This window comes from Lawsonibacter faecis (genome assembly GCF_014287675.1).
Classification (GTDB): domain Bacteria; phylum Bacillota; class Clostridia; order Oscillospirales; family Oscillospiraceae; genus Pseudoflavonifractor; species Pseudoflavonifractor faecis.
Window position 1 is genome coordinate 1 of record NZ_JACOPQ010000013.1, and the last position, 111,374, is coordinate 111,374.

The following is a 111,374-nucleotide window of genomic DNA, read 5'->3' on the forward strand; positions in this document are numbered from 1 at the left end:
GTCGATCCGAAGGATGATAAACTGCCCCGGCAGCGCCTTCTTCGCTATCTTCGCCGCCTCTACCTCCAGCAGCGTCACGCTGCTGTTCAGCTCCGCTTTCCGTAGTACCTTTGCCAACGAGCCCCTCCACCTTTCTTTTTGTCGGCTTTCATAACTTTTTGTTAGGTTTGCTCAATTATTGTAAGGATAGCACTTCCCATAGAGCTTGTCAACTGAAAAAGGGGGACGCGGCGCGTCGGTGGGTTTACACTTCTATTTGAACAGGGCCGACCTGTATCAAAAAAAATATTTAGGAGTGTAAAAGAATGAGAATTAAAGTAATTGGTAAGGCCCATTTGGAGGGTACAAGCAAGAAGTCCGGCCGGGACTACAATTTCAATCAGGTGCACTATAACAGTGCGGCCCGTGGCGTTGAGGGCCTGGCGGCTCAGACGCTTGCACTGGACCCTGCACAGGTCCCCTTTGCTGATATCAAAGTGGGCGAAGACTACAACGTGGAATTCGACAATCGCGGTTATCCGGTGAGTTTCGAGCTTATTCAGCCCCGGCGGTAATGCCCTATGACTGTATGGGAATTTTCTGAGTCTGTTGCAAGCGCCTTATGTTCTTTTTTTAGTTCCTTCTGGGCGTGGTTTTGCGGCTTGGATATCCTGGCGGTTTTGTGTATTTATGCGGTGCTCTTTGCCGTTGGCGTGGTGCTTCGGTTAACGTTGATGTGTGAGAGGTGATTTTGATGGGTCTCTCACATCTGGAAGACCCCAATCCATGTGCTAACTATGGCAAGAAGTGCGCCAAGTGCTATTTACGGCATTGGTGCATCCTTTTCCGTACCCGGCCCCCACCTATGCATCCCCGCGCGTAGCGCGGGGGTCGGGAAGGCCAGTATTACCCTTCCCGACTTTTGTATGTTTGTATGCTGTATGACAAGGGGGCTTCGCTTTGCCACAATCTCGAAAATGGCAATTGACGTTCAACAACCCGGAGGAACACGGTTTCACCCATGGGGCTATCGTGGAAGCCATTGAAAACCTCGCCGCCGTGGTTTACTGGTGTATGTGTAATGAGGTTGGTTCCGAAGGGACGTACCATACGCACTTGTACATCGTGTTCCAGAATCCCAAGGCCCATACCGTTCTTGCCAATGCATTCCCTGGCGCTCACCGCGAGAACGTCAAGGGCACGTCTCAACAGAACCGGGATTATGTGCTCAAGGATGGCGAGAAATACAACAAGCAGTCTGACGGCTCTTACGATTATGTGGATAGCTCTGGCAAGCGTCACGTCGGCGTGAATCACTCTGATACCTTCCAGGAATGGGGTGAACTCCCCCGCGAACAACAGGGCAAGAGCAAGGACGTAGAAAAGATTTTGGCGCTCCTGAAAGATGGGGCGGATAACCTGGAAATCGTGGAAGCCGTCCCTTCTGCCATGCTGAGCATCGACAAGGTAGAGCGTACCCGCTCCCTGCTCCGCGACAAGGAATTTGCTAACTCCTGGCGTGACCTGACGGTTACATACATCTTCGGCAAAACTGGCATGGGCAAGACTCGTTCTGTCATGGACAAGTTCGGCTACTCCAACTGCTATCGCGTTACCGATTACAAGCATCCCTTTGATACCTATGACGGGCAGGACGTGCTTATCTTTGAAGAGTTCCGGGGCGGCTTAAAGCATGGCGATATGCTCAACTACCTGGACGGCTATCCGCTCTTGCTTCCCTGCCGTTACTTCAATCGGCAAGCCTGTTATACCCAAGTCTTCATTATCACTAACATTCCCCCGGATGACCAGTATCTGAACGTCGATTCTGAAAGCCGCAAGGCGTTTCACCGTCGTATCCATCATGTGGTTGAGTATCGGGATAACGGTCGTGTGGCTGAGTATGAGAGTGTCCAGGCGTATCTGGACCGTCACAGATGGATTGACGATGCAGATGAACCTGACCCCGAACAAATTGGTATGGAGGCGTGAAATGAGCCAAAAAATTTCAATTGTTGGTAATGGTGCCGACGTGTATACCACCGTTGAAAACTGCTCCCCGTATGATGTACTCCAGCTTTATATGACCAGTATTCGCGGTTTGGTTATGAGTGGCGCGGTTCCACCGTCTCTGGTCTGCTCCGCTCTGGACAAGCTCTCCGCTGACCTCTGATTTTTTCTCCATTCTTCTCTCTCGTATCCCCTCCCGGTTCCTAGCCGGGAGGGGATACAAAAAAACTTCCTCTTGAAAGTGTGCTTTCAACATTGTTTTTGAAAGTGTAGTTTCAAGCGAAGGTTCAAAGGGGATAGCGCTTCTCCCGGTTCACATTGTTGGCTATTGGTCTTCTGCTTCCTGTGCGGCTCTTGGCGGCCTCTAGCGGCTCGAATATCTGGGGTATATCCCTGTATCCCCCATGCCTCATTCCCCTTCGTTTTTGCCCGTGGAAAAAAGAATAGGACCGTGATTACTCGCGGCCCTGCTCCTGTCCTTTAGCGGCTATCGATGCAATTTGGATTAGCTTCTCCTCTGGTGTTCCGTACTCAATTCCAAGTTGTTTGGCGAGTAGGTCTATCTGATTTTGAATATTTTTGCTGGTGTCATTTTTTTGATTGTTTTTCAGGATTTTATTTGTAAGTGGGATAATTGCTAATGTTATAAGTGCTACTACCAGTCCGATTGGGGTCATGTAAAGTATCATTAGGGTTGAAGAGATGGACCAGCATATCCAATAGGTTTTTCCCATGTTATCTCCCTTCTAAAGGTTGGTGTGTTATGTGTAAACGGATTATAGCATTAATTCTGTCGTTTGTCATTGTTTTTAGTTCTGTTGTTACGGTTTCATTCGCTACCATTGGTGATGCTGGTGAATATGTTGTGACCAACTTTTGGAAGATGTTAACTTTTCAAGGTGGGGACGGTGATGCTTTTTCGTGGCTGAAAGGTTTTATTTCTGCGTTCCTTGCCCCTGAAGTCACCCCCGAAACCGCAACAGAATCTGACTGGCAGGATGCCTATGGGCGTTACACAATCAACATACAAAACAATTTTGGTTCATCTGTAATTACTTCGGACGGTTGTCTTTACCTTGCGGTTCCTCACTCTTATCTGTCGTTCTCCCGCTCAAGTCCGCGGATTTATCTTCGTTGCTCTCATCACCCTGACGGCCCTTATTCTAATGATGAGGTAGGAACGCTAACTGCTGATTGTGCCGCTTCACGTTCCAGTTTGTCCTTTGTGTTTCAATGGCCTTCATATGGTGCTCGTTCTGGTAGCGTGACCTACGCTTTCGAGTATCCTATCGACGGTTATTATACCGTTATTGGTTGTACTGGCACCAGGACATATTTAACGTCTCCTACGGCGGCGCCCATTGTTTCTATGTATTCGTTTGGTGGTTCAGGCGTTAGTGAGTTTCATGAGGCGGGCACTCCTTATTCGTCTACGTGTAGCCTTTTCAATGTTACTCAACCCGCTGGATGCATTGCTACTGTTCAGCTATCTGATTACATACTAAAGGTTTTACCTGCCTCTGGCGCTCTTGATGTTCAGGGTGAAGGTGAGGTTGGGCGAGATTCCCGCCCCGGTTCCCTGACTGGCATTACATACGGCTACCAGAATGATACTGGCGAAATCATTGTCTACGTGGCTAAGGATAGCGGCATGTTCAACGAAGAGGGCGGCTATCTCTACAACCCCATTACGGGTAAAACCCTTCAAGCTGATTCTTGGTATTATGACTACGAAAACCGCCGTTATGATATCGCCCTTGCAAACAATCAGGGCCGGGCAACTCTGGAGTACGGAGACGATGGCGCACGGATAACCATTATTGACTCTGGCAATGTGACTAACGTCTACAACTATTATTATATGACTCCGAAGGATGAACCTGTGGACCCGCCTCCTGTGGACCCTACTCCCACGCCTACTCCTAGGCCCTGTACTCACTCCTATACCTCCGCTGTGACGGAGCTTCCCACCTGCCTTATCCCCGGTGTGCGCAGCTACATCTGTATGCTGTGCGGCGATACCTACACTGAGCCTGTGGCCGCTATTGGTCATATATGGGTTGTCCGCGAGACAGTGAATGCCAGCTACGACGATAACGGGAACTTGCTCCAGGCGGGTTATACCATCTATAAGTGCTCCAAGTGCGGCACGGAGCATAAGGACACGGCTGATGTAGGTCCGCCCGGTAACGGTGGCGGCGGCGGTGGTAGCGGTGGCTTCCCCGGTGATACGGACTTGCCAGATATCCCCGGCTCCTCTGATGAGGAAGATGGATTCAACATTTTTGATATCGTCGGCAGTATCGTCAATGCTCTTTGGTCGCTCATCTCTGGCCTGTTCAGTACGATATTCGGCGGCGTGGTTGGTTTCTTTACCAGTCTTGGTTCTGGTATCAGCGGCTTCTTTTCGGCGTTCAGCGGACAGGATGGCGTTTTCGGCTTTGCAACCTATGGAGGTGCGGACATATGGGATTGATAGCTGAGACTGTGGGTGTCTTCTCCTTTTTGAGCACCTTGTTTAACTCGCTCCCGATGGCGGTTCAACTTCTGATTGTCAGTACGTTCGGTACGTTCCTGCTTCTGGGTCTCCTGCAAGCCGTGAAGGGGTGATTTTGTGTTTTACATCGGTATGTTGTTTGGCTGGATGCCATTGCCGCTTTCTATGCTCTGCTCCGGTGTGGTATTCATTTTCTCTCTCATTGGTATCATCCGTGTCATAACGCTTATCAAAAATATGATTCCGTTTCTCTAAGGGGGTGTTGTCGTGGAGCTTATATCCTGTATCAGTTTTTTCTTGTCGGCTTCTTGGAAGTTTTTTACTCAGGTCCAGGTTCCCGGCATGGGTGGTATTACCTTCGCGGCGCTCTTCGTCGGCCTCTTCCTGGCGGCGCTCTCCCTGCGGCTCCTGGCGTATATGTTCGGTTTTGGCTCTATCGGTTCTGATACACTTACTGATTTGCGTGATGCTGGAAAGGATAGAAGATGAAAGATGTAATTCTTGCAATTTTTGGAGCTTATGAGCCTGTAACCACTACGGTAATAGATGCCGCTGGCGAGACCGTCACCGCCGTGGCCTCTGGTCTGGCTGGTGTGGACTGGCCCTATATCGCTGGCGTGTTCCTCTTTGGCGTGGTGCTCTACTGTTTTTTTCGTCTGGTGGGGGTGCTTCTGAGTAAATGACACCCATGATTGATTTCTCCGTGGCGATGCTCACGGCCCTGTCGGATTTCCTGCTTTCTGAGCCTGTCTTTTACCTGTTCGGGTTGATTTGCTTTTGCTTCGTGGTAAAGGCTTTCAAGATAATGATTACCCCGGGAAAGGGGGTGAAATGAAATGGAAGAGCCTGTGCTGACTGGTATCCCTCTGCTCCTGTCCAATGTCGGTAATGTCGTAACTGCCGCTTTCGGCTGGGTTGCCAAGGTTGGCGAAGCTATCGTTGGCAATCCTGTGCTCCTGCTCTTCGCCGTTGGCGTCCCCCTTTGCGGCCTTGGCGTTGGTATGTTCAAGCGTCTGCTTTCTACTCGCGGCTAACCCTATTTGAAAAATACACTTCAAAAATGAAAGGATGAAATTAAATGGATGCTCTGCTTACTGCTGTGACTTCGGTCTTCACTTCTGCCATTGGCTGGGTTGCCACTGTCGGAACCACTATCACCAGTACCCCCGTGCTCCTGCTCTTCGCCGTTGGCGTTCCCCTCTGCGGCCTGGGTGTGGGTATGTTCAAGCGTCTGCTGTCTACCCGCGGTTAAACAAACGGAGCGGCCCCGCCCACGGCTCTGCCGGGCGGGCCGCTCCCATTCTTTATGGAGGTGTGATGTGTGCCCCTACTTATTTGTATTCTTGCTTTCTTTGTCGGTATGTTTGTCTTTGACCGTGTTACCCGCCGTTATATCAATCCTTATCGCCTGTATCTGGTTTTTGGTAAAAAGGGTAGTGGCAAGAGCACATACCTCGTCAAGCTTGCCCTACGCTACGTAAAGAAGGGTTGGACGGTCTATACCAATATGACTGATCTGAATATCCCCGGTGTTCGTATCTTCAATATTGATGACCTGGGCGATTTCGTCCCCTGCTCCGATTCCGTGCTTCTCCTGGATGAAGTGGGTATGGTGTGGGATGCCCGGAACTTCAAAAACTTCAAGCCCTCCGTCCGTGACTTCTTCAAGCTCCAGCGCCATTATCACTGTATCGTCTATATGGCCTCCCAGACCTTCGACGTTGACAAGAAGCTCCGTGACCTCTGTGACGGTATGTTCCTTCATGCCAATGTTGCCCGTGTCTTCTCCATGGGAAAACGCATCTCTAAGAACATCACTCTTACTGAACCTTCCGCCGATGCCGAATCCCGCATTGCTGAAACCCTGGCCTTCAAACCGTTTTGGAACTGGACTCTCACACTCATCCCCAGATACTCCAAATACTTCGACAGTCATATCATTCCTGACCTCCCGGAACTCCCTTACATGGAAGTCCCTGCCGCTGATGCTCTCCCGCCCTCTGATGCCTCTCCTGCGGCCCTCTGACGGCCTTTCCCGCCTGGGGATACCCGTATATACCCCCTGCCCCGTTCTTCCGACTTTTTACCCGTGGAAAAACTCTTGCATGTGCACTTTCAAAATCGCCTTGCCCGTAAAATAACCCCCGACAGAATCATCTGCCGGGGGTCTCGCTATGTATCAGCTTGCCGTGTACCCGTTCCGCCTGAGCCACGCCTCGACTTGATGTTCCTGGGCAAACGTCCTGCTCTTGGTCTTCTGCCTGTCCCGGCCCCGGATGGTCTGCCCTGATGCCGCCTGGACGACATACCGCACCTTGTCGTGCTTGGTGACCACGTTGTAATAAATTTCCTCCCCCTTGGGGTTAATCATCTTCATTGCGTCGGCTCCTCCTTGTAGTACGGACACGGATACAGAACCCCAGTGTAGGCCGCTGGACATGACCCTAGTTCCTTACATGTCCTGCATCTACTCTCCTCCTTGACGGGGCGCAGCTTGTTTTTTATGGCGTTGATAATCTTCATTGCGTTGCCCTCCCTCCGCGCCTGAATGTCCAGTTGGTGATATGGTTCTCAGGTATGAATGTCATAGTCCATCTGATGGCTTCCATCAAGACTCTTAAATTTTGGCTTTCCAAAATCTCTTCTGTAACGTGGTTGTGTGCTTTCCATGTTCTGTGCATGCTCTGTTCCTTTCTCCCCGTATAGCCGATAGGCCAGCTTGAATGTGCACTTTCAAACTTCTTGCATCTGCTCCATGCAGTCTCCGCAGATAATGTTGACCGTCTTTGTTGCCCGGATGCTCTGCCCGCACTTGGGACAAACATACTTGCGTGTGCTGGATTTCTTCGGCGGTGTCGTGTCGGCTCCCTTGCCTCCTGCGCCTGCCTTGCCTCCTGCGCTTGGTGGAGGTGTCCAGCCGTAGCCCCGGTTCATGGCTATCTCTGTCCATCCCTGGTCGATGATGTAGTCAATCAGGCGTTCACTTGGCTCTGTCGTGCTCCAGCCGTATTTTTCATGATGGCTGATGACCAACCCCCGCCGTTCTGCCTCGTCCCGAAACCGTTTGTTGTGGTACAGTCCGCCCCGGCTACAGTCTTGTACTTCGTGGGCGATGTTGTACAGATGTACCATTTCATGTACCATTGTGGCCGTGATGGCCTCTATGGGTCTCTCCAGTGTCTCAGCGCCTAAATTTAGTTCGTGCCTCCAATCGTCCTTGCGCTTCCACGTCTTGCCCACTGTGACGTGTCCGTAGGCCCTGGGGGTGCTCTGGATTGTGATAATAGGTTCTTCAAGCTCCCCGTTAAAGAAGTCTTGGTTAAGCGCCCGGAACATCTTCTCCAGGTACCCTGCCGTCCTGCTGGTTTTGACTGTCTCTTTCATGCCCGGTCCTCCTCCCGTTCCCCAAGATAAAGAATTGGTGTAACAAAGCTCGCTCGCGAGCTTTGTTGAACACTGCGACGCACGAATACTGTTTGCTGTCAAGGCTGGGCCGTCCCCCGCAAGGCCCACTTGCGGAAAAAATTTCGCTCCCCCGCGAGAGCGAAAATTTTTTTGGCCTTGACGGAAAACCGTTTTCGTGCACAGCCGTCCCGCAGGGACACCCTGTACCCTTCGTCCCGCCCGTGGCGGCTGTAGCGATAACCGCTGGCCTCCTGTAGAAAGCTGTAACGATTACCTCCCGCTAACTGTAGGACACGGGTTTACTCCGGTATAATTTTTGGGCGTCACGGGACCCTGGGTGACTTGTCTCCCGACAACATATTCTATTGATTAATTTTTCCACTTGACGAATAGTGTCGAAATGTGATATTTTCCAATTAACCAAAAAAGTGAGCGCCAAGGTAGTTTTTAGCTACCCTGGCGCTCAATCTGCTTTTTGGAGTTCTTGAATATTCACTTTCAATATTTTGGAGGGGTTTTCATGGAGCGGGAGAAAAAGTATAAGCGCATTACCTGGACCTATCGCTTGAAGATAGAGGCTCTTTATAATGCTGGCCATAGCTACCGTTTTATTTCCCATGAATTGGGTTTCTCTCCGTCTGCTATTCACTATGAGGTCAAGCATGGCCTGTATGAGCATATGGGCGCTGAAACGGCGAAGCGGCCTGTACGCTACTCTGCTCAACTGGGCCAGGACTATGCCGATAATCAGGCCACTGTTAAGGGTGTCCCGATTAAGCTGGGCCATAGATATGACTATGCCGCCGAAGTTGCAAATGCAATTCTCAGCGGCATGTCTCCAGATGTTGTTGTGGGCCGTATGCGGCGTGAAGGCAAGTGGACCGTCTCAACGGCTACCCTCTATCGCTATATTGACCAGGGCTATATCCCAGGTGTGACTAACAAGAATTTGCAGGAGAAGCCAAAGCGTAAACGCAAGAAGGACCATGTCCAGCCTGCGGCCCGGCCTCCGCGTGGAAAGTCTATTGAGGACCGCCCCCGCGAGATTCAGAATCGTGATACCTTTGGTCATTGGGAGCTTGACAGCGTTATTGGTAAATCTGCGGGCCGTAGTGAATCTATTCTGACTTTCATTGAGCGCCTCACACGTTATACTGTCTGCGTTCGTGTGCGCTCCAAAGAGGCGGCTTCCACCGTAAAGGCTCTTGACAGTGCACTTTCAAAATTCCCAAGAGGTACGTTTAAAAGCCTGACGGTAGACAACGGCTGTGAGTTCTCCGACTGCTATGGCATGGAGCACGACAGGCATGGTAATAAGCGTCTGGATGTGTACTATTGCCACCCCTACACCTCATGCGAACGTGGTAGCGGTGAGAACGTGAACCGCCTCTATCGCCGCTACTTCCCCAAGGGCAAGTCATTGCGCCGGGCCACGCAAAGGGACTGCACCCGTGCCGCCGCCGCTATCAACGCCATGCCCCGCAGAATCTTGAATTACGCTACCGCCGCTGAGTTATTCGCCCTGCATCTTGCCACCCTCCAAAATTCTGTCTGCCCACCACAAAAATAATTTTTTGTTCAAATGGACTTGACAATTGGCGGGGACGCGGCGCGTCCCCCTTTGGTGTAAATCCGCCCGAACCCCGGGCGGCGTATCATCTGGCTATTTTCCAGCGGACCGAGATGGAGAACAGGCCCCCTCTCAGCCCGGCCTCCGCCCTGCACCCCATCTGCCCGGCCAGCGCTTTCACGATGGCGAGGCCCAGGCCGGTATTTTGGCTGGTGCGGTTCCTGTCCGAGGTGAAGGAGCGGTCAAACACGTGCGCCACGTCCTCCTGGGTGAGGCCCCCTGAGCCGTTCTCAAACACGCTGACCACCTCGTCCCCCTCCCGGCAAAGCCGGATGGCGAGGCTTCCCACCCCGTGGTCCAGGGCGTTGCGGATGAGGTTTGAGAACACCCGCAGGGCCGCCGAGGCGTCCCCCCATACCTGGGGCAGCCCCTCGTCCAGCTCCACCGACACATCCAGACCGGAGCCGGTCAGGTCGTTGTAGAAGGCCGCCACCAGCCCGCCGAGAACCGTGTAGAGGTCCACCCTCTCCCGCACGATGGGGTACTCCCCCCCGTCCAGGCGGCTCAGGTCGTAAAAGCTGGTGATGAGGCTTTGAAGGGCTTTGGCCCGGCTCTCGATGATGCCCAGATACTCCCGCCGCTCGTCGGGCGCCAGGTCGTCCCCCTCCAGGAGCTGGAGGTACCCCAGAATGGAGGTGAGCGGGGTGCGCAGGTCGTGGGACACGTTGGAGATTTGCTGCCGCAGGGCCTTCTCCCGGCGGGCATAGTCGGCCTCGTCGGCCTGGCGCAGCTCCAGCAGGCCGTTGACGGCGGCCAGCAGCGCCTCCGCCGACGAGTTGGGCGCGGCCAGGAGGAGCCGGGCGCTGCTTCCCTCCTGCTCCCGCTCCCGGAGCTGGCGCGCCGCCCTCCGCAGGGCGCGCTCCACCGTGTAGGCCCGGAGCAGGAGGACGAGGCACAGAACGGCCAGAATTACAATCAGAATGATCTTCACCGCCGTTCCCCCTCCTCATCATCTGAAAACACGGCTTGTGATACCGGCCCGAGGGCCGGTATCACAAGTGTTTCGTCCCTATTTCACTTCCCGCCGCTGAAACACCGCCAGCCCCACGGCCGCAGTCACGGCGACCCAGCCCAGGCCGATGGCCCAGTTTCTCACCATCAGATCCCAGGTGAGCGCATCCTGATACTGCCCAAACTGGGACGAAGGCAGAATGCTCAGCACCAGCGAGGCGATGCTCCTGATAGGCTCCAGCTGAATCATGGACAGCAGCGCCAGCACCCCAGTCCCCACCGTGATGGTGAGGAAGACCATAATCACCGCCAGCATCTCGCTGCGCAGCGTCATCAGCAGCGCCACGGCCAGTCCCAGCGTCCCCATCCAGAGGGGCAGTGACGCGGCGGCCACAAAAGCCAGGATGCCCAGGTTGGCGCGGATCATCTCCGGATTGCTGTGGCCCGTCAGGAGCCAGCATCCGGCCAGGTAGTGGGAAAAGAGAACTGCGCAGAACAGCAGCGACACTACGACGGCGGAGCAGAGCTTCCCCAGGTAGACGCGCTTTCTGGGAATTCCGAATGAGATTTCATTTTTCAGCGTCCCCGATTTATAGGGGTCGGAGATCACCAGGTCCGCCAGAATTACCGCCAGATAGCTGCCCACGGGCATCGTAGTGGTCATCAGGGCCACCATGTCGGAAAACTCCCATGATCCCGTCCACACCAGGGCGAACAGGCTCTCCAGCACCAGCATAACGGCAAAGAAAATCCAGGTATACTTCCGACGGCAGACCTTATAGAGCTCCGCTTTGATATAATTGAGCACCGCCGCCACCTTCGTTTCGCTAATTGATCTCTCTCTTCCGGAAGATTACCACTCCGATTGCCGTGCTCATCAGGAACCAGCCCGCGCCCACGGCGCAGGCAAACCCGACCAGCCGCCAATCCCCCACCATGTTGGGCGCCGCGTCCAGCACAGGGGTGAGCATGACGTTGTAGGCGTATCGGAACACAGGATGGACCATCGCCCCCAACAGCTTGAGCACCTGGGGCACGGCCATAATGACGCCCACGATCAGGAAGGAGGCCACCGTATTGCTGCGCAGCAGGAAGAAGAACATCATCACCAGCGCCTGGCAGCCCAGCCAGACGGGCAGGGCCACCAGCAGGCAGAAGCCTAGGTTGGACAGGGTCTGCCCCGCCGTCGCCATGTCGTGGGGCAGCACCAGCCAGCACATGCCCACATAGGTCGCGATAATGACCGCGCACAGCACCAGGGCGGTGATACAGGAGACCAGCAGCTTGCCCAGGTAGATACGAAGGCGGGAGAGGCCGTAGGACACCTCGTTCTTAAGGGTGTTGAACTTGTACTGGTCGGAGAACACCAGGTCTCCGGTGAGAACGGTGCAGTAGAGCCCCACCGAGAGCATCATCGCCAAGACCCCGGCCCCAAAGTCGAAGCCCACGTCGTTGCCGTTGGCGTTGGTAAAGGCCCAGCCCGCCACCAGCAGCCCCTCGCAGGCCAGGAGGACCAGGAGGAAAATATAGGTGTACCGGCGATGAAAAACCTTGTAAAATTCCGCGCGCATATAGTTAACCATGGCGGACACCCCCGATCAGGCCGAGGTAGTAATCCTCCAGGTTGGCGCCCTTCTGTTCAATGGAGCGGAGGGCCACGCCCCCCTCCACCAAAGTCTGGGTGACCCGGGCGGGCTCGTCCAGATGGCAGTAGAGCCGGATGACCTGACCCGGCAGCACCTCGTAGTCCCGCACGCCCATGGCCTGCTCCAGCACCTGGGCGGCCTTGGCCGCGTCGTCCACACTCAGCTCAATGCAGGCCCGGCACTTCTCGGCCAGGACCTTGGCGGAGATCTGCTCCAGCATGTGGCCGCCGTCGATGAAGCCGTAGTGGGTCGCCAGATTGGCAAGCTCGGAGAGAATGTGGCTGGAGATGAGGATGGTGGTGCCCTGCTCCCGGTTCAGGTCCAGCAGGATGTTGCGAAACTCCACGATCCCCTCCGGGTCCAGGCCGTTGATGGGCTCGTCCAGCAGCAGCAGATCGGGGTGGTCCATCAGAGCCAGGGCCAGGCCCAGCCGCTGCTTCATGCCCAGGGAGAAGTTCTTGAACTTCTTCTTCCCCGTCTTCGCCAGGTCCACGAAGTTCAGCACCTCGTCCACGCAGCCCCTGCCGGGGATGCCCCGCTGGATGCGATAGTACTCCAGATTCTCCCGGGCGGTCAGATAGGGGTAGAAGCTGGGGGTCTCCACCATGGCGCCCGTCCGGGCGCGCATCCTGGAGAGGTCGGCGGGCGCGGTGGCCCCGAAGAGCTCCACCTCCCCGCCGGTGGGAACGGTCTGGGCGGTGACCATGCGGATGATGGTGGTCTTGCCCGCGCCGTTGCGGCCCACCAGGCCGTAAATCTGGCCCTTTTCAATATTCAGGTTCACATTGTCCACCGCGGTAAACGGACCATATCGCTTGGTCAGGTTCCGGGTGACAAGAACGCCTTCTGCCATGTGGCATCAACCTTTCTTTCTGAACTTGATGCCAGTATAACGGCAAGTCAACAATCCGTGCTAAAGGAAAAGTGAAGAATCTCTAAAGCTCGTTCATCTTGAACCCGATACCCCAAACAGTCTTGATGTACTCCGCGTCGCTGGCCTTGGCCAGCTTGGCCCGGAGGTTGGAGATATGGACGTTGACGGTGTTGTCGTCGCCGAAGAACTCCCCGCCCCAGACCTGCTCGTAGAGCTGCTCACGGGTGTAAACCTTCTTGGGGTGGGCCATGAGGAGGGAGAGGATCTCAAACTCCCGCGCGGTGACCTGGACCGGCTTTCCCCCCGCCGTCACCGTGACGCTCTCCCGGTCCAGCACCAGGTTCCCGCAGGTGTAGACGCTCTTCCCCTCCCCGTCGGGCCGGGAAAACTGCTTGTACCGCCGCAGCTGGGCCTCCACCCGGGCCAGCACCTCGGCGTTGTCGAAGGGCTTGGGAATAAAATCGTCCGCCCCCAGCTTGAGGACGTTCACCCGGCTCTCCAGCCCCGCCTTGGCGGAGAGGACGATGATGGGCATGGTCTTTTTCCTGCGCATCTGCTCGATGAACTCCTCCCCTGTGAGGCCGGGGAGCATCAGATCCAGCAGGATAAGGTCGTAGTCGTACTGTTCCGCCCAGAGGACGGCCTCGCTGCCCGAAAAGGCCGGGCGGCAGCAGTACCCGCCCCCCTCCAGAATTTTGCAGAGAAGGCGGTTGATGTCCTGGTCGTCCTCCACTACGAGGATGTTGTAGCTGTCCATTTGATTTCACCTCAAGCCTTGTCTTCTATCGATGGGGATTCTTCACCAGTCTTCGGACTGGTGAAGAATCCCCTATTCAGCGGCTGATTTTCTCAGCCCGACGGCTTTGAAATTCCCCCATCAACTCCGCCTTTTGGAGGAGATGTCCCTCCATCCACGCCAGCAGCTCCCGCTTTCCCGCGCTGGGCGGCAGATCGCAGGGCGCGTCCAGCACAAACGCGGTGAATCGGTAGTTGTGTATGGTCCGCAGCGGCGGCTTCGGCCCCTTGTAGCGGTGCCTGCCGTATGCGGCGCCCTGGACAGCGCCGTCCAGGGCGGCCACCCGCTCGCCCGCCGGGATTCCGCCCGGAATCTCCTCCGTTACGGGGAGGTTCCAGATGACCCAGTGGGGAAAATCCGGGAAGATGGGGTGGGAGGCATCCTCCAGCATCAGGGCCAGGCTTTCCGCCCCGGGTACAATCCCCTCCAGCCTGAACGAGGGCGAGCGGTCCTCCCCCCGCGCCGTGAAGCGCCTGGGAATCCATCCCCCCGCCTCAAAGTCGGGACTCGTGAGTCTCAATGTCTCCATGCTTATCTCACCCTCAGCCTCTTCGCCAGCTCCGGGTCCGGGTCCGCCCCGCAAACGCCGGCGTTTGCGGGGACCTTATCGTCCAAATCTGCCCGGGCGGAGTAAATCCGCCCGGCATCAAGGTTTTGCCACGGCAAAACGCTTGTACGCGCCAAAGGGCGCGACCTGTGTGGACCCGTCCGAGTGCAGTTGTTCTTTTCCGGCGGCGATTTTACTTCACCCTCAGCCTCTTCGCCAGCTCCGGGTCCGGGTCCACATAGGCGGTCTGATAGGTGGTGTATACCACCATCCCTGGCCGGGCCCCGGCGGGCTTTTTCACAAATTTCACGCTTGTATAGTCCACAGGCACTTTCCTGCTGTCCCCCGCCTGGGAGAAGGTGGCGGCCAGTACGGCCGCCTCGGTGAGGCTGCGGGTGTCCGCCTCGCCCCCCTCGGCCCAGAGTATGACGTGGGAGCCGTGAATTTTCTGGGTGTGGAGCCAGATGTCGCTCTTATAGGCCATCTTGGTGGTGAGCGCGTCGTTCTGGCTGTTGTTTTTGCCCACGGAGATGCGCAGTCCGGCGGAGGAGCGGAACTCCATGGGCTTCCCCGCCACTTTCTTCTCCCGGCCCCTGGCCTTGGAGGAGCGGCGGAGGTAGCCCGTCTCGGTCAGCTCCTGGCGGATCTCCTGCAGGTCCTTCTCCCCCTCGGCCAGGGTGATGTTCTCCAGGACGCTGTTCAGGTACTCCAGCTCCGCCTCGTTCTTCTCAATCTGGATGGCGAGCATCTTCTCCGCCGTCTTGGCCCTGTTGTAGTCCTTGTAGTACTTGGCCGCGTTCTGCTGGGGGGTGAGCAGGGGGTCCAGCTTGATCTCCACCTGGCGGCATTCGCTGTCGTAGAAGTCCGCCGCCCGCAGGACGGCCATCCCCTTCTCCATGACATGGAAGCTGGAGGTGATAATATCCCCCAGCTCCCGCAGGCGCTCCCGGTCGCGGGTCGCCTCCAGCTCCCTGCGCTGGTTGCCCAGCTTCCGGGCGGTGCGGTCCCGGGCGCTGGTGACCGACTTGATGAGGTCCTGCCCCCGCTGGCGCACCCGCTCGGCGTTCTCCCGGGCGGCGTAGAACTCGTCCAGCATGGCGGAGAAGCTCTCCATCCGCCGCAGCTCCACATCCATGCCGTATTGCAGTATGGGCTGGAAGGAGAAGTCGAAGGGCCTGCCCTCCTTCAGCAGCATATAGGGCGTAAAGTCGTTATCCCTCACTCGTTCCAAAAACCCGGCCATCCGGGCGGCAAGCCGCTCCCGGCCCTCCCCGCCCAGCTCCAGGAAGCGGGCGGCGGGGTCTCCCCCGGCCTGGAAGGCCAGCTCCCGGCACACCAGAGGCGAGAGGCCGTTGAAGGTATCCAGCAGCCACTTGTCCGCCGCCTTCTCCCCGTCCGCGTCCAGGATCAGCTCCCGCAGCCCGTCCCCACCCATGGCCAGCGGGTCCCGCTTCTCCACGGGGACGGGCGGGTGGTAGAACATGCCCGGCAGAACCTGCCGCCGGGCAGACATATCGGCGTCTACCCGGCGCATACAGTCAGTTATGCGCCCTTCCCCGTCCAGCAGAATGAGGTTTGACCGGCGGCCCAGGGCCTCCAGCACCAGAGTGCGGCTTACCCGGTCCCCCAGCTCGTCCAGACACTCCAGCTCGAACTGCAATACCCGCTCCAGATGGGGCTGGGTGACCGCCAGGATGCGCGAGGCGGTCAGGTGCTTTCGCAGGAGCATGCAGAACATGGGCGGCTCCGCAGGGTTCTCCCGGCTGATTGACGTGAACTGGACCCGGGGATGGCTGGGGTTGGCGGACAGGAGGAGCTTCACATTCTCCCCCGCGCCCCGCACCGCCATCACGATCTCATCCCGGCCCGGCTGGTAGATTTTATCGATTTTGCCGCCGGTGAGGGTCTTCTTCAGCTCCTCCGCCACGGCGGTCAGGCAAATTGCGTCTAAAGGCATCTTATTCCTCCATCATAACGGAAAACAGCTCGTTGAGCCGCTGTGTGCGCCCCTGGAGGTAGAGCCACCCGAACAGGGCCTCTACCGCCGTGGCGGTCTGGTAATCGCTGCGGCTGGCGGCCTTGGGAACCGAGTGGGGGCTGGTGTTGCGCCCCCGGCGGAAAACGTCGGCCTCCTCCTCGCTCAAAAGCGGGAGGAGGCGCTCCGCCGCCGCCGCCTGGGCGGGCGCGGCCACGTAGCGCACCGTGGCCCTGTGCAGGCCCTTGTTGGTGGCCTTGCCGTGGAGGCAGAGCCAGGAGCGGACCATGAGCTCAAAGACCCCGTCCCCCAGATGGGCCAGACCCAGACTGCTGATCGCCCGAATTTCGTCGGGCGCGGCGTTTAAATGAAAATAATCCGTCATCTGTATGTTACCTCAATAAACTCCAAATAATATCATATGCACAGACAGTATAGCGCAAAAAACAATTTCGTACAACCGGAAAGGAAGATATCTATGGACTTATGCTACCCCTATCAGCTTCCGCCCCTGCCCTACAGCTACGAGGCGCTGGCCCCCAAAATCGGGGATGAGACCCTCCATTTTCACCACGACAAGCACTTTCAGACCTACGTGGACAATCTGAATACCGCCCTGTCCGACTGCCCCGAGTGCCAGTCCAGGCCCCTCTCCCAGCTACTGACGGAGCTGGACCGCATCCCCGAGGCCAAGCGAACCGCCATCCGCAACAACGGCGGCGGCATCTACAACCACGTCCTCTACTTCGCGGCCCTCTCCCCCCAGGGCGGCGGACGTCCCTCCGGCGAGCTGGCCCAGGCGATGGAGCGTGCCTTCGGCCCCTACGACGCCTTCAGGAAGCAGATGAAGGACGCGGCCCTGAGTCAGTTCGGCTCCGGGTACGCCTTCCTGGTCTCCGACCGGAGCGGCGCCCTCTCCATCCAGAAGACCGCCAACCAGGACAGCCCCCTTACCTGCGGCCTCTTCCCCCTCCTCTGCGTGGACGTGTGGGAGCATGCCTACTATCTGGACTATCAGAACCGCCGGGCCGAGTACGTGGAGAAGTGGTTCGACGTCATCAACTGGCCCTTCGTGGAGCAGCGCTATACCGACTGCCGCTAAGGCCACCCGCCCTGTATCAAACCGCCCGGCCGCCGCATAGGCTGACAGGAACTCTTTATCAACCGGGGAGGTCCTGCCATGGAACCCAAAGCCGCCCAGCGCCTGGCCATGCGCGTGTCCTGGGTCAGCATCGTCTGGAATCTTCTGCTCTCCGCCTTCAAGCTCTTCGCCGGCGTATTCGCCCGCTCCGGAGCCATGATCTCCGACGCGGTCCACTCCGCCTCCGACGTGTTCAGCACCCTGATTGTCATCGCCGGTGTCAGACTTGCCGGACGGGCCTCAGACCGGGAGCACCCCTACGGGCATGAGCGCTTCGAGTGCGTCGCCGCCCTGCTGCTGGCGGCCGTCCTCTTCGTCACCGGCCTGGGCATCGGCTGGGCCGGCGTGCGCAAAATCTTGAATCCCGGCGTCCATCCGGGCGTCCCCGGCGTCCTGGCGCTGATAGCGGCGGTCGTCTCCATCGCCGTCAAAGAGGCCATGTACTGGTATACCCGCTCCGCAGCCCGGCGCATCCGCTCCAGCGTCCTCATCGCCGACGCCTGGCATCACCGCTCCGACGCCCTGTCCTCGGTGGGCAGCTTCGCCGGCATCCTGGGCGCCCGCCTGGGCCTCCCCATCCTGGACCCCATCGCCAGCGTGATTATCTGCCTGTTCATCCTCAAAGCCGCCGTGGATATCTGCCGGGACGCCGTCAGCAAGCTGACCGACCACGCCTGCGACGCAGAAACCGCCGCCGCCCTCCGCGCCCTGATTCTTGAGCAGGAGGGGGTCCTGGGCATCGACCAGCTCAAAACCCGGCTCTTCGGCGAGCGCATCTACGTGGACGTGGAGATCCGCGCCGACGCCCTCGTGTCCCTCCGACGCGCCCATGCCGCCGCCCAGCGGGTCCACGACGCCATTGAGACCCGCTTCCCCCAGGTCAAGCACTGCATGGTCCACGTCAATCCCGTCGAGCCCCCCGCATAGCATCAGGCTGTGAAAGCGGTCCGCCGGACCGCTTTCACAGCCTGATGTCACGTAATCAGCCCCACCTGCCTGGAGAGCCTGGTCAGCACCTTCCGGCAGGGCGCGAAGAGCACCAGCGCCATGACGAAATTCCCCGCGCAGTGGAGCGCGTCATAGGGGATTCCCATGACCCACCAGCTCACGGCGAAGGCCCAGCCCCCCGCGGCCCAGTAGACCAGGGCGTTGAGCGCGCCGAAGCAGAGCCCGAAGGCCCCCGACAGGACGGCCCAGCCCACACCGGACTCCATCCCCCGCAGCAGCCACGCCAGCAGGGCCAGGACGGCCCAGACGTACAGGTAGCTGATGGTCCAGTAGTTGAAGCCCCAAACCATGCACTCCAGCGCCACGTATATGTAGATGGGGTACAGCGCCCGCCGCCCGAAGACCACGGTATACACCATCACCAGCAGCGACACCGGCTCGATGTTGGGCAGCCACGCCATCGCCATCTTGGCCACAAAGAGCACCGCGCCCAGCAGGGCCAGCACCACGACGCCCCTGACGTCAAGCCGGCCGCTTCCGCCGGGCAGACCGCCCTGGTGCGGATCAGACGTCGAAATCATAGCCCACCGTGAATGTAAGCTCGTAGTGCTCCCCGTCGGCGATGGGCTGCTGATCCGCGCCCAGCATAACCGTCTCGCCGCCCTTGGTGACGCACCACCACTCCTGTTTGCCCTCGTCCGCGGTCTCGCCGTCGGCGGTGAGGATGTAGAGCCCGTAGTCGCCCTGGTTGTCCTCCACCACCTTGCCCTCCACCAGGGCGCCGCCCAGGTATTCGGCCTCGGTGGAGAGCTTGAATTCCCTGCTGGTCCCGTCGCCGTGGACCACCTCGACCACGATGCTCTTGCCCCCGGCCTGGGGCGCGGGCTTCATGGCAAAATAGAGCGCCAGGCAGCCGATCAGCACTGCGGCCAGCACCGCCAGGGCGATGAGCGTGCCTTTTTTGCTTTTCTTCGCTTCCATCTTCTTTCCTCCTTAGGTCTGTGTCAAAACAGTGCGGATATTGTAACACAATCCGCGTCCGGAAACAATATCCACCCGCTAAAAAGGCCGGGATAAAAACCGTACAGAGGGCCCCGGCAATCCGAAAGGATCTGCCGGGGCCCTCTGCGCGGCTTCAAGCCGGATTCTTCGGGGCGAAAGCGCAATTCTGTCCAGCCGGGCGGCGGGCCGCACGACTGGACAGCGCGTTTACTGGGGCTTCTGGTTGGAGAACTTCTGGTAGGCGGTGCTGACCTTGCTCTCGGGGGCCTGCTCCACCTGGTACCAGCCCTTCTGCTGGGCGGCCTTGAAGAGGTCGGTCTGGGTCTGGTGGCCCTGGTTGAAAATCTTCAGATACTCGTCCCGCAGCTGGACGTTCACGCACTCGGAGGCAAAGGTGTCGTAGTTGGAGCTCATCTTCTTCTCCGACAGAATGAGGTCTGTAATCCGTTCCTGGTCGTTCATGTTCCTTTTCCTCCCTTTTTACTTCAGGTAGTTCAGCAGGCAGTCGTAGTTCTGCTTGTGCTGGTCGGCGTACTGCTGGAAGCAGGGCTTCAGATCGGCGTCGGTGCACTCCTGAACGGCGGCCTGATACTTGCAGCACAGTACCTTTTCGAAGTTCAGCTGGTCGGAAATGCCGGCCAGCTCTTTGCTGGTAAGGTTAGCCATGGTACTCACTCCTTTAAAAGTTTTGCATGGCTAGTATGTCCCCCGCCATTGCCTTTATTCGCCATTTGAAAAAGAATCGTGTTTCAATCCCGCTCCTGCCTGGGACACCCCTTCTGGTTAAAGCGAAACACCGCGTACACCCGCCCGTTTATCTCCTCCAGGCGGGCGAAGCAGAAGAGGGGCGTCAGCGGAAACGGCCTGTTGAACTCGTAGGCCAGCGCCAGGTCGAAGCCGCCCTCCCGCCGCCGCACCAGCGCCCCGGTCAGTCCGGCGGCGGACTGGACCAGCAGCCGGTCCCCCAGCAGCCGCCCCGGCGCGCTCTCCAGGCGCCAGCCCTGGGGGGCGTGCTGCCGGGACGGCGGCGTCTGGGGCTGTCCGTCTCCCTGCCGGAAGGCGAAGGCCAGTTCCGCCGTGCCCCCCGTAACCGGCCAGAGTCCCCGCCTGCTCAGCTCATTCACCGTCAGTGTCCGCCGCAGCCGCAGCATACCGCCCTCAGGCATGAAGGTGCCCAGCAGAAACTTTTCGCCCGCGCCGGTGAGATAGGCCTTATAGAGGCCCCGGCCGTCCTCGGGCCGCTCGGCCTCAAACGCAACCCGGCCGCCCTCCTCCCGCATGAGAAGGCGGCCCCCCGCCTGCCCCAGTTGAAAACGCTCCTCCATACCGTTCACCCCTCGTCTCTTCCATCCTATGCGCCGCCGCCCCGGCACATACAGGGACTGGTAAATTTGCTATATTTAATGCCATAATTCGCTTTTTTTCGTTTTTTTGCTGTTACTCCTTGCGCGTGGGGATTGGAGTTAGTATAATGAGAAAATGAGAATTGACCATTTTCGGTTAGGAGGCAGCCATGGATCAGCTTGTCCCGTCCATTTCATCCGAGGAAGCGGCCTGGAAAGCGCTCACAGAGCAGCTTCCAGGCATTTTAAACGTGGAATTCGTCGTCTCTTCCGGCGTCATCCGTGAGGTCCATGTGCTCTCCGACCACTCCCGGACCCCCAAGCAGATTGTCCGTGACATCCAGTCCGCCCTGCTGGCCCGGTTCCAGCTCACCCTGGACCACCGCATCATCAGCGTGGCCCAGATTCCCGGACTGCCCGGGCTGGACAGCCGCAGGCTCATCTGCGACCATCTGGAGCTCTCCACCGGCCGGACCGAGCTTCAGGCCTCGGTCACTCTCCGGCTGGAGGACCGGCTCCGCACCGGCGTCGCCTGCTCCGACCTCTCCGCCTCCGGCCGTTCCCGGGCCATCGCCCAGGCGGCTGTGGAGGCCATCAACCAATTTCTCGCCTCCGGCTGCCGCTTCCGTGTGGAGGAGGCCCGGCAGCTCCCCATGAACAGCCAAACGGCCGTCCTGGTTGGCCTGCGGCTGGAGACCGCCGGCCGCCCCGAGTCCCTGCTGGGGGCCTGCTACCAGGGGGAGGACCCCAACCTCTCGGTGGCCCTGGCGGCGCTGGACGCCGTCAACCGGCGGATTCTGGCGCTCCCCTTTGCGGACGGGGAGGCCGTCTAGCACACCCCTTATCTTTGTTAGCGAAGCGGATATGGCCTGTCTCAAGCGAGTGACAGAGTACTCACAAGGAGGCCGTATTCCATGAATAAGGCGAAGTTTTTTGCCGCGATTACATCCCTGGCATCCCTGCTCCTGGCCGGCGGCGCGTTCTTCACCCTCCGCTGACCCCCGCGCCCCGAAACGCCCAGCGGCGTTTCGGGGCTCACTACTCCGCTCTATGGATGATTTTTTCACGTCAAATGAAGCGACTCCATCCGGCGTTCCCCGCCGTCTGCCGTCATACCCAGGCAGCGCGGCAGCGGGTGGAGACCGGCGCACGCTGCATTCGACTTGACGTAATACCCATGATTTGTTTGGAGGCTTCTATGCGCCCTGTTTCAAAGTGCTATACAATGCTGACCGGTCTGCTGGGCCTGGGCATCACCGTCTGGGCCGTTTGGGCCCTCTTTATCGACGGACCCATCGCCTGGTCGGCCCAGAATATCGGCACCTTCCTGCTTCTGCTCTTTCTCTGCTGGCTGTGCTGCTGCCTCCCCATCTATATCCGGCAGGACTGTACAGTGGACCTCTCTTTCATCAGCATTCTGGCCTCCGCCCTTCTGCTGGGGCCGGAGGCGGCCGTGCTGATCAGTGTCGTCTCCTTCCCCCTCGTGGTGGTCCCCGCCCCGGACGGCGGCGGCTATCAGCATATTTTCAACACCAGCCCCCTTAAAACCCTCTTCAACATCGGCTGTCACGCCCTCTCCTACTGGGCGGGCGGCCTGGCCTACTACCTGGTGGGCGGCGTCCCCGGGGACATCACCCTCCCCGGCATGCTCCTGCCCGCCGCCCTCTTCATTCTGGCGGCCATGGCGGTTAATGCGGTCCTGATGCTCCTCTTTTTCTCGCTGGAGTATCACACCAAATTCTATCCCGCCATCTTCCAGATGTTTCTCAGCCTCCTGCCCAGCGTGGCCTGCGCCGCGCCCATCGGCTATTTTCTCTCCCTCCTCCTCCAGACCTCCGCCGGTATCTGGGTGGCTCTGCTCTTTATGCTGCCTCTGCTGCTGGCCCGGTACTCCTTCAAGCTCTTCCTCTCGGCCAAGCAGCAGCAGTACAGCATGGTGAAGGCCTTCACCGCCGCGCTGGAGGCCAAGGACACCTACACCAAGGGCCACTCCAGCCGGGTGGGCGTCTACGCGGTGCGCATCGCGGAGGAGATGAAGCTCTCCCCCAAGCTGGTCCAGCGGCTCCAGACCGGGGCCATCTTCCACGATATCGGCAAGATCGGCATCCCCGACGCCATCCTCCAGAAGCCCGCCGCCCTCACGGCTGAGGAGCGGGCGGTCATCCAGACCCATCCCGCCACCGGCGTGGAGATTCTCCGCAACATCGACCTCTTCCAGGACATCATCGAGCTGGTCCGCCACCACCACGAGCGCTACGACGGCGGCGGCTATCCCGACGGGACCGCGGGCGGTGAGCTCCCTCTGGAGGTCTATATTCTCGGCGCGGCCGACGCCTACGACGCCATCACCAGCGAGCGGCCCTACTGCCACGGCCGTTCCCCCCAGGTTGCCGCCCAGATTCTCCGGGAAGAGGCGGGCAGGCAGTTCCACCCCGAGGTGGCCGAGGTGGCCGCCACCCTGGCCGAGTCCGGCGCACTGGCCCGCTGTGTGGAGGAACCGTCCGAGGTGGCCCTATGCTGATACTGGGCGGGCTTCTCGCCCTCGCCGTGGGTTGGTATGCCGGCGGGCGGCTCTCCCGGTTCGAGGGGGCCGGGCTGCGTCTCCTGCTCCTGCCCGTCCTGGCCCTGGCGCTCCAGCGGGCGGCGGCCCTCTTTTCGCCCGAGCCTTACAGCATCTGGGGCTGGACCCTTCTCCCCGCTTCCTATCTGCTGCTCTTCGCCTTTCTCTGGTTTAACCGGCATCTGCGCAAGACCGCCCTCCTGATGGGGCTGGGGAGCCTGTGCAATCTGGCGGTCATCGCCGTCAACGGCTGGCGGATGCCCGTCGCCCGCAGCGCTCTGGCCGTCCTCTCTCCGGAGGGCGCCGCCTCTCTGCTGGCGGGCCGGGTGCCCATGTACTGCGCGGCGGGCGGCAGGACCCGCCTGCTCTTCCTGGGCGATATCTTCTACTGCCCCATCCCCTTCTTCCAAGGCTTCGCCAGCGTGGGGGATATTCTGCTGGCTCTGGGCCTCTTTTTCGGCCTGATGGCCGTCATGAACCCGGAACGGCTGCCCCGCTGGCTGAAAGCCGGTTGACAAACCCGCCGGATTTGGTTATACTGTCCTCAGATATCATGAGATTGGAGTTGGGAAGATGCGCAAATAAGCTCACTGTTTTGTGAATACGCCAAGCGCGGCCTCACCGGGGCCGTTGGTTTGTCGTGTATTCCGGCAGGAGGGCATATTTGCAATTCTTCCCTACTTTTATACCCTTTTCATGTCTGCAGGGTCTTTCTGAACCGTTTGGGGCAGCCACCGGTTCAGAGTCCCCTCTTCAGGCTGCTGAAACCGGGGCGTAGGGAGCTGTCTTCCTGCGCTCCGGTTTTTTTTGTACCCTTTTTCACATCCAAAGGCGCTTTGCGGGGCTGTCCCCCCTCCATCCCACACATTGAGGTGATTCCCATGTCTCTTATCAACGTCTCCAATCTCACATTTGCCTATGAGGGCAGCTACGACAACGTCTTTGAAAACGTCTCCTTCCAGCTGGACACCGACTGGCGCCTCGGCCTGGTGGGCCGCAACGGCCGGGGCAAGACCACCCTTCTCAACCTCCTCCAGGGGAAGTACGAGTACGCGGGCGCCATCTCCGCCTCCCTCCGCTTCGACTACTTCCCCTTCCCGGTAGAGGATAAGTCACGTCTCACCATGGAAATCCTGGAAGCCCTGGACCCGGACCTGGAGAGCTGGCGCATCTACAGGGAGCTCTCCGCATTGGAGGTGGACGAGGGCGTGCTCTGCCGCCCCTATTCCACCCTATCCGGCGGCGAGCAGACCAAGGTCCTCCTCGCCGCCCTCTTCCTGCGCCCCGGCAATTTCCTCCTCATCGACGAGCCCACCAACCACCTGGACCTGGAGGGCCGGCGGGTGGTGAGCGCCTATCTGCGCAAAAAGAACGGCTTTATCCTGGTCTCCCACGACCGCGCCTTCCTGGACGGCTGCGTGGACCATATCCTCTCCATCAACAAGCTGGACATCCAGGTCCGCCAGGGGAACTTCTCCACCTGGTGGCGGGAGAAGGAGCGCCGGGACGACTGGGAGCGCGCCGAGAACGAGAAGCTCAAGCGTGACATCTCCCGGCTGGACGCCGCCGCCCGCCGCACCGCCGGCTGGTCCGACGCGGTGGAGGCCACCAAGTATGGCTCCCGCAACTCCGGCCTCCGCCCGGACCGGGGCTTCATCGGTCACAAGTCCGCCAAGATGATGAAGCGGTCCAAGGCGGTGGAGGCCCGGCGGCAGGAGGCGGCGGAGGAAAAGCGGGATCTTTTGAAGAATATCGAGCTCACCGAGGAGCTGAAGCTCCACCCCCTCGCCCACCCCAAGGCCCGGCTGGTGGAGGCCGCAGACCTGGCCCCAGCCTACGGCGGCGTTCAGAGCTGCAAGGGTGTTTCCTTTACAGTGATGCAGGGTGACCGGGTGGCCCTCACGGGGCGGAACGGAACCGGCAAGTCCAGCCTGCTCAGGCTCTGCCAGGGCGAGGACGTCCCCCACACTGGGACCATCTCCCTTGCCTCCGGCCTCATTCTCTCCGTGGTGCCCCAGGACTCCTCCTTTCTCCGCGGAAGCCTCTCCGATTTCGCCGCCGGGAGCGGCATCGACGAGAGCCTCTTCAAAACCATCCTGCGCAAGCTGGACTTCTCCCGGGTCCAGTTCGAGAAGGACATGGCGGACTACAGCGCGGGCCAGAAAAAGAAGGTCCTCCTGGCCCGGAGCCTCTGCCAGTCCGCCCACCTGTATATCTGGGACGAACCGCTGAACTATATTGACATCTTCTCCCGGATGCAGCTTGAGACCCTCCTGCGGGAGTACCGGCCCACTATGCTGCTGGTGGAACACGACAGGGATTTTCTGGAGCGCCTGGCCACCAAAACCGTCCTGTTGGAGCGGAGGGCGACGTATGAGTGAAACGCTGGAGGAAATGGCCTCCTTTTTTGACGCGCGCTGCGAGTGTTACGACAAGGTCCACACCGCCGGCATCGACGGCGGCGCGGAGAGCAAGCGGGTGCCAGCCCTCTGCCTGCCGCCGCACACCCGTACCCTTCTGGATCTGGGCGTCGGTACCGGCCTGGAACTGGAGGCCGTCTTCACCCGCTTCCCCGACGTCCGGGTGACCGGGCTGGATATCTCGTCCCATATGCTGCACAAGCTGCTGGAGAAGTATCCCGGCAGGTCCATTGAGCTTCATCAGGTCAGCTATCTGGACTGTGACCTGGGGAGCGCACGGTACGACGCTGCCCTGTCCGTCATGTCCTTCCACCACTATGACCACGCCGTCAAACGCGCCCTCTACCGCCGGATTCGCCGGGCGCTGAAGCCGGGCGGCGTCTATGTGGAGTGCGACTATATGATCTCCGCCCATGAGTGCCCGGACCCCCAGGCCGTGGAGGATGAGCTCTTTGCCGCATACCGGCGGATCAGGCGGCAGCAGGGCCTGGACGACGCGCGGGAGTACCATTTCGACACCCCCTGCACCGTTGCAAACCAAATCCGCCTGCTGCGCTCGGCGGGCTTCTCCCAGGTGAGGGAGGTCTGGCGGCGGAAGAACACGGTCCTTCTGACCGCGGCGATATAAGGAGTGAGATCATGAGCTATTTTCAGTGTGAACACAGAAGCGTTTATTACGAGGAGACCGGCGCCGGCGCGCCCCTGCTGCTGCTCCACGGAAACGCCGCCTCATCCAATATGTTCTATGAGATTGCAAAGCGGTACGAGGGTCAGCGCCGCGTGATTCTGATCGATTTCCTGGGCCACGGCCGGTCCGACCGGCTTGCCGCCCTCCCCAGCGACCTCTGGTTTTATGAGGCGGAGCAGGTCCTCGCCCTCCTGCGGGAAAAGCAGTATGGAAAGGTCGATATCGTCGGGACCAGCGGCGGCGCGCTGGTGGCCGTCAATGTGGCGCTGGAGGCCCCGGAGCTGGTGGGCCGGCTGATCGCCGACAGCTTTGAGGGGGAACGGGCGGTCAGGGCTTTTACCGAAAACCTGAAGCTGGACAGAGAGCGCTCCAAGCGGGATGAGAACGCAAGGCTGTTCTACCGCTATATGCACGGCGAGGACTGGGAGCGCGTGGTGGACAGCGATACCGACGCCATTCTCAGGCATGAGCGGGAGATCGGCGCGTTCTTTCACAGGAGTCTGCGCTCACTCCGGCCGGAAATCCTGCTGACGGGCAGCGCCGAGGACGAATACGCCTGCGCCGGGGACCCCGCCTATTTCGAGAAGGTCTACGGCAGGATGCTCTCCGAGATGGGGCACGGTGAAATGCACCTCTTCCCGTCGGGCGGGCATCCGGCCATGCTCTCGAACCAAGAGGCCTTTTACCGGCTCAGTACGGCGTTTTTTGCGTCATAACCGGCACCGGGTCGGCTGAAACGAAAAAGGCGGTGCATTCCGATGGAATGCACCGCCTTTTTCAGTCTAAACTCAGAATTTCGCTGACAGTCGGGTGGGGAAACACGGTTCTCTCGATCTGCGCCTCGGTGAGACCGCCCACGATGGCTGCGGTGAGGCCGCCGATCATCTCGGCAGCGTGGGGACACATGAGCTGCGCGCCCACCAGAACGCCGGACGCCCTGTCGAAGACCAGCTTGGCAAAGCCCCGCTCCGCCCCCTCCACCACGGACTTTCCGTTGGCGGAGGTGAGGGACTTGCGCACGATGACCTCCCTGTCCGCGGCCTTGGCCTCGTCGGCCGTGATACCCACGGCGGCGATCTCCGGATCGGTGAAGACGCAGGCGGGGATCAGGCTCAGGTCCTTGAGCCGCGGCGCGCCGAACATGGCGCGGACGGCGTTTTTCGCCTGATTTTCCGCCGCGTGGGCCAGCTGGATGCCGCCGAGCACCACGTCTCCCACGGCGTAAACCCCGGACAGCCCGGTCTCAAAGTCACTGTTGACCCGCAGGAACCCCCGCTCCGAGGGGACCTCGGCACCGGGGGCGAAGAGCTGCTCCGTCTCCGGCTTCCGGCCGGTGCAGACCAGCACACAGTCTGCGAAAACCCGAGCCTCCTGCTCCTTTTCCGTATAAAAACAGGTCAGACCGCCCTCATCCGCCTCTATTCTGCTCACACCGGCCCCAGTATGGACGCTGACGCCCCGTTTTTTCAGAATCATGGTGAGGTTCTGGCTGATTTCCCGGTCCATATTGTTTAAAATTCGGGGCAAAGCCTCCAAAATGGTGATTTCACGGCCCAAATCGCTGAATACCTGGGCAAATTCCACGCCGATGACGCCGCCGCCGATAATGACCAGCCGCCTCGCGTCCGCCCCCCGGCCCGCCAGCAGCTCGTCGCTGGTCACCACGCCGGGTAAATCCAGCCCGGGGATGGGGGGGCGGGCCGGGCGGGAGCCCGCGGCGATCAGAATACGGTCGGCGGTATACTCCCCGCCGTCCACACTCACCCGGCCGGGGCCCTCAACGCGGGCCGTCCCGCGGAGCAGCTCCACTTTCCCCCGCTTGAACAGGGCCTCGATGCCGCCCCGGAGACTGTCGGTCACCTCCCGTGTCCGGCGGTACATAGCCGCCGTGTCGCAGGATGCGCCGTCGGCGTGAATCCCCAGCTCCTGGCTGTGGGTGGCCAGGCGGTAGGTCCGGGCCGCCCGGAGCAGGGCCTTGGTGGGGATGCAGCCCCGGTTGAGGCAGGTGCCCCCCACCTCCCGGCGCTCGGCCACCGCCACGGTCTTGCCCAGCTTCGCCGCCTCCAGTGCGGCCACATAGCCGCCGGGACCCGCGCCGATAATAAAAAGGTCAAAATGAGTCAATGAACTGCCCTCCCGTTACAGAATTTAAGCCCGCGCCCTGTACAGACGCGCCCAACAGTCCGGTCAGGAGAACTCACAGCGCAGCTTGGGGCTGCGGGCGGCGGCCACCTCGTCGGGGCGGCCGATGGGTGTATTGTGTGGGGTGGACCGCACCGCCGCCGGGTCTGTCTTGGCCCGCTCCAGAATGGCGATGATGGCGTCGCAGGCGGCGTCCAGCGTCTCTTTGCTCTCGGTCTCGGTTGGCTCCACCATCAATGCCTCCTCCACAATCAGGGGGAAGTACATCGTGGGCGGGTGCATCCCCTCATCCAGCATGGCCTTGGCCACGTCCTTGGCGGTGACGCCGGTCTCCTTTTTCAGCTCGGAGAGGGTCATGACGAACTCGTGCATACACACCCCGTCGGTGGCAATCCTGCAGTGGGGGGCAATCCTCACCCGCATATAGTTGCTGTTCAGCACGGCCATCTGGCTGGCCTCCCGCATGCCGGCCTCTCCCAGGGTGCGCATATAGCACAGGGCCCGGAGGATCACCAGGAAATTGCCGTAGAACTCCTTCACGCTGCCGATGGACTGGGGGGCGTCCTCAAAGACATACCCCTCCGCCGACGCCGCCGCGTGGAATCTGGGCAGGAAGGGGGCGAGGATGTCCTTCGCGCCCACCGCGCCGGAGCCGGGGCCGCCGCCGCCGTGGGGAGTGGAGAAGGTCTTGTGGAGGTTGAGGTGGACCACATCGAAGCCCATATCGCCCGGGCGGGCCACCTCCATGACGGCGTTCAGGTTGGCACCGTCGTAATAGTTCAGGCCGCCCGCGTCGTGGACGATTTTCGTAATCTCCAGAATGTTCTTGTCAAAGAGGCCCACGGTGTTGGGGTTGGTGAGCATCAGGCCCGCCGTATCGGGGCCGACGGCGGCGCGCAGGGCGTCCAGATCCACACAGCCGTCCGGGCCGGAGGGCACGTTGACCACGGAGAAGCCGCACATGGCCGCCGAGGCGGGGTTGGTGCCGTGGGCGGAGTCGGGGACGATAATCCTGGTCCGGCCGGTATCCCCCCGGGACTTGTGATAGGCCTTGATGAGGAGCAGGCCGGTGAACTCCCCGTGGGCGCCGGCGGCAGGCTGGAAGGTCATAACGTCCATGCCGGTGACCTGGCAGAGGAGCTTCTCCGCCGTGACCAGCGCCTCCAGGCAGCCCTGGACGGTGTGGATGGGCTGAAGAGGGTGGACGCCGGTGAAGCCGGGCAGGGCGGCAATCTCCTCGTTGACCGCCGGGTTATACTTCATGGTGCAGGAGCCCAGGGGATAGAAGCCGTCGTTCACGCCGAAGACCTGACCGGCCAGCTCGGTATAGTGGCGGGAGAGGTCGATCTCGGCCACCTCGGGCAAATGCAGCGCCTGTCTTCTGGCAAAGTCCTCCGGCATGGGGCATTCGGGCACGTCGCACGCCGGGAGCAGGGCGCTGGAGCGTCCGGGGACGCTCCGCTCAAAAATCAATTTCATACCTGCGCCACCTCCCTGGCAATGGCCGCCACACGGTCCATGTCGGCCCTGGTGTTCTTCTCCGTGGCGCACCACAAAACGCCGCCCTCCACGCTCAGGCCGCCCAGAATGTCGGCCGCCTCCAGCCGGGCGAGCAGCTCCTCCGGCGGCACGGGGCAGGCCATCACAAACTCGTGGAAGAAGGGCGCTTCGGGATAGGCAAGTGTAAATCCGGGCACCTTGCCAAGCTCTGCGGCCAGATAGTGGGCCTTGGCATAGCACTGCGAAGCCGCCTCGCGCAGTCCCCCGGGCCCCATGGCGGAGAGGTAGACGGCGGCGGTCATGGCGCAGAGCGCCTGGTTGGAGCAGACGTTAGAGGAGGCCTTCTCCCGGCGGATGTGCTGCTCACGGGCCTGGAGGGTCAGGACGAAGGCGCGGTTCCCCGCATCGTCGGTCGTCTCGCCCACGATGCGGCCGGGCAGCTTGCGGAAGAGGTCGTGGGTGGCGGCCATAAAGCCCAGGTAGGGCCCGCCGAAGCCCAGGGGCATTCCCAGGGGCTGCCCCTCCCCCACCGCGATATCCGCGCCGCACTCCCGGGGCGTCTTCAGCACCGCGGCGGCAATGGGGTTCACCCCCATGACGTACCTGGCCCCGGCGGCGTGGACCAGCCCGCCGGCTGCGGCGGCGTCCTCAATCACGCCGAAGTAGTTGGGCTGCTGGAGGTAGAAGCAGGCGTCGGTATCCTTCAGCGCCGCCTTGAGGGCATCCAGATCGGTGGCGCCGTCCCTGACGGGGATCACCTCCGCCGGCACGTCCGCGCCCTCGCAGTAGGTGCGGATGGTCTGGATGACCATGGGATGGGCCGCGCCCGAAATGAGCACCCGCCGCCGCTTGCGGTCCCGGCACATGGCGGCGGCCTCGGCGGCGGCGGACGCGCCGTCGTAGAGGGACGCGTTGGACACATCCATACCGGTGAGCTCGCAGATCATGGTCTGGTACTCGAAGATGGACTGGAGCACGCCCTGACTGATCTCCGCCTGGTAGGGCGTGTAGGCCGTGACGAACTCCTCCTTGGCGGTCACCCGCTTAACGATGGAGGGGATATAGTGGTCATAGGCCCCGGCGCCCCGGAAAACGGCGCCGAACACATGGTTTTTCGCGGCCATGGCGCGCAGCTCCCCGGCCGCCTCCAGCTCACTCACGCCGGGCGCGGCGTTTTCCCCGGTGAGGAGCATGTCGCGGGGGACGTCGCGGTACAGATCGTCCAGCGTGCTCACGCCCACCGCGGCGAGCATCTCGGCGCGCTGGGCGGGGGTGGATGGGACGTAGCTACCCATTGCAATCTCTTCCCTTCTCAGTCAGATATTGGTCGCTTGGGGGATAGGCCCCGGCAAGGGACCGGCGTCCTGCCGCATCAATGCCCCTGGGCGCAGAAGACCTCATAGGCGGCGGCGTCCATCAGCTCGCCGAACTCGGACACGTCCTCCACCGCCACCAGCCAGGCCTCGTAGGGGGACTCGTTGATAAGCTGGGGCGCGTCCAGCAGCTCCTCGTTCACGGCGGAGACGGTGCCGGACAGAGGGCTGTAGACGTCGGAGACCGCCTTGACGCTCTCCACATCGCAGAAGCTGTCGCCAATCTCCATGGAGTCGCCCGCCTCGGGCAGATTCACGAAGACCAGGTCGCCCAGTTCACTCTGGGCAAAGTCGGTCAGGCCCACCCTCACGGTGCCGTCGGGCAGCTTCTGGACCCACTCATGGGACTCGGAATAGCTCAGCTCTTTCGGGAAATTCATCATAATACCTCCATAATTTGTGATTTGTCTCAGGCCTTGTTTGATAAATGGCAATAAGCCCAACGCCGCGGGACCGCCCGACGCCCTCGCCGGACGGGGCGCTTTTATTTGGGCGCCTTATAAAACGGCAGGGGGACCAGCTCGGCGGCCACCCGGCGTGAACGGACCTCCACCTCCACGGCGGTGCCGGGGGCGGACACGTCCCGCTCCACATAGGCCATGGCGCAGCCCACGCCCAGGGTGGGGCAGTGGGTGCCGGAGGTGGTCTCCCCCACGAGGCGATCGCCGATGAAGACGCTCTCATGCTCCCGGACGATGCCGCGGCCCGTGACCTTCAGGCCCACGCGGACCCTGGCGGGCTCCCCCGCCTCCAGCAGGGCGGTCTTGCCGATGAAATCCTCCTTATCCAGCTTCACCGCGAAGCCCAGCCCGGCGGTGATGGGGTCGATCTCCGCCGAGAGCTCGTGCCCATAGAGCGGCATGGCCGCCTCCAGCCGGAGGGTGTCCCGGCAGCCCAGGCCGCAGGGCTGGGCCCCGGCGGAGAGCAGGGTGTCCCACACCCGCTCCGCGTCGTCGGGCAGCATATACAGCTCATAGCCGAACTCGCCGGTATACCCCGTGCGGGAGATCAGGCTGTGGGTGTTCTCAAAGCCCACATACTCGGAGAAGGTATAGTACTTATCCGGCAGCAGCTCGGGGTGGACCAGGCGCTCCATGATGGCCCGCGCGCCCGGCCCCTGGAGGGCAATCTGGGCCACCTTGTCGGAGATGTCGCTCAGGCGCACGTCCCCCGTCAGGTGCTCCTGTATCCAGGCCACGTCCTTATCCTTGTTGGCGGCGTTGAGGACCAGCATGAATTTGTCCGTGTCCCGGCGGTAGACGATCAGATCGTCCACCGTGCCGCCGTTGTCGTAGAGCATCAGAGCGTACCGGCAGGAGCCCAGCTTCAAATCGGCAAAGCGGTTGGTGAGCAGATGCTCCAGGTTCCTGACCGCGTCGGGCCCCTCCAGCAGGACCTCGCCCATGTGGGACACGTCGAATATGCCGGCGCGCTCCCGGACGGCCCTGTGCTCGGCGATGACCCCGGCGGGGTACTGCACCGGCAGCAGATAACCGGCAAAGGGGACCATCTTCCCCCCAAGGGCAACATGCTTTTCGTAGAGGGGTGTTTTCTTCTCCATCAAAATCTTTCCTCCCTTTCATCCCGGCGGGCGGCCTGACCGCTCCCGGCTGCGCGTCTATGATTGCCGTGGGGCATTGTGAAAAAAGAGACAATAAAACGGGGCGTGCAGACGAACTCTGCACGCCCCGTCATAGACCTGAAAGATTCTCCCGCAAGCGCGGGATTGCTTCTTCGGTGCCGCGCGGACCGCGCGGCTCTTCGGAGTTTTGTCCAATACCGGTCCTTTTGCCTGAGAGATTTCGCGCTCCCCTTCGGCTCCACGATTTTTCGCGCTACGGCGGCTGTGCGGCGAACCCTGACTCCTCTGCACGCCTTCGCGCTTTTTCGCAGCATCTCCCGGTACCATCATCCAAGTATTCACTTTTCTAAGTCCAGTATATGGGCTTCCCCACCAGAAGTCAACCTTTTTTCAGATAGTTTGAAATTGTTTCAAATTACCCTTGACACTGACGTTCTATCGCAGTAGAATGACCGTAGATTCTATTGCAATAGAACGAGCCGTCCCGGGCAGGGGGCCCCCTGCCCGCGGCCGGCGAAAAAGGAGCGTTGCCAATATGGAAATCAAGCTGTTTGACTCCGAGCGCAAGGTGATGGAGCAGCTCTGGGACAAGGGCGACCGCACGGCCAAGGAGCTGGCCGACAACCTGGGCGCCCTGGTGGGCTGGAGTAAGACCACCACCTATACCGTCATCAAGAAATGCATCGACAAGGGGGCAATCTCCCGCAGCGACCCCGGCTTCCTCTGCAGGGCGCTGGTGAGCCGGGAAGAGGTCCGGGAGCAGGAGACCAACGAGCTCATCGACAAGATGTACGGCGGCTCCGCCGACCGGCTGGTGGCCTCCCTGCTGGGGAGCAAGAAGCTCTCGGTTGACGAGATCTCCCACTTAAAAAAGCTGATTGAGGAATTGGAGTGAGATTGATATGCTGTCTCTCCTGGAAATGAGCGTGACCGGCGGCATCCTCATCGCCGTCATCGTCATAGCACGGGCGCTGGGAATCAACAAGCTGCCCAAAAAGGCGTTTCTCGTCCTCTGGGCGGTGGCGCTGTGCCGGCTCATCCTCCCCTTCTCGCTCCCCTCCCCCGCCAGCGTCTACTCCGTGGCGGAGCAGGCCGGGGTCACGGTGCGCCGGCCCGGCGTGCTTCTCTCCCAGGCCGCGCCCGCCGGAGGACAGGGCGGCGCGGAGGTCCCCGCCGCCCTGATCGTCTGGGGCGCGGTGGCCCTGCTGTTCGCCGCGCTGTTTCTCATCGTCCATCTGCGCGCCCGCAGGAATTACCGCGTCTCCCTCCCCGTGGAAGACCCCTTTGTGGCCGGCTGGCTGGAACAGCACCGCCTCCGCCGCCCGGTGCAGGTGCGCTACTCCGACCAGACCACCGCCCCCTTCACCTACGGGGTGCTCTGGCCCGTTATTCTGCTGCCCAAGAGCATGGACCGGAGCGACGAGACCCGGCTGGGCTTCATCCTCTCCCATGAGATGGCCCACATCCGCCGGTTCGACGCCTTTTGGAAATGGGTGCTGGCCGCCGTGCTGTGCCTGCACTGGTTCAACCCCCTGGTGTGGGTGATGTATGTGCTGGCCAACCGGGACCTGGAGCTCTCCTGCGACGAGAGCGTGCTGCGGGAGAGCGGCCGGGACGCCCGCGCCCCTTACGCCCTCACCCTGGTGGGGCTGGAGGAGAAGCGCACCCACTTTATGCCCCTGGCCAGCAGCTTCTCCAAAAACGCCCTGGAAGAAAGGATCACTGCGATTATGAAAATTAAAAAAACCACCATTGCGGGCATTGCCGCCGCCCTGGCGCTGGTGGTGGCGGTGACCACCGTGTTTGCCACCAACGCCGCGCCCAAAAGCACCGGCGGCATCCCCGCCCCCAGTCCCAGCGCCAGCGTCTCCCCCTCGCCCAGCCCCTCTGCAGCGCCCGGCGGCCCGCTCGCCAAGGTGCCGGGCGGCGTGGCCGAGATCAAGGACAGGCCGGGCCCCGTCGTGACCAACGGCACCGGAGAGGGCGGGGATGACAACTACCCCACCGCCTATACCAAGGCCCAGTACGACCTGGTGATCTCCACCCTCAAGTTCGAGGGCTATGAGAAGATGTCCATTGCCGAGTTCAACCGCAAGATCAACGCCGCGTTCAACAGCGACGGGTATTGGGACGAGGGCGGCGTCGGCCGCGCCTACGAGACGGTCATGATGTTCCTGGAGAGCACGGACCCCAACGCCCCCTTCCTGCTCAACACCGTCCAGGCCTCCCAGGACGAGTACAACGCCAGGACCGAGGAGGTCTACAGCGACAAACGGGTGGACCCGGATTTCCGGGGCACCGCAGAGGTCTACCGCGAGGACGACATCTACGGCGACACCGTCCGCAGGCAAATCGCCACCGCCAACTATACCTTCACCTACCGCATCCTGGACCAGGATAAGCTGACCGTGGAGGCCCGGGACCAGTTCCTCCAGAACGTGATGCAGGGCGCACAGGATTATCTCAACGGCAAAACCCCCGGCGAGCTGCTGGACGACAAGGACGGCGAGGCCCACTTCAAGACCGCCCTGGAGGCCGCCGGAAAGGCCGCGGCCACCAGCTATATCGAGTTCACCGGCTGCGAGGTGGACTACTACGACGCCTTTGATTCCTATTGGTAAAAAGGAGAAATCATGAAACGTAAAAACTGGATACTGGCGGGGGTCCTGCTGGTCGTGCTGGTCTCCCTGGCCACCGTCGCGGCCTACGCCGCCGCGGGCACGCCCGCCCCGGCGCCAGCCGTCTCAACGGCGCCGGGGACCACCGAAACCGCCGCCCCAAAGGCCCCCTCCCCCTCCCCTGCGCAGACGCGCCTCACCGCCCCCGCGGGGGCGTCCGCCAGGGTCATCGAGAGCAGCCGCGACTGGGACGACGCCGATTACAAGACCAGAATGCAGTATACCCAGGCGGACTACGAACTGCTGGCCTCCCTCCGGCCGGAGGGCTATCTGGACATGAGCGTGGAGGCGTTCAACCGCGCCGTCTTCGACTGGACCAACGAGGAGGGCTACCACGCCCTGGACGAACCCCTGATGCGGCTCTCCTGCACACTGAAGGAGGACGATCCCCTCTATTCGTTCCTGAATACCACCCTCTCCTACTCCAGGCACGAGTGCAGCCTCAAGCACTACAATGCCTGCGCACAGAAGGAGTACCCTTCAAACGACGGCACGGCCAAGTATGAGAAGTACGGGGATATCTACGGCGACAAGGTGCTGGTAGCCGGCGGCTACGCCGAGTATTCCTACCACTACCGCATCAAGGACGAGAGCGGGCTCACCGTCCGGGAGCGGGACGCATTCTTCCAGTCCATCGACGACGGTGTGCAGTCCTTCCTGGACCGGCAGACCGAGGAGGCCCTCAAGAACGAGAAGGCCATGGACACCGCCCTGGCCGACGAGATGGACGCCCTGGTGAAGTCCCTGGCCACTGACCGCATCGAGGTCGTCAGCGGCAGCACCTACTACTACTGGGAGCGTATGTGGTAATCAACACCGGCTGCTTTTGTGCCGCCCCCAGCTTTGGCTCATCAGACAAGGAGAGCCGGAAAACCTTGACTTAACAAGGTTTTCCGGCTCTCCAATCTGTTTTCTGCCGGGGTGGCGGACATACCCGCGCCATGGACATAGTATTTCAGCGCACGGCCACAGAGTGGCCGTATGCGCGTAAAAAATAGCGTTTCATACTATTTTTTATGACACCGTGTACTCGCCGCGGACCATAACCTTCACCGCGTCCTGGGCGGTGAAGCCGCGCCCGGCGATGGTGGCCATGTAGAGATGATTTTTTACCAGGGCCTGTCCGTTTTCCAGGGTGCCGCCGCCGGTCATGTCGATAAAGCCGGGCGGGGTGTCGGTAAAGCAGACCGCGCTGCCCACCCGCAGCATGATCTCGCAGCCGATCCCGGCGGTGAGCTTCTGCCCGGCGGCCACGTCCACCACGGAAAAGGCCGCGGACTGGGCATCCCCGCCGGCGGCGGCGTTGAGCTTGTCCTCCATCTGCCCGGTGTAGGACTTGATGAGGTCGTTGAACTGGTTGGTCAGGGTCTGGCTCTGCTCGGTAACCTTGGCGTTCACCTGCTCCAGAATGGACGGGGTGGCCTTCTGATTGAGGTAGCTCAGCGACACCAGGGGGTCGTTCTGGGTTCCCTGCTGGCCCGCCGCCAGGGCCACGCCCAGCAGCGCGGCGGTCACCAGCGTGCCCGCCGCCAGGCGGGGCAGCCATTTGCCTTGTTTCATGGGGTTCCTCCTATGTATGTATCGATAGGTCGCTTCGGACTCGGAACACGCGGAAGCGGGACGGCTGCATATTACTATGTAGCCGCTCCCGGCTCCGCGCTGCCATTCTTGTTGCGCTAGACCAGCTGCTGCGTGTGGAGGCCGAAGCTCACCGCAATGGCGCTGTCTACCTTCTGCATCTGCTGGTCGTCCAGTCTTCCCATATGCTCTCTCAGCCGCTTTTTGTCCAGGGTGCGGATCTGTTCCAGCAGCACCACGGAATCCTTGGGCAGTCCGTAGTTCTTGGCAGAGAGCTCAATGTGGGTGGGAAGCCGGGCCTTGCCCGTCTGGGAGGTGATGGCCGCGGCGATCACAGTGGGGCTGTGCCGGTTGCCGGTGTCGTTTTGTACGATGAGGACCGGCCGGACCCCTCCCTGCTCGCTGCCCACCACGGGGCTCAGGTCGGCATAGAAAATGTCTCCACGTTTCACGCTGTTATCCACAAAAGCTCACACTCCGCGGTCAGATAGTCACCGGCGTCACGGCCCTTGGCGGGCCGTATCGCGGTCACTATGATTCTCCCACGGGGCGGCGGGATTTATACACAGCTCTGCAAAAAACCGGCAGACCTGCGGAGGCCCGCCGCCCGCCCGGACGGTTCTCCCCCGAACCAGTTTATGCAGGAAGCGCGCAGGCCGTGAGCAGGGGAGATAAGTTTGGAGCGGATGGGCGAAGCCTCGGACCGCCTCACGCCGGGCGGAGCGGGGCTTTGCCCGCAGCCGGAAAACTTATCGACCCGGCCGCGAGCGTGCCGGAGCGTGACAGGGAGAAGCGCGCAGGCCGTGAGCAGGGGAGATATGTCTGGAGCGGATGGGCGAAGCTCCGGGCCGCTCCACGCCGGGCGGAACGGGGCTTTGCCCGCAGCCGGGAAACTTATCGACCCGGCCGCGAGCGTGCCGGAGCGTGATAGGGAGAAGCGCGCAGACCCGGGCTCCGGCGATTCGGCTTACTCCAGGTACACCCGGGGGACGCGCTCGGAGATGGCGCAGAGCAGTTCGTACTGGATGGTGCCCGCACGGGCTGCGGCCTCCTCAATGGGCATGAGCGCCCCGCCCTCGTGACCGAAGACGGTGGCCACGTCCCCGGCCTTCACGCCGGGAATGTCGGTGACGTCCAGCATGCACATATCCATGCACACCCGGCCCACAACGCAGGCCCGTCTGCCGTGGACCAGCACCTCCAGGCCGTTGGAGCACAGCCGGGGCAGGCCGTCGGCATAGCCCACGGGGATTACGGCCAGCAGGCTGTCCCGTGCCAGGGCGCAGGTGCGGCCATAGCTGACGCAGGCCCCGGCGGGCATGGCCCGCACGGCGGCAATGCGGCTTTTGAGCTCCATCACGGGCCGGAGGCCGGGGCCGTCCAGCCCCGCGCAGGAGGGGGCGGGGTAGTGTCCGTAGAGGGCGAGGCCCGGGCGCACCATGTCCAGGTGGGTACAGGGATAGTTTAACACGGCGCCGCTGTTGGCGCAATGGCGGATCGCAAAGGTTACGCCCCGCTCCGCGAGCTGTTCCACCGCGGCCAGGAACCGGGTGAACTGGAGCATGGTGTACTCCTCGCTGCCGTCGGAGTCGGCGAAGTGGGTGAAAATTCCCTCATGGTCCAGGCCGGGCAGGGCGCAGGCCCGGGCCATCCGGGCAACGGAGTCCGCCATATGGGCCTCGTCGCACAGGAAGCCCAGACGGGACATGCCGGTATCGGCCTTAATGTGGATTTTCAGGGTCTTCCCCGCGGCCACCGCCGCCGCCGACAGGGCCTTCGCGGTCTCCAGGTCGGGGACGGTCTGGGTCAGGTTCAGGTCCAGCAGGTCGCCGGAGCGTTCGGCGGGCGTGTCGCCCAGAATGAGGATGGGGATTTTGACCCCGGCGGCCCGGAGCTCCGCCCCCTCGTCCACGCAGGCCACGGCCAGGTATTCCGCGCCCAGCCTCTCCAGGTGCCTCGCCACCCACACGGACCCGTTTCCGTAGGCGTTGGCCTTGACCACGCCCAAAAAGCGGCACCCCGGGGGCAGCATGGCCCGGAGGGCGCGGTAATTGTGTTCCAGATTGGAGAGGCTGATCTCTCTCCAGGTGCGGCTTTGAGCTGTCTCCATTGCGTTACCCTCTTAGAAATGAAATCAAATACAGGGTAGATTATATCATTAACCTGTTATAAAGGAAAGATTAATCTGTCGTTCATAATTTAGCAAAGATAATTGAAGGGAATGCCGTTATAATATGGATAGTCAAAGCGAGAAACAAATGATAATCCAAATAAGAATTGATTGACACGACTATTAATAGGAGGTATAAACTATGTTGGAAGAACTGGGTAAGGACCTGTGGAACGTGGCCCTGGCCGGCATCGGCGCCGTCGCCATCGTAGGCGAGAAGGCCTATGAATTCGGCAAGGTCTGCACCGCCAAGGGCGGCGAAACCCTGGAGAAGGGCAAGGCCGTCAGCGAGGATCTCAGGCGCAAGGGCGAGCAGATCGCTCAGGAGCGCCGCGAGAAGTACCGCCAGGAGGCTCTGGAGCGCCTGACCGCCGAGGAGCGCGACGCGCTTCGCGCCAAGCTGGCTGAGCTGGACGCCAAAGAGGCCGCCGACAGGGCCGCTCAGGCCGAGGCGGAGCGCATTGCGGCGGAGATGGCGGCGGAGGAGAAGAAGGTCATCGACTTCGAGCCCAAGGACGACCACTTCGAGGAGTAAGCCGTCCCCCCGCCGGGTAAGGTTTCAAGCGGACAGAGGCGGAGCGCCGCGGTTCCGGGAGAGTTTTTCCTCCCCCGGAGTCCCGGGCTCCGCCTCTGTCCGCGCGTTTGGGGGCCGAGGCGGAAGCCCGCCCGCTTTTCCGCCTTTATCTTTCAATTCTGACTGGAGGAATATCATGCGCCGTCTGATGAGCCTGCCGCTGGTGCGAAGCGTCCTGGCGGAGTATCCGGGTGGCGAGCTGGAGCGCTCCTGCCGCGCCCACGGCTGCGACGGCCTGGAGGTGGTCTGGGGCGGCGAGGATCTGCCCACGGACATCCCACCCGCCCTCCATGTGGGTTACCACCTTACCTTCTGGCCGGACTGGCTGGACTTCTGGCGGGGAGACGCCGCCGCCCTCGTCCGGAAGTTCGGCAGCAAGGCGGCCTGCGCCGCCTTCTACGGCGGTCCCCCCGGGCGGGATACCCTCCTGTCGGCCTACCGGGCGGACCTTGCCCGGGCGGCGGCCTGGGGGGCCAAATACGTGGTCTTCCATGTGTCGGATGTGTCCATAGAGGAGGGATACACCTACCGCTGGGAGCACTCCCATGAGGAGGTCGCCGATACGGCGGCGGAGTGCGTCAATCTCCTGCTGGACGGACGGGACTGGCCCTTCGCCCTTCTGGTGGAAAACCAGTGGTGGCCGGGCTTCACCTTTACGGACCCCTCCCTCACCCGCCGCCTGATGGACGGCATCCACTACGAAAACAAGGGCATCATGCTGGACACGGGGCATCTGATGAACGCAGACCCGGGAATCGGCAGCCAGGCGGAGGGCGCGGCCTTCATCCACAGGATGCTGGACGAGCACGGGGCGCTGTGCCGCTACATCCGGGGGATGCATCTGCACCAGTCTGTGAGCGGGGCCTACGTGAAGGCGCATACCGGCGCCCTGCCCCCCGATCTGCCGGAGGAGTACTTGGCCCGGTTCGGCGTAAGCTACGGCCATATTCTCCAAATTGACCGCCACCAGCCCTGGTCCTGCCCTGAAATCGCCTCGGTGGTCCGCCGGATCTCACCCGAATTTTTAGTCCACGAGCTCTCCGCGGAGAGCCGGGCGGAGCGTGAGGCGCGGCTGGACATTCAAAACCGATGCCTTGAGCGGTAATCGAAAAGCGGCCGCCGGTATTGAACCGGCGGCCGCTTCTTTACACCATCTGAAAGTCGGTAAACGCGCACTGGATAACCGTGGCCCCGTCCACGGAGACCTCCCCCCGGACCAGGCCGTGGGTGGCGGTATCGAACCAGACGCTGGCCTCGGTCCCCGTGCCCGCGGCGGCGTCCGGGTCCCGGTAGCAGACCCGCAGAGTCTGCACCTCCCCCAGCGTCTCCTCGGCGCACTCGGCGATGAAGCCCTCCTTCACCCAGTCCAGCAGGGCGGGAACCGAATCCACCGGGGAGAGCCCGTCGGGCGAGAGGGCTCCGGTCTCAATCCGCGCGCCGTCGAACTCCAGGGCGGTCTCCCCCGCCTCAATGCGCACCGTCACCCCCGCCACATCCTCCGGAGAGGTGAGGGTGAGTACGGTCTGCGCGTCCTTCTCCCAGGTCAGGCCCATGCCATACCGGTAGACCCGCTCCCCGTAGTCGGCGGTCACGTCCATGGAGGCCGTGCAGGCCGTCATCCCGATGTACTCCGTGCGGATCTCCAGGGCAAGCTGTTCCGCTTTACTGCCTCCCCCCTGTCCGCCCTGGCCGCAGGAGGCCAGGAGCAGACAGAGGATTATCATTTGTGCACCAATCATTCTGCGATGGCGCACAGATTTTCCCCCCTAAGACGTCTGATGTCTGTATTTCCACAGGCGCACGGCCTGCATATCGGTATAGATATAGAAGCCGCCCACCGCGATGAGCACAATCCAGCCAACCCGGCTGGGCCTGACAAAAAAGAGAACGTAGAGCCGGACCGCGAAAAAGAGCGCCGTATACAAAATTCCGAAGACAGGGCGTTTCCGGAGCACAAAGAGAATGCACAGGACCAGCGGTAGCAGGGCATTCAGCAAAAGGCTCCGCGGGTTCGGCGTCAGCAGGCTCATGCCGATGAACATCGAGGCAATCATGCACATGAGAATAATGGCTCTCTCCGCCGCCTCGGGCCGTACGTCCCGCTTTGACAAGGGATACTTTTCTTCCGTATGGTACATTTCACAGTCCCCTTATCTCTGTCTCTCTACTGCCCGGCCAGCTTCATTACCTCCGGGAGCCTGCGGATCATGTCTGTGGGCGTCATGCCGTACTCCCCCAGCTCCGCGGCGCAGAGGTCCCCCGCCATGCCGTGGAGGTACACCGCCATGGGCGCGGCCTCCCGGGGCGTAAAGCCCTGGGCCAGCAGGGACGCCAAAATGCCCCCCAGCACGTCGCCGCTGCCCCCCTTCGCCATGCCGGGGTTGCCCGTGGTGTTCACGTAGGCGGTCCCGTCGGGGAAGGCGGTGATGGTGCGGTGGCCCTTGAGGACCAGGCAGCAGCCGTGCTCCACCGCAAACTCCCGGGCGGCGCGGAGCCGGTCCCCGTGAGAGAGGTCCCCGCCGATGCGGGCAAACTCCACGTCGTGAGGGGTGAGGATGGTGCAGCAGCCCCGCCTATCCAAAATATCTATATGCCCGCCGAGGGCGTTTATGCCGTCGGCGTCCAGAATTACGGGCAGCTTGGTCTCCTGGAGGAGGTTGCGCACCACCGTACCCACCGTGTTGGAGCGGCCCAGGCCGGGGCCGACGAGGCACACACCGAAGCTGGGCAGGCGCTCCAGCACCGCCATTGCGGCCCCCAGCTCCAGCATCCCCTCCTTGCCCGAGGGCAGGGGGTGGACCATGGCCTCGTCCAGCTTGGCCGCCGCGATGGGCCACACCTGGCCGGGCACGCCCACCGACACCAGCCCCGCGCCGCTGCGGACGGCGGCCTGGGCCGCCATCACCGGCGCGCCGGAGAGCCCCATGCTGCCGCCCAGGATATAGACTCTGCCGAAGTCCCCCTTGTGGGCGTCCCGGGGCCTGCGGGGCAGGCGGACGTCCGGGCGCTCCACCGCCGCGACGGGGTACTCCTGCCCCTGGACCAGGTCCGCCGGGATGCCGATGTCCGCCACGGTGAGCTCCCCCGTGCAGAGGGCCCCCTTTCCGACAAAATGCCCGGCCTTTGGCAGTGTAAAGGTAACTGTCCTGACAGCCTCTACCGCCGTGCCCAGGATGCGGCCAGTGTCCGCCTCCACCCCGCTGGGGATATCGGCGGAGACCACCGGGATGGCGCAGGTATTCATCATATGTACCGCAATCTGCGCGTCCTCCCGCAGCTCGGTATTCAGCCCGATGCCGAAGAGGGCGTCGATCATCACGTCCGCGCCCAGGCACCAGGCGGCGAAGTCCGGGTCGCTGGCTGTAAAGTCCTCCAGCTTTCCGCCTTTTTTCTCCAGCCGCTCCGCCATCTCCTGGCAGTCAGGGGTCATGCGGTAGCGCCTTCCCACCAGAACGGCCCGGATCTCCCAGCCCGCCTCCAGCAGGAGCCGGGCCGCGGCCACGCCGTCGCCCCCGTTGTTGCCCGCGCCGCAGAAGCAGACGGCCCGCCCGCCGGTCTCCTTCCCGGCCGCCTCCCCGGCCGCCCTGGCCAGGGCGGCGGCGGCGCGCTCCATCAGCTCCGTGGAGGGGACGCCCCGCTCCTCGATGGTAATCCGGTCCAGCTCCCGCATCTGCTTTGCCGTTGCGATTTTCATTGCGTCTGACACTCCCTGTCCGGCGCCTCCTCCTCTGCAACTGCCCTGCAGGGGGCGAAATCCACCCTGCGGAAGAGGAGCGCGCCTAAAATCAAGATGATGAAATTGCTGATTACCATGGCATACCACACCCCGCTTGGCCCCACGCCGGTGAAGTGGCGGAAGCACAGAATCAGGGGCAGCCGCACTGCCCAGAGGCGGCAGGTGGACATCCAAAAGGCGTAGACGGTTTTGCCCGAACCGTTGAAGACCCCCAGGTAGTTTTGAAAAAGGGACATGAGCGGCTGGGTCAGCAGCACCCAGAACATATACTCCATGGCGGCGGCCTGCGTGGCCGCGTCGTTGCTGAGCAGCGCTACGGTCCAGCCCCGCAGCGGGAACAGCAGCAGGCTCCCCGCCACCGCGATGACAAGGCCGATGTTCCGGCTGACGATGTAGGCCTGCCGCGCCCGGCCGCCGTTGCCCGCGCCGATGTTCTGGCCCACATAGGCCGCCAGCACCGAGCCCAGGGCCAGGACGGGCATGAGCAGGATGTTGGAGACCTTGTTGCCGATGCTGAACGCCGCGGTGACCGCGTCGCCGTAGCTGAGGATCAGGGCCTGAAGCACCAGGAAGCCCAGAGAGCTGAGGGCCTGGCTGAAGGCGGCCGGGGCCGCCACACGGGTCAGGCGGGAGAATACGCTCCACCGCAGGCGGAATTCCCGCCGGGTCAGGCTGAGGGACTGCCTGGGCGAAAAGAGAAGCAGCAGGCAGACCGGGGCGACGGCGGCGTTTCCCAGCATGGTGGCAAGGCCCGCGCCGAAGACCCCCATGCCGAAGCCCCGGACGAAGAGGCCGGTGAGCACGATGTTGAGGAGCACGGCGCTGACGGACAGAATCACCGGCGTCACCGTATCCCCCTGGGCCTGGCGCACGGCCTGGAACGCCGCGAAGATGAACGTGAAGATCAGCTCGAAGGAGCGCACCCGCAGATAGGACACGGCGCAGACAAAGACATCCCCCTCCGCCCCCATCAGCGCCATGACCCCCGGCGCAGCGAAGTAGAGCAGCAGGTTCATCACCGCGCCGAAGAGGACCGCCACCGCCAGAAGCACACCGGCGTTCTCCCTGGCCTGGTCCTTCCGCCCCGCGCCCAGAAGCTGGCTGATCACCGCCACCCCCGCCACGCCGAAGCCCACCTGGAAGGCGGTGAAGATGTTCAGCAGGGGCCAGGAGATGGACACCCCCGCCTGCGCCGCCACGGAGCCCGGGATCTGGCCGATGAAAAAGGTGTCCACCAGCTCGTTGAAGGCCTTCATGAAATTGGCCCCGAAGACGGGCAGCGCCAGAATCAGAAAGGCCCTATAGAGGTTCGGCTCCCGGAGCAGCAGCTCCGTGCGGTTCTGTCTCACTTCATTCAGCTCACTTTTCTTTGGTGTGATACGATGGCGCGCCGGGGAGGGCTTCGCAGCTTACAAATTCTGTGACAGGCAACGCCCATTATAGCCCTGCGGAAACGCCGCGTCAATTTCATCTTGCAATTTCCACGCCAATGTGGTATAAACACTAAGTATAAACGCAGAGAACGGGAAAATAGCGCAGTTTCGTCACGCAGAGAATGGCGGTCACCGGCTGAGAGCCGCCTGTGAAGAGTGCGCTTGGTTCGCCCGGGAGCGGCCGCGGGGAAAGACGCGGACGGTGACCATCCGTTACGGTGGCTTGAGTGCGCGCGCCTGCGGGGTGCGCGAATGCGGGTGGTACCGCGGAAGGCTTGCCTTTCGTCCCTTTGGTATGAGGGATGAAGGGCATTTTTTGTTGTCAAAACGAGGATTGGCCGTCAGCGGCCTGTTCTCCCCTGAATGAAGGAGCTGTAAGTATGAAAGAAAAACTGGAGCAGATCAGGCGCGAGGCCCTGGAGGCGCTGGAGCAGACCAAGGCCGCTCAGGACCTGGAGGCCCTGCGGGTGAAGTACCTGGGCAAGAAGGGTGAGCTCACCGCCGTCCTCAAGCAGATGGGCTCCCTCTCCACCGAGGAGCGGCCCGTCATCGGCGAGCTGGCCAACAACGTCCGGGAGGCCCTCACCGACGCTCTGGCCCGCCGGCAGAAGGCCATTGAGGAGGCGGCGCTCAACGCCCGGCTGGAGAGTGAGACCCTGGACGTGACCATCCCCGGCAGGCGCCCCGAGGTGGGCCACAAGCACCCCATGTCCATCGCCCTGGACGAGCTGAAGGACATCTTCGTTGGCATGGGCTTCCAGATCGCCGAGGGGCCGGAGATTGAGCTGGCGGAGTACAACTTCACCAAGCTGAACACCGAGGAGGGCCACCCCGCCCGGGAGTGGGGCGACACCTTCTATATCAGGGAGGACTCCTCCCTGCTGCTGCGCACCCAGACCTCTCCCCTGCAGGTACGCACTATGGAGCGTCAGCAGCCCCCCATCCGCATCATCGCCCCGGGCCGGGTCTACCGCAAGGACGAGGTGGACGCCACCCACTCCCCCATGTTCCATCAGGTGGAGGGCCTGGTGGTGGACAAGGGCATCACCATGGCCGACCTGAAAGGCACCCTCAACGCCATGGTGGAGCAGCTCTACGGCGCGGGCACCAAGACCCGCTTCCGCCCCCACCACTTCCCCTTCACCGAGCCCTCCTGCGAGGTGGACGTCCAGTGCCACGCCTGCGGCGGCGCCGGCTGCCGGGTGTGCAAGGGCGAGGGCTGGATTGAGCTTCTGGGCGCGGGCATGGTCCACCCCAAGGTGCTCCAGGGCGTGGGCATCAATACCGACGTGTACTCCGGCTTTGCCTTCGGCATGGGCCTGGAGCGCACCGCCATGCGCCGCTTCGGAATCACCGATCTGCGGCTGATCTTCGAGAACGACATGCGGTTCCTCAGCCAGTTTTGAGGGAGCGGCGGGGCTTGTCCCCGTCCTGCACACCTCCGTATAACCGTAGGGCGGGGGCCATCCCCCGCCGCAGAAAAAGGGAGAATCTAAATTATGAATTTATCTCGTAAATGGCTGACGGAATTCGTGGACATTCATGTCAGCGACAAGGAATACTGCGACGCCATGACCCTCTCCGGCTCCAAGGTGGAGGGCGTGTCCATCCCCGGCGGGGAGATCAAAAACGTGGTGGTGGGCACGGTCCTCTCCATGGAGCGCCACCCCGACTCCGACCATATGTTCACCTGCAGTATCGACGCGGGTACCGGCGCGCCCATTCAAATTGTCACCGGCGCGCAGAATGTGGAGGTGGGCGACTGCGTGCCCGTGGCCATGGACGACTCCTGGCTGCCCGGCGGCGTCCACATCACCGCGGGCAAGCTCCGGGGCGTGGAGTCCTGCGGCATGCTCTGCTCCCTGAAGGAGCTGGGCCTCACCACCCACGACTACCCCTACGCCATCGAGGACGGCATCTTCATCCTCTCAGACGACCCCGATTTGCTGCGGGACGGCCTCGCCCCCGGTGCGGACGTGGTGCCCCTGCTGGGTCTGGACGACTCCGTCGTGGAGTTTGAGATCACCCCCAACCGGCCCGACTGCCTAAGCGTCATCGGCCTGGCCCGGGAAACCGCCGCCACCTTCGGCGCGCCCCTCAAGCTCCATACCCCGAAGGTCAGGGGCACCGAGGGCGAGACAGTGGCCGACATTCTGGACGTGGAGATCGAGGACCCGGACCTCTGCCCCCGGTACACCGCCCGGATGGTGCGCAACGTGAAGATCGCCCCCTCCCCCGAGTGGATGCGCCGCCGTCTGCGCTCCAGCGGCGTGCGGCCCATCAACAACATCGTGGACATCACCAACTACGTGATGCTGGAGTACGGACAGCCCATGCACGCTTTCGACTTCTCCTGCGTGGAGGGCGGAAAGATCATCGTCCGCACCGCCCGGGAGGGCGAGGTCATCCAGACCCTGGATGGGGCGGACCGCTCCCTGACTACCAATATGCTCTGCATCTGCGACGAACACCGGCCCGTTGGCGTGGCCGGCGTGATGGGCGGCGCCAACAGCGAGATTATGGGCGACACCGCCATGGTGGTCTTCGAGAGCGCCAACTTCAACGGCGTATCCATCCGCCGCACCGCCACCGCCCTGGGCATGCGCACCGACGCCTCCGCCCGGTATGAGAAAGGCCTGGACCCCATGAATACCTATAAGGGCGTCCAGCGTGCCTGCGAGCTGGTGGAGCTGCTGGGCTGCGGCGAGGTGGTGGACGGCGTCATCGACGTCATCGCCGCCGACCAAAACCCCCGCACCGTGAAGCTGGAGCCGGCCAAAATCAACGCCCTGCTGGGCACCGACATCAGCGAGCACGAGATGCGCGCCATGCTGGAGCGCCTTGACTTCAAGTTGGAGGGCGACACCATCACCGTGCCCTCCTGGCGCTCCGACGTGGAGCACTACTCCGACATTGCCGAGGAGGTTGCCCGGCTCCACGGGTACGACAAAATCCCTGTCACTCTCATGCGGGGCGAGACCACCCAGGGCGGCTTCTCGGACAAGCAGAAGTCCGAGCGCCAGACGGGCGCCCTCCTGCGCGGCATGGGGTACAGCGAGATCATCACCTACTCCTTCATCTCCCCGTCCTACTACGACAAGATCCGCCTTCCCGCCGACTCCGCCCTGCGCAGGTCGGTGACCATCCTCAACCCCCTGGGGGAGGACACCTCCGTCATGCGGACCACCGCCCTCCCCTCCATGCTGGAGACTCTGGCCCGGAACTACTCCTACCGCAACAAGTCCGCCCGTCTCTACGAGATCGCCACGGTCTACCACCCGGTGGACGGACAGGACCTGGCCGAGGAGCGGCCCATGCTCTCCCTGGGCGCCTATGGCGGGGACGCGGACTTCTTCGCCCTCAAGGGCGTGGTGGAGGCCGTGCTCGCCGCCATGAACGTCCGGAACGTGCGCTTTGAGTCCCGCAGCGGCATCCCCGCTTTCCACCCCGGCCGCTGCGCCCGGGTGACGGCGGGCGGCGTGGAGCTGGGCGTCCTCGGCCAGCTCCACCCCCTCACCGCCCAGAACTACAGCATGGACTGCGACGTGTTCGCCGCCCAGCTGGACTTCCTGGCGCTGCTGGAGCAGCGGGCCGGCGAGGCGCGGTACGAGCCCCTCCCCCGCTTCCCCAGCGTCACCCGGGACATCGCCGTGGTGTGCGGCGACGACGTCACCGTCGCCGCCCTGGTGGACTGCATCGGCAGGGGCGCCAGAGGTCTGCTGAAGGAGGTGGAGCTCTTCGATATCTACACCGGAGCGCCCATCCCGGCGGGCAGGAAGAGCGTGGCCTTCAACCTGACCCTCCGCGCCGAGGACCGCAGCCTCACCGCCGCCGAGGCGGACGAGGACGTGAAGTCTGTTTTGGCGCTGCTGGAGAGCGAGCTGGGCGCTGTGCTGCGATAGGCTCCACACCGCCCCGGCGCCGTGCAAGCGTTTTGACCCTCTCCCGCAGGGCCTAAACCCTGATGCCGGAGCAAAAATTTATTTGCTCCGTGCAGATAAAGCGCCCACTGCCCCGGACTGCACCGCCCGAGAGGAATCGGCGGGCAGGCAGACGCCCCCCCTCCGATACAAGAAATAAACCGCCCCGTAATGTGCTGAAAGCACATTACGGGGCGGTTTACGCAGGTACGGGTTGTTTTCTATGCGCCGTGATTCGGAATGGACTTCTTCTTCGCGCTGCGGTTCTGGTTCTGATTCTCCCGGGTAATGGGGGTCTGGCCGTTGCACTTCTCCATCCGGGCCTTCTTGCTGTCGGGCTGGCTGTCCTTGGGCATCCTGCTCATCCTCCTAAAAATGGCGGCTGTATTTCACCGCGTACTCCTCCAGGCGCTCGAAGGAGTCGATGCTCTGGTATCTGGGGCCAATGCGGTCCTGCACGTAGCTGGGGAGCGCGTTGAAAAAATCCTCCGCGCCGCGCTCGTGCCGGAAGAGCGAATACATGTCGTTGTACTTCCCTTTCATTGCCGTTCACCTCGGCATTAGTTTGTGCGGCTGCGCCCATTTCAAACTGGAAATGGAAGGTATGGCAAATAGAAGCCGCGCATTGGCGCCCCAACTATTAAACTTTCCTAAATTTTCGCAATCTCCCCTTTACACTCTGATTTATTTCGGGTACAATAGGGAACAGTTACAAGAAGTAACAATATTGCTCGGGGGGTGTGACCATTATGGAGATGGACTACACGAGAAAATTCAGCCTCAGCTATGAGAAGGATCAGGAGATTAAAGATATCCTCACGTCTGTCTACAACTCCCTGCAGGAGAAGGGTTACAATCCCATCAACCAGATCGTGGGCTATATTCTCTCCGAGGACCCCACCTATATCACCAACTACAACAACGCCCGTGCGCTGATCCGCCGTCTGGATCGGGACGAGCTGCTGCAGGAGCTGGTGAAAAAGTATCTGGCGGACTGAAATGAGATGTAAAAGGAGGGCGGCCGATTGGCCGCCCTCCTTTTTTGCCCCGCGAACCGCGCCGTCCGTCACCGTCCCCAGGCCGCGCTGACCCATACCCTTCCGCCGTCCGCCGTGAGGGAACACCGCACGACGCTCCCCAAATCCACCTCCGTGAAGAGGCTCAGCGGAACCCGTATCTGGGAAAACAGGGTATATCCGCTTCCGCCCAGGGCCGGTTCCGGCGCGCTCAGGCGCACCCCCGCGCTGCCGCCGGCGCTGTCGGTCAGGACAAGCGTCAGATTGTCCGCCTGCTCCATCACCGCCAGATCCAGCGCCAGGGTGTCAAAGCCGTTCAGGTCCCCCTGCTTCAGCGGCAGGTCCATCGCCCCGCCCCCGCGCTCCCAGACGCCCTCCCAGAACGTGAGGGCGTGATCCGTGCCCCAGCTCAGGGGGATTGCGATATCAGTGGACCGGCTGTCCGCCGTGATGCGCCGGGTCCTGCACCCGTCGGAGGCCGCGGCGGCCTTCCCGCTGTCCGATAAGAGCGCCGTATCCCCCGACAGCCAGAGCTCCCGGACCGCCTGGCCATAGCGCCGCCCCGGCGCAGGCCCGGCGGCGTCAAGCAGCGCACCCTTCCCTGCCGCCGCTTCGCAGAAATCGGCCAGATAGCGGCAAAGGAAGTCCTGCTGCTCCCTGGGCGTCAGGGCCGCTCCGCTACCGCAGGCGGCGTCGTCCTCTGAAAGAGAGGCGTTGAAGAAATTGTGGTTCGCCCCTTCCAGAAGCGTCAGGCCGGTGGGGCTTTTCAGCCCGTCATCCCAGCGGGGCCGAAGGTAGGCATAGCCGTCCAGCGTGTCCACGTCCCCGTCCATCTGCGGCACCAGAATTACTGCGGGGATGTCCCGCCAGTCTTTTTCCGCCACCCTCAGGTTGGGGGCCACCGCGCACACGCCTATGGCGTTTTCCCAGGCGCAGCCCAGGTTCAGCGCCGCGTCGCCGCCCCTGGAATGGCCCGCCAGAATCACGCTGTCCAGGTCCAGCCGCCCGGTCAGGTCCAGCGGGAAGAGGTCCTCCCCGCCGTTGGCCCGGGCAAAGCAGTTCAGCTGCCGCCCGGCGATCTGGGCCGTCCTCACGTCGTCATCCCTCTGGCCGTACGCGCTCTGAATGTCCAGGCTGGCCGCGGCCAGGCCCCGGCGGGCCAGGTACTCGGTCAGGTAGGCAAAGCCCTCGTAAAACCGGGCGTCCGGGTTCTTGCCGTCGTGGTTGCCGTGGAGCACCAGCACCAGAGGCAGGCGCTCCCCCGCCGCAGGCAGTGAGAGCCTGCCCCGGATGCGAAAGGTCATCCCGTCCACGGCAGCCTCCCCCAAATCGTACTCCAGAGACACAATTTCCGCCGCTCCGTCCCTCCCGCCCTCCCAGGCCGCAGCGTCCAAATCCACAGTGGTCTTTGGCGCCGCCGCTGCCGCAGGGACCGGCGGGTCGTCATGGACTACGGCGGGTCCGCCGCGGTTTCCGCCGCAGGCGGACAGAAGCAGGAGCAGGCACAGCAGGCACACAGGCATATATCGTCTCATATCCCATCCTCCCTTTTCCGGATATCCTACTCCCAAATTTTTGCGAAACCCAGATTTGTTTTTTAAGATTATCTTTGATATGAATGAAAAAACAGGGCGGTTCCTCGGAACCGCCCTGTTTTTATGTGATTGGAATGAAGCCCTCCGGTATCTCGTCCCCGCTGTAGAGCGCCTGCGCACCGAGCAGCCCGCAGATGTCGTACATTTTGTCATCGGCAAAGACGTACTCCTCGCTCGCCCAGATTTCCCTGAGCCTCTCCCGCGCGTCCTCTCCGCACAGGTCAACCAGGAACTCAGGAAACTGCGTCTGATAGGTATCCGAATCAAACTCCATATACTCTGGAACGTTCGGCCTGGCATAGTCCGCCTTGATCCCCCGTTCCAGGTCGCTGTAGGATATCGTGAGCACATCGCTGTCAAAGAGCGAGCACGCCAGGACCGGCACGCCGAATATTTCCGCCAGCTGACCCGTATCCCTGCTGCTGACGATGGGGCCTTGGCACATATTCCCATTAAATAAAGACACCCACCGGGCCTGCTCAGCATATGCCAAGGTTATGCACGCAATCTTTTGGCGTCATACTGTTGATGAGGGCCTGCAGCTCCGGCGTCAGTTTCTCCTCCCCATCCTGTCCTACTGCGCCTCTTCCCCGCCCATCAGCAGGTACATGACCGCCTTCTGCGCGTGAAGGCGGTTCTCCGCCTCATCGAAAATCTCATTGGCGTGGTGCTCGAAGACCTCGGCAGTGATCTCCTCCTCCCGGTGGGCGGGCAGGCAGTGCTGGACCATGGCGCCGGGATGGGCCAGGGACATGAGGGCGGCGTTGACCTGGTAGCCGGCGAAGGCCTTCTCGCGCACGGCCTTTTCCTCCTCCTGTCCCATGGAGGCCCACACGTCGGTGATGACCACGTCGGCGTCCACCGCGGCCTCCTCGGGCCTGCGGCAGAGCTCAAATTTGCAGTCGGCGACGGTTTTGGCGAAGTCCAGCACCCTCTGGTCCGGGTCGTACCCCTCGGGGCAGGCCACGGACACGTCCATGCCGCACTTGAGGCCGCCCACGATGAGTGAGTTGGCCATATTGTTGCCGTCGCCGATGAAGCAGAGCTTCAGCCCCTCCAGCTTGGTCTGGTGCTCCCGGACGGTCATGAGGTCGGCCAGTACCTGGCAGGGGTGGGAGAAGTCGGTGAGGCCGTTGATGACGGGGATGGAGGCGTACTTTGCCAGCTCCTCCACCTCGTCCTGGCCGAAGGTGCGGATCATGATGCCGTCGCAGTACCGCGAGAGGACCCGGGCCGTGTCCTGGATGGGCTCGCCCCGGCCGATTTGGCTCTCCTTGCCGGAGAGGAAGAGCGCGTGTCCGCCCAGCTGGAACATGCCGGTCTCAAAGGACACACGGGTGCGGGTGGAGTTCTTCTCAAAAATCATGGCCAGGGTCTTGCCCTGGAGGTAATTGTGGGTCAGGCCGTGCTTCTGGTTGTACTTCATCTGGTCGGCCACGTTCAGGATTTTGGTGATGTCCTCCCTCGAGAGGTCCAAGAGCTTTAAAAGGTCCTTTTGCATTTCAGTCACCTCGATACGTAATTTCGGCGGGACCCGCCCCGCCGGCGGTCTATGCCAGCGTCCGCTCCATGATGGCGAGGCCCTTGTCAATCTCCTCCCGTGTGATGGTAAGGGGGGGCAGGAGGCGCAGGGCCGTGCCCGCCGTCAGGACCAGCAGGCCGTTTTCGATGAGCCTGGCGGCCAGCTCCCTGTTGCTGCGCTCCCCCAGGACCTCCACGCCGATCATCATGCCGAGGCCCCGGGTGCCGCCCAGGCAGTCCACACCCATATGCTCAATCCTCGCCCGGAGATAGTTCCCGTTCTCCCGGACGGCGGCCAGCGCCTCCTCGTCCAGGATATCCAGCACCGCCAGCGCGGCGGAGGCGCAGATGGGGTTGCCGCCGAAGGTGGTGGCGTGGGCGCCGGGACCCAGCACGCCGCTGCACTTGTCGTTCGCCAGGAAGCCGCCCATGGGCAGACCTCCCGCGATTCCCTTGGCGAAGGAGGCGGCGTCCGGAATGATGCCGTACTGCTGGAAGGCGAAGAGGGTGCCCGTCCGGCCCACGCCGGTCTGCACCTCGTCCACCAGCAGCAGCCAGTCCCGCTCCGCGCAGAGGACGGCCAGGTCGTGGACGAAGGCCTGGTCCATGGGAAGCACGCCGCCCTCGCCCTGGACCAGCTCCAGCAGCACGCCACAGACGTCGTGGCCGGCAACCTCGGCCACGCTGTCCATATTCCCCGCCTCGGCATAGCGGAAGCCGTCGATGAAGGGGAAGAAATAGTTGTGGAAGACGTCCTGGCCGGTGGCGGTCAGGGTGGTGATGGTGCGGCCGTGGAAGGAGTTTTTGAGGGTGATGATGGTCCCCCGCCCCTTCCCGTACTTGTCGAAGGAGTACTTGCGCGCCAGCTTGATGATGCCCTCGTTGCTCTCCGCGCCGGAGTTAGCGAAGAAGGCGTTGGCCATGCCGGTGCGCTCGCAGAGCTGCTGGGCCAGTCTGGCGCAGGGCTGGGAGTAGAAAAGGTTGGAGATGTGCCCCAGCTTCCCCGCCTGCTCCGTGACGGCCGCCACCCATTTGGGGTTGGCGTACCCCACGGAATTTACGCCGATGCCGCTGGCAAAGTCGATATACTCCCGCCCCGCCAGGTCGTACAGGGTGGCTCCGCTGCCGTGGTCGATGTCCACGTCGAACCGGCCGTAGGTGGGCATGACGTAGCGGCCGTCCAAACGCTTGAGTTCTTCATGATTCACGATGGCGTTCCCTTCTTTCGAGGTAAAGGCGAACGGCAGAAAGCCGACTGCGCGCCGAGCGCTCTTTACGGTTTACCTTTGCGTTTTTCTATTACAGAAGCATCGTCCCGATCCCCTCGTCGCTCAGCAGTTCTATGAGGATGGAGTGGGGGATGCGGCCGTCGAGAATAATGGTGCTCTTCACCCCGGATCGGACGGCCTCCACGCAGCAGTCCACCTTGGGGATCATGCCGCCCTTGATGACGCCGTCCTTCACCAGGCCCGGCACCTGGGACAGCTCCACCACGGGGATGAGGGTGTCCTCGTCCCCGGGGTCACGCAGCAGGCCCCGGATGTCCGTGAGGAGGATGAGCTTCTCCGCGTGGAGGGCCACCGCCAGCTTGGCGGCGGCGGTGTCGGCGTTGATGTTGTAGGCGGTCTCGGCGTCGGCCCCCTGGGCCACGGTGGAGATGACGGGGATATAGCCGTCGTTCAGGCAGTCGGTGACCGCCGCCGGGTCCACATGGGTGATCTCCCCCACCAGGCCGTACTTCTCATCCAGCCGCCTGGCCTCAAAGAGGCCCGCGTCCATGCCGCACAGGCCGATGGCTCTGCCGCCCAGGCGGTTGAGAGTGGAGACCAGATTCTTGTTCACCTTGCCGCAGAGGACCTGCTGGACCACGTCCATGGTCTCCCGGTCGGTATACCGCAGGCCGTCCACGAATTTGGACTCCTTGCCAATCTTATTCAGCATGTCGGTGATCTCCGGACCGCCGCCGTGGACCACCACCACCCGCACGCCCACCAGATGGAGCAGGATGATGTCGGAGATGACGGCGTGGCGCAGCTCGTCGGAGATCATGGCGTTGCCGCCGTATTTGACCACCACCGTTTTGCCGGAGTACTTTTGAATATAGGGCAGCGCCTCGGCCAGTACCTGGGCGCGCTCCGTCTGATGATATGGCATTTACTCTTTCTCCCTTTCCGCCGCCGCGGCGGCGCGGACTTCATGCCGTCCGGCTGCAAAGGCGGCCGCCGTACCCAGGAAAAGTGCGCCGCCGAAGAAGATATAGGGGAACCCGTCGTCCCGGAAGCTGGCGTCGAAAAAATGATAGGACATATAGTTGTCTCCGGCAAACAGGATAATCCCGGTAAACCGCAGGACCCCGTAGACCACGCCCGCCCCCAGCAGCGCCAGCGCCAGAATGCAGATAAACCGCCGCCCGCGCTTCAGGCACCAGCGGGACACGGCGTAACTCATCGTTCCGGGTATCAGCACTAAACTCACCAGAAGAACCGTGAACAAAAAAATCTCCACGCCACGCTCTCCTATGTCCGGTAGTCCCCGTTGATTTTCACATAATCATAGGTCAGATCGCAGCCCCAGCAGCTCGCCTCATGCTCCCCCTCGCGGAGGCACACGTCGATGACCACATTGTCCCGGGATAGGATGCTCTTGGCCCGGTCCTCGTCGAAGTCCACCCCCGCGCCGTGCCGGCAGACCAGAATCTCCCCCAGATCGGAGCAGAACTTTACGTCCACGTACTCGGGGCGGAAAGGGGCCTTGGAATAGCCCATAGCACAGAGAACCCGGCCCCAGTTGGCGTCCGCGCCGAACATGGCGGCCTTCACCAGGGGCGAGCCCACCACGGCCTTGGCCAGGCGCTCAGCGCTCTCCTCGCTGCGGGCCTCGGCGACCCGGCAGGTCACCAGCCGGGTCGCGCCCTCGCCGTCGCCGGCGATGGCCTTCGCCAGCTCCTCGCAGACAAAGTGGAGGGCCCGGACAAAGACGGTGTAGCTGTCGTCCTTCCACTCGATGAGCGGATTGCCCGCCATGCCGTTGCAGAGGACCACGCACATATCGTTGGTGGAGGTGTCCCCGTCCACGGTGACCCGGTTGAAGGTCCGCGGCACAATCTCATGGAGGGCATCATTTAACATTTCCTGGGAAATCGCGCAGTCGCTCGTCACGAAACAGAGCATGGTGCCCATGTTGGGGTGGATCATGCCGGAGCCCTTGGCAATGGCCCCGATGGTCACCGTACTCCCGCCGATGGGGACCGTCACGGCGATCTCCTTCTTCTCAGTGTCGGTGGTCATAATGGCCCGGGCCGCGTCGTCCGAGCCGCCCTCCCTCTTCATCTGCTCCGCCAGAATGGGCACACCCTGCTCAATGGCCGCAATGTTGAGGGTCTGGCCGATGACGCCGGTGGAGGCCACAACGAAGTCGGTGGGCTTCAGCCCGGTGGCCGCCGCAGCCGCCGCACACATCTTTTCCGCATTCTCGTGCCCCTCGGGGGCGCAGGCGTTGGCGTTGCCCGAGTTTGCGATCACGCCCCGGGCAACGCCGTCCTCAAGATGCTCCATGGTCACATAGAGGGGCGCGGCCTTCACTCGGTTCATGGTGTAGGTAGCCGCGGCGGTGCACTCCCTCTCCGAGAGAATCATGGCAAGGTCCCTCTTGCCGGACAGGTAGTCCTTCATGGAACTGACCACGGGCTGGTTGCCGTCCGCCCCCGCGCTCTTTTTCACGCCGCAGCGGATGCCGCCCGCCGTGAAGCCAATCGGCGCCGTCACGCCGCCGGAAATTTGTTTCATCAATATACGCCTCCAGACAGACCTTCAATGTTCGTGATTCCGCCGCACTTCAGGGGCGGGACAAGCCGATCCCCGCGCAGCGGGGCGCGCCGTATGGCGCGGCGGCAGGCGCGGATTCAATCCGAGCCGCCAAGAATTTCTATTCCAGTACCAGTCCCAACGTCTCCTCAAGCCCCAGCATCAGGTTCATGTTCTGGACCGCCGCGCCGGAGGCGCCCTTGCCCAGGTTGTCCAGTCGGGCGGTGAGGACAGCCTGTTCCCCGCTGCCGTTGACGAAGATCTGCAGCGTGTCCTTACCCTCCAGATTATTGGCGCCGATAAAACCGCATTTGGGCGCGTCGCCGGGCCGCAGGGTGACAAGCGTTTCCCCTTGATAGTAGGTGCTGTAGAGGTCGCGCAGGCTCTCAATACTCTGCTCCCCGCTGAGCATCGAGAGCCGGAGGGGCACCACCACCACCATCCCCCGGGGGTAGTCGCAGATGATGGGGCTGAAAATCGGCTCGTGGGACAGGCCGCAGACCGCCGTCATCTCCGGCAGGTGCTTGTGCCGGAGGCCCACGGCGTAATGCCTGGGGCTGTCCAGCTCCCGCTCCCGGCCGGGGTCCTCATACTGGGCGATGGCCTTCTTCCCCGCCCCGGTGTAGCCCGAGAGGGCGTGGGCGGCGAGGGGATAGCCGGGGGGCAGCACGCCCTCCTCCACCAGGGGCCGCACCAGGCTGATGAAGCCGGTGGCATAGCAGCCGGGGTTGGCCACCCTGACCGCGTCCCTGATCTTCTCCCTCTGGCCGTGGAGCTCCGGAAGGCCGTACACCCAGCCGGGGGCGGTGCGGTGGGCGGTGGAGGCGTCAATCACCCGGGTACCGGGATTCTCAATCAGCTCCACCGCCTCGACGGCGGCGGCATCCGGCAGACAGAGGAAGACCAGATCGGCGGCGTTGAGGAGCTTCTTCCGCTCTGTCAGGTCTTTCCGCTTTTCATCATCGATGAGCAGCAGCTCCAGGTCCTCCCGGCCCCCCAGCCGCTCATAGATCTGCAGGCCGGTGGTCCCCTCCTTGCCGTCAATATAGATTTTGGGCTTGGACATCTTCAACACCCCCGCGCTTCATTCATTGGATAATATGAGCCATTTTTCGCATATCCTGCGCCTCCCCGCTCATCCGCCCATGCCATTATCATAGCACCGCCGGCAGAAAAAGGAAAGCTGTGGTTTATTTGTGTGAGGTCAGCCTCTCTCCTCCACAAACGCCCGGATAGCCTCAATCTGCCGCTCCACAGCCTCCTTGGCGGGGCCGCCGCAGACCTTTCTGCCGTTGACGCAGGTCTTGAGCTCCAGCGCCTCGTACACGTCGGCGTCGAACACGCCCGAGACGGACCGGAAGTCCTTGAGAGGCAGGGTGTCCAGGGTCTCCCCCGTCTTGATGCACATATTCACCAGCCTGCCCACGATCATGTAGGCCTCCCGGAAGGGCAGGCCCTTCTTCACCAGGTAGTCGGCGCAGTCGGTGGCGTTGATGAAGCCGCCGCTGGCGGCCTTGCGCATGTTCTTCGGCAGGACGGTGAGGGTGTCCAGCATGGCGGTGAAGACGGGCAGGCACATCTCCACGGTGTCGATGGCGTCGAACACCGGCTCCTTATCCTCCTGCATATCCTTGTTGTAGGCCAGGGGCAGCCCCTTCATAACGGTGAGCAGGGAAAACAGGGAGCCGTACACCCGCCCGGTCTTGCCCCGGACCAGCTCGGCCACGTCGGGGTTCTTCTTCTGGGGCATGATGGACGAGCCGGTGGAGTAGGCGTCGTCCAGCTCCACATACTTGAACTCCCAGGAGCACCACAGGATGATCTCCTCGGAGAAACGGCTCAGGTGCATCATGAGGATGGAGCAGGCGGAGAGGAACTCGATGGCGAAGTCCCGGTCGGAGACCGAGTCCATAGAGTTGTCGGTGGGCTTCCGGAAGCCCAAGGCGGCGGCAGTCTGGAAGCGGTCCACGCCGTAGGTGGAGGTGGCGAGGGCGCCCGCGCCCAGGGGGCACTCGTCCATGCGCTCCGTGCAGTCCTCCAGGCGGGTGATGTCCCGCCTTATCATGTTGGCGTAGGCCATCATGTAGTGGGCGAAGGTGGTGGGCTGTGCCCGCTGAAGGTGGGTGTATCCGGGCATGACGGTCTCCAGATTGGCCCGCGCCTTTTTGACCAGCACCTTCTCCAGCTCCAGCGCCATGCCGATGATGACGGGGATTTCCCGCTTTACGAAGAGGCGAAAATCCAGCGCCACCTGATCGTTCCGGCTGCGGGCGGTGTGGAGGCGCTTGCCCGTCTGGCCGATGCGATCGGTGAGCAGGGCCTCAATGTTCATGTGGATGTCCTCGTTGTCCAGGGAGAACTCCACATTGTCCGCCTCAATATCGGCCAGAATGGCCTTGAGCCCGTCGATAATCTTCTCCGCCTCGCGGGCCTCGATGATGCCCTGCCGCCCCAGCATAGCGGCGTGGGCCATGGAGCCCTCGATGTCCTCCTTGTAGAGCCGGGCGTCGAAGGTGATGGAGGAGTTGAAGTCGTTGACGAGGGTATCGGTCTCCTTTTGGAACCGGCCGGCCCATAATTTCATGCCATGTCACTCCAAACTGTTTTTATGAAATTCGTAATAAGGAATAGGGAATAGGCCGCGTTTTCTCCACCTATTCCCTATTGCCTATTCCATTTTGCTTACTTCAGCTTCCCCTGCTCCCGCAGCGCCTGGACGGTGTCAGGCAGGCCCCAGAGGTTGATGAAGCCCTGGGAGTCCTTCTGGTCGTAGTCGCTCTCCTCGAAGGTGACGAGGTTCTCGGAGTAGAGGGTCTCGGGAGAGGTCACGCCGGCGGTGATGATATTGCCCTTGTAGAGCTTGAGCTTCACCGTCCCGGTGACGTGCTTCTGGGTCTCGGTGGCGAACGCGCTCAGCGCCTCCCGCAGGGGGGTGAACCACTTGCCGTTGTAGACGAGGTCGGCGAAGTCCACAGCCAGCTTGCTCTTCATGTGGGCGGTGTCCTTGTCGATGGTGATCATCTCCAACACCTCGTGGGCCCGGTAGAGGATGGTGCCGCCGGGGGTCTCATACACGCCCCGGTCCTTCATGCCCACCAGCCGGTTCTCCACGATGTCGAGGAGGCCGATGCCGTTGGCGCCGCCCAGATTGTTGAGAACGCGCACGATGTCGCTGGCCTTCATCTCCACGCCGTCCACGGCGGTGGGGACGCCCTTCACGAAGTCGATGGTCACGTATGTAGGCGCGTCGGGGGCCATGACGGGACTGACGCCCATCTCCAGAAAGCCCTCCTTGTCGTACAGCGGCTCGCTGGCCGGGTCCTCCAGGTCCAGGCCCTCGTGACTCAGATGCCAGAGGTTCTTGTCCTTGGAGTAGTTGGTCTCGCGGGAGATTTTCAGGGGCACGTTATGGGCCTCGGCGTAGTCGATCTCCTCGTCACGGCCCTTGATATCCCACTCCCGCCAGGGGGCGATAATCTTCATCTCGGGGGCGAAGCGCTTGATGGCCAGCTCGAACCGCACCTGGTCGTTGCCCTTGCCGGTGCAGCCGTGGCAGATGGCGTCGGCCCCCTCGGCCTTGGCGATCTCCACCAGCCGCCTGGCGATGATGGGCCGGGCAAAGGCGGTGCCCAGGAGATAGTCCTCGTACTTGGCGCCCATCTGCAGGGAGGGGATGATCACCTCGTCCACCATCTCGTCCACCAGATCCTCCACGTACAGCTTGCTGGCGCCGGTCTTGATGGCCTTCTCCTCCAGGCCGTCCAGCTCGGTGCCCTGGCCCACATCACCGGAGACGGCGATGATCTCGGGGTTTCCGTAGTTCTCCTTCAGCCAGGGGATGATGATGGACGTATCCAGACCGCCGGAGTAAGCGAGGACCACTTTTTTTATCTCAGACATGGTAAAAACCTCCGTTTGTTGTTTCATTGGGGATAGTCTACCACGGCCCGCGCTAAAAAGCAAGGGGCAACTCGCATAATTATGCGAGTTGCCCCCGTTTATTCTCGTGTACTATGCTAGCAATATGCATATTATTCGTTTTTATATGAATATTCATTGTCTGAGTGCATATCGTCTGCCGCAGGGCACGTCGACGCCCCGCCGGGGCCTCTTGGCAGGGGCCCGCCCCGTAGGAAGGCGGCCCGATGAAAGCGCCGCCCATTCGGCGCCTCACTCTTTGCGCCTCGGGTACGGCGCTTTTTCATCGGTCAGCCCGGCAAGATACTCCATGCTTGTGTCCAAGGCAATTGCAATCCTTTTGCATTGCTCAAAGGAATCAGTAGCGCCTTTCATTTTCAATCTTTGAGCAGTCGCTTTGGTCAATTCCGGTCAGCATCTGCATTTTTCCTGCGTAAGTTTTCTCTCTATTCTTAAATCTTTTAATTTTCCCATTATTATCGCCGCCCAAATTATGGCAATCTAACCGATTGATTTTAGAGGTATCTTGACCGATGCTCCGCGCAGGCGTATTGTTTCCTTATCAAAAACGCGCGCAGAATCCTGCGCGCGTTTCTTGCCGTCTATTTCACCCGCGCCGCCATGGGGTGGCCGGGGTTGAACTGCACCAGATCCCACAGGTTCCCATAGAGGTCCCGGAACACCGCCACCATGCCGTAGTCGGCCTCCTTGGGATCCCGCTCAAAGGCGATTCCCAGGGCCTTCATCTCATTGTAATCCCGCCAGAAGTCGTCGGTCCCCAGGAACAGGAACACCCGTCCCCCGGCCTGGTTGCCGATATACGGCTCCTGGACGCTTTTGGAGGCCCGGGCCAGCAGAACCGTCGTCCCGCTGGAACCGGGCGGGGCCACCACCACCCAGCGCTTGTCCTGTTCGGGCTGATAGGTGTCCTCCACCAGCGTGAAATGCAGCTTCTCCGTGTAAAATGCGATGGCCTCGTCGTAGTCCCGGACCACCAGGGCGATGTGCACGATGGACTGAATCATCGGAAAACCCTCCTCACATGTGGAATCTTCTCCGCACCTCTTCCCGCAGGGAGGGCACCCGGCGGACGATGACCAGCGGGATGATGAGGGCCACGCAGATGGTGACCACCACCAGGGACCAGGTGGGCTCCCAGGTTCCCAGCAGATACCAGTCCAGAAAGAGCTCCACCCCGAAGAGGAAGAAGCCCACGGCCCCGATGACCAGGGTGATGCTGCTCAGGATGCTCCGCTTCCCGCCCCGCAGGACAAGGCCCAGGAAGAGGACCGCCGCGCCCCCCAGCAGGATGACCGGCAGGGCCAGATGCCAGAACCAGGCGCTGCCGCTCAAATCCACAGAGATGAGGTACACGTAAATCGCCACGGCCACCACGTCGAAAACCAGCCGGGTGCACAGGTGCATCCCCCGCATCAGCAGGGGCGGCACAAACCAGACCCACAGCATAACCGCCGCGCCGATGACGTAGAGGGACCAGGCCCGCTCCGGGTGGAGAAAGAGGTTTAAAATGCCGCAGCACAGCGCCGCCGAGGCCAGCATGGCGGAGAGGAGCAGCGCCAGCTCCCACTTGGAGACCTCGGGCACCTCCCCCTTCTGGGTGGGAAAGGGTCTGGGGCTCACGGTATCCACCGGGGCAGACGGGTTGACCACCGGCGTATGGCACAGCGGGCAGGCCGACGCCGTCGCGTCCAGCTCCACCCCGCAGTTGACACAGTAAGACATAAGATACCTCCGCTAGAAGTAGTCGGCAACAGAGAAATGGGCGTCCTCTTTTCGGACGTCACCGCGCAGAGCGGGCCCGTTTGCCCGGGGCGGACCGCTCACCGGGGCCTGATGCCGCTTCCCCACCGCCGGTCAGCCGGTTCGGTTGCTCTCCACCCTCACCGGCACGCCCTCCCGCACCAGCCGGCAGAAGAACCGCCGCTCGGTCTCGCTGGAGACGCCGGTGCCGGCGAAGGTAATCTCCATAATGTTGCCGTAGCTGATGGACGCGCAGTGGGGGGACGGCCGGGTGGCCTGGCCCAGGATGACCTCCATCCGCTGGATGTGGGGGGCCATCTCCTCCGGCACCCTGAAGGCCCCGGGGTTGGTGTAGGTGGCCGAGTAGGGCCGGGCGGCCACCAGCTTGTAGGAGAGGGACATCACCGGGTTTTTGAGGAACACCGGGAAAATCTGCAGCAGCTTATTGGTGGTGAAGCGCACGTTGCCCGTAAAGGTGGCCTGCATCTGCTGGCGGTTGATGTTCAGGCGCAGAAAATGGTGGACATAGTCCACCAGCTCCTTGAGGGTGTAATCCCCCAGCTCCGGGTCGATGCAGGGCCGCACCGTCAGGATGAAGTTGCGCAGAGTTTCCGACGGGAAGCCGCTGCGCAGGTTGATGGGGATGGCCAGGGCCACCGGCTTCTCATGCCGGGGCTTCTCCGCCTTCTGGTTCTCCATGATGGACAGCATCAACACCGCCGTCAGATACTCCGTGATGGACGCGCCGTAGGCCTTGGCCGCCGCCTTGAGCTTGTCCACCGGGACGAAGCCCATGGTCACGTTCAGCGTGTAGAACGGCTCCGCCGCGCTCTTGTTGGGATAGGCCGTCCTGGCCCAGCCGCCCCGCAGGACCTTCTTGCCTGCGTATCTGGTGTAGGCGTCCTCCATCTCCTCCGGCCTGGGTGGCTCGTCCACATCCAGCACGCCCTCCCCGTTGGGGACGGCGTGCCCCAGCTCCCGCAGGTACACCGCCAGCAGCGTGCGGAAAAAGACCAGCGCGCCGCCCCCGTCGGACAGGGCGTGGAACACCTCCAGGGAGATGCGGCGCTCATAGTAAAAAAACCGCACCAGCCAGCCGTTGTCCTCCTTGAAGCGGACGGGCTGGCAGGGATTGGAGATGTCCCTCTTCACAAAGGGGCCGGGGGCATTGTTGGGCTCCAGATAGTACCAGAAAGCCCCCTTTTTGATCCTCACCCGGAAGCCGGGAAACCGCGGCATGGTCTTCTCCACCGCCCGCTGGAGCGCATCGGGGTCCACCCGCTCCGTCATCACCGCCGAAAAGCGGTAGATGGCGGAGTACTTCTCCTTCTGGATCGCGGAGTAGAGGACGCCCGCGTTGTCCAGCCGGTACCAGCCGGGCTTGGGCTCCTTCTTCTGCTTCGCCATGGGCATCCCTCCCTTCTGTCCAACATCAATCGGTATTATTTTATCACGCATATATGTAAACTACAAGGGAAACAGGGGATGCGGACGCCGTCAATACGGCGGCTTTGTCTATTTCTTTTTCCGCGCTTACATGATATAATGCAAAGCTGTATTACCGAAAACCGGGGCTTCGCAGAGCGCGGTATCTGCGAAGCTTATGTTCAATTTCCCCTCCGGTCCGCCCGGCCGCTCCATTATTACCTTTTACCGATACCGCCCCCACGAAAGGAGTCCCCATGGATTCAGAGAAGACACCACTCCACATGAAGCTCGTCCGCCGCACCACGGAGCAGAAGGCGGCGGCGGAGCAGCGCCGCCTGGCCCCCATGATGCGGGCGCTCAAGGCCATCCACTCCGCCACTTCTCCCGAGTCCATGGCCCCCGACGATCTGGAGCGCCAGCGCTCGGGCCAGGAGCTACTGGGCCGCCTGGCCGCCCCTATGCTGGGCATGAGCTGGGAGCCCTTTGAGCTCTCCGGCATGAACGCCGCCTGGGTCCGGCCCGACCGGGGGCACGACAAGCGCCGGGCCATCCTCTACTGCCACGGCGGCGGCTATACCAGCGGCAATCTGGGCTACTCCCGGCCCCTGGCCTCCAAGATGGCCAACGTCACCGGGTGGGAGGTCCTCTCCTTCGAGTACCGCCTGGCCCCGGAGCACCCCTTCCCCGCCGCGGTGGACGACGCGATGAAGGCGTGGGACTACCTGATGTACCAGGGCTACGGCGCCCGGGACGTGATGGTGGCGGGCGACTCCGCCGGCGGCAACATGGCCCTGGTCCTCTGCCACCGGCTCAGGGCCGCGGGCCGCAGGCTGCCCGGACGGCTCATCCTCATGTCCCCCTGGACCGACATGACCGCCAGCGGCAAGTCCTACGCGGAGCGGGCCGACATCGACCCCACCATCAGCCTGGACTATATCAAGGCCGTCCGCTCGGCCTACGCCCGGGACGCCGACCTCTCCAGCCCGCTTCTCTCCCCCCTCTTCGGGGACTTCACCGGCTTCCCCCCCACCCTGATTCAGGTGGGGTCCAACGAGATTCTCCTCTCCGACTCCATCCGCCTGCGGGACCGGATGCTCGCCGCCCGGGTCCCCTGCCAGCTTGAGGTCTGGAACGACGTGTGGCACGTGTTCCAAATGTTCCCCATCAAAAAGGCCAACCAGGCCATGGAGAGCATCGGCCGCTTCCTGCTGGAGCAGTTTTAAGCAAAAACGCGCCGCCGGTCACCCGGCGGCGCGTTTTTCGGCTGCAGTTAGCGTTCCGGCTCAGTCCTCGTAGGAAGGCGCGATGCTCCCCAGCTCCAGCACCGGGGTATCCCCCAGGAAGCCGGGTCTTTCCCTCCCCTCCTCTATAGTGCGGCAGAAGTAGGCGTACAGCTCGGACTCCCGATACTCCGTGTAGGGGTAATTCTCCAAGGCGTAGCCGTAGTCGATGGTCAGGTACCCCGCCATCTCCAGGTCCCGGAGCATCTCGCCCGTCTCCCTGACCCACTCCATAGTCTCCCCCTTGTGGCGCAGATACACCGGCGCCAGGGCCTCCACGGAAAAGTCTCGCTCCCTGCTGCTCTCCACCATGAAGCGGACCACCGGCAGGAAGTGGTGCTCCTCCAGCTCCTCCAGAAAGGCGATGTGGGCCTCGCTCAGCTCCCGGTGCCCGTGGTGATGGCCGCAGCAGCGGCCGTGGTGCTCGTGTTCATGCTCATGCATTGTGTATGTCTCCTTCTTTTTTGAATGGGGAAAGAATCAGTCCCAGTCCAACGCCCAGGGCCGCCGGGAGGACCCAGCCCAGCCCCACGCCCGCCAGGGGGAGCAGCTTCAGCCCCTCCCGCGCCGCGCCGGGCAGCAGCCCCGCGTCGGCCAGGGCAAACACCACGCTGGCGATCCCCGTACAGAGGATGGCCATGGGGTACACCCTCCGCCGCCCCTCCAGCAGCCGCTGAAAAAAGGACAGCAGGATAAGCACGATGGCCACCGGATAGATGGCATTCAGCACGGGGACGGAGACCCTCAGGATGAGGTCCAGCCCCGCGGCTGCAACGGCCATGCTGACCACGGCGAAGAGGACCGCCCAGGTGCGGTAGGAGAGCCGGGGGAACTGCGTGTGGAAGAACTCGCCGCAGGAGCTGATGAGCCCCACGCAGACATTAAAGCAGGCGACAATGAAAATCACGGCCAGCAGAACGCTGCCCGGCTCCCCGAACAGCGCGGACACAATACGGGTGAGCACCGCCGCCCCGTTGGCGGACGCATCCCCCGGGAACGCGCCCCCGGACAGGGCCCCCACGTGGGCCAGCATGGCGTATACCGCCAGCAGCATGACGCCGGCGATGCACCCCGCCTTCACCGTGCCGCGCACCACCGCCGGATCCTTCTTCACACCCCTGGCCCTGATATTCAGGGAGATGATGATGCCGAAGGCCAGGGCCGCGATGGTGTCCATCGTCTGGTATCCGGCCAGAAAGCCCTGGATCACCGGACTGGCCGCGTAGTCCCCGCTCCGGGGCGCGCCGTAGCCGTTCATGGGGTTGACGAGGCAGCCCACAAAGGTCACGACGATCAGCGCGATCAGGATGGGGCACATGATCTTGCCCAGCCTGTCGGTGAGCTTCTCCGGCCGCAGGGCAACGAGCAGCGCCAGGGCGAAGAAGACGGCACAGTAGGCGAGCTGGAAAAGCCCCGTCGGCGCGTCCGGCCCCAGGAAGGGCGGCACCGCCATCTCAAAGGAGGTGCTGGCCGTCCTGGGAATGGCGAGGCACGGGCCGATGGCCAGATAGGCCACAATGGTGAACACCCTGGAGAAGACGGGGTGCACCCGGTCGCCCAGGGCGCTCAATCCTCCGGCGCGGGCCACCGCCACCACGCCCAGCACCGGCAGCCCCACGGCGCTCACCCCCATGCCCAGCATGGCGGGCCAGGTGAGCGTCCCCGCCTGGGCGCCCAAAAAAGGCGGAAAAATCAAATTTCCCGCTCCAAAAAACATGGAAAAGAGCGTAAACCCTATCAAAAGCAGGTCTTTCCCCTTGAGTTCCCTCATAGTTGACCCCCGTCGGCCCAGAATAGGTATAGTATACCTCAAAAGAGGCCTCTTGCCAATCATATCGTTACGCGCCTCCACGCCGTCAGATCGCAATTCATCTTGCCCGGAGCGCGGAGTCCATGTTATGATGGGCATAACATAACCCGGCTGTCCGCACAACCGGACAAGGGAGGAACGTGCAATGTTGGTCTTTGCAAACAGGCAGGACTTCAGGACATGGCTGTGCGCGAACTGCGCCGCCAGCGGAGGAGTCTGGCTGCTCTTTGGCAAGCCGGGCGGGCCCGCCACGCTGACGGCGGGCGAAGCGCTGGAGGAAGCCCTCTGCTTCGGCTGGATTGACGGGCAGATGCAGCGCCTGGATGACAAATCCTACCGAAAGTACTTCTCCCGGCGGCGGGAAAACAGCAAGTGGTCTGAAAAAAACAAAGCCCTGGCGGTGCAGTTGGAGCGTCAGGGGCTGATGACCGATTTCGGCAGGGAGAAGATCGAGGCGGCCAGGGAGAGCGGCCGGTGGGACGCCCCCAAGCCTCCGGCGGTGACGCAGGAGCAGATCGGGGCCCTGGCGGAGCTGCTCCGGGGGCACGAGCCCGCCCACAGCAATTTTGGGGCGATGCCTCTGTCGGTCAGAAAGACCTACACCCGGGCTTACCTTGACGCAAAGACCGACGCCGGACGGGAAAAGCGGCTCAACTGGATGCTCGACCGGCTGAGCAGAAACCTGAGACCGATGTAACGATTCATTCCCCCTGGATTCCGCCGGGCCGCAAAACAGCGGCGCTGTCATCAGACAGCGCCGCTGTTTTTTGCAGCTATGTAGCTCAGCCCTGGGAGATAGCGCCGGTGGGGCAGGTGTCGGCGCAGGTACCGCAGTCAATGCAGGTATCGGCGTCGATCATGTAGTGCTCATCACCCTGGGAGATGGCGGACACGGGGCAGGCGCCCTCGCAAGCGCCACAGCTGACGCACTCGTTACCAATCACATATGCCAATGGAAACACCTCCAATATCGAATGTATCAGTATTGTACCACAAGATTTTTAAAATGCAATGCTAAATTCTCTTTGAGATGGGTATATTTCTTTGAAACGGTCAAAAATATTTCCAACTGAGAGAAAGGATGGGCACGCATATGACGAAGGAAAAAAGCCCTTTCCATATGGAAGCCGCCGGCAGCCTGACGCCTGAGCTGGAGGGGTCCCCCACCAGCTCCCGACACCCCGGCCGCGCCGCCGTCGCGCAGAAGAAGCCTGCCGGCGACAAGAGGAAGCAGGTGAAGCCATGAGCGAGACCCGGTTTACCGAGCGGGCTCAGGCCGCCCTGCGGCTGGCCCAGGAGAGCTCCGCCGAGCTGGGCCACGGCTACGTGGGCAGCGAGCACCTGCTTCTGGGCCTCTCCAGGGAGGGCCGTGGCGTGGCAGCCCGGGTCCTTCAGAGTGCCGGACTGGAGAGCGAGAACATCCGCGCAACCATCGCCCGGATGGTGGGGGTGGGCGCGCCGGGCGGACGGCCCTCCCAGGGTCTCACCCCCCGGTGCAAGAAGATCATTGAGCTCTCCCTCTCCGAGGCCGCCCGGCTGGGGCACCAATACGTGGGCACCGAGCACCTGCTTCTGGGCATCCTCCGGGAGGGGGACGGCGTGGCCCAGCGGGTGCTGGCGGGGTGCAACGTGGACGCCCGGCGGATGTACGGCGACGTGATGAACGCCCTGGGCGGCGAGGCCCCCAACCCCTTCCGGGGCGGCGGCAGAGCCAGAGTGGAGCGGGAGTACGGCGGCGAGGGCGGCAAGGAGACCAAGCTGCTGGATCAGTTCTCCAAGGACCTGACCCGGGCGGCCTCCTCCGGTATGCTGGACCCGGTGGTGGGCCGGGACGAGGAGATCCGCCGTGTGGTGCAGATTCTCTCCCGCCGCACCAAAAACAATCCCGCCCTCATCGGCGAGCCCGGCGTGGGCAAGACCGCCATCGCCGAGGGGCTGGCCCGGCGCATCGTGGCGGGCCAGGTGCCCGACGACCTGCGGGGCAAACGTATTTTGTCCCTGGACCTCTCCTCCATGGTGGCGGGCACCAAGTACCGGGGCGAGTTTGAGGAGCGGGTGAAAAACGCCCTCAGCGAGGCCAAGCGGGCCGGGGATGTGATCCTCTTCATCGACGAGCTGCACACCATCGTAGGCGCGGGCAGCGCCGAGGGGGCCATCGACGCCGCCAACATCATCAAGCCCGCCCTGGGCCGGGGGGAGCTCCAGGTCATCGGCGCCACCACCCTGGAGGAGTACCGTAAGTATATCGAAAAAGACGCCGCCCTGGAGCGGCGGTTCCAGAGCGTCATCATCCCCGAGCCGGACCCGGAGACCGCCGTGGCCATTCTCAGGGGCGTGCGGGACCGCTACGAGGCCCACCACAAGCTGAAGATCACCGACGGGGCCCTGGATGCCGCCGTGGCCCTCTCGGTGCGCTATATCGGCGACCGCCGCCTGCCCGACAAGGCCATCGACCTCATCGACGAGGCCGCCTCCCACGTGCGGCTGGAGCGCCAGGCCACTCCTCCGGATCTGCGGGAGCTGGAGGACAAGGTGGAGCGGGCCCGCCAGGAGAAGGAGGACGCCATCCGGGGCCAGGACTTCGAGCGGGCCGCCATGCTCCGGGACGCGGAGACCGACTTCCGCGCCGAGCTTGAGCGGCATATGGCCGCCTGGCAGTCCGGCCAGCACATGGGGGCCGTCACCGCCGAGGACGTGGCCGCCGTGGTCTCCGGCTGGACGGGCGTGCCCGTCACCACCCTCACCGAGGCCGAGTCCGACCGCCTGCTCCGTCTGGAGGAGGAGCTTCACCGGCGGGTGGTAGGCCAGGAGGAGGCCGTGCAGGCCGTGGCCAAAGCGGTGCGCCGGGGGCGGGTGGGGCTCAAGGAGCCGGGCAGGCCCACGGGGACCTTTCTCTTCCTCGGCCCCACCGGCGTGGGCAAGACCGAGCTGTGCAAGGCCCTGGCCGCCGTCCTCTTCGGCAGCGAGGAGGCCCTGCTCCGCTTCGATATGTCCGAGTATATGGAGCGGCACACCGTCTCCCGCCTCATCGGCTCGCCGCCAGGCTACGTGGGCCACGAGGAGGGCGGCCAGCTCACCGAGAAGGTGCGGCGCAAGCCCTACTCCGTGGTCCTCTTCGACGAGATTGAGAAGGCCCACCAGGATGTCTGGGGCATTCTCCTCCAGATCATGGAGGACGGCGTCCTCACCGACGCCCAGGGCCGGAAGACCGACTTTCGCAACACCGTGGTGGTCATGACCTCCAACGTGGGCGCGGGACGGATTACCGCCAAGGGCGTGCGCCTTGGCTTCGCCCCGGCGGGGGCCGCCCGGGGGGAGACCCGCCCCATTGAGGAGCTGCGGGGCGCCGTCATGGAGGACCTGAAGAAGGTCTTCCGCCCCGAGTTTTTAAACCGGGTGGACGAGACCATCGTCTTCCGCCAGCTCAGCCGGGAGGAGATCAAGGCCATCGCCCGCCATATGCTCAAAGACGTGGCCGCCCGGCTGGAGAAGCTGGGGGTCTCCCTCCGGGTCACAGGGGAGGCGCTGGAGCTTCTGGCCGGCAGCGGCTTCGACCCGGACTACGGCGCCCGGCCCCTGCGCCGGGCCATCCGCGCCCAGATCGAGGACCCGGCGGCGGAGCTGCTGCTCTCCGGCGGCCTCCGGGCCGGCGGCGGGGCCGTGGTGGACGCGAAGGAGGGCAGGCTCTCCCTCACCCCCGAGGGGCCTCTCCCCGTCCGGATAGAGGCCCGGGAGAAGCCGGAAGCGGAAAAATAAGACGGCAAACAGCGGTCTCTTGACAGATTCGCGCCTGAGGCGGGCGGCCGTCGCCGTCACGGCTCCCTCAGTCCCCGCCGCAGTCTGCTTTTTATTTTTTCTTTTTCACGCGGCGCGGAACCTTTTCCGTCCCGCGCCGTCAAAGGAATTATCACTGGCACAGTGAAAACAACAATTTAGGAGTTATGAAAATGAAACGAATCCTCTCTCTGTCCCTGGCCGCGCTCATGCTGGTGGCCGCGCTCGCCGGCTGCTCCGGCAAGCCCTCCGGCGGCGACGACAAGCAGCTCACCGCAGAGGAGCGCACCGAGCTCTACAAGACCGCCATTGAAAACGCCCGCAGCGCCGAGGACAACGAGTACAACCCCCTCCTCACCGAGACCGACGACGATACCGCCTCCATGATTTTTGAGATGCTGGGCGTCACCGCCGACGACATGAATTCCTTCGCGATCGCCGTCTCCATGATGAACGTCAGGGCTTACGGCATCGCCGCCATCTACCCCGCCGCCGACAAGTCCGAAACCGTGCTGAAGGGCCTAAATGCCTTTGTGGACATGCAGAAGCAGAACTTTGAGATGTACCTGGCGGACCAGTACGAGATTGCCTCCAACGCCCGGGTGGAGACCCTGGAGGACGGCACCATCCTGATGGTCATGTGTGAAGGGCAGGACGACGTCTTCACCGCCATCAAGACCGCCGTCGAGGCAGGCAAGTAATTGACATGATAAAAGCTGCGGGCGTGAGTATCACTCACGCCCGCAGCTTTTATCATACCGCTCTTTATCCGCGCCGCGCCCTCCGTCGCGGCAGTTGGGCCGGCCTATCCCCCCCGCTCGGGCAGTCTGAATCCCTGAAGCGCCCGGTTCAGGTAAGCGTGGAGGGGCCGCATGGCGCGGAATTTCTCCGCCGCCAGGGCGACGAACCGCTCCCGGTCCTCCAGCGCCTCGTCGGGGAAGGGCCGCTCCAGGTACCAGCTCTTCATCTTCAGCAGCTCCCCCTGGGGGAAGTCCTGGGGATAGCCCCGGGGGATCTTCCTCAGCTTCTCCCCCAGCAGGGAAAACTCCGCGGCGAAAGCCGGGTCTGTGACAATCTCCTCCAGCTCCCCGCCGTGCCCCGCGATATACTCCCGCACGTGGCCGGTCATGGCCGTAAGGCCGGGCGGCACGAAGAGCCCGCCGCCGAAGAAGGACCCGCCGGGGGTCACGTTGAGGTAATACCCTACCGGAATGGGCGCCTTCCCTCCGGTGGAGATGTGGGCCCGGAAGGCCGGGTTGTAGGGGGACTTGTCCTTGCTGAAGCGGGTGTCCCGGTTCAGCCGGGATATCAGGTCCCCGGGGTTGAGGAGACCCAGCTCCGGCTCCTCACGGGCCAGCTCTCCTATGATATCCTGTACCAGCGCCACGAAGCTCCCGCGGGCCGCCCGGTATTCCGCCCTGTGGTCGTGCATCCAGTCCAGGGTGTTGTTCGCCTTCAGCCCGCTCAGAAAGGTCATAATCTCGCTCATACTCTCTCCTCCTTATGTGTTTCGGACCACGTCCATCTCCCCTGAGCGCAGAAGCTCCTCCAGAAAGCGTCTGGAGCGCGGGGTGGCCCGGTAGCCGGGCAGGCTGTCGAAGAGGAGGGACAGCTCGTCCAGCCGCTCCATGGCCTGCTTGTACTCCTCCGTCCGTTCCAGCCGGACGTACTCCAGGTTCCGGGGGTCCAGCCGGTGGGTGGCGGCGGCGTAGTCCACCCGCCGGGCGCAGCTGCAGCTTCCCCCGGCGTGGCCGCAGTACTCCCCCAGGAAATCGCCCACCCGCCTGCGGATGCGCGAGAGCCGCTGACGGTACGCCTCGGGCGTCATGTCCAGAATCTCTCCGGCCACCCGACTGTCCGCGCGGAACATGGCGCCCAGGATGAAGATGCAGCGCTCCTCCCGGTCCAGGCACTGGAGCATCACGTTGGTGCAGGAGTACTTCAGCTCCTCCGCCAGCAGCGCCCGGTCCACCCCCTGGCTGAGGTCCGGCATATCCCCCTCCCTGCCGCAGCGGATGTCCTCCCCGTAGTACTCAAAGCTCAGTGGCCGCCGGGCGAACATCCCCTTTTTGTAGCTTTTGAGGTGGTTGACCGCAATGCGGTATACCCAGGTGGAGTAGGCGCACTCCCTGCGGAAGGTGGAGAGCCTTGTCATAATCTTGATGAGTATCTCCTGGGCGGCGTCCTCCGCGTCGGGAACGGTCCCCAGCATCCGCAGGGAGAGGTGGAACACCATGTCCTGGGCCTGCGTCAGCAGCGCCTCCAGCGCGTCCCTGTCCCCTGCCACCGCCAGGTCAATCAGTTTTTCCCGGTCTTGATCCATATCGGTACCTCCTTTATCAGGTTAGACACTCCCCACGGGGATTTGTGACAAAAATTTACGCTCCGGGGCAGGCAAATCTGCGCCTCACTCGGGCCGGCGGGCCCGCTCCCGTCCGATTGTCTCCCAGTATAGCACGGCCCCCGCCCTTTTTTCGCCCGGAATTACCAAAATCGGTTGACATTCCAGGTATTTTAAGCTACCATTGTTCTACTAACAGTTTGCGTGCTAATATTTATATCCGCGGCGCGCGCAAAACGCTCTCAGAGGTGTCATTGATGAAAAAGTACCCCTTCAGCCTGGCTCTGCTCAAGGCCTTCCACGCCCAGAACAATGTGTTCCGCCCCATGATAGCCGAGGTGGGCCTCTCGGTGGGACAGCCCAAGATTATGGATTTTCTCACCCGCCACGACGGCTGTATGCAGAAGGACCTGGCCGCCATGTGCGACATTGAGCCGGCCACCATCTCCCGCCTGCTGGACAAGATGGAGGCCGACGGCCTCATCACCCGCTCGGCGGTGGAGGGCAACAAGCGGGCCGCCGCCATCTCCCTCACCGCGGAGGGGCACCGCCGCCAGGAGACGGTGGTGGGCATCCGCGCCCAGCTGGAGGCCCGGGAGCTGGCCGGCTTCTCCGACGAGGAGCGGGCCCTCTTCTTTGAATTTCTCAACCGGCTCTACCACAACCTCACCAATGACGGCGGAGGGGACGGGAAGTAATGGAGCACTCAGCCAGCGAGGCGCAGTACCTCAAAATGACGGGCACCCCCATCCCCCGGCTCATCACCTCACTTGCGGTTCCCACCATTATCAGCATGCTCATCACGGGCATCTATAATCTGGCGGACACCTATTTCGTCTCCCTTCTCCACTCCGACAGCGCCACCGCCGCCGTGGGCGTGGTCTTCTCCCTCATGGCCCTCATTCAGGCCGTCGGCTTCACCCTGGGCATGGGCTCCGGCAGCCTCATCTCCCGGCTGCTGGGCCGCCAGCAGAAGGAGGCGGCGGATACGGTCCTATCCTCCGGCTTCACGGCCGCCGTCCTCTTCGGCGTGCTGGTGACGGCGATGGGCCTCATCTTCATCGACCCCCTCATGGCGGCTCTGGGCTCCAGCGAGACCATCCTCCCCTACGCCCGGTCCTATGCGCAGTACATCCTCTTCGGCGCGCCCATCATGGCCGCCTCCTTCGTGCTCAATAACGTCCTCCGGGCCGAGGGGCACGCCACCCTCTCCATGGCAGGCATCACCATCGGCGGTATTCTGAATATTGTTCTGGACCCTATCTTCATCCTTCGGGAGATCACCCTCCCCTTCGGCATCGTCCTCCCCGGCCTGAACCTGGGCACCGCGGGCGCGGCCATCGCCACCCTGCTGAGCCAGTGCATCAGCTTTCTCATCCTCTTCTCCTGTTTTCTCACCCGCAAGAGCATCCTGCACCTGTCCGTCCGCAATGTCGCCCGGAGGGGCCGGCAGTATTGGGACATCGTCTGCACCGGCCTTCCCTCCTTCTCCCGCCAGGGGCTGGCGGTGATTGCCACCGTGGCCCTCAACCACGCGGCCATGGTCTACGGCGACCCGGCGGTGGCGGGCATGTCGGTGGTGGGACGGGTGTTCATGCTGATTATCTCCGCCCTCATCGGCTTCGGCCAGGGCTACCAGCCGGTGGTGGGGTACAATTACGGCGCCCGGCGGTTCGACCGGGTGCGGGAGTCCTTCTTCTTCTCCCTCAAAACCGCCTCCGTCATGATGGGTATTCTGGCGATCATCGGCTGGCTGACCGCCCCTCGGGTCATCGGCATGTTCGGCAGCGGACAGATGCAGGAAATCGGAACCTTCGCCATGCGGGCCCAGTGTGTCGGCCTCCTCTTCCAGACCCTGGGCGTCCTGTCCAACATGACCTTCCAGGCCGTGGGCAAGTCCTGGCAGGCCACCTTCCTCTCCTCCTGCCGCCAGGGCGTGTATTTTCTGCCCCTCATCCTGATTCTGCCCCGGGTGGCGGGTCTCACCGGCGTGGAGATTACCCAGCCCCTGGCCGACGTGTGCACCTTCGTCACCTGCATTCCCTTCCTGGCGGCGTTCTTCAGGGAGCTGAAGGCCAAGTCTGCCGAGGACGGCGGCCCCCTCCCGGAAAGCGTCTGAGCGTCCTCCCCCAAAGGCGCCCCGTCCTCTGCGCGGCGGCACTGTCCCCGCGTATCAGCCAGTCCCCGCCCGGTTCACTCCCGCATTTGCGGGAGTGAACCGTTTTTCATCTCTCTCAGCTTTTCCCTCCGTTCCTCTCTTGCCATCTCTCCCCGTGCGTCCTATAATAATAGGGATTAACGCACCTTGAAAGGATGAAATTATGTGAACGGACGCTCCAGCGGCATTCTGCTGCCTGTTTTCTCCCTCCCCGGCCCCTACGGTGTGGGGAGCCTGGGGAAGGGCGCCAGGGCCTTTGTGGACTTTCTGGTCCAGGCGGGCCAGCACTACTGGCAGATCCTCCCCCTGGTCCCCCCCGGCGACGCCGACTCACCCTATATGTCCCCCTCCTCCTTCGCGGGCAACCCCTACTTCATCGATCTGGACGCCCTGGCGGAGGAGGGCCTGCTCACGCCGGACGAGCTGGCCTCCGCCCGCCGGGACACCCCCGACCGGGTGGACTACGCCTTTCTCCGAAAAACCCGCCCCCCCCTGCTGCGCAGGGCCTATGAGCGGAGCGGGGACGCCTGGGCCGCCCATACCTCCGACTTCGTGAAGGCCGCCCCCTGGGCGGGGGACTACGCCCGCTTCGCCGCCCTCCGCGCCCAATTGGATGCGCCGCGGTCCCACTGGCCCTCCCCCGCGCCGGAGCCGGACGGGGACGAGGTGGGCTTCCACCTCTTCCTCCAGACAGTTTTCTTCCGCCAGTGGTTCGCCCTCCGGCAGTACGCCAACGCCAGGGGGGTGTCCATCATCGGGGATCTGCCCATCTACGTCTCGGACGACAGCGCAGAGTTCTGGGCCCGTCCGGAGCTCTTCCAGGTGGACGGGCACGGCAGTCCCTCCGCCGTGGCGGGGGTGCCGCCCGACGCCTTCTCCGCCTCCGGCCAGCACTGGGGAAACCCCCTCTACGACTGGACGGGCCACCGGGAAGAGGTCTTCTCCTGGTGGACAGAGCGGATGGCCTGGGCGGCGGAGCTCTACGACGTGGTCCGCATCGACCACTTCCGCGCCTTCCACACCTACTGGTCCATCCCCGCCGGGGACACGGTAGCCCTGAACGGCCATTGGGAGCCCGGCCCCGGCATGGAGCTGATTGAGCGCATTCAGGCCGCCGTACCAACGCTGAACATCATCGCCGAGGATCTGGGCGACCTGGACGCCGACGCCCTCTCCTTCCTTCAGCACAGCGGCCTGCCCGGCATGAAGGTGCTGGTCTACGCCTTCGACAGCCAGGGCGAGAGCGCCTACCTTCCCCACAACTGCCCGACCGACTCAGTGGCCTATACCGGCACCCACGACACACCTACCTTCGTCCAGTGGCTCTTTGACGAGGCCAGCCCCGCCGACCGGGACTTCGCCGCAGACTACCTCCGCCTCCGCGCCGACGAGGGCTTCGGCTGGGGCGGCGTGGCCGGGGCCTGGTCGACCGCCAGCCGCCTGGCCATCGCCCCCATGCAGGACGTGCTGGGCCTGGGGGCGGACGCCCGCACCAACACGCCCGGCACCACCGGCCCCCACAACTGGTCCTGGCGCGTGCGGGAGGCGGCCTTCAACGGCGACGTGGCCGCCAAGCTGCGGCACATCACCCACACCTATCGAAGGGGGTAAAGTGAATGTCCTTCACTATCCGCGAGGCAGGGCCCTCCGACCTGGACGCCCTGCTCTCCCTCTACTCCTTCCTGCACGCCGAGGACGCCCCGTCCCGGGAGGCCGCCGGGTCGGCCTGGGCGGCCATCCAGGCCGACGCCAACCACCATCTGCTCCTGGGCGTAGAGGAGGGATTCGCCGCCTCCTCCTGCGCCCTGGTGGTGGTTCCCAACCTGACCCGCGCCGCCCGGCCCTACGCCCTCATTGAGAATGTGGTCACCCACCCGGATTTCCGGGGCAGAGGCCTCGCCACCGCCCTGCTGCGCCGGGCCGCCGAGCTCGCCCGGGAGTCCGGGTGCTACAAGGTCATGCTGCTCACCGGGCGCAGGGACGACGCCACGCTGAACTTCTACCGGGGCGCGGGCTTCAACTCTGAGGACAAGACCGCTTTCATCCAGTGGTTATGACTGTAAAGGAGATTTGGTTTTCATGAAAATGATAGATGCAAAGGGCAAACCCTGCCCCACCCCCGTCATTCTCGCCAAGCAGGCCATCGCCGGCGGCGAGGCCGCCTTCCTCATCGAGGTGGACAACCGCCCCGCCGTGGAAAACCTGAAGCGTCTGGCGGGCAATCAGGGCTTCGCCGTCACTGTCCGCGAGGCGGACGGAATCTTTGCCCTGGAGTTCTCCCGCGGCGGCGGGGCCGCCCCCGCCTGCGATGCTGCGGCAGACGCGCCCCTCCCCGCCCCAAGCCGGCATTACACTGTCTTCGTTGGCCGGGACGTTATCGGCTCCGGCGACCGGGAGCTGGGGGCCAACCTGATGCGGATGTTCTTCTACACGCTGGCCAGCGGCGGCGATCTGCCCCAGTCCGTCCTCTTCATGAATGCGGGCGTGAAGCTCCCCGCCCTGGACGACCAGGTGGTCGAGCATCTGAAGGACCTCCGGGCCAGGGGCGTGGAGGTGCTGGTCTGCGGCACCTGCCTGAACTTTTACGGCATTGCGGACAAGCTCCGGGTGGGCACGGTGAGCAATATGTACGACATCGTATCTCAGATGCAGTCCGCCTCCAAGGTCATAACGGTGTAAAGGCAGACTGCTTTATGGATTATTGCGTCATTAGCTTTGAGAGCACCCAGGGCGCCATCCTGGCCCAAAAGCTGCTGGAGGGCGTCTGCCCCGTTCAGGTCATGCCCGTCCTGCGGGAGATCTCCAAGGGCTGCGGCATCTCGGTGCGCTTCGCCCCCGAGCACCTGGACGCGGTGCGCACCGCGCTGGCCTCCTCGCCCCTGGCCCCCGGCGAGTACGGCTTTTACGGCGTCACCGGCGGGGGGAAAACCCTCTCCACCCGGCCCCTGAGCTGAAATCTGCGGGAAGGACGGCTTGCCTATGTACCATAAAATCGGCGTGCTGGCAAAACGCTTTGGCATCACGCCCCAGGCCCTGCGCTTCTATGAGCAGCACGGACTGCTGGTGCCCGACCGCCCGGAGGAGGGCGGGGCCAGGCGCTACCACACCCGCAACTTCAAGTGGCTCTACAGTATCCGCCGCTACCACGACCTGGGTTTCAGCATGGAGGAGACTCTCTCCCTCTTCGCCTGCGAGACCCCCAAGGACCTCTCCGCCATGGTGGGCGCCAAGGAGGCGGAGACGCTCGGCGAGATTCGCGCCCTGGAGCGGCGTCTGTCCGCCCTGGGCAGGCAGAGGGAGGATCTGGCCCGGATCGCCCGCCTCCTCCGCCGCTGCGAGGTGGCCGACATGCCCCGCCTGTGGCTTCTCATCGACCAGGACGGCCAGCGGGTAGACCCGTCCCCCGCCCTCCAGGAGGAAGTCCGGGCGTGGATGCGCTTTCTCCCCTGGGTCTACGCCGCCTCGGTGCTGGACCGCTCCGCCCTGCTCCGGCCGGAGAGCGTGGGCGCGCGAAAGAGCGGCTTTCTGGTGGAGGCGGACACGGCGGAGGAAATCGGCCTCTCCCCCGGCGTCCGCGCGGTCTGTCTGGAGGGCGGCAGGGCCATCCACACCGTCACCACCCTGGACCGCCCCAACGCCACCACCGGCAACCTGCTGGGCCACGTTCTGGACTACGCGCAGGAGCGTGGCCTCACCGTCCGGGCGGACGCGGTGGGCCGCTGCCTCGCCAAAACCGGCGAGCTCCAGTGCCAGGAGGACCTCTGTCCACGGTCGGTCTACTATGAGTACTGGCTCCCCATCGAGGGTGTATGAGGGTCTCCACTCCCCGGCGTCGCTACTCTGCGCTCCGCCGTGTTCACGTTTCATCCCTCCGTCCCCCTATGATGATAAACACACGGTCCCGGCGGATTTTCTCCGCCGGGACCGTTTTTTGTGAAAATTTTGTCGATTCCTCTTGAATCTAAAGCGGCTTTAGGTGCTACGCTCTTCTTGACGCGGCGGACAGTCCGCGCCGAGAAAGAAGAAGGAGGCATCCCCAGCTTATGAAGAGAAGGCATTCAAAACGCGCTTTGGCCGCTCTGCTCACGGCCTGTATGGCTGTTTCCCTTGCGGCCTGCACCCCCCCGGAGGAAGCGCCCTCCCCCACCCCGTCCGCACCGGCCGGAAGCGTCCGGCCCACAGCCGCCGCAGGCGTCTCCGGCGTCTTTGAGGGCTCCGCCCAGGGCTTCGGCGGCGAGGTGACCGTCACCCTCACCCTGACCGACGGCGCGCTCACCGGCGTGAGTGCGGTGGGCGGGGAGGAAACGCCCGACGTGGGCGGGCGGGCCCTGACGCTGCTGCCCGATACCATGCTGGCCTCCGGCAGCGTGGCGGTGGACGGCGTGTCCGGCGCCACCGTCACCAGTGACGCCGTCCTCGCCGCGGCGGCCGCCGCCCTGGCCGAGAGCGGCGCCGTCCTCACAGCCCGGCCCGTCGCCGTGGAGCAGCACATGACCCCCGGCACCTACTACGGCGAGGCCTACGGCAAGTGGAAGGAGGGCACCATTGAGGGCGAGCGCTTCGGCTCCCCCGCCACCATCCTGCCCACCCGGGTGGCCGTCACGGTGGACGAGACCAGCATCCTCTCCGTAGTGGTGGAGGACTGCTCCGACACTCCCGGCTTCACCGACCCCTGCATTGAGCGCATTCCCGCCGCCATCGTGGCGCAGCAGTCCGTGGCGGTGGACACCGTCACCGGCGCCACCCTCACCAGCCAGGCCATTCTCAACGGCGCCGCCGCCGCCCTCACCGAGGCGGGGGCCAATCTGGCGGGCTTCTCGCAGTCCGCCGCAAAGTCCGCTGCCGCCGAGACCCTGGACGCCGACCTGGTCATTGTGGGCGCGGGGGCCGCGGGCACCATGGCCGCCCTTGAGGCCATGGACGCCGGGCTGAACGTGGTTATCCTGGAGAAGTGCGGCAAGGTGGGCGGCACCTCTGTGTGCTCCACCGGCTTCGCCGCCGTCCAGAGCGGTCTGCAGAAGGAGGCCGGGAAGGATGCAAACACCGTGGACGGCACCTTCCAGACCCTGATGGACTTCTGTAAATGGCGGGCCAACGCCCCCCTGGTCTACAAGATTCTGGAGACCAGCGCGGGTGTGGTGGATAAGCTCCAGGGCCTCTGGGACCAGACCGACGACCCCGGCGTGACCAAGGTCAACGACATCGCCCACGACACCGGCAAGGGCACCCACAAATTCGACGTGCTCTACGACCAGTTCCTGATTCCCGGCGGCGTGAACCTCCTGCTGGAGACCACCGCCACCGAACTCATCCAGGACGGCGGCGCCGTCGCCGGCGTAAAGGCCGTAAAGCAGGACGGCACCCAGGTCACCGTCAACGCCAGGGCCACCCTGGTCTGCACCGGCGGCTTCGGCGGCAATGACGAGATGCTCACCGAGTACTTCGGCCACGACAACTTCTACCTCAACGGCCTGGCCACCAACGTGGGCGACGGCCTCAACATGTGCCTGGCCGCGGGCGCGGTCCTCTCCGACGAGGTGGAGCCCCACCTGGCCGAGTTCTGCAGCAACAAGAAGGTGGACTTCTACGCCGGGTACATGAAGTTCATGAACCAGGCGGGCTTCCTGGCCCTGGACCCCTCCGGCCAGCGCTTCGTGAACGAGGAATTCTTCGTCACCCAGGCCCTGTCCTACGGGGCCTCCGCCCTCCGCCGGGCGGGCTACGCCTATCTCATCTTCACCCAGGAGCAGCTGGACGCCATGACGGAGCGGGGCCTCTGGGGCGTACTCTCGGAGGAGACCATCGACAGCCTGAAGCTCCGCGCCCGCATCATCGTCCCCTCCTACTACACCTTGAAGGATGAGATGGACGCCGCCCTTGCCGCGGGCGAGGCATGGAAGGCGGACTCCCTGGAGGCCCTGGGTCAGGCCATCGGCTTCGGCGATCAGGACATCTACCAAAAGTCCATCGAGGACTATCTCAACGTCCTCGCCACCGGGGAGGACCCCCTCTTCGGTAAGCGCTCCGACATGATGCCCGGCCTGGACAAGGGCCCCTACTACGCCGTCCGGGTCATCTCCGCCATCGACGGCACCTACAACGGCATCCGGGTCAACGAGGATATGCAGGCCCTGGGCGGGGACTACCAGCCCATCCCCGGCCTGTACGTGGCGGGCCAGGACAGCGGCGGCTACTTCAGCTACCCCTACTATGAAGGCGCGGGCTGGACCCAGGGCTACGCCTGGACCTCCGGCGCGGTGGCCGCCCGGCACATCGCCGAGACCCTGGCGGACTGATTTCTTCTGCAAAAAGGCGGCCGCCTCCACGTATGGAGGCGGCCGCTGAGCTTGTTAAAGAAGCCCCCGGACTTCTTTAACAGTAAGCTGCATGACGGATGGGGCCCGATTTCATGGGAAAAAGTCGCCCCATCCGTCGTGAGGAGTGTCATTTCTCAGGCGCATGTCCCCAGCAATGACGGATTTTCATTTGACTGCGTCGTCTGCGGACGACGCAGCTCTGCGAGGCTTTCTCCGCAGAGGATTTTTTGACAGCCTGGGCGGCCGCTTTCTGTCATTTTTCCATATGGCCCGGTCCCTGTATCAGAACCATCCGAGCTGCCGCACCTGCAGGGACCTCATCCTCCGCTCGCTGACCGTCTCATCCGCCCGAATCGCGTCGCACAGGACGGGTGAGGCGGGGCTGTACTGCCCGCTCCGCCGGGCCAGCGCCTTGTCGCTGCGGTTGGCGTAGCAGTAGCGGCAGCCGTTCAGGCAGGTGTCGTAAGCCCCGATGTCGATGCTGGCGGCGCAGCCGCAGGCGCTGCGCTGGCCCTTATCCGGCTCGGTTCGGAGCGGACAGCCGGCCAGCCGCTCGATGAGCTGCGCATCAATGCAGCTTCCGCGGCCGATGCCGAATTCGCTCAGGTCGATCTCCTCCGCGCAGGTGACCAGGCGGAAATCCTCTCCCGCCGCCGCCGCAAGCCCCTCCGCCAGGCTCCGCTTCTCCCGGTCGCTGGGTGTACGGGCCCCCAGTTGGCGCAGGCCGGTGCGGATGGCGGCGTACTCGTCCAAAAAGCTGATGGAGCACCGCTCCGCCGCGCCCCGCAGCCGATCCGCCAGGCGTGAGAACTGCTCCAGGTGGAATTCCAGAGGATAGTCCCCGCTCAGCAGAATCGGGTCGTACCGCCAGACCACCCGCTCCGGCCCCAGGGCGTCCGAGAGCCGCAGGAAGGTCTCCGCACGCCGCTCCAGGGGCGGGAGTCTGCGCTCCACATCCGCGCCGTAGGCGTTCAGGGTATACTGAAAGTAGAAGTGCCAGGGCCGGAAGAGGTCCAGGTACTCCAGCATGGGCGCGGGATTCTTGGACCAGAACACGATGCAGTCCACCACCGCCGGAGAGAGGCTCACCCGGCTCACCTGCCGGGGATTCATGGGGTTGCGCACACAGGCGAACCCCTCACTGACCCGCCGTGCCATCCAGTCCGGGTAGCAGGCCGGGATATCCGTCCTTCTGCTGGCACTGATGATCATGGCTCCACCCTCGTCATCTCCCGGGCGATGTAGCCCTCGCCATAGAGAATGTCGTAGACCAGAGTGCGGTAGGTGTCCGCCCTCTCCTCCGCTGCCGTGCCCTCAGGGGGCGCGTAGTACGGGGTGCCGTCCCCCGCCACAAAGAGCCGCTGGCGGTAGAGCAACATATCCGTGAGAGCGGCATCCACCCAGTGGAAGTAGAGGGGCTTCTCCACCCCCGCCCAGTCCAGGATGCCGCTGCCCAGCTCCAGGGTGCTCACCGTCCCGGGGATCTCCGGCTCCGCCTCGTAGTTGTTCCAGACCAGAAAGCGGGTGGTGTGCATCCTCTTCAGCTCCTCCGGGGACCACGCCTTGGTGTCGGCGGTGCTGGAGTAGCCCAGGATGGAGTAGATGGTGCTGTCCGCATCCATGGAGAGGCCGGGCAGGTGGTCCCCCCAGAAGACCACCATCACCGGCTCCCCGCAGGTTTCAAAGTAATCCAGCAGGACCCCCAGGGCCTTGTCCGCGCCGTGGAGTCCATAGAGCAGGGCGTCCACCGAACCCAGCTGCTCCTCGTTGAGCTCATCGCTCTCAAAGCGCAGGCCGGAGGACTCGGGGAATTTCCCCTCAAAATAGGGCTGGTGGTTCTCCATGGAGAGGCCGAAGAGGAGCAGTGGCTTTTCCCTGTCACGCCCCTCAAACTCAGAGATCAGTATATCCGTGAGGGCCATGTCGGAGAGGTAGGGCCCAGCCCGGTCGGCATTCTCGGGGAAGTCGGCCTCAAAGAGGACCTTCTCAAAGCCGATGGCGGGCAGGTTGTCCGCCCGGTTATAGAGCCGGTCGGTATAGGAGTGGACGAACTCAGTGGCGTACCCCGCCCCGGCAAAGGCCTTGACGATGGAGGGGATGCGCTCATAGGAGGAGCCGTCCTTCAGCGACGTGAGGTCCTCGTCCTCCCCCACGAAGGCGATGGGCACGCCGGTCATGACCTCCATTTCCACGTTGCCCGTGCCCCCGGCGTAGGTGTTGGAGAGGAAGTGCCCGGAGGGCCACTCCTCCGCCAGTGCGCGGTAATTGGGGATGGGGTCGTCGATGAAGTCCACGCCGGGGAGTACGGCCTCCGGGTCGCAGAAGCTCTCCGACATGAGGAGGATGACGTTGGGCCGCACGCCGTCCGCCGCTGTGGGCGCGGACTGCTCCGCCGCGTGCCGGGCCTCCACCAGAATGGCGTTCATGTTGTTCTCGTTGTAGGCGTCCGGCTCCTGGACGGCACTGTCCAGAATGCCGCTGTAGATGCCCGCCAGCAGTCCCAGGCGGTCGTTGCGCTGGGCCTGGATCTCGTCCCCCGGCCCGGAGAGGAAGACTGCGGCGGGGGCGAAGTTCGCGCTGCCCAGCAGCACCAGCACCGCCAGCAGGCCGGAGACCGTCCTGCCGTACCAGCCCCAGCCCTGGGCGCGGGTCCGGTGGCCAAAGAGGGCAATCACCAGCAGGAGGGCGGCCAGCACCCCCACGGACCACCAGGTCCCCTCCCCCAAGTCCATCCCCGGGCGCATGAAGCCCGCAATGTCCCCCGCGCGGGCGGCCATGGCCAGGTCGCTGACCAGCAGGGGTACGCCGTTGGCCACCTCCTTGAAATGACTCGCCAGGGAGAGGACGAGCGCGGGCGCGCCCACCAGCAGCGTGGAGAAAAAGAGGCTCCGCGTCAGGGCCAGCAGCAATACGACGAGGGCCAGCAGCAGCGCATAGGTAAAGGCCGCCGCACCGAAGCACCCGCCCATCCACGCGAACACCTCCGCCGCACTTTGGAGGGTGGCGAGCTGACAGCAGAACAGGATGATTGCGGGCCCGAGGAGGAACAGCGGATACCAGACCCAGGACTTGGAGCGCCAAGCCCATTTTTTCCGCGCCTCCTCCGGCCTCTCCTCTTTCCGGCCCCTTCTCCCCCCGGACGCCGGCGTTTTTTCCTCCTCCGGGAGCATACCGTCGGAAACCGGCTCCTCCTGAGGGGCTTTTGTGGGCAAAGCGGGAGCGAGCGCGTCCCCTTCCGCTGCGGCGCGCAGCGCCTTCTCCCGGCGGCGGTTTTGCCGCCTCCTGGCCTCCAGCGTCTTCTGTCTGCTCTTCTTACCGGTCTTGGACACCGCTTCTCCACCTCCTTCGACGTAAAACGCACGTAGAGTTTATTTTAGGCCCATTTTTCCCCGATGTCAACGTCACTTGCACCCAAAAAACCATAAAAAAGCCGCCCGGTAATTGACCGGACGGCTTTGAGTTATTTTTAGCCGAAATAGACGGTAATGTCGCCCATATCGTTGTCGATCTCCAGGTAGTGGGCCCCGCCGCTGCGGCTGACGCTGTGCTTCTGCTCCACGCCGTCGATATAGATATCGCCCATGCTCACGTCCATGTCGTAGCCGTAGTCCCGCCCGGACAGGTCGGTGGAGACGTTCACGTCGCCCAGGCTGCTGGAGATTTCGGTCGTGCCGGCGAAACTTCCGCCGATATCCACCAGACCCATGCTGTTCTCGATATCAAGGGACTTCTCGGTGGTCAGCCGGGCGGCGGTCAGGTCGCCCAGGGAGAGGTCCAGGGTCAGGTCGCGGGCGGTCACGTCGGAAATCTGGAGGTCCCCCAGGGAGAGGGTCATATTTCCCTCGACGATTAGCGCGTCGTAGAGATACACATCGCCCAGGTCGGCCAGGACCTCCATCTTATCGGTCTGGAAGCTGGTCATGCTGATGTCGCCCAGGGCGGTGGTCACGTCCACCTCCTCCATCCGGGCGTCCCGGGGCAGGTAGACCGTGACGGTGCCGCCGTACTTTGTGCTCAGATTGACGCCCACATCGGGCAGCGAGGTGCTCCAGACCTTGAGTCTGCCGTTCTCGTTGGTATAGTGCAGCTCGTAGTTTTTACCGTACCAGGTGAGGTCCACGCCGTAATCGTCGGCCACAATGAAGTTCACATCGCCCATGCTCACGTCGATTTCAATCTTATCGAAGGCCGCCAGGTCCCGTTCCCCCGCGGCGCTGCCGGAGGCGGCCTCTATGGAATCACTGCCGGCGTGGGGGTAAAAACCGGTGAAGCCCACGTTGACGGGATGACCGCCGATATTGACCGTCAGCTCGGTCTGGGCGCCCATGGCCCAGCCCGCACCCATCAGAATCACGCCCACCAGGAACAGCGGCGCGGCCACGCCCGCCAGAACCTTTGCCAGCTTCTTCATGCCATCACCTCCCGCTTATTGCCGCCGCCGAATATCATGCGGCAGAATGCCGCCGTGCCCTTGCCGCAGAGCCCGCACAGGGCCACGCCGCCCAGGAAGAGCAGCAGGCCCAGCGCCGCGATGAAAAGGCCCGCGCCGCCGAAGAACATCAGGGTGGGGATGCCGCCGGAGAAAATGGCGGTGAAGCCGCACCAGATGGAGAAGATGCCGGCCAGCACGCACCCCAGGCCTGCGGCGGCGATGCTGCCCGCCACAGCGAAGAGGGCCACGATGAGGGAGAACACCACAGCCACAGCCGCAATCAGCAGGGGCACCCAGATGGGCGAGAGGCAGGCCAGCAGGACAATCTGTCCCGCGGAGCGCCGGCGGCGCGGCCTGGGCTCGTAGACGTACTGCGTCTCGGTGGGCTTTCTGCCGGCAATCTCGGCGGCCAGCTCCGCGGGGGTGCCCAGCTCGGCGATGATCTCCTGCTCCCGCGCGCTCCCCGCCTCGTCAAAGTACTCCTCGTAGTACTTCATCACATTGTCCAGCTCCTGCCGGGGCAGGCGGTTGCTTAACCGCGCATAGAGCTCCTGAAGATATTCTTCTCTGTTCATCATATAACGCCTTCCTGTCTTCTCTTCTGTCGTTGCTGTCATTATACAGGAGGCCGGGTTTCAAAAACAATAGAGGCTTCCTTAAAATCCTCTTAAAATCCCGCGCAGTCAGAATAAACGCACGGACATACAGCGGCCGGGCGTATAGATCCGCCCGACCGTCCCTTTCCGCCGCTTGTCGCCGAAAAAGGCCCCGGCGATTTTGACACATCCATTGAAGGGCGTGCATTTGTATGTTAATATCGAATATTGGAGTAAGAAAAAATATGCATTGGGCGGCTAAGGCAAGCCCTGGATGATTGTAACCGGGGTTATCATGAGATAACATTTGTGGCTTTGGTCCAATACCTCCAGGTAAAAAATCTTCCATTTATTGCAAGCATTTGATGTTTTGAAACAACAATTGATGTTACTTCTTTTCTATGGGGAATTTTGTCTGTGGTGTCAGGCATACGTGGCATAATCCTTCTTATCCTTAAACAGCAGAGACAGCCGCCAAGATTATGGGCATTTGGCATAGTACGCCTTACTTGGTATCAAGAATCAAACAGCAGTCGGCGGGTCTACGCAGCATAGGCAGTCAAAACGGGCTCCCGGCCTTCCCGCAAGGCGAAGCATACCACTGAAAAACGGTACGCCGCCCGCCCCTTCCGCCTCTCCGCCCCTTCAAATTTCCAAGTGCGGAATATCCTGCACTCCACTAGGTTATGGTTGCAAAATCCGCGATTTTGTTTTATGATGTAGGCTACGGGAAAAATGGCCCTTCCTGATATGGAGCGCGGGGGGCGTTTTAACGAATAGAGAATCATGAACGGTGAATGACCAGCAGTTCGGCCTCTTTCCCCATTCTACTCATTCACCATTTGCCATTAGCCAATGTTAGGAGTGAAGGCCATGAGCCTGCGCATCGGAATCGACATCGGCTCCACCACCGTCAAGGTGGTGGTGCTGGACGAAGACAATAAACTATTGTTCCGCTCCTATGAGCGGCACTACTCCAAGGCCCGGGAGCGGGCCTGCGAGACGCTGAACTCTATTAAGGAGTTGCTCTCCGGCAAGGACGTAAAGCTGGTGATCACCGGCTCCGCCGGCCTGGGCGTGGCAAAGGCCGGCGGCATCGACTTTGTGCAGGAGGTCTACGCCACCGCCGCCGCCGTCACGCAGTACTACCCGGACACGGACGCGGTAATCGAGCTGGGCGGCGAGGACGCCAAGATCATTTTCTTCGGCGGCGCGCTGGAGGAGCGGATGAACGGCTCCTGCGCCGGCGGCACCGGGGCCTTTATCGACCAGATGGCCACGCTGATGAACGTAAGCGTGAACGAGCTGGACGCCCTATCCCTGAACCACGAGAAGATCTACCCCATTGCCTCCCGATGCGGCGTGTTCGCCAAGAGCGACATCCAGCCCATCCTGAACCAGGGCGGGCGGAAGGAGGACGTGGCCGCCTCCATCTTCCAGGCCGTGGTGGACCAGACCGTGGCCGGCCTGACCCAGGGCCGGGAGCTCAAGGGCAAGATCGTATTCCTGGGCGGCCCCCTCCACTTCCTCATGGGGCTGCGGGCGCGCTTTGTGGAGACCCTCCATTTGGACGGCGAGCACGCCGTCTTCCCCGAGGACGGCGACTGCTTCGCCGGCATTGGCGCGGCCCTCTGCGCCGCCGACTACGCCGACCACCCCTTCGACGATCTGCTGCGCAAGCTGGAGGAGAGCGTGGATGCCGCCAACACCGTGGATACCATGCCCCCCCTCTTCACCGACGAGGCCGACTACGCCGCCTTCCTGACCCGGCACGACGCCAACCACCCGCCCGAGGCGGATATCCATACCTACGCCGGGGACGCCTACCTGGGCATCGACGCCGGATCCACCACCACCAAGGTGGCCCTCATCGCGCCCGACGGCGGCCTTCTCTATACTTATTACCACTCCAACCAGGGGAATCCCGTGGCTATCGTGCTCGAGCAATTGAAGGAGATTTACCGGCTCTGCGGCGGGCGCGTCACCATCCGGGGCAGCGCCGTCACCGGGTACGGCGAGGAACTCATTAAAAACGCCTTCTCCTGCGATCTGGGCCTGGTGGAGACGGTGGCCCACTTCAATGCCGCCGCCCACTTCAACCCCGACGTGGACTTCATCATCGACATCGGCGGCCAGGATATGAAGTGCTTTAAAATCCGCAACGGCGCCGTGGACTCCATCATGCTCAACGAGGCCTGCTCATCGGGCTGCGGCTCCTTTATTGAGACCTTTGCCAAGGCCCTGGGGTACACCATCGCCGACTTTGCTAAAATCGGCCTCTTCGCACCCCATCCGGTGAACCTGGGCTCCCGCTGCACCGTGTTCATGAACTCCAGCGTGAAGCAGGCCCAGAAGGACGGCGCGGGCGTGGAGGACATCAGCGCGGGCCTCTCCATCTCCATCGTGAAAAACGCGGTCTACAAGGTTATCCGGGCTGCCAGCGCCGACGACCTTGGCAGGCACATTGTGGTCCAGGGCGGCACCTTCCATAACGACGCGGTGCTGCGCGCCTTCGAGCAGGAGCTGGGCCGGAACGTCACCCGCCCCACCATCGCAGGGCTGATGGGCGCCTTCGGCGCGGCTCTGGCCGCCAGGGACCTCCATCTGGAGAAGAGTGCGCTGTTAAGCGAAAAGGCTTTACATGGCTTCACCCACAGTGCAAAACCTGTCACCTGCGGCCTGTGCACCAATCACTGCTCCCTCACCGTCAACCAGTTCGACGGCGGGCGGAAGTTTATCTCCGGCAACCGCTGCTCCCGCCCCCTGGGCAAGGAGAAGGTGGAGCTGCCGGACCTGATGAACTACAAATACAAGAAGCTCAGGGCCCTGGAGGGCAGGGGGAGCGGCAGCGGCGTCCGCGGCAGGATGGGCATTCCCTTCGGCCTCAATATGTACGAGAACCTTCCCTTCTGGTTCGAGTTCTTCACGCGCCTCAACTTCGAGGTGGTCCTCTCCCCCGAGTCCACCCGAAAGCTCTACATCAAAGGCCAGCACACCATCCCCTCCGACACCGTGTGCTACCCCGCCAAGCTGCTGCACGGCCACGTGGAGGCCCTGGTGGAGCAGGGTGTGGACGCCATCTGGTACCCCTGCATGTCCTACAACAACGACGAGGGCATCGGCGACAACCACTTTAACTGCCCGGTGGTGGCCTACTACCCCGAGCTGCTGGCCGCCAATATGCCCGTTTTGAAGCAGACCCGCTATCTGGACCCCTACGTGGGCCTGTGGCGGCGCAAGGACTTTGAGAAGCGGATCGCCAGGATGATGGAGGAGGAGTTTTCCATCCCCAAAAAGGAGACCGCGGCGGCCGTGCGGGCGGCCTACGACGCCTACGACGCCTACCTGGCCGACATCCGCGCCACTGGGAAGCAGTACGTCGAGTACGCCAGGGCCAACAATATGCCTATCCTGGTGGTCTGCGGGCGGCCCTACCACATCGATCCGGAGATCAACCACGGCATCAACGACCTCATCACCTCCTTCGGCTTTGTCCTGGTCACAGAGGACGCGCTGAGCCACCTGGAGGGCTATGAGAGCCGGAAGGTTCTCAACCAGTGGACCTTCCAGAGCCGGATGTACAACGCCGCCCGCTACGTCTGCACCCAGAGCGATATGCAGGTGGTCCAGCTGGTGTCCTTCGGCTGCGGCACCGACGCCATCACCACCGACGAGCTGCGCTCCATTTTGGAGGAGGGCGGAAAGCTTTACACTCAGCTCAAAATCGACGATATTAACAACCTGGGCGCGGTCAGAATCCGAATCCGCTCGCTGATGGCCGCCATTGACGCCCGGAAGCGCTGAGCCGTCGGGCAGGGACGCCAACGTCAGAGCGGAGAAAAATGCAGAGAGGGCGTCCCGCGCAAGCCCTCGGCGCTTTTTGCGCCGGTCAGGAGTATCTTCCATGTTACTGAAAGAACAAATCCGGTCCATTGTGAAAAACCAGCTGGCGCTGGATCTGGGCTGTGAGGCAAGTTTGCTTGACGCCCCTGAGAACACGGTGCTGGAGTGGCGGGATCTGCCCGGACGGCGGAGGTACGGCGAGGACGCGCCCTTTCTGGAGCTGGCGGTCTGGAACGGCGTGCTGAAAGCCGCCTGCGCCGCCCCCCTGCTGCCCTGGGCGCGGGAATTTTTGACGCCCCGGCAGGCGGAGTGGCTCTTCAAGTTCAACTCCCTGAAAAAAATAGACGCAGCACTCGCCCCCTTCGGGTACGAGCTCGGCGAGGCCGTGCGTTACTTTCTCCCCGCTCTTCCGGCGGTGCCCGCGGCGCCCCTCCAGCCGGTGCGCTGGTATGAGGGGGCGGAGCTGGAACAGTTCCGGGGCGACTGCCGCTGGGACGGCCCGCTGGCCTTCAACCCCCTGTTCCCCGACATGCTGGCGGTGGCCGCCCTGGATGGGACCGGCGCGCCATGCGCCATGGCGGGGGTCAGCCGTGACGGGGCGCGGCTGTGGCAGATCGGCATCACGGTCCTCCCCCCGTACCGGGGCCGGGGGCTGGCGGCCAATCTGACCGCCCTCATCAGAGACGAACTGCTCTCCCGGGATATCGTCCCCTTCTACGGCACGGCCGAGAGCCACATCATCTCCCAAAATGTCGCCATCAGCGCCGGGTTCCGGCCGGCGTTCGGATATCTGTACGCGCAGAAAATCCCGCCCCAACTCAATCAGGCGTAGGCGTGGCTCATCCCGCCCGTTCCCCACAGAAAGGATCAAGGCTTATGGCAGAATTAGTTTATGACAACACCGGCAGGCTCCTCTTCACCAAGGAGATGAAGGAGGAGTACACCCTCCTGGTGCCCCAGATGCTGCCCATGCATTTCGCCATGCTGGTGCGCATCATGCAGACCGAGGGCTACAAGGTGGAGATGCTCAACACCACCGGCAAGAGCATTTTGGACTACGGCCAGAAATACGTCCACAACGACGCGTGCTTCCCCGCGATTCTGGTCATCGGCCAGCTCATCGACGCGGTGAAAAGCGGCAAATACGACCCGCACAAGGTAGCGCTGGTCATCACCCAGACCGGCGGCGGCTGCAGGGCCTCCAACTACATCCATATGCTGCGCAAGGCCCTGGAGAAGGCGGATCTGGCCTACGTGCCCGTCATCTCCGTAAACCTCTCCGGCCTGGAGCACAACCCCGGCTTTAAGCTGTCCCTGGGCTTCATCCGCAAGGCGGTTTTCGCCGTATTCTACGGCGACATCATCATGAACACGGCCAACCAGGTCCGGCCCTACGAGGTCAATCCCGGCGACACGGACCGGGCCATTGAGACCTGCATGGACTTCCTCCTCTCAGGCATGAACGAAGGCAAGGGCATGACCCACAAGTCCATGATCGCCAATTTCGAGCGCATTATCGAGGTCTTCAAGGCCGTCCCCGTGGCCGGTGAGCAGAAGGTCCGCGTGGGCGTGGTGGGCGAGATTTACGTGAAGTACTCCCCCCTGGGCAACAACAATCTGGAGCACTTCCTCCTCTCCGAGGGGGCCGAGCCGGTGGTGCCGGGTCTGGCCGACTTTGTCATCTTCAAAATCTACAACCGGGACGTGGACGTGGATATCTACGGCGGCAAGTGGATTAAGCAGGCGGTCTGCCGGATATTCGCCGGGTACGTCAAAAAGAAGCAGCGGGCGATGATCGACACCCTCAAGCGGGACGGCCGTTTCCGCGCCCCCGGCGACTTCGACGATCTGCACGGCTACATCAAGGGTTACCTGGGCGACGGCAACAAGATGGGCGAGGGCTGGCTCCTCACCGCCGAGATGCTGGAGCTCATCAACACGGGGGTGCCCAACATCGTCTGCACCCAGCCCTTCGGATGCCTCCCCAACCACATCGTTGGCAAGGGCATGATTCGCAAGCTGAAGGACGACTACCCCTGGAGCAACGTGGTGGCCATCGACTACGACCCCGGCGCCACCAAAATCAACCAGGAAAACCGCATTAAGCTCATGCTGGCCAACGCCCGGGCCCTGGCGAAGACCCACGAGGAGGCGCCCGCCGCCGGGGCGTGCGCGGACGGCAGGGAGCCCCAGACCGTATAGGCATGTTTTGCTGACGCCCACCGGGGGACCCGGCTCTTATCTGCCGGGACAAGTAAATTGCCCGGCATCAGAGTTTCGGCCCCCGCGGGGGCCGAAACGCCTGTGTGCGCCATCCGGCGCGGCGTGTCCCGCCATCCCTTCTCATGGATGTGATAACCTGTATGGAAAACCTGCATTTTGTCGACGCCTGCAAGTCTGAGCACTTTATAGCCATGTCCCTCATCCATGCTCTGGGATGGCGGGATATCCCCGCGGGCTGACGCCCGCCGGGGACCCTGGCTTTTTATCTGCCGGGGCAAGTGAATTGCCCCGGCAGCAGGGTTTCGGCCCCGGCGGAAGGACCGAAACACCTGTGCGCGCCATTCGGCGCGGCGTGTCCCGCCACCCCTTCTCATGGATGTGATTACCTGTATGGAAAACCTGCATTTTGTCGACGCCTGCAAGTCTGAGCACTTTATAGCCATGTCCCTCATCCATGCTCTGGGATGGCGGGACACGTATGCCGGCTATGTGCCCGGCGACTATATGGCCCGGGAGATTACCGACGACCGCTGGGTGAAGTTCTTCCGCGAGGATTATGAGCTGGGCAGATGTCACGGTCTTCTCCTTTACAGAGACGACACCCCCGTCTCCTGCCTCAACTACGGAGCCGCCCGCACCCAGAACTACAACGCCGGGGAGGCAACCGTCTTCCCCAACGACGCCTACGCCGGCTGGGGTGAGATTATCTCCTTCTACACCCACCCGGCGGAGCGGGGCAGGGGCTACGGCGGGCTGCTATTTGAGGAGGCCCTTCGCCGCCTGAAGGCGGACGGACACGACAGTGCGTTTGTCTTCGTCCTGCGGGAGAACGGGAAGGCCCGGCGGTTCTATGCCGCCCACGGCTTCGCCTGGGACGGCACCCACGCCGACATTCCCTTCCCGCCCGACGCGGTATGTGTTGACTTGCGGTACACCAAGGCATTATAATATCTCTGCAACAACTGAATGTCAGGCTGCCGGGATAACGTCCCGTCGCTCCCCCCGGCCGCCAAAAGACGTATCAATGGACAACGGGTTTTCCGGGGCGCATCCTCCAGATGCGCCCCCAAGAAGACCTGTTGTTTTTTTGGACGAATGGAAGGAAGAGAAATTTGGCGGAGAACAACAACAAGATGGGCGCCATGCCCATCCGGCAGCTTATCGTGCACATGTCCTGGCCCATGATGCTGTCCATGCTCATTCAGGCGCTCTACAACATGGTGGACAGCTACTTTGTGGCCCGCATCGATGCGGACGCCTTCGTGGCCCTGGGTCTGGCCTACCCCGCCCAGACCATGATGATCGCCATCTGCGTGGGCACCGGCGTGGGCGTAAACGCCATGCTCTCCCGCCGCCTGGGCGAAAACCGGGCCGGGGAGGCCAACGCGGTGGCGGTGAACGGCTACTTTGTCTACCTGCTGACCTGGGTGGCCTTTCTCATCTTCGGGCTGGTCTTCGGCCGGTCCTTCGTGGGCTTCTTCAATTCCGACCCCAACGTGGTCCGCTACGGCGGCCAGTACCTGACCATCGTCACCACGCTGTCCATCGGCGTGTGCATGCAGTTCGCCGGGGAGCGGGTGCTCCAGGGCATCGGCGACCCCATCGGCCCGATGGTGATTCAGGGCATCGGCGCGGTCATTAACCTGGTGCTGGACCCGGTGCTCATCTTCGGTCTGGGGCCCTTCCCCGCCATGGGGGTCGCCGGCGCGGCCATCGCCACCGTCTTCGGCCAGATCGTGGGCATGGTGGTGGGCTTCGTGCTGGTGGGGCGGAACAGGTCGCTCCCCATCTCCCTCCGGGGATTCCGGCCCAGCGCCGGGACCATCCGGGACATCTACCGCATCGGCGGCCCGGCCATTGTGATGCAGTCCCTCAACACGGTGATGACCATGGGCATGAACAAAATCCTCAGCCTGCCCCGGATCGTGGAGCGCTTCGGAAACGCTCCGGTTTTCGTGCTCACCTCCTATTTCAAGCTCCAGTCCTTCGTCTTCATGCCGGTCTTCGGCCTCAACAACGGCATGACGCCCGTCCTCAGCTACAACTACGGCGCCCGGCAGAAAAAGCGCATTACCGGCGGAATTCACTTTGCTCTGGCGCTGGCCCTTGCTATTATGGGCGTGGGGATGCTCCTCTTCCTCCTGTTCCCCGGCGCGCTGATGGGTATTTTCGGCGCGGAACAGGAGCCAATGGCAATGGCGATGGGAATTCCCGCCCTGCGCATCCTGGCCGCCTCCTTCCTCTTCGCCGGAGTGTCCATCATCCTGGGAGCCGCCTTCCAGGCCCTGGGCGCGCCCATGTTCAGCCTGATCATCTCCCTGCTGCGGCAGCTCGTCATCGTCCTGCCCGTGTGCCTCCTCCTGGCTTTTACCGCCCCGGAGCTGGTGTGGTGGTGCGTCCCCCTGGCCGAGGGTGTTTCCTGCCTCGTGGCGCTGGCGTTCTACCGGAAGATTTACCGGGAGAAGATCTCCGTGCTGGAGTGCGGCGGAACTGAGAATTGACGGGTGAATACCGTCTTTGGAGTGATACCATGAAAAAACGCATTCTCCCCCTGCTGGCGGCCCTGGCGCTGCTGGCGGGCTGCACCGGCAAGACCTCCCCGTCCGGCACGCCGACGCCCACCCCCGCCCCGGCAGTCTCGTCCGCGCCCGCCCCCACTCCCGCAGCGTCCGGCGCGCCCGGAGACCAGGGGCTGGTCTGGGGTGAGAACTTCGGCATGGAGGACATCGACGTGGACTCCCTCCCCACACAGACGGCGGCGGCCCCGGATCTGTGGACCGAGCGGCTCTCCCTGGTGGGCGCCGTGCCGGAGGCGGACATCTCCCTCTATCTGCTGAACCTCGCCCGGCCCGGCGTGCTGCTGCGGCAGGGCGGGGAGTTTTCCTACTTCCCCCTGGAGCGTCAGTTTCAGGACCTGCCCCTGCTGGTGTGGCGGGACTTCGACGGCGACGGCAGCGAGGAGCTGGCCGTGCGCTATCTGATGGCCCTGGACCCCCTGAGCGAAAAATACGGCCTGGACGGCGACGTACTGTGGCCCCGGTTCGAGCTGCATATCTACGGCCGGGACGGCGCTTCCTGGTCCGACGCCTCCTTCGGGGATGCGGCAGATCTGCGCGCCGCGCTTTCCTCCAACCTCTCCTACACCTGGGACGACCACGAGTTCACCCTCTCCGCAGGTCAAGTGGACACCCCCGGCGGCAGGGCCTGGCTCACCTCGGTCTCCGGCTGGCTGCCCGACACGGGCGTGGCAGTGGACGGCCCCCTCATCGTGGGCCGCCAGATCTTCTTCCGCTTTGAGGACGCCGGCGTCAAGGCCGTCATCACTCTGGGCCTTCCCGCCGCCATGGGCGGCGAGGCCACCGACCTGGCCACCCTCACCGCTACCCTGGAGTACCGGGACGGGGTTCTCTCCCTTGGGGTAGATTTTCTGCTTGAGGCCGTGGGCGGCGTGTAGCGCCCCCTCACGGGACCCGCCGCCCTCATCGGTCCCGGAAATGGGCTCTAAGGACACAGTAAAAAGGGGCTGCCCCGTTCGGCAGCCTCTTTTTTCGCTTTTATTCCACCGTAACTCTTGACTTCTACCCTATAATTTAGGATAATAAGGGTGATTTATCGCGTTATAGGAGGCCTTTCCAATGGCTAAAACAGCTAAGACGGAATCTAAGCCGGTCCTTAAATCTGCGGCCCGTATGTCCAAGCGCGGGCCGCTGGACCAGGATCAGCTGCGTAAAATGGACGCCTACTGGCGGGCGGCCAACTACCTCTCCGTGGGCCAGCTCTACCTGCTGGACAACCCCCTGCTCCGGGAGCCCCTGCGGCCCGAGCACCTCAAGCGCCACACCGTGGGCCACTGGGGGACCGTGCCGGGGCAGAACTTTATCTACACCCACCTTAACCGGGTCATCCTGAGGGGCGGCCTCAACATGATCTATGTAACAGGGCCGGGCCACGGGGGCGAGGCGGTGGTCTCCCAGACCTATCTGGAGGGGACCTACAGCGAGATCTATCCCAACGTGGGCCAGGATGAGGAGGGCATGAAGCGCCTCTTCCGGCAGTTCGCCTTCCCCGGCGGCATCCCCAGCCACCTGGGGCCCGAGGCCCCGGGCTCCATCAACGAGGGCGGCGAGCTGGGCTACTCCCTGGCCCACGCCTTCGGCGCGGTGATGGACAACCCGGATCTCATCGCCGCCTGCGTGGTGGGGGACGGCGAGGCCGAGACCGGACCCCTGGCCACCGCCTGGCAGGGCACCAAGTTCCTCAACCCCATGACCGACGGCGCGGTGCTGCCCATCTTCCACCTCAACGGCTACAAGAGCGCCAACCCCTCCGTCTTCGGCCGCATCACCCGGGAGGAGACCGAGATGTTCTTCAAGGGCTGCGGCTGGGAGCCCCGCTTTGTGGAGGGGGAGGAGAGCGCCCAGATGCACCAGACCATGGCCGCCGCCCTGGACTGGGCGGTGCGCGAGATCAGCCGCATCCAGGAGCACGCCAGAGGCCAAAACGACCCCACCCGGCCCCGCTGGCCCATGGTGGTCATCCGCTCCCCCAAGGGCTGGACCTGCCCCAAGGAGGTGGACGGCCTGCCCCTGGAGGGCACCGCCCGGGCCCACCGGGTCCCTCTGACCGCCAACGCCACCGATCCCAGGCACATCAGGGAGCTGGAGGCGTGGATGCGCAGCTACCGGCCCGAGGAGCTCTTTGACGACACGGGCCGCCTCATCCCCGCCCTGCGGGAGCTCGCCCCCGTGGGGAACCGCCGCATGGGCGCCAACCCCCACGCCAACGGCGGCCAGCTCCTCCGGGACCTGCGCAGGCCCGACTTCCGCAGCTATACGGTGGACGTGCCCGCCCCCGGCGCGGTGAGCGGCGAGGACATGACGGAGCTGGCCAAGTATCTGCGGGACGTGGTGAAGCTCAACGCCGAGGCCCGCAACTTCCGGCTGTTCGCTCCGGACGAGGCCATGTCCAACGGCCTGGAGCCCGTCTTTGAAGCCACAGGCCGCCGCTGGAACAACGAGCTGCTGGAGGGGGACACCGACCTGGACCCCGACGGCCGGGTGATGGACGCCATGCTCTCCGAGCACATGTGCCAGGGCTGGCTGGAGGGCTACCTCCTCACCGGGCGGCACGGCGTCTTCGTCAGCTACGAGGCCTTTATCCGCATCATCGACTCCATGTTCTCCCAGCATGCCAAATGGCTCAAGGTCTGCCGCCAGCTCCCCTGGCGACAGGACGTGGCGTCGCTGAACTATGTGCTCTCCTCCAACGCCTGGCAGCAGGACCACAACGGCTTCACCCACCAGGACCCCGGCTTCCTTGACCATGTGGCGAATAAAAAGGCGGATGTGGTGCGCCTCTACCTCCCCCCCGACACCAACTGCCTGCTATCCACCTTCGACCACTGCATCAAGAGCCGCAATTACGTCAACGTGATCATCGCCTCCAAGCACTCCCGGCCCCAGTGGCTCACCATGGAGCAGGCGGTGAAGCACTGCACCCAGGGCATCGGCATCTGGCAGTGGGCCTCCAACGACCAGGGCAGCGAGCCGGACGTGATTATGGCCTGCTGCGGCGACACCCCCACCCTGGAGACCCTGGCGGCGGTGACCATCCTGCGCAAATATCTGCCGGAGCTGCACATCCGGGTCATCAACGTGGTGGATCTGATGAAGCTCCAGCCCCATACGGAGCATCCCCATGGCCTCAGCGACGAGGACTACGACGCCTATTTCACCACCGACAAGCCCATCATCTTTGCCTTCCACGGCTACCCCACCCTGGTCCATGAGCTGACCTACCGCCGCCACAACAAGAAGCTCCACGTGCGCGGCTATAAGGAGGAGGGCACCATCACCACCCCCTTCGACATGCGGGTGCAAAACGACATCGACCGCTACCACCTGGTCATGGACACGGTGAAGCGCCTGCCCCAGCTGGGCAACCGGGGCGCGTTCCTCATCCAGCTCATGCGGGACAAGCTGGTGGAGCACCGCCAGTACATCACCACCTATGGCGAGGATATGCCCGAGATCCGGGACTGGAAATGGAACGACGGAAAGGGCAGCGAATAAATATCATCCGGTATGGAAAAAGCCGCGCTCAACTTGGTTGAGCGCGGCTTCTGCTTGTCGAACCCCCCCTCCGCAGAGAAGGCCTCGCAGAGCTCCGTCGTCCGCAGACGACGCAATCAAGTTAGAATCCGTCATTTCCGGGGACATGCGCCTGAGAAATGACACTTCTCATGACGGATGGGGCGGCTTTTTCCCAAGAAATCGAGCCCTATCCGTCATGAAGCCTTCTGTCAAAGAAGCCCCGAGGGGCTTCTTTGACAAGCTGATCCGGTGCTCAGCCTTGGGGCTCCTGCCCGTCCAGCCCCAGAATCCCGCACATCCCGCCGAAGAGCGGCTTCTCCTCTCCGGCTTCGTCCACGCTCTTGTAGTGGAAGCCGTACGCCGTGAGGAAGGGGCGACATTCATGGATAACCACCTCGCCGCCCTGTCCGTCCGACAGAATCAGCCTTTCCGCATCCTCCGGGGGCCTGTTGTACCAGGTGGGCACAGATATCCACCGGCTCTCCGCCAGCAGGGCGACTATTTGCGGGCCCGCCTCGGACCAGGCCCATTCCGTTCGCGCAAGTACCTCTCCCCCGCGCTCCACCCGAGCCGTGACGGTTCTGCCTGCGAAATGTTCCTCCAGCAAATTCTGCACGTACGCGTCGATGCCGTCTCCCATATACTCGTACCAGAGCCGTTCCAGGTCTTCATAGAGCCGGGCGTAGTCCCCGGTCTCATAGTACCTGTCGTACATTTTGACGTAGGGCTGTCCCTCCCTGTTGTAGGAACGTGTTGATATTAGGTCTGGTAAATTGGTCTTCGTTAAATAACGCAAAAGAATCCCTACCCTTCTTCGGCGCGGGGATTCTTCGGCTTGAATCACATTATGCCAATAATGCGTACTTGAATCGGCTCGATAGACAGGAATTTCTTATCGGCATATCTCAACCTTTGATTTTAGTGGATTATGTGTTTACATTCTTGTGAAACTTCCGTCACCGCCCATAAGAGCGGTCATTTCCTCAATACGATCTAGGGGAAAAGGTGGTTGCGTCAACGGTTTCATCGCAATAGACATTAGTTTCATTGGGTTGTCATCCGCGGCAATGCGATTTGAACTAAATTTACCACATTGACGGCAGCGATGAATAATGGCCCATTCTCCGCTTTTACGAACCCATACACCTACTGGTTCCATGACACCACCACAATCTGCTTGGCGGTCACCGGGTTCATCATCCACATGAAGGCTGGATAGGCAGTTGGGACAATGATTGCGATGGTCGCTGCCTGCGCCATCTGCTACCACCAACCGCCCACATACTTTGCAAGTAAAACTATCCTTACAAGCATGTGTTTTGTAGTAGCCCTTTTCATACTGCTTTCGCTTATTTTCTCTGTTCATAGTGTCTACGCTCCTTCTTGCGCAAGACGAACAGCCCCGGATATTTTTACAGAGCACGGCTTTACGGTGCCAAATCTGTGAGATGTTTTTTTAGCAAATCCCTATATTTCTGCGTTAGACGTAAATACTCGTCCTGCTCCTCTAATGACCATTCGTCAAAAATTTTATTTTCAATTTCAAATAAAGGGCAAACTTTTTCACTCGCAAATGTTTCACCCTTTTCAGTCAGACAGACAATTTTATTTCGCCCTGGGCCTTGTTTCAGGTACACAATATCATCATCCTCTAACTTACGAATTGCTGAGTTTATGGTTTGTCTGCTAATTCCAGATAACTTGTAAATATCACTTTGCAAACACTGCCCGCCATTTCCACACATTACATACAAAATGTTTTGAACACTATCAGAAATTCCCACCATAACAGCCATTTCATGGTACAGTGCATTTATCTCACCGGAAAGATAATTGTACCTGTTTAGTTTAATTTCCATCTGTGCATACAGCGCCCCTCTCCATGTCCGATTTCGGACAAACATATTATATCCGATTTCGGACATAAGTCAAGTTTTATTTAGCACAAGAGAAACAACATGGTAGATTTATATTCCGTGCATGATTCCAAGTCAAAACCCCCGGCTAAGCCGGGGGCTTGAGTAAGCCCTAGAAGGGCATGATACGGACGAAGCCCCTTAAGGGGCCCCGAAAGGTTTGCCGACTGCATTTCTTTCACGGGCTACCCCTTAAGGGGTTTATCTTACGCCTTCTTGTTCTCGCGACCCGTAAACGGGTCAACAAATTCTTTCAGTCCCAGCTGATCTGCCAACTGGTCTGATTCTAATTGGTTTCGGATATATTCGGCGATCTGCTTTTTGTTTCTGCCTACCGTATCCACATAATATCCTCTCGCCCAAAAGTGGCGGTTTCCATACTTGTACTTCAAATTCGCATGCCGGTCGAATATCATTAGACTACTCTTTCCTTTCAGATAGCCCATGATTTGTGTCACACTATATTTGGGTGGGATACTAATCAGCATGTGGATATGATCTGGGCATGCTTTGGCTTCTATGATCTCTACCCCCTTTTGCTGGCACAATTTCCGCAATATCACTCCTATATCCTGTTTAATCTGCCCATATATCTCCATCCGCCGATATTTTGGTGCAAATACTATGTGATATTGACATCTCCAGCTCGTATGTTCTAAACTACTTATGTCTTTATCTTTCACGATGAAGACCTCCCTGTTTTTTTAGTTGTGTGGTCGGCAAACCACTGCTACTTTAACAGGGAGCTTTTTTCTTGTCTCCTTTTTTCCTCGCTTTAAGCTCTTTTTTACCCCCGGCTTAGCCGGGGGTTGCCTTTGATGCTATCAAAGCAAAAGGCAGGCCGAAGCCCGCCTTTCTCATTTTTAGTTGTGCATATTATATACATAAACGACCCGTCAAACATCCGATTTGTCTTGTGCGCCTTTTCCGCCTAAGGTGACCCACAATTTTTATATTATACTATCATACCGACTCATTCTTCTCAAGGCCATCTGGTGGAATTGACAACGTTTTTACCATCAGCACTTATCTACAACAGGGACGGCTGTCCCCGGTACATGGAAAATTCGGCGCCCGCGCCCATGCTGTGCAGTGTGAGCAGAAACGCCGCGCCCTCAGGGGCTTCCCCTTTATCATACAGCTGCATCGCTGCGCGCTCTTTCCCCTCTATCTCCCCGGTATACTCCGCGCCCGCGTCCGTCCAATCGCAGGCGGCGAACAATTCCCGCAGGCGGGAGTGTGCCCCGCTGTCCAAATTTCCCCAGCGCGAGGAGCCGCTGCCCGGGTCCGCGTGATAACACATCGCCGGCCCGTCCTCCGACGCGGCGAAAATTTCGTCCAGCCCGGCCAGAACCGCCTCTTTCGCCGCCTCCGGCGTCATACAAGGCTCAGGCCCAACATCGTCCAGGCCCAGAAGGGCGCACAGCTCCGGGAATAAGCAGCCTTCCCCGCCGCCGCGCGAAAAGCTCCGGCGACAGAATTGGTACCACACATAGCCTGTGCCCTCGTAAAAATTGAACTCCGGCCCGTCTCCGCCGGAAATGACCAGCCCGGCCTCGCCCCGGACGCCGCCGGACTGGGGTCCGCCGGGGAGAAGCATCCAGTCCCGGCTTCCAATCAATGCCTTTATCTGCTCCATCTGAAGGGCGGAGACCTCCACCTCCCGGCCAAGCCTGGTCAGGCGTGCCGTAACCCTGCCGGCCTGTGCCAGCTCGTCCAGTCCCTCCTGGAGCCCGGAGATAATCTCCGGCCCCATATGCCGGTACCACAGCTCCTCCAGCCCGCGGTAAAGGGTCCTGAACTCCGCAGTATGATAGTACCTACTCCCCTCTCCGCTGTCGATACGGACATAGGGGCTGTTATAGCGCATCCATACCGTGTTTTCAAGCCCCCCCATCAGCTGGATCGCTCCGGCGGCCCCCTCCGGGAGCTCCGGCGCTTCGGGCTCCCCTGCGGCCTCCTCCCCTGCGGCGGTCCAGCTGCAGGCGGAGAACAGCGCCTCCAGCTCTGGAAGAAGGGTTTCCCTGTCGCCTCCTTCCCAGGGCGAAGGCCCGCTGCCGGGTTCAAACCAGCAGCGGAACACAATGGTCCCATCCTCCGTATTGTCAAAAAGGCCGGCAAGCGCCGCCAGCAGTTCCCCCTCCGCCTCCTCCGTCCCTGAAGCGCGGGGGACAGGCGAAGCCGAATCCGCGGGGACCGGCTGCGGCTCCCGGGCCGGCGTGCAGACCGCCAGGGACAGAGCGGCGGCCACAGCCAGGGCCAGCGTCAATATCCGCCGTATCATCTCGCCACTCCTTTCGCATTCTGTTCCGGTCCGGGCCGGCGGGCAGCCTCAGCCCTGCACACAGATATCAAAGCGCAATCCAGTACCGCTGAACCAGCGTGCCGTCCTCCTCCGGAATCTCGTTCTCCAGCACGCCGCCGTTTGCCAGGATGGTGCGGCGGGAGCCCTCGTTCTCCAAGCCGCAGGTCAGCAGCACCCGCTCCAGACCCAGCTCGTTCCGGCAGCGGTCCAGGGCCAGGCGGAGCATTTCGGCGGCGTATCCCCTGCGGCGCAGATCCGGGTGGACGCTGTAGCCGATGTGCCCGCCAAAGCGCATCAGAAAGTCGTTGAGGGTGTGGCGGATGTCGATGAACCCCACCAGGACGCCGTCCGGCGCCCGGACTGCCATCAGGGTGTCCGAGACCACAAGGCCGGGACGGACGGTCTGAGGGTTTTGATTGCCCCGGACCTGCCGCAGCCAGACGGAATAGCTCTCGGCCGCGCTGAGGGCGCTGCCGCCGTGGACCGTCTCGCCCCGGTCGAGAAAGGCCTGCCGGTAGGCCCAAACACGGTCCTCGTCCGCCTCCGTCGGGCGGCGCAGTATCATTTTTTCCATCTCCATCCCCCCATTTGATTTGAAGCAGCATATCACGGCGGCACCCAATTGTCAAACCCCGGCCGCCGGCGCAGGCCCGGACGGGGATGGCCCGCCGCCCTCCGGCGCCTGGCGGCTGCAGGCGCTCAGAAGCAGGAGCAGGGCGAGCAGCATGGAAAGCACGGTTCGTCTCATGGTGCATCCCCCTTTGCCCCATCATAGCAGATATATTCCCAAAAAACGTTACAGGCGGTTACAATGACATGAAGAGAGGCCGGTACGCCGCTCATACGCGGCGTACCGGCCTCTCGGTTATTAAACCCAGCTCTCCTCAATTTCGTGCTTCTTGGCACGGGTCATCAACTCAGTGATCACCGCCCTGGGGTCCTTGCCGCAGTAGAGCACCTGGTAGGCGGCCTCGGTGATGGGCATCTCCACGCCGGTCTTCTCAGCCAGCGCCTTGGCCGTGGCGGCGGCGTAGTAGCCCTCCACCACCGCGCCGATCTCCTTCACGGCCTCGTCCACGCCGGCGCCCTTGCCGATCAGGATGCCGCAGCGGCGGTTGCGCGAGTGCATGGACGTGCAGGTGACGATCAGGTCGCCCACGCCGGCAAGGCCCGCGAAGGTCTCCTTCCGTCCGCCCAGCGCCTCGCCCAGGCGGGCGATCTCGGTGAGGCCCCGGGTCATCAGGGCCGCCTTGGTGTTGTCGCCGAAGCCCATGCCGTCGCAGACGCCGGCGGACAGTGCAATGACGTTTTTAAGGGCGGCGGCCAGTTCCACGCCCACCACGTCGTCGGAGGCGTAGACCCGGAAGCGCTCATTCATGAAGAGGTCCTGCACCAGCTCGGCGGCGTGCTGGTCCCTGGAGGCCGAGACCACGGTGGTGGGCACACGGCGGCCCACCTCCTCCGCGTGGGAGGGGCCGGAGAGGGCCACAATGGGGAAGCCCGCCCCCACCTCGGAGGCTATCACCTCGGTAAGGGTCAGGGAGGTGTCCTTTTCAATGCCCTTGGAGACCGAGACCAGCACCGTGCCGGGGTCCAGCAGGGCGGAGAGCTTGCGGGCGGTCTCCCGGACGGCAAAGGACGGTGTGGCAAGCACAACCGCCTCACAGCCCTTGACACAGCTCATATCATTCGTGAAATGCATCTCCCGGGGCAGGGCCACCCCCCCCAGCATGGGATTCTCCCCCGTCTCCCGCAGGACCTGGGACTCCCTCTCGCTGTAGGACCAGAGGGTCACGTCATGACCGTTTTCCAGCAGGACCATCGCCAGGGCCGTGCCCCAGCCGCCGGAGCCTAAAACAGAGATTTTCATGTTGGATTACCTCCCAAAACGCTACGACTTTCGGTGGAAGCTGAACTTGCTCTCCTCGCCCCTGAGGATGCGCCGGAGGTTGCCGCGGTGCTTCCAGATGATGAGCCCGCCGATGATGAGACCCAGGAGCAGCAGAACCCAGTTCTGGTAGAGCACCCAGGTCATCAGCGGGAATGTAATGCCGGTGGAGAGGGAGCCAAGGGAAACCCATTTGGTCATCACGGCGAGGATGAGAAAGCCGCCCCAGCAGACCAGGGCCAGCCGCCAGTCGAGCATGATGGCGATGGTGCCGCCGGAGAGGATGCCCTTGCCGCCCTTGAACTTGAACATACAGGGGAACATATGCCCCAGCATACAGAAGAGTCCGGCCCAGTATTTGCCCAGAACCACCCAGACAGGCGCCCCATGCCCCACAGCGGAGCCCAAGAGCCAGGTCCCCACCAGCACCGCCGCCACGGCCTTCACCACGTCCAGCAGAATGACCACCAGGGTCAGCGGTCCGCCGAAGGTGCGGTGGAAATTGGTGAGGCCTGCGTTTCCGCTGCCGTGGGTGCGCACGTCGTCGCGCAGGATATACTTGGAGACGATGACGGCCCCGTTAAAGCAGCCGCAGAAATAGGAGATTACCGCCGTCAGGGCCGCGAACCCAACCACGGTCCAAATCATCCCGCTGAGTCCCTTGGCCTGCTCCAGCCAGTTGAGGCAGTCGTATAGCTGTTCCAAGATTACCCCTCCTTGTCGCCCTTCTGCCGGATGGAGAGTACCACAGGGGTCCCCTCCAGGCCGAAGGTGCTGCGAATCTGATTTTCCAGGTACCGCTGGTAGGAGAAATGGAAGAGCTGGTAGTCGTTGCAGAAGATGACGAAGTGGGGCGGCTTGATGCCCACCTGGGTCATATAGTAGATTTTCAGGCGGCGGCCCTTGTCGGTGGGGGGCTGGACCCGGGCGGTGGCGTCGGCCAGAACGGAGTTGAGCATGCCCGTGGTGATGCGCAGGGACGCCTGGTCGTTGACGTAGTTGATGAGCTCGAAGAGCCGCTCCACCCGCTGGCCGGTCAGGGCGGAGATGAAGACGATGGGGGCATAGGTCATATACGAGAGGTCACGGCGCACATCCTCCCGCATCCGGTCCATGGTCTTGCCGTCCTTCTCGATGGCGTCCCACTTGTTCACCACAATGATACAGGCCTTGCCCGCCTCGTGGGCCAGGCCGGCCACCTTGGTATCCTGCTCGGTGACGCCCTCCTGGGCGTCAATCATGATAAGGCACACGTCGGACCGCTCGATGGCCATGGTGGCCCGGAGGACGGAGAATTTCTCAATCCGGTCATCCACCTTGGCCTTCTTGCGCATGCCCGCGGTGTCGATGAGGATATACTTCCCCTTCTCATTCTCAAAATAGCTGTCCACCGCGTCCCGGGTGGTGCCCGCCATATCGGAAACGATGACCCGCTGCTCGCCCAGGATGCGGTTGACCAGGCTGGACTTGCCCACGTTGGGCTTGCCGATGACCGCCACCCTGATGACGTCGTCCTCCTCCTCGTCCTCCCCCGCCTCGGGGAAGTACTCGAAGCAGGCGTCCAGCAGCTCGCCGGTGCCGTGGCCGTGGACGGAGGAAATTGCGATGGGATCGCCCAGGCCAAGGTTATAAAACTCGTAGATGTCCGGGTTGGTGGCCCCCACCTGGTCCATCTTGTTCACCGCCAGCACCACGGGCTTTCCGGAGCGGAGGAGCATATTCGCCACCTCCTGGTCAGAGGCGGTGAGGCCGGTTTTAATGTCGCAGACAAAAATAATCACCGTGGCGTTCTGGATGGCGATCTCGGCCTGCTCCCGCATGAAGCTCAATATCTCGCTGTCGGTGCCGGGCTCAATGCCGCCGGTGTCCACCAGGTCGAACTTCCGGCTGCGCCACTCCGCCTCGGCGTAGAGCCTGTCGCGGGTCACGCCGGGGGTGTCCTCCACGATGGAGAGCCGCGCTCCCACCAGCTTGTTGAAGAGCATGGACTTACCCACGTTGGGACGGCCCACAATTGCAACCAATGGCTTTGCCATAAAAACCTCCCTGAAAAGAAAAAAGGAAAGGGGAATTCGGGTGTATCTGATAAGTCGGGGTGGTGTGGATTTCGAGCGGGAAGGGCGTCATGCAAGCCGTTTATTCGCAGGAGTCCTGGATGGAATGCAAGGGAAAACGGCGCAGCAGGGCGCTTTTCCCGTTGAAAGACGCGCTGCACAGTCTTTTCAGACACACCCTGGAAATAGGCCCCGCGCAGCCGCCTTTTCTTCCGGAAACATGCTTCCTTTTTTCTTTCCCCTTTTTATTCTCCGAAGATCGCGTCGCACAGCTCAAAGCCGTCCTGGTTGACGGGCGTTACCTTCACGCCCAGCTCCCGCTCCACATCTGCGATGGTCACATCGTCCAAAAAGACGTCTTCCCCGTGGCGGAGCATATTGACGGGCAGCAGCAGGCGCTTTCCCAGGGGCTTCCCCCTGAGCTGGGCGATCAGGTCGCCGCCGGTGACGAGACCGGCGACGGTGATGGTCTCCCCAAAGAAATGGTTGATGATTGGGTAGACGGCCCTCTCCATAGTATGGCATTTTGTGGCGGCCATGTCAACGATTTGCCGCAGGAACGGGGCTGCGGCCACCCCGGTGGCGATGGAGAAGGGGGCCACCGACTCCACGCAGTCCACGCTGCCCACGGCGGATTCAAACTCCGTCATCAAAAGGCGGAGCATCCCCACGCCGTTTTCCAGCTGGGTGTAGTCCTCAAAATACTCGTCCTCGGGCAGGCCGCGCCCGCCCTGGAGGTAGAACTCGTCGGAGCACCAGAAGAGGGTGGTGCCAAAGCGCTCCATACAAGTCTTCCCATATTCCTCCACCATATCCACCACCGCGGCCGCCTCGGCCCGGGTGTAGGGACGGAGGCTGCACAGGCCCTCCCGGTGCCTGGTGAGGCCCACGGGAACGACGGAGACCGAATTCACGCCGGGGTAGAGCCCGGCCAGGTCCTCCATGGAGCGCATGAGCTCCGGCCCGTCGTTGATGCCCGGGCAGGAGACAATCTGGCAGTTCATGATAATCCCCGCCTCGGCAAACCGCCTCATGTGCTCAATGCCCGCGCCGCCGTTCCTGTGACCCAGCATCCGGGCGCGCAGGTCCGGGTTGGTGGTGTGGACCGAGACGTTGATGGGGGAGATGCGCAGGTCAATAATCCGCTGCAGCTCCCGCTGTGACAGATTTGTCAAGGTGATATAGTTGCCCATCAGGAAGGATAGCCGGGCGTCGTCATCCTTAAAATAGAGGGTGTCCCGCATCCCCTGGGGGAGCTGGTCCACAAAGCAGAAGATGCACTGGTTGGCGCAGGAGCGGGCCTTATCCATGAGGTAGGTCTCAAAGTTGAGGCCCAGATCCTCACCCTCCCTCTTCTTCACCAGTACCTTGCGGCTGCCCCCGTCGGGCTGGGCCAGAGTCAGCTCCAGGCGGGCGTCGTAGGTGTAGAATTTGTAGTCCAGCACGTCCACGATGGCGTGGCCCCCCACATGGGTCAGGGTCTCCCCCGGACGCACCCCGGCCTTCTTCGCCGGGCTGCCGTGGTCGACGGAGCGGATGACTGTCATGCTCATAGCGGTTCTCCTCTGTCAGTAAGGGTGGCACGGAATGTATGCGGGGGACGGCGCTATGCACTTCTCCAAAAAAGAAAGAGGGGTCTCCCCCTCCTTCTCTCTCCTATGCAGTTTGCTTACTTCGCCGCCTCAGTCAGACCGAACTCACGACCATTGTAGGTCATGCAGGACTTGCACATCCGGTGGGGCAGGCGAAACGCGCCGCACTTGGGGCAGGTCGTGGAAGTGGGAGTCTCCAGCTTCCACACGGAGCTGCGACGCTTATTCCGACGCTGCTTGGACACTTTACTCTTAGGAACCGCCATGGTGACACCTCCTTAAGCTATACCCATTGCGGGCACGCGGATTACTTACTCAGGCTGATCCAGAAGCTGGGCCAGCTTGGCCAGACGCGGGTCGACCTCGCTCTTGCAAGCGCAGGGGCCGTCGTTGAGATTCGCGCCGCATTTGGCGCAAAGGCCTTTACAGTCTTCTGAGCAAATGTGCTGAGGCTCCATCGCAAGAATGAACGCCGTCCGCGCAACCTCGCCTACGTCGATCTCGTCCCCCTCCAGGAGGAAGATATCGGCCTCGCTGGCCTCATCGGCCAGTTCGTCGGCAAGCAGGGTCTCCAGGGGCACCTGCATCTCCTCGGAAAAGGGCTTCAGGCAGCGGTCGCAGTTTACTTCCAGCACCGTTGAAGCCTCGCCCTCCAGCAGGAGCGCGCCCGCCATATTCCGCACGGTTCCCGTCACACGGATGGGATGCGCGGCCGGCCGCTCGCCGTTCCATTCCAGATCGGATAAATCCATCTGAAAATCAAAGGGAAGGCTGGCGCCGGGAACGGGTATGATGTCTCTCAGATTCAGTCGCATGGTTCACCTCGCACAATGACACGTGTAGTATTATAATGAAAACCGGGAGCAATGTCAAATACTTTCTTCAAATTTTTCGAAGAATATGCTATAATAGCCGGAAAGCGGCATTTGCCATACAAATCTGATACTTAGAGGCCGGGCTCCGTCCCCCGCCTCAGCGGGAGCGTAATTTATGAAAGAGTTCACCATTGAGAAAAACGACGCGACCCAGCGGCTGGACCGCTGGCTGGGCAAAACCCTGCCCCTCCTCCCCGCCCCGCTGGCGCAGAAGTACATCCGGCTCAAGCGGGTCAAGGTCAACGGCAAAGGCTCCCAGCGGGACTACCGCCTGCAATTGGGCGACCGTCTGCAATTATACATCAACGACGAGTTTTTCGATACCCCCACGCCGGAAAACGCCTTTCTCTCCATCTTCAAGCCCAGCCTGAGCATCGTGTATGAGGACGAAAACCTCCTGCTGGTGGACAAGCGGCCCGGCATGGTGGTCCACCCGGACGAGAGCGAGCGGGTCAACACCCTCATCACCCACATCCAGGCGTATCTGTACCAGAAGCGGGAGTGGAGTCCCTATTGGGAGCACTCCTTCACCCCGGCGCTGTGCAACCGCATCGACCGCAATACCGGCGGCATTGTCATTGCCGCCAAAAATGCCGAGACCCTGCGGATCATGAACGACAAGATCCGGGACCGGGAGATCGATAAATTTTACCTGGCCGTGGTGCTGGGCCGCATGAACCCGCCCGAGGGAAGGCTGGAGAGCTTTCTTTTGAAGGACGAGGCCAAGAAGCAGGTCGCGGTCTACCGCAGACCGGTTGCCGGGGGCAAGAACGCCCTTACCTTATATAAGACGCTCAGGGTGAAGGACGGCCTCTCCCTGGTGGAGTGCGAGCTTCTCACCGGCCGGACCCACCAGATCCGCGCTCAGTTCGCAGACGCGGGCTGCCCCCTGCTGGGGGACGGCAAATACGGCCGTGAGCGGGAGAACAAAAAATACGGCCGCAGCGGTCAGGCCCTCTACTCCTATAAGCTCACCTTCTCCTTCCCCACCGACGCCGGAATTCTCAACAGCCTGAAGGGAAAGACCTTTACGGTGGAAAATGTGGATTTTGTGGATGAATACTTCGGCGGATAGGCAAGCGCCCCTTCACCACGGAAGGGGCGCTTCATGCTGTCAAAGAAGCCCCTCGGGGCTTCTTTGACAGCATGAAGCATGACGGATATTCATTTTATTCCGTCTTCTGCGGACGGCGAAACTCTGCAAGCTTTCTCTGCGGCGGGCTTTTCGGCTGGGTGAAGGGACGCGCCCCCGTTTCATTCACCGAAGACGCAGCACTGGCCCATGCCCCTCTCCTTGGCCGCATAGAGGGCCGCGTCGCTCTGCTGGAGCAGGGTGTCGATGTCCATGTCCGGGTCGCCGCTCCGGGCGACGCCGATGCAGGCGGAGAGTAGCCGGAAACGCGGCATGGCACTGAACGTCTCCTCCATCCGCCGCTGGAACGTATGGGCCCTGTCCCGGAGGGCCGGCAGCGGCTGGTCCCCCAAAAGCGCGATAATGAACTCGTCCCCGCCCAGGCGGGCGATGAACGCCTCCGGAAAGGACTCCCGGAGAAGCCGCGCGGTCTCGATCAGCGCCTGGTCGCCGACCTGGTGCCCATAGGTGTCGTTCACCTCCTTGAACCGGTCCAGATCCAAGTAGAGGAGGCTCACCGGGCGGCCCGAGCGCTCGTCGGCCATATAGTGGTAAAAATGGCGGCGGTTGCACAGGCCGGTGAGAAAGTCGGTGTTCAGGTTCTGG

General features: G+C 62.5%; 113 protein-coding genes, 1 pseudogene and 2 riboswitches (1 of these 116 running past the window's edge). Of the genes and pseudogenes, 47 read left to right on the plus strand and 67 right to left on the minus strand.

The features are described 5' to 3' along the window. Window positions 1–117 (minus strand): annotated as a pseudogene (locus tag H8S62_RS18135) (sulfide/dihydroorotate dehydrogenase-like FAD/NAD-binding protein); the annotation flags it as partial. Between the two features lie 188 nt (window positions 118–305). Between H8S62_RS18135 and H8S62_RS14250 the strand changes: the two are divergent. The 3 genes from H8S62_RS14250 (at window position 306) to H8S62_RS14260 (ending at window position 2,152) form a co-directional block, all read left to right on the plus strand. Next, window positions 306–554 (plus strand): hypothetical protein, encoded by a 249-nt coding sequence (locus H8S62_RS14250; RefSeq protein WP_186919942.1) that lies wholly within the window; start codon window positions 306–308, stop codon window positions 552–554. Window positions 555–939: 385 nt separating this feature from the next. Beyond that, entirely contained in the window at window positions 940–1,971 is a 1,032-nt protein-coding gene (locus H8S62_RS14255; RefSeq protein ID WP_186919943.1) for a replication protein, read from the plus strand. Between the two features lies 1 nt (window position 1,972). Then, a complete protein-coding gene (locus H8S62_RS14260; RefSeq protein WP_186919945.1) occupies window positions 1,973–2,152 on the plus strand; it encodes a hypothetical protein in 180 nt (59 codons plus the stop codon). Between the two features lie 292 nt (window positions 2,153–2,444). Here H8S62_RS14260 and H8S62_RS14265 read toward each other — a convergent pair whose 3' ends face one another. Continuing rightward, window positions 2,445–2,723 carry a hypothetical protein gene (locus H8S62_RS14265; protein WP_186919947.1) on the minus strand — a complete coding sequence of 93 codons (279 nt, stop codon included), beginning with the start codon at window positions 2,721–2,723 and terminating at the stop codon, window positions 2,445–2,447. Between the two features lie 29 nt (window positions 2,724–2,752). On the opposite strand from H8S62_RS14265, the gene H8S62_RS14270 reads away from it, so the two are divergent. From H8S62_RS14270 to H8S62_RS14295, 6 genes are all read left to right on the plus strand, one after another. Beyond that, window positions 2,753–4,465, plus strand: coding sequence for a hypothetical protein (locus tag H8S62_RS14270; RefSeq protein ID WP_186919949.1), 1,713 nt, complete (start codon window positions 2,753–2,755; stop codon window positions 4,463–4,465). 288 nt (window positions 4,466–4,753) lie between these two features. Continuing rightward, the gene (locus tag H8S62_RS14275) at window positions 4,754–4,975 is read left to right on the plus strand and encodes a hypothetical protein (RefSeq protein ID WP_186919950.1); all 222 of its coding nucleotides are present in this window, start codon (window positions 4,754–4,756) and stop codon (window positions 4,973–4,975) included. After that, window positions 4,972–5,169, plus strand: a complete 198-nt coding sequence (locus H8S62_RS14280; RefSeq protein WP_186919952.1) for a hypothetical protein — start codon at window positions 4,972–4,974, stop codon at window positions 5,167–5,169. The genes H8S62_RS14275 and H8S62_RS14280 overlap by 4 nt, the downstream gene beginning before the upstream one ends. A 153-nt stretch (window positions 5,170–5,322) precedes the next feature. Continuing rightward, complete coding sequence (locus H8S62_RS14285; RefSeq protein WP_186919954.1) at window positions 5,323–5,520, plus strand: hypothetical protein; 198 nt, start codon at window positions 5,323–5,325, stop codon at window positions 5,518–5,520. Window positions 5,521–5,564: 44 nt separating this feature from the next. Further along, complete coding sequence (locus tag H8S62_RS14290; RefSeq protein ID WP_186919956.1) at window positions 5,565–5,738, plus strand: hypothetical protein; 174 nt, start codon at window positions 5,565–5,567, stop codon at window positions 5,736–5,738. 69 nt (window positions 5,739–5,807) lie between these two features. After that, on the plus strand, window positions 5,808–6,512 hold the full coding sequence (locus tag H8S62_RS14295) for a zonular occludens toxin domain-containing protein (protein WP_186919958.1): 705 nt from the start codon (window positions 5,808–5,810) through the stop codon (window positions 6,510–6,512). Between the two features lie 153 nt (window positions 6,513–6,665). Here the strand turns inward: H8S62_RS14295 and H8S62_RS14300 are convergent, their stop codons facing one another. Both H8S62_RS14300 and H8S62_RS14305 read right to left on the minus strand, forming a co-directional pair. Beyond that, entirely contained in the window at window positions 6,666–6,863 is a 198-nt protein-coding gene (locus H8S62_RS14300; RefSeq protein ID WP_186919959.1) for a hypothetical protein, read from the minus strand. A gap of 356 nt (window positions 6,864–7,219) precedes the next feature. Then, window positions 7,220–7,870, minus strand: coding sequence for a SprT-like domain-containing protein (locus H8S62_RS14305; protein WP_186919961.1), 651 nt, complete (start codon window positions 7,868–7,870; stop codon window positions 7,220–7,222). 541 nt (window positions 7,871–8,411) lie between these two features. Between H8S62_RS14305 and H8S62_RS14310 the strand changes: the two genes are divergently transcribed. Next, window positions 8,412–9,461, plus strand: a complete 1,050-nt coding sequence (locus H8S62_RS14310; protein WP_186919963.1) for an IS30 family transposase — start codon at window positions 8,412–8,414, stop codon at window positions 9,459–9,461. 85 nt (window positions 9,462–9,546) lie between these two features. On the opposite strand, the gene H8S62_RS14315 is transcribed toward H8S62_RS14310, so the two are convergent. From H8S62_RS14315 to H8S62_RS14350, 8 genes are all read right to left on the minus strand, one after another. Beyond that, complete coding sequence (locus H8S62_RS14315) at window positions 9,547–10,452, minus strand: histidine kinase dimerization/phospho-acceptor domain-containing protein (protein WP_186919964.1); 906 nt, start codon at window positions 10,450–10,452, stop codon at window positions 9,547–9,549. 78 nt (window positions 10,453–10,530) lie between these two features. Then, window positions 10,531–11,280 (minus strand): ABC transporter permease, encoded by a 750-nt coding sequence (locus H8S62_RS14320; protein ID WP_186919966.1) that lies wholly within the window; start codon window positions 11,278–11,280, stop codon window positions 10,531–10,533. Between the two features lie 19 nt (window positions 11,281–11,299). Continuing rightward, window positions 11,300–12,055 carry an ABC transporter permease gene (locus tag H8S62_RS14325; RefSeq protein ID WP_155149880.1) on the minus strand — a complete coding sequence of 252 codons (756 nt, stop codon included), beginning with the start codon at window positions 12,053–12,055 and terminating at the stop codon, window positions 11,300–11,302. Next, window positions 12,048–12,971, minus strand: coding sequence for an ABC transporter ATP-binding protein (locus tag H8S62_RS14330; RefSeq protein WP_186919968.1), 924 nt, complete (start codon window positions 12,969–12,971; stop codon window positions 12,048–12,050). Before H8S62_RS14330 ends, H8S62_RS14325 begins: the two co-directional genes overlap by 8 nt. Window positions 12,972–13,053: 82 nt before the next feature. After that, complete coding sequence (locus tag H8S62_RS14335; protein ID WP_186919969.1) at window positions 13,054–13,749, minus strand: response regulator transcription factor; 696 nt, start codon at window positions 13,747–13,749, stop codon at window positions 13,054–13,056. A gap of 76 nt (window positions 13,750–13,825) precedes the next feature. Next, window positions 13,826–14,317, minus strand: a complete 492-nt coding sequence (locus H8S62_RS14340; protein WP_155149874.1) for a YbhB/YbcL family Raf kinase inhibitor-like protein — start codon at window positions 14,315–14,317, stop codon at window positions 13,826–13,828. A gap of 211 nt (window positions 14,318–14,528) precedes the next feature. Beyond that, complete coding sequence (locus H8S62_RS14345) at window positions 14,529–16,292, minus strand: Rqc2 family fibronectin-binding protein (protein ID WP_186919971.1); 1,764 nt, start codon at window positions 16,290–16,292, stop codon at window positions 14,529–14,531. A 1-nt stretch (window position 16,293) separates the two neighbouring features. Next, window positions 16,294–16,695 (minus strand): Mini-ribonuclease 3, encoded by a 402-nt coding sequence (locus tag H8S62_RS14350; protein ID WP_155149869.1) that lies wholly within the window; start codon window positions 16,693–16,695, stop codon window positions 16,294–16,296. Between the two features lie 93 nt (window positions 16,696–16,788). Here H8S62_RS14350 and H8S62_RS14355 point away from each other — a divergent pair, with 93 nt between their 5' ends. Together H8S62_RS14355 and H8S62_RS14360 are read left to right on the plus strand one after the other, a co-directional pair. Further along, window positions 16,789–17,412, plus strand: a complete 624-nt coding sequence (locus tag H8S62_RS14355; protein ID WP_186919973.1) for a superoxide dismutase — start codon at window positions 16,789–16,791, stop codon at window positions 17,410–17,412. Between the two features lie 78 nt (window positions 17,413–17,490). Then, the gene (locus H8S62_RS14360; protein WP_186919974.1) at window positions 17,491–18,378 is read left to right on the plus strand and encodes a cation diffusion facilitator family transporter; all 888 of its coding nucleotides are present in this window, start codon (window positions 17,491–17,493) and stop codon (window positions 18,376–18,378) included. Between the two features lie 47 nt (window positions 18,379–18,425). On the opposite strand, the gene H8S62_RS14365 is transcribed toward H8S62_RS14360, so the two are convergent. The 5 genes from H8S62_RS14365 to H8S62_RS14385 all read right to left on the minus strand — a co-directional run bounded on the left by H8S62_RS14365 (window position 18,426) and on the right by H8S62_RS14385 (window position 20,726). Next, window positions 18,426–18,980 carry a hypothetical protein gene (locus H8S62_RS14365; RefSeq protein WP_243141883.1) on the minus strand — a complete coding sequence of 185 codons (555 nt, stop codon included), beginning with the start codon at window positions 18,978–18,980 and terminating at the stop codon, window positions 18,426–18,428. Further along, window positions 18,964–19,380: a DUF4430 domain-containing protein gene (locus tag H8S62_RS14370; RefSeq protein WP_155149863.1), complete on the minus strand. Its 417-nt coding sequence runs from the start codon at window positions 19,378–19,380 to the stop codon at window positions 18,964–18,966. The genes H8S62_RS14365 and H8S62_RS14370 overlap by 17 nt, the downstream gene beginning before the upstream one ends. 228 nt (window positions 19,381–19,608) lie before the next feature. Continuing rightward, complete coding sequence (locus tag H8S62_RS14375; RefSeq protein ID WP_155149861.1) at window positions 19,609–19,863, minus strand: spore coat protein; 255 nt, start codon at window positions 19,861–19,863, stop codon at window positions 19,609–19,611. An 18-nt stretch (window positions 19,864–19,881) separates the two neighbouring features. Further along, complete coding sequence (locus tag H8S62_RS14380; RefSeq protein ID WP_155149859.1) at window positions 19,882–20,067, minus strand: spore coat protein; 186 nt, start codon at window positions 20,065–20,067, stop codon at window positions 19,882–19,884. 83 nt (window positions 20,068–20,150) lie between these two features. Beyond that, entirely contained in the window at window positions 20,151–20,726 is a 576-nt protein-coding gene (locus tag H8S62_RS14385) for a hypothetical protein (protein ID WP_155149856.1), read from the minus strand. 188 nt (window positions 20,727–20,914) lie between these two features. Between H8S62_RS14385 and H8S62_RS14390 the strand changes: the two genes are divergently transcribed. From H8S62_RS14390 to H8S62_RS14415, 6 genes are all read left to right on the plus strand, one after another. Further along, window positions 20,915–21,577: a hypothetical protein gene (locus tag H8S62_RS14390; protein WP_186919976.1), complete on the plus strand. Its 663-nt coding sequence runs from the start codon at window positions 20,915–20,917 to the stop codon at window positions 21,575–21,577. 365 nt (window positions 21,578–21,942) lie between these two features. Beyond that, the gene (locus tag H8S62_RS14395) at window positions 21,943–23,265 is read left to right on the plus strand and encodes an HD-GYP domain-containing protein (protein ID WP_186919977.1); all 1,323 of its coding nucleotides are present in this window, start codon (window positions 21,943–21,945) and stop codon (window positions 23,263–23,265) included. Next, entirely contained in the window at window positions 23,259–23,819 is a 561-nt protein-coding gene (locus tag H8S62_RS14400; RefSeq protein ID WP_186919979.1) for a DUF5317 domain-containing protein, read from the plus strand. The genes H8S62_RS14395 and H8S62_RS14400 overlap by 7 nt, the downstream gene beginning before the upstream one ends. Window positions 23,820–24,185: 366 nt before the next feature. After that, window positions 24,186–25,685: a ribosomal protection-like ABC-F family protein gene (gene abc-f / locus H8S62_RS14405; protein WP_186919980.1), complete on the plus strand. Its 1,500-nt coding sequence runs from the start codon at window positions 24,186–24,188 to the stop codon at window positions 25,683–25,685. Next, on the plus strand, window positions 25,678–26,352 hold the full coding sequence (locus H8S62_RS14410) for a class I SAM-dependent methyltransferase (RefSeq protein ID WP_155149847.1): 675 nt from the start codon (window positions 25,678–25,680) through the stop codon (window positions 26,350–26,352). The genes abc-f and H8S62_RS14410 overlap by 8 nt, the downstream gene beginning before the upstream one ends. Before the next feature lie 11 nt (window positions 26,353–26,363). Then, entirely contained in the window at window positions 26,364–27,128 is a 765-nt protein-coding gene (locus H8S62_RS14415) for an alpha/beta fold hydrolase (RefSeq protein WP_186919982.1), read from the plus strand. A 61-nt stretch (window positions 27,129–27,189) separates the two neighbouring features. Here the strand turns inward: H8S62_RS14415 and lpdA are convergent, their stop codons facing one another. From lpdA to gcvT, 5 genes are all read right to left on the minus strand, one after another. Beyond that, window positions 27,190–28,536: a dihydrolipoyl dehydrogenase gene (lpdA, locus tag H8S62_RS14420; protein ID WP_186919983.1), complete on the minus strand. Its 1,347-nt coding sequence runs from the start codon at window positions 28,534–28,536 to the stop codon at window positions 27,190–27,192. Between the two features lie 63 nt (window positions 28,537–28,599). Further along, window positions 28,600–30,033 (minus strand): aminomethyl-transferring glycine dehydrogenase subunit GcvPB, encoded by a 1,434-nt coding sequence (gene gcvPB / locus H8S62_RS14425; RefSeq protein WP_186919985.1) that lies wholly within the window; start codon window positions 30,031–30,033, stop codon window positions 28,600–28,602. Further along, entirely contained in the window at window positions 30,030–31,349 is a 1,320-nt protein-coding gene (gene gcvPA / locus H8S62_RS14430) for an aminomethyl-transferring glycine dehydrogenase subunit GcvPA (RefSeq protein WP_155149839.1), read from the minus strand. The genes gcvPB and gcvPA overlap by 4 nt, the downstream gene beginning before the upstream one ends. A gap of 77 nt (window positions 31,350–31,426) precedes the next feature. Further along, on the minus strand, window positions 31,427–31,807 hold the full coding sequence (gcvH, locus tag H8S62_RS14435; RefSeq protein ID WP_186919987.1) for a glycine cleavage system protein GcvH: 381 nt from the start codon (window positions 31,805–31,807) through the stop codon (window positions 31,427–31,429). Between the two features lie 104 nt (window positions 31,808–31,911). Then, window positions 31,912–32,988: a glycine cleavage system aminomethyltransferase GcvT gene (gene gcvT, locus H8S62_RS14440; protein ID WP_186920061.1), complete on the minus strand. Its 1,077-nt coding sequence runs from the start codon at window positions 32,986–32,988 to the stop codon at window positions 31,912–31,914. A 117-nt stretch (window positions 32,989–33,105) separates the two neighbouring features. After that, window positions 33,106–33,197: riboswitch (glycine riboswitch) on the minus strand. Beyond that, window positions 33,198–33,339, minus strand: a riboswitch (glycine riboswitch). Between the two features lie 205 nt (window positions 33,340–33,544). On the opposite strand from gcvT, the gene H8S62_RS14445 reads away from it, so the two are divergent. Genes H8S62_RS14445 through H8S62_RS14455 form a run of 3 tightly spaced genes read left to right on the plus strand, consistent with a single transcriptional unit; the run spans window position 33,545 to window position 36,497 of the window. Next, window positions 33,545–33,904, plus strand: a complete 360-nt coding sequence (locus H8S62_RS14445) for a BlaI/MecI/CopY family transcriptional regulator (RefSeq protein WP_155149832.1) — start codon at window positions 33,545–33,547, stop codon at window positions 33,902–33,904. Window positions 33,905–33,911: 7 nt separating this feature from the next. Beyond that, window positions 33,912–35,630, plus strand: coding sequence for a M56 family metallopeptidase (locus H8S62_RS14450; RefSeq protein ID WP_186919989.1), 1,719 nt, complete (start codon window positions 33,912–33,914; stop codon window positions 35,628–35,630). A 12-nt stretch (window positions 35,631–35,642) separates the two neighbouring features. Beyond that, complete coding sequence (locus H8S62_RS14455) at window positions 35,643–36,497, plus strand: hypothetical protein (RefSeq protein ID WP_186919990.1); 855 nt, start codon at window positions 35,643–35,645, stop codon at window positions 36,495–36,497. A 204-nt stretch (window positions 36,498–36,701) separates the two neighbouring features. Here the strand turns inward: H8S62_RS14455 and H8S62_RS14460 are convergent, their stop codons facing one another. The 3 genes from H8S62_RS14460 to alr form a co-directional block, all read right to left on the minus strand. After that, window positions 36,702–37,247, minus strand: a complete 546-nt coding sequence (locus tag H8S62_RS14460; RefSeq protein ID WP_155149825.1) for a hypothetical protein — start codon at window positions 37,245–37,247, stop codon at window positions 36,702–36,704. Window positions 37,248–37,363: 116 nt separating this feature from the next. Further along, window positions 37,364–37,729 (minus strand): type II toxin-antitoxin system PemK/MazF family toxin, encoded by a 366-nt coding sequence (locus tag H8S62_RS14465; protein WP_173023879.1) that lies wholly within the window; start codon window positions 37,727–37,729, stop codon window positions 37,364–37,366. Window positions 37,730–38,232: 503 nt separating this feature from the next. Then, window positions 38,233–39,375 (minus strand): alanine racemase, encoded by a 1,143-nt coding sequence (gene alr, locus H8S62_RS14470; RefSeq protein ID WP_186919992.1) that lies wholly within the window; start codon window positions 39,373–39,375, stop codon window positions 38,233–38,235. A 202-nt stretch (window positions 39,376–39,577) separates the two neighbouring features. Here alr and H8S62_RS14475 point away from each other — a divergent pair, with 202 nt between their 5' ends. Continuing rightward, window positions 39,578–39,970, plus strand: coding sequence for a hypothetical protein (locus H8S62_RS14475; RefSeq protein WP_186919993.1), 393 nt, complete (start codon window positions 39,578–39,580; stop codon window positions 39,968–39,970). Between the two features lie 175 nt (window positions 39,971–40,145). Further along, window positions 40,146–41,114 (plus strand): TIM barrel protein, encoded by a 969-nt coding sequence (locus H8S62_RS14480; protein ID WP_186919995.1) that lies wholly within the window; start codon window positions 40,146–40,148, stop codon window positions 41,112–41,114. A 40-nt stretch (window positions 41,115–41,154) separates the two neighbouring features. Here H8S62_RS14480 and H8S62_RS14485 read toward each other — a convergent pair whose 3' ends face one another. Genes H8S62_RS14485 through H8S62_RS14500 form a run of 4 tightly spaced genes read right to left on the minus strand, consistent with a single transcriptional unit; the run spans window position 41,155 to window position 45,094 of the window. Then, window positions 41,155–41,763 carry a hypothetical protein gene (locus H8S62_RS14485; protein WP_341481066.1) on the minus strand — a complete coding sequence of 203 codons (609 nt, stop codon included), beginning with the start codon at window positions 41,761–41,763 and terminating at the stop codon, window positions 41,155–41,157. A gap of 12 nt (window positions 41,764–41,775) precedes the next feature. Then, on the minus strand, window positions 41,776–42,147 hold the full coding sequence (locus tag H8S62_RS14490) for a hypothetical protein (RefSeq protein WP_155149817.1): 372 nt from the start codon (window positions 42,145–42,147) through the stop codon (window positions 41,776–41,778). A gap of 26 nt (window positions 42,148–42,173) precedes the next feature. After that, entirely contained in the window at window positions 42,174–43,703 is a 1,530-nt protein-coding gene (locus H8S62_RS14495) for an NAD(P)H-hydrate dehydratase (protein ID WP_186919997.1), read from the minus strand. Next, entirely contained in the window at window positions 43,700–45,094 is a 1,395-nt protein-coding gene (locus tag H8S62_RS14500) for an MATE family efflux transporter (RefSeq protein ID WP_341481067.1), read from the minus strand. The genes H8S62_RS14495 and H8S62_RS14500 overlap by 4 nt, the downstream gene beginning before the upstream one ends. 464 nt (window positions 45,095–45,558) lie before the next feature. Between H8S62_RS14500 and pheS the strand changes: the two genes are divergently transcribed. Together pheS and pheT are read left to right on the plus strand one after the other, a co-directional pair. Further along, the gene (gene pheS / locus H8S62_RS14505) at window positions 45,559–46,584 is read left to right on the plus strand and encodes a phenylalanine--tRNA ligase subunit alpha (protein WP_186919998.1); all 1,026 of its coding nucleotides are present in this window, start codon (window positions 45,559–45,561) and stop codon (window positions 46,582–46,584) included. A 93-nt stretch (window positions 46,585–46,677) separates the two neighbouring features. Then, window positions 46,678–49,080: a phenylalanine--tRNA ligase subunit beta gene (pheT, locus tag H8S62_RS14510; RefSeq protein WP_186920000.1), complete on the plus strand. Its 2,403-nt coding sequence runs from the start codon at window positions 46,678–46,680 to the stop codon at window positions 49,078–49,080. Window positions 49,081–49,319: 239 nt separating this feature from the next. On the opposite strand, the gene H8S62_RS18400 is transcribed toward pheT, so the two are convergent. Together H8S62_RS18400 and H8S62_RS14515 are read right to left on the minus strand one after the other, a co-directional pair. Further along, the gene (locus tag H8S62_RS18400) at window positions 49,320–49,454 is read right to left on the minus strand and encodes a hypothetical protein (protein ID WP_279287766.1); all 135 of its coding nucleotides are present in this window, start codon (window positions 49,452–49,454) and stop codon (window positions 49,320–49,322) included. 13 nt (window positions 49,455–49,467) lie between these two features. Then, window positions 49,468–49,641 carry a hypothetical protein gene (locus H8S62_RS14515; RefSeq protein WP_173023535.1) on the minus strand — a complete coding sequence of 58 codons (174 nt, stop codon included), beginning with the start codon at window positions 49,639–49,641 and terminating at the stop codon, window positions 49,468–49,470. A gap of 206 nt (window positions 49,642–49,847) precedes the next feature. Between H8S62_RS14515 and H8S62_RS14520 the strand changes: the two genes are divergently transcribed. Then, on the plus strand, window positions 49,848–50,096 hold the full coding sequence (locus H8S62_RS14520) for an IreB family regulatory phosphoprotein (RefSeq protein WP_155149809.1): 249 nt from the start codon (window positions 49,848–49,850) through the stop codon (window positions 50,094–50,096). A 68-nt stretch (window positions 50,097–50,164) separates the two neighbouring features. Here the strand turns inward: H8S62_RS14520 and H8S62_RS14525 are convergent, their stop codons facing one another. The 13 genes from H8S62_RS14525 to H8S62_RS14585 all read right to left on the minus strand — a co-directional run bounded on the left by H8S62_RS14525 (window position 50,165) and on the right by H8S62_RS14585 (window position 64,119). After that, complete coding sequence (locus tag H8S62_RS14525) at window positions 50,165–51,649, minus strand: alpha/beta hydrolase (RefSeq protein WP_186920001.1); 1,485 nt, start codon at window positions 51,647–51,649, stop codon at window positions 50,165–50,167. Between the two features lie 121 nt (window positions 51,650–51,770). Continuing rightward, a complete protein-coding gene (locus H8S62_RS14530) occupies window positions 51,771–52,175 on the minus strand; it encodes a hypothetical protein (RefSeq protein ID WP_186920003.1) in 405 nt (134 codons plus the stop codon). A 108-nt stretch (window positions 52,176–52,283) separates the two neighbouring features. Beyond that, a complete protein-coding gene (gene argF, locus H8S62_RS14535) occupies window positions 52,284–53,210 on the minus strand; it encodes an ornithine carbamoyltransferase (protein ID WP_155149803.1) in 927 nt (308 codons plus the stop codon). 49 nt (window positions 53,211–53,259) lie between these two features. After that, window positions 53,260–54,438: an acetylornithine/succinylornithine family transaminase gene (locus H8S62_RS14540; RefSeq protein WP_186920004.1), complete on the minus strand. Its 1,179-nt coding sequence runs from the start codon at window positions 54,436–54,438 to the stop codon at window positions 53,260–53,262. 91 nt (window positions 54,439–54,529) lie between these two features. Next, the gene (gene argB / locus H8S62_RS14545; RefSeq protein ID WP_155149801.1) at window positions 54,530–55,384 is read right to left on the minus strand and encodes an acetylglutamate kinase; all 855 of its coding nucleotides are present in this window, start codon (window positions 55,382–55,384) and stop codon (window positions 54,530–54,532) included. Then, the gene (locus tag H8S62_RS14550; RefSeq protein ID WP_186920006.1) at window positions 55,385–55,735 is read right to left on the minus strand and encodes a hypothetical protein; all 351 of its coding nucleotides are present in this window, start codon (window positions 55,733–55,735) and stop codon (window positions 55,385–55,387) included. Between the two features lie 11 nt (window positions 55,736–55,746). Then, window positions 55,747–57,015, minus strand: a complete 1,269-nt coding sequence (gene argJ / locus H8S62_RS14555) for a bifunctional glutamate N-acetyltransferase/amino-acid acetyltransferase ArgJ (protein ID WP_186920007.1) — start codon at window positions 57,013–57,015, stop codon at window positions 55,747–55,749. A gap of 139 nt (window positions 57,016–57,154) precedes the next feature. Further along, complete coding sequence (gene argC, locus H8S62_RS14560) at window positions 57,155–58,099, minus strand: N-acetyl-gamma-glutamyl-phosphate reductase (protein ID WP_186920009.1); 945 nt, start codon at window positions 58,097–58,099, stop codon at window positions 57,155–57,157. 138 nt (window positions 58,100–58,237) lie between these two features. Beyond that, entirely contained in the window at window positions 58,238–59,617 is a 1,380-nt protein-coding gene (gene argH / locus H8S62_RS14565; RefSeq protein ID WP_186920010.1) for an argininosuccinate lyase, read from the minus strand. A gap of 98 nt (window positions 59,618–59,715) precedes the next feature. Next, window positions 59,716–60,933, minus strand: coding sequence for an argininosuccinate synthase (locus tag H8S62_RS14570; RefSeq protein ID WP_186920012.1), 1,218 nt, complete (start codon window positions 60,931–60,933; stop codon window positions 59,716–59,718). Window positions 60,934–61,553: 620 nt separating this feature from the next. Then, window positions 61,554–61,976, minus strand: a complete 423-nt coding sequence (locus H8S62_RS14575) for a VOC family protein (protein WP_186920014.1) — start codon at window positions 61,974–61,976, stop codon at window positions 61,554–61,556. Window positions 61,977–61,989: 13 nt separating this feature from the next. After that, window positions 61,990–62,694 carry a DUF6320 domain-containing protein gene (locus tag H8S62_RS14580; RefSeq protein WP_155149786.1) on the minus strand — a complete coding sequence of 235 codons (705 nt, stop codon included), beginning with the start codon at window positions 62,692–62,694 and terminating at the stop codon, window positions 61,990–61,992. A 132-nt stretch (window positions 62,695–62,826) separates the two neighbouring features. Continuing rightward, a complete protein-coding gene (locus H8S62_RS14585; RefSeq protein ID WP_186920016.1) occupies window positions 62,827–64,119 on the minus strand; it encodes a hypothetical protein in 1,293 nt (430 codons plus the stop codon). Between the two features lie 275 nt (window positions 64,120–64,394). Here H8S62_RS14585 and H8S62_RS14590 point away from each other — a divergent pair, with 275 nt between their 5' ends. Further along, entirely contained in the window at window positions 64,395–65,363 is a 969-nt protein-coding gene (locus tag H8S62_RS14590; RefSeq protein ID WP_155149783.1) for an alpha/beta hydrolase fold domain-containing protein, read from the plus strand. A 60-nt stretch (window positions 65,364–65,423) separates the two neighbouring features. Here the strand turns inward: H8S62_RS14590 and H8S62_RS14595 are convergent, their stop codons facing one another. Further along, a complete protein-coding gene (locus H8S62_RS14595; protein WP_155149782.1) occupies window positions 65,424–65,864 on the minus strand; it encodes a hypothetical protein in 441 nt (146 codons plus the stop codon). Then, window positions 65,857–67,191 (minus strand): branched-chain amino acid transport system II carrier protein, encoded by a 1,335-nt coding sequence (gene brnQ / locus H8S62_RS14600; RefSeq protein ID WP_155149781.1) that lies wholly within the window; start codon window positions 67,189–67,191, stop codon window positions 65,857–65,859. Before brnQ ends, H8S62_RS14595 begins: the two co-directional genes overlap by 8 nt. Window positions 67,192–67,375: 184 nt before the next feature. On the opposite strand from brnQ, the gene H8S62_RS14605 reads away from it, so the two are divergent. Then, window positions 67,376–67,927, plus strand: a complete 552-nt coding sequence (locus tag H8S62_RS14605; protein WP_155149780.1) for a YdeI/OmpD-associated family protein — start codon at window positions 67,376–67,378, stop codon at window positions 67,925–67,927. Window positions 67,928–68,012: 85 nt separating this feature from the next. Here H8S62_RS14605 and H8S62_RS14610 read toward each other — a convergent pair whose 3' ends face one another. Continuing rightward, entirely contained in the window at window positions 68,013–68,183 is a 171-nt protein-coding gene (locus tag H8S62_RS14610; RefSeq protein ID WP_155149779.1) for a DUF362 domain-containing protein, read from the minus strand. Between the two features lie 140 nt (window positions 68,184–68,323). Between H8S62_RS14610 and H8S62_RS14615 the strand changes: the two genes are divergently transcribed. The 3 genes from H8S62_RS14615 (at window position 68,324) to H8S62_RS14625 (ending at window position 71,705) form a co-directional block, all read left to right on the plus strand. Next, a complete protein-coding gene (locus tag H8S62_RS14615; protein ID WP_155149778.1) occupies window positions 68,324–68,476 on the plus strand; it encodes a hypothetical protein in 153 nt (50 codons plus the stop codon). Beyond that, window positions 68,473–70,986: an ATP-dependent Clp protease ATP-binding subunit gene (locus tag H8S62_RS14620; protein ID WP_186920018.1), complete on the plus strand. Its 2,514-nt coding sequence runs from the start codon at window positions 68,473–68,475 to the stop codon at window positions 70,984–70,986. The genes H8S62_RS14615 and H8S62_RS14620 overlap by 4 nt, the downstream gene beginning before the upstream one ends. Before the next feature lie 191 nt (window positions 70,987–71,177). Next, window positions 71,178–71,705 (plus strand): DUF4358 domain-containing protein, encoded by a 528-nt coding sequence (locus tag H8S62_RS14625; RefSeq protein ID WP_243255710.1) that lies wholly within the window; start codon window positions 71,178–71,180, stop codon window positions 71,703–71,705. A 104-nt stretch (window positions 71,706–71,809) separates the two neighbouring features. Here the strand turns inward: H8S62_RS14625 and H8S62_RS14630 are convergent, their stop codons facing one another. Both H8S62_RS14630 and H8S62_RS14635 read right to left on the minus strand, forming a co-directional pair. Further along, window positions 71,810–72,493, minus strand: coding sequence for a DUF2461 domain-containing protein (locus tag H8S62_RS14630; protein WP_186920022.1), 684 nt, complete (start codon window positions 72,491–72,493; stop codon window positions 71,810–71,812). Window positions 72,494–72,505: 12 nt separating this feature from the next. Continuing rightward, window positions 72,506–73,327, minus strand: coding sequence for an RNA polymerase sigma factor (locus tag H8S62_RS14635; RefSeq protein ID WP_186920023.1), 822 nt, complete (start codon window positions 73,325–73,327; stop codon window positions 72,506–72,508). 275 nt (window positions 73,328–73,602) lie between these two features. Between H8S62_RS14635 and H8S62_RS14640 the strand changes: the two genes are divergently transcribed. From H8S62_RS14640 to H8S62_RS14675, 8 genes are all read left to right on the plus strand, one after another. Further along, the gene (locus tag H8S62_RS14640) at window positions 73,603–74,043 is read left to right on the plus strand and encodes a MarR family winged helix-turn-helix transcriptional regulator (protein WP_155149773.1); all 441 of its coding nucleotides are present in this window, start codon (window positions 73,603–73,605) and stop codon (window positions 74,041–74,043) included. Continuing rightward, the gene (locus H8S62_RS14645; RefSeq protein WP_186920025.1) at window positions 74,043–75,464 is read left to right on the plus strand and encodes an MATE family efflux transporter; all 1,422 of its coding nucleotides are present in this window, start codon (window positions 74,043–74,045) and stop codon (window positions 75,462–75,464) included. Before H8S62_RS14640 ends, H8S62_RS14645 begins: the two co-directional genes overlap by 1 nt. A 204-nt stretch (window positions 75,465–75,668) precedes the next feature. After that, window positions 75,669–77,114 (plus strand): 4-alpha-glucanotransferase, encoded by a 1,446-nt coding sequence (locus H8S62_RS14650; RefSeq protein WP_186920027.1) that lies wholly within the window; start codon window positions 75,669–75,671, stop codon window positions 77,112–77,114. 5 nt (window positions 77,115–77,119) lie between these two features. Then, window positions 77,120–77,560, plus strand: coding sequence for a GNAT family N-acetyltransferase (locus H8S62_RS14655; protein ID WP_186920028.1), 441 nt, complete (start codon window positions 77,120–77,122; stop codon window positions 77,558–77,560). A gap of 22 nt (window positions 77,561–77,582) precedes the next feature. Next, window positions 77,583–78,182, plus strand: coding sequence for a sulfurtransferase-like selenium metabolism protein YedF (gene yedF / locus H8S62_RS14660; RefSeq protein ID WP_186920030.1), 600 nt, complete (start codon window positions 77,583–77,585; stop codon window positions 78,180–78,182). Between the two features lie 14 nt (window positions 78,183–78,196). Continuing rightward, window positions 78,197–78,457, plus strand: coding sequence for a putative Se/S carrier protein (locus H8S62_RS14665; RefSeq protein ID WP_155149769.1), 261 nt, complete (start codon window positions 78,197–78,199; stop codon window positions 78,455–78,457). Between the two features lie 25 nt (window positions 78,458–78,482). Continuing rightward, the gene (locus H8S62_RS14670; protein ID WP_155149768.1) at window positions 78,483–79,316 is read left to right on the plus strand and encodes a helix-turn-helix domain-containing protein; all 834 of its coding nucleotides are present in this window, start codon (window positions 78,483–78,485) and stop codon (window positions 79,314–79,316) included. Window positions 79,317–79,546: 230 nt separating this feature from the next. Continuing rightward, window positions 79,547–81,799 carry an FAD-dependent oxidoreductase gene (locus H8S62_RS14675; RefSeq protein ID WP_186920032.1) on the plus strand — a complete coding sequence of 751 codons (2,253 nt, stop codon included), beginning with the start codon at window positions 79,547–79,549 and terminating at the stop codon, window positions 81,797–81,799. Between the two features lie 303 nt (window positions 81,800–82,102). Here the strand turns inward: H8S62_RS14675 and H8S62_RS14680 are convergent, their stop codons facing one another. The 4 genes from H8S62_RS14680 to H8S62_RS14695 all read right to left on the minus strand — a co-directional run bounded on the left by H8S62_RS14680 (window position 82,103) and on the right by H8S62_RS14695 (window position 86,830). After that, complete coding sequence (locus H8S62_RS14680) at window positions 82,103–83,032, minus strand: DUF1848 domain-containing protein (protein ID WP_155149766.1); 930 nt, start codon at window positions 83,030–83,032, stop codon at window positions 82,103–82,105. After that, window positions 83,029–85,149, minus strand: coding sequence for a sulfatase-like hydrolase/transferase (locus tag H8S62_RS18575; RefSeq protein ID WP_155149765.1), 2,121 nt, complete (start codon window positions 85,147–85,149; stop codon window positions 83,029–83,031). Before H8S62_RS18575 ends, H8S62_RS14680 begins: the two co-directional genes overlap by 4 nt. 137 nt (window positions 85,150–85,286) lie before the next feature. Beyond that, window positions 85,287–86,231, minus strand: a complete 945-nt coding sequence (locus H8S62_RS14690; protein WP_155149763.1) for a DUF4097 family beta strand repeat-containing protein — start codon at window positions 86,229–86,231, stop codon at window positions 85,287–85,289. Further along, window positions 86,228–86,830 (minus strand): DUF1700 domain-containing protein, encoded by a 603-nt coding sequence (locus H8S62_RS14695; RefSeq protein ID WP_186920034.1) that lies wholly within the window; start codon window positions 86,828–86,830, stop codon window positions 86,228–86,230. Before H8S62_RS14695 ends, H8S62_RS14690 begins: the two co-directional genes overlap by 4 nt. An 891-nt stretch (window positions 86,831–87,721) precedes the next feature. Between H8S62_RS14695 and H8S62_RS14700 the strand changes: the two genes are divergently transcribed. From H8S62_RS14700 to H8S62_RS14730, 7 genes are all read left to right on the plus strand, one after another. Further along, a complete protein-coding gene (locus tag H8S62_RS14700) occupies window positions 87,722–90,652 on the plus strand; it encodes an acyl-CoA dehydratase activase (protein WP_186920036.1) in 2,931 nt (976 codons plus the stop codon). 100 nt (window positions 90,653–90,752) lie between these two features. Further along, window positions 90,753–91,523: a GNAT family N-acetyltransferase gene (locus H8S62_RS14705; RefSeq protein WP_155149758.1), complete on the plus strand. Its 771-nt coding sequence runs from the start codon at window positions 90,753–90,755 to the stop codon at window positions 91,521–91,523. Between the two features lie 44 nt (window positions 91,524–91,567). Further along, window positions 91,568–92,893: a 2-hydroxyacyl-CoA dehydratase gene (locus H8S62_RS14710; protein ID WP_186920038.1), complete on the plus strand. Its 1,326-nt coding sequence runs from the start codon at window positions 91,568–91,570 to the stop codon at window positions 92,891–92,893. Window positions 92,894–93,304: 411 nt separating this feature from the next. Further along, complete coding sequence (locus H8S62_RS14715) at window positions 93,305–93,862, plus strand: GNAT family N-acetyltransferase (protein ID WP_155149754.1); 558 nt, start codon at window positions 93,305–93,307, stop codon at window positions 93,860–93,862. 164 nt (window positions 93,863–94,026) lie between these two features. Beyond that, on the plus strand, window positions 94,027–95,415 hold the full coding sequence (locus tag H8S62_RS14720; protein WP_243141878.1) for an MATE family efflux transporter: 1,389 nt from the start codon (window positions 94,027–94,029) through the stop codon (window positions 95,413–95,415). Window positions 95,416–95,444: 29 nt separating this feature from the next. Further along, window positions 95,445–96,368, plus strand: coding sequence for a hypothetical protein (locus tag H8S62_RS14725; protein ID WP_186920041.1), 924 nt, complete (start codon window positions 95,445–95,447; stop codon window positions 96,366–96,368). 235 nt (window positions 96,369–96,603) lie between these two features. Then, window positions 96,604–98,985, plus strand: coding sequence for a phosphoketolase family protein (locus tag H8S62_RS14730; RefSeq protein ID WP_243141885.1), 2,382 nt, complete (start codon window positions 96,604–96,606; stop codon window positions 98,983–98,985). A gap of 274 nt (window positions 98,986–99,259) precedes the next feature. Here H8S62_RS14730 and H8S62_RS14735 read toward each other — a convergent pair whose 3' ends face one another. The 13 genes from H8S62_RS14735 to H8S62_RS14790 form a co-directional block, all read right to left on the minus strand. After that, window positions 99,260–99,721, minus strand: a complete 462-nt coding sequence (locus H8S62_RS14735) for a hypothetical protein (RefSeq protein ID WP_186920043.1) — start codon at window positions 99,719–99,721, stop codon at window positions 99,260–99,262. Between the two features lie 219 nt (window positions 99,722–99,940). After that, a complete protein-coding gene (locus tag H8S62_RS14740; RefSeq protein WP_186920045.1) occupies window positions 99,941–100,372 on the minus strand; it encodes an RNHCP domain-containing protein in 432 nt (143 codons plus the stop codon). A 61-nt stretch (window positions 100,373–100,433) separates the two neighbouring features. After that, the gene (locus tag H8S62_RS14745; protein ID WP_186920046.1) at window positions 100,434–100,865 is read right to left on the minus strand and encodes a MarR family winged helix-turn-helix transcriptional regulator; all 432 of its coding nucleotides are present in this window, start codon (window positions 100,863–100,865) and stop codon (window positions 100,434–100,436) included. A 263-nt stretch (window positions 100,866–101,128) separates the two neighbouring features. Next, complete coding sequence (gene tnpA, locus H8S62_RS14750; protein WP_186920048.1) at window positions 101,129–101,605, minus strand: IS200/IS605 family transposase; 477 nt, start codon at window positions 101,603–101,605, stop codon at window positions 101,129–101,131. A 347-nt stretch (window positions 101,606–101,952) separates the two neighbouring features. After that, window positions 101,953–103,206 (minus strand): hypothetical protein, encoded by a 1,254-nt coding sequence (locus H8S62_RS14755; RefSeq protein ID WP_186920049.1) that lies wholly within the window; start codon window positions 103,204–103,206, stop codon window positions 101,953–101,955. Between the two features lie 67 nt (window positions 103,207–103,273). After that, window positions 103,274–103,801 (minus strand): GNAT family N-acetyltransferase, encoded by a 528-nt coding sequence (locus tag H8S62_RS14760; protein ID WP_155149744.1) that lies wholly within the window; start codon window positions 103,799–103,801, stop codon window positions 103,274–103,276. A 51-nt stretch (window positions 103,802–103,852) separates the two neighbouring features. Next, complete coding sequence (locus tag H8S62_RS18405; protein WP_279233761.1) at window positions 103,853–103,975, minus strand: hypothetical protein; 123 nt, start codon at window positions 103,973–103,975, stop codon at window positions 103,853–103,855. Window positions 103,976–104,095: 120 nt separating this feature from the next. Beyond that, a complete protein-coding gene (locus H8S62_RS14765; protein WP_155149742.1) occupies window positions 104,096–105,097 on the minus strand; it encodes an NAD(P)H-dependent glycerol-3-phosphate dehydrogenase in 1,002 nt (333 codons plus the stop codon). Between the two features lie 21 nt (window positions 105,098–105,118). After that, window positions 105,119–105,820 (minus strand): glycerol-3-phosphate acyltransferase, encoded by a 702-nt coding sequence (locus tag H8S62_RS14770; RefSeq protein WP_243141877.1) that lies wholly within the window; start codon window positions 105,818–105,820, stop codon window positions 105,119–105,121. A gap of 2 nt (window positions 105,821–105,822) precedes the next feature. Beyond that, the gene (gene der, locus H8S62_RS14775; protein WP_186920051.1) at window positions 105,823–107,151 is read right to left on the minus strand and encodes a ribosome biogenesis GTPase Der; all 1,329 of its coding nucleotides are present in this window, start codon (window positions 107,149–107,151) and stop codon (window positions 105,823–105,825) included. A gap of 263 nt (window positions 107,152–107,414) precedes the next feature. Then, on the minus strand, window positions 107,415–108,722 hold the full coding sequence (locus tag H8S62_RS14780) for a DUF512 domain-containing protein (RefSeq protein ID WP_186920053.1): 1,308 nt from the start codon (window positions 108,720–108,722) through the stop codon (window positions 107,415–107,417). Window positions 108,723–108,838: 116 nt separating this feature from the next. Beyond that, complete coding sequence (gene rpmF, locus H8S62_RS14785) at window positions 108,839–109,027, minus strand: 50S ribosomal protein L32 (protein ID WP_155149736.1); 189 nt, start codon at window positions 109,025–109,027, stop codon at window positions 108,839–108,841. Between the two features lie 45 nt (window positions 109,028–109,072). Further along, window positions 109,073–109,576, minus strand: coding sequence for a YceD family protein (locus H8S62_RS14790; protein WP_155149733.1), 504 nt, complete (start codon window positions 109,574–109,576; stop codon window positions 109,073–109,075). 175 nt (window positions 109,577–109,751) lie between these two features. Between H8S62_RS14790 and H8S62_RS14795 the strand changes: the two genes are divergently transcribed. Next, window positions 109,752–110,711 (plus strand): RluA family pseudouridine synthase, encoded by a 960-nt coding sequence (locus tag H8S62_RS14795; RefSeq protein ID WP_186920055.1) that lies wholly within the window; start codon window positions 109,752–109,754, stop codon window positions 110,709–110,711. A 179-nt stretch (window positions 110,712–110,890) separates the two neighbouring features. Here H8S62_RS14795 and H8S62_RS14800 read toward each other — a convergent pair whose 3' ends face one another. Continuing rightward, window positions 110,891–111,374 carry the end of a diguanylate cyclase domain-containing protein gene (locus H8S62_RS14800; protein ID WP_186920057.1) on the minus strand. The gene runs 1,103 nt beyond the window's last position, so the window shows 484 of its 1,587 coding nt (coding positions 1,104–1,587); the start codon falls outside the window, past its right edge — the gene reads right to left on this strand; the stop codon is at window positions 110,891–110,893.

What these genes read in the sequence shown, in the direction of transcription:
- H8S62_RS14250 (WP_186919942.1), top strand. Translation starts at nt 306, where the DNA reads ATGAGAATTAAAGTAATTGGTAAGGCCCATTTGGAGGGTACAAGCAAG.
- H8S62_RS14260 (WP_186919945.1), top strand. Translation starts at nt 1,973, where the DNA reads ATGAGCCAAAAAATTTCAATTGTTGGTAATGGTGCCGACGTGTATACC.
- H8S62_RS14265 (WP_186919947.1), bottom strand. Translation starts at nt 2,723, where the DNA reads ATGGGAAAAACCTATTGGATATGCTGGTCCATCTCTTCAACCCTAATG.
- H8S62_RS14270 (WP_186919949.1), top strand. Translation starts at nt 2,753, where the DNA reads ATGTGTAAACGGATTATAGCATTAATTCTGTCGTTTGTCATTGTTTTT.
- H8S62_RS14280 (WP_186919952.1), top strand. Translation starts at nt 4,972, where the DNA reads ATGAAAGATGTAATTCTTGCAATTTTTGGAGCTTATGAGCCTGTAACC.
- H8S62_RS14285 (WP_186919954.1), top strand. Translation starts at nt 5,323, where the DNA reads ATGGAAGAGCCTGTGCTGACTGGTATCCCTCTGCTCCTGTCCAATGTC.
- H8S62_RS14290 (WP_186919956.1), top strand. Translation starts at nt 5,565, where the DNA reads ATGGATGCTCTGCTTACTGCTGTGACTTCGGTCTTCACTTCTGCCATT.
- H8S62_RS14300 (WP_186919959.1), bottom strand. Translation starts at nt 6,863, where the DNA reads ATGAAGATGATTAACCCCAAGGGGGAGGAAATTTATTACAACGTGGTC.
- H8S62_RS14305 (WP_186919961.1), bottom strand. Translation starts at nt 7,870, where the DNA reads ATGAAAGAGACAGTCAAAACCAGCAGGACGGCAGGGTACCTGGAGAAG.
- H8S62_RS14310 (WP_186919963.1), top strand. Translation starts at nt 8,412, where the DNA reads ATGGAGCGGGAGAAAAAGTATAAGCGCATTACCTGGACCTATCGCTTG.
- H8S62_RS14325 (WP_155149880.1), bottom strand. Translation starts at nt 12,055, where the DNA reads ATGGTTAACTATATGCGCGCGGAATTTTACAAGGTTTTTCATCGCCGG.
- H8S62_RS14330 (WP_186919968.1), bottom strand. Translation starts at nt 12,971, where the DNA reads ATGGCAGAAGGCGTTCTTGTCACCCGGAACCTGACCAAGCGATATGGT.
- H8S62_RS14335 (WP_186919969.1), bottom strand. Translation starts at nt 13,749, where the DNA reads ATGGACAGCTACAACATCCTCGTAGTGGAGGACGACCAGGACATCAAC.
- H8S62_RS14340 (WP_155149874.1), bottom strand. Translation starts at nt 14,317, where the DNA reads ATGGAGACATTGAGACTCACGAGTCCCGACTTTGAGGCGGGGGGATGG.
- H8S62_RS14345 (WP_186919971.1), bottom strand. Translation starts at nt 16,292, where the DNA reads ATGCCTTTAGACGCAATTTGCCTGACCGCCGTGGCGGAGGAGCTGAAG.
- H8S62_RS14350 (WP_155149869.1), bottom strand. Translation starts at nt 16,695, where the DNA reads ATGACGGATTATTTTCATTTAAACGCCGCGCCCGACGAAATTCGGGCG.
- H8S62_RS14355 (WP_186919973.1), top strand. Translation starts at nt 16,789, where the DNA reads ATGGACTTATGCTACCCCTATCAGCTTCCGCCCCTGCCCTACAGCTAC.
- H8S62_RS14360 (WP_186919974.1), top strand. Translation starts at nt 17,491, where the DNA reads ATGGAACCCAAAGCCGCCCAGCGCCTGGCCATGCGCGTGTCCTGGGTC.
- H8S62_RS14365 (WP_243141883.1), bottom strand. Translation starts at nt 18,980, where the DNA reads ATGATTTCGACGTCTGATCCGCACCAGGGCGGTCTGCCCGGCGGAAGC.
- H8S62_RS14370 (WP_155149863.1), bottom strand. Translation starts at nt 19,380, where the DNA reads ATGGAAGCGAAGAAAAGCAAAAAAGGCACGCTCATCGCCCTGGCGGTG.
- H8S62_RS14375 (WP_155149861.1), bottom strand. Translation starts at nt 19,863, where the DNA reads ATGAACGACCAGGAACGGATTACAGACCTCATTCTGTCGGAGAAGAAG.
- H8S62_RS14380 (WP_155149859.1), bottom strand. Translation starts at nt 20,067, where the DNA reads ATGGCTAACCTTACCAGCAAAGAGCTGGCCGGCATTTCCGACCAGCTG.
- H8S62_RS14385 (WP_155149856.1), bottom strand. Translation starts at nt 20,726, where the DNA reads ATGGAGGAGCGTTTTCAACTGGGGCAGGCGGGGGGCCGCCTTCTCATG.
- H8S62_RS14390 (WP_186919976.1), top strand. Translation starts at nt 20,915, where the DNA reads ATGGATCAGCTTGTCCCGTCCATTTCATCCGAGGAAGCGGCCTGGAAA.
- H8S62_RS14395 (WP_186919977.1), top strand. Translation starts at nt 21,943, where the DNA reads ATGCGCCCTGTTTCAAAGTGCTATACAATGCTGACCGGTCTGCTGGGC.
- H8S62_RS14400 (WP_186919979.1), top strand. Translation starts at nt 23,259, where the DNA reads ATGCTGATACTGGGCGGGCTTCTCGCCCTCGCCGTGGGTTGGTATGCC.
- abc-f (WP_186919980.1), top strand. Translation starts at nt 24,186, where the DNA reads ATGTCTCTTATCAACGTCTCCAATCTCACATTTGCCTATGAGGGCAGC.
- H8S62_RS14410 (WP_155149847.1), top strand. Translation starts at nt 25,678, where the DNA reads ATGAGTGAAACGCTGGAGGAAATGGCCTCCTTTTTTGACGCGCGCTGC.
- H8S62_RS14415 (WP_186919982.1), top strand. Translation starts at nt 26,364, where the DNA reads ATGAGCTATTTTCAGTGTGAACACAGAAGCGTTTATTACGAGGAGACC.
- gcvPB (WP_186919985.1), bottom strand. Translation starts at nt 30,033, where the DNA reads ATGAAATTGATTTTTGAGCGGAGCGTCCCCGGACGCTCCAGCGCCCTG.
- gcvPA (WP_155149839.1), bottom strand. Translation starts at nt 31,349, where the DNA reads ATGGGTAGCTACGTCCCATCCACCCCCGCCCAGCGCGCCGAGATGCTC.
- gcvH (WP_186919987.1), bottom strand. Translation starts at nt 31,807, where the DNA reads ATGAATTTCCCGAAAGAGCTGAGCTATTCCGAGTCCCATGAGTGGGTC.
- gcvT (WP_186920061.1), bottom strand. Translation starts at nt 32,988, where the DNA reads ATGGAGAAGAAAACACCCCTCTACGAAAAGCATGTTGCCCTTGGGGGG.
- H8S62_RS14445 (WP_155149832.1), top strand. Translation starts at nt 33,545, where the DNA reads ATGGAAATCAAGCTGTTTGACTCCGAGCGCAAGGTGATGGAGCAGCTC.
- H8S62_RS14450 (WP_186919989.1), top strand. Translation starts at nt 33,912, where the DNA reads ATGCTGTCTCTCCTGGAAATGAGCGTGACCGGCGGCATCCTCATCGCC.
- H8S62_RS14455 (WP_186919990.1), top strand. Translation starts at nt 35,643, where the DNA reads ATGAAACGTAAAAACTGGATACTGGCGGGGGTCCTGCTGGTCGTGCTG.
- H8S62_RS14460 (WP_155149825.1), bottom strand. Translation starts at nt 37,247, where the DNA reads ATGAAACAAGGCAAATGGCTGCCCCGCCTGGCGGCGGGCACGCTGGTG.
- alr (WP_186919992.1), bottom strand. Translation starts at nt 39,375, where the DNA reads ATGGAGACAGCTCAAAGCCGCACCTGGAGAGAGATCAGCCTCTCCAAT.
- H8S62_RS14475 (WP_186919993.1), top strand. Translation starts at nt 39,578, where the DNA reads ATGTTGGAAGAACTGGGTAAGGACCTGTGGAACGTGGCCCTGGCCGGC.
- H8S62_RS14480 (WP_186919995.1), top strand. Translation starts at nt 40,146, where the DNA reads ATGCGCCGTCTGATGAGCCTGCCGCTGGTGCGAAGCGTCCTGGCGGAG.
- H8S62_RS14490 (WP_155149817.1), bottom strand. Translation starts at nt 42,147, where the DNA reads ATGTACCATACGGAAGAAAAGTATCCCTTGTCAAAGCGGGACGTACGG.
- H8S62_RS14495 (WP_186919997.1), bottom strand. Translation starts at nt 43,703, where the DNA reads ATGAAAATCGCAACGGCAAAGCAGATGCGGGAGCTGGACCGGATTACC.
- pheS (WP_186919998.1), top strand. Translation starts at nt 45,559, where the DNA reads ATGAAAGAAAAACTGGAGCAGATCAGGCGCGAGGCCCTGGAGGCGCTG.
- pheT (WP_186920000.1), top strand. Translation starts at nt 46,678, where the DNA reads ATGAATTTATCTCGTAAATGGCTGACGGAATTCGTGGACATTCATGTC.
- H8S62_RS18400 (WP_279287766.1), bottom strand. Translation starts at nt 49,454, where the DNA reads ATGCCCAAGGACAGCCAGCCCGACAGCAAGAAGGCCCGGATGGAGAAG.
- H8S62_RS14515 (WP_173023535.1), bottom strand. Translation starts at nt 49,641, where the DNA reads ATGAAAGGGAAGTACAACGACATGTATTCGCTCTTCCGGCACGAGCGC.
- H8S62_RS14520 (WP_155149809.1), top strand. Translation starts at nt 49,848, where the DNA reads ATGGAGATGGACTACACGAGAAAATTCAGCCTCAGCTATGAGAAGGAT.
- H8S62_RS14525 (WP_186920001.1), bottom strand. Translation starts at nt 51,649, where the DNA reads ATGAGACGATATATGCCTGTGTGCCTGCTGTGCCTGCTCCTGCTTCTG.
- argF (WP_155149803.1), bottom strand. Translation starts at nt 53,210, where the DNA reads ATGCAAAAGGACCTTTTAAAGCTCTTGGACCTCTCGAGGGAGGACATC.
- argB (WP_155149801.1), bottom strand. Translation starts at nt 55,384, where the DNA reads ATGCCATATCATCAGACGGAGCGCGCCCAGGTACTGGCCGAGGCGCTG.
- argJ (WP_186920007.1), bottom strand. Translation starts at nt 57,015, where the DNA reads ATGAAACAAATTTCCGGCGGCGTGACGGCGCCGATTGGCTTCACGGCG.
- argC (WP_186920009.1), bottom strand. Translation starts at nt 58,099, where the DNA reads ATGTCCAAGCCCAAAATCTATATTGACGGCAAGGAGGGGACCACCGGC.
- argH (WP_186920010.1), bottom strand. Translation starts at nt 59,617, where the DNA reads ATGAAATTATGGGCCGGCCGGTTCCAAAAGGAGACCGATACCCTCGTC.
- H8S62_RS14570 (WP_186920012.1), bottom strand. Translation starts at nt 60,933, where the DNA reads ATGTCTGAGATAAAAAAAGTGGTCCTCGCTTACTCCGGCGGTCTGGAT.
- H8S62_RS14575 (WP_186920014.1), bottom strand. Translation starts at nt 61,976, where the DNA reads ATGATTCAGTCCATCGTGCACATCGCCCTGGTGGTCCGGGACTACGAC.
- H8S62_RS14580 (WP_155149786.1), bottom strand. Translation starts at nt 62,694, where the DNA reads ATGTCTTACTGTGTCAACTGCGGGGTGGAGCTGGACGCGACGGCGTCG.
- H8S62_RS14585 (WP_186920016.1), bottom strand. Translation starts at nt 64,119, where the DNA reads ATGGCGAAGCAGAAGAAGGAGCCCAAGCCCGGCTGGTACCGGCTGGAC.
- H8S62_RS14590 (WP_155149783.1), top strand. Translation starts at nt 64,395, where the DNA reads ATGGATTCAGAGAAGACACCACTCCACATGAAGCTCGTCCGCCGCACC.
- H8S62_RS14595 (WP_155149782.1), bottom strand. Translation starts at nt 65,864, where the DNA reads ATGCATGAGCATGAACACGAGCACCACGGCCGCTGCTGCGGCCATCAC.
- brnQ (WP_155149781.1), bottom strand. Translation starts at nt 67,191, where the DNA reads ATGAGGGAACTCAAGGGGAAAGACCTGCTTTTGATAGGGTTTACGCTC.
- H8S62_RS14605 (WP_155149780.1), top strand. Translation starts at nt 67,376, where the DNA reads ATGTTGGTCTTTGCAAACAGGCAGGACTTCAGGACATGGCTGTGCGCG.
- H8S62_RS14615 (WP_155149778.1), top strand. Translation starts at nt 68,324, where the DNA reads ATGACGAAGGAAAAAAGCCCTTTCCATATGGAAGCCGCCGGCAGCCTG.
- H8S62_RS14620 (WP_186920018.1), top strand. Translation starts at nt 68,473, where the DNA reads ATGAGCGAGACCCGGTTTACCGAGCGGGCTCAGGCCGCCCTGCGGCTG.
- H8S62_RS14625 (WP_243255710.1), top strand. Translation starts at nt 71,178, where the DNA reads ATGAAACGAATCCTCTCTCTGTCCCTGGCCGCGCTCATGCTGGTGGCC.
- H8S62_RS14630 (WP_186920022.1), bottom strand. Translation starts at nt 72,493, where the DNA reads ATGAGCGAGATTATGACCTTTCTGAGCGGGCTGAAGGCGAACAACACC.
- H8S62_RS14635 (WP_186920023.1), bottom strand. Translation starts at nt 73,327, where the DNA reads ATGGATCAAGACCGGGAAAAACTGATTGACCTGGCGGTGGCAGGGGAC.
- H8S62_RS14640 (WP_155149773.1), top strand. Translation starts at nt 73,603, where the DNA reads ATGAAAAAGTACCCCTTCAGCCTGGCTCTGCTCAAGGCCTTCCACGCC.
- H8S62_RS14645 (WP_186920025.1), top strand. Translation starts at nt 74,043, where the DNA reads ATGGAGCACTCAGCCAGCGAGGCGCAGTACCTCAAAATGACGGGCACC.
- H8S62_RS14655 (WP_186920028.1), top strand. Translation starts at nt 77,120, where the DNA reads ATGTCCTTCACTATCCGCGAGGCAGGGCCCTCCGACCTGGACGCCCTG.
- yedF (WP_186920030.1), top strand. Translation starts at nt 77,583, where the DNA reads ATGAAAATGATAGATGCAAAGGGCAAACCCTGCCCCACCCCCGTCATT.
- H8S62_RS14665 (WP_155149769.1), top strand. Translation starts at nt 78,197, where the DNA reads ATGGATTATTGCGTCATTAGCTTTGAGAGCACCCAGGGCGCCATCCTG.
- H8S62_RS14670 (WP_155149768.1), top strand. Translation starts at nt 78,483, where the DNA reads ATGTACCATAAAATCGGCGTGCTGGCAAAACGCTTTGGCATCACGCCC.
- H8S62_RS14675 (WP_186920032.1), top strand. Translation starts at nt 79,547, where the DNA reads ATGAAGAGAAGGCATTCAAAACGCGCTTTGGCCGCTCTGCTCACGGCC.
- H8S62_RS14680 (WP_155149766.1), bottom strand. Translation starts at nt 83,032, where the DNA reads ATGATCATCAGTGCCAGCAGAAGGACGGATATCCCGGCCTGCTACCCG.
- H8S62_RS14690 (WP_155149763.1), bottom strand. Translation starts at nt 86,231, where the DNA reads ATGAAGAAGCTGGCAAAGGTTCTGGCGGGCGTGGCCGCGCCGCTGTTC.
- H8S62_RS14695 (WP_186920034.1), bottom strand. Translation starts at nt 86,830, where the DNA reads ATGATGAACAGAGAAGAATATCTTCAGGAGCTCTATGCGCGGTTAAGC.
- H8S62_RS14700 (WP_186920036.1), top strand. Translation starts at nt 87,722, where the DNA reads ATGAGCCTGCGCATCGGAATCGACATCGGCTCCACCACCGTCAAGGTG.
- H8S62_RS14705 (WP_155149758.1), top strand. Translation starts at nt 90,753, where the DNA reads ATGTTACTGAAAGAACAAATCCGGTCCATTGTGAAAAACCAGCTGGCG.
- H8S62_RS14710 (WP_186920038.1), top strand. Translation starts at nt 91,568, where the DNA reads ATGGCAGAATTAGTTTATGACAACACCGGCAGGCTCCTCTTCACCAAG.
- H8S62_RS14715 (WP_155149754.1), top strand. Translation starts at nt 93,305, where the DNA reads ATGGAAAACCTGCATTTTGTCGACGCCTGCAAGTCTGAGCACTTTATA.
- H8S62_RS14725 (WP_186920041.1), top strand. Translation starts at nt 95,445, where the DNA reads ATGAAAAAACGCATTCTCCCCCTGCTGGCGGCCCTGGCGCTGCTGGCG.
- H8S62_RS14730 (WP_243141885.1), top strand. Translation starts at nt 96,604, where the DNA reads ATGTCCAAGCGCGGGCCGCTGGACCAGGATCAGCTGCGTAAAATGGAC.
- H8S62_RS14735 (WP_186920043.1), bottom strand. Translation starts at nt 99,721, where the DNA reads ATGTACGACAGGTACTATGAGACCGGGGACTACGCCCGGCTCTATGAA.
- H8S62_RS14740 (WP_186920045.1), bottom strand. Translation starts at nt 100,372, where the DNA reads ATGAACAGAGAAAATAAGCGAAAGCAGTATGAAAAGGGCTACTACAAA.
- H8S62_RS14745 (WP_186920046.1), bottom strand. Translation starts at nt 100,865, where the DNA reads ATGGAAATTAAACTAAACAGGTACAATTATCTTTCCGGTGAGATAAAT.
- H8S62_RS14755 (WP_186920049.1), bottom strand. Translation starts at nt 103,206, where the DNA reads ATGATACGGCGGATATTGACGCTGGCCCTGGCTGTGGCCGCCGCTCTG.
- H8S62_RS14760 (WP_155149744.1), bottom strand. Translation starts at nt 103,801, where the DNA reads ATGGAAAAAATGATACTGCGCCGCCCGACGGAGGCGGACGAGGACCGT.
- H8S62_RS18405 (WP_279233761.1), bottom strand. Translation starts at nt 103,975, where the DNA reads ATGAGACGAACCGTGCTTTCCATGCTGCTCGCCCTGCTCCTGCTTCTG.
- H8S62_RS14765 (WP_155149742.1), bottom strand. Translation starts at nt 105,097, where the DNA reads ATGAAAATCTCTGTTTTAGGCTCCGGCGGCTGGGGCACGGCCCTGGCG.
- der (WP_186920051.1), bottom strand. Translation starts at nt 107,151, where the DNA reads ATGGCAAAGCCATTGGTTGCAATTGTGGGCCGTCCCAACGTGGGTAAG.
- H8S62_RS14780 (WP_186920053.1), bottom strand. Translation starts at nt 108,722, where the DNA reads ATGAGCATGACAGTCATCCGCTCCGTCGACCACGGCAGCCCGGCGAAG.
- rpmF (WP_155149736.1), bottom strand. Translation starts at nt 109,027, where the DNA reads ATGGCGGTTCCTAAGAGTAAAGTGTCCAAGCAGCGTCGGAATAAGCGT.
- H8S62_RS14790 (WP_155149733.1), bottom strand. Translation starts at nt 109,576, where the DNA reads ATGCGACTGAATCTGAGAGACATCATACCCGTTCCCGGCGCCAGCCTT.
- H8S62_RS14795 (WP_186920055.1), top strand. Translation starts at nt 109,752, where the DNA reads ATGAAAGAGTTCACCATTGAGAAAAACGACGCGACCCAGCGGCTGGAC.